The 115,343-nt window shown below is 46.0% G+C and carries 100 protein-coding genes and 8 tRNA genes; 64 read left to right on the top strand and 44 right to left on the bottom strand.

Going from position 1 to position 115,343, the window contains the following annotated elements; translation table 11 throughout:
* Positions 1-265 precede the first annotated feature (265 nt).
* From thrS to LSG37_RS08495, 5 genes are all read left to right on the top strand, one after another.
* Positions 266-2,176, top strand: a complete 1,911-nt coding sequence (gene thrS / locus LSG37_RS08515) for a threonine--tRNA ligase (protein WP_233079465.1) — start codon at positions 266-268, stop codon at positions 2,174-2,176.
* A 12-nt stretch (positions 2,177-2,188) separates the two neighbouring features.
* Positions 2,189-2,746, top strand: a complete 558-nt coding sequence (infC, locus tag LSG37_RS08510; protein ID WP_086003567.1) for a translation initiation factor IF-3 — start codon at positions 2,189-2,191, stop codon at positions 2,744-2,746.
* Positions 2,747-2,843: 97 nt separating this feature from the next.
* Positions 2,844-3,041, top strand: a complete 198-nt coding sequence (gene rpmI / locus LSG37_RS08505) for a 50S ribosomal protein L35 (RefSeq protein ID WP_040554869.1) — start codon at positions 2,844-2,846, stop codon at positions 3,039-3,041.
* Between the two features lie 16 nt (positions 3,042-3,057).
* Complete coding sequence (gene rplT, locus LSG37_RS08500; protein WP_008898705.1) at positions 3,058-3,417, top strand: 50S ribosomal protein L20; 360 nt, start codon at positions 3,058-3,060, stop codon at positions 3,415-3,417.
* Positions 3,418-3,575: 158 nt separating this feature from the next.
* Complete coding sequence (locus LSG37_RS08495; RefSeq protein WP_233079464.1) at positions 3,576-4,418, top strand: DMT family transporter; 843 nt, start codon at positions 3,576-3,578, stop codon at positions 4,416-4,418.
* Between the two features lie 9 nt (positions 4,419-4,427).
* On the opposite strand, the gene LSG37_RS08490 is transcribed toward LSG37_RS08495, so the two are convergent.
* Positions 4,428-5,042 (bottom strand): transglycosylase SLT domain-containing protein, encoded by a 615-nt coding sequence (locus LSG37_RS08490; protein WP_233079463.1) that lies wholly within the window; start codon positions 5,040-5,042, stop codon positions 4,428-4,430.
* Between the two features lie 278 nt (positions 5,043-5,320).
* Between LSG37_RS08490 and LSG37_RS08485 the strand changes: the two genes are divergently transcribed.
* Positions 5,321-6,331 carry a cation diffusion facilitator family transporter gene (locus LSG37_RS08485; RefSeq protein WP_233079462.1) on the top strand — a complete coding sequence of 337 codons (1,011 nt, stop codon included), beginning with the start codon at positions 5,321-5,323 and terminating at the stop codon, positions 6,329-6,331.
* Positions 6,332-6,396: 65 nt separating this feature from the next.
* Here LSG37_RS08485 and yfbR read toward each other — a convergent pair whose 3' ends face one another.
* Both yfbR and LSG37_RS08475 read right to left on the bottom strand, forming a co-directional pair.
* Entirely contained in the window at positions 6,397-7,011 is a 615-nt protein-coding gene (yfbR, locus tag LSG37_RS08480) for a 5'-deoxynucleotidase (RefSeq protein WP_269836527.1), read from the bottom strand.
* A gap of 35 nt (positions 7,012-7,046) precedes the next feature.
* Entirely contained in the window at positions 7,047-8,261 is a 1,215-nt protein-coding gene (locus tag LSG37_RS08475) for a pyridoxal phosphate-dependent aminotransferase (protein WP_233079460.1), read from the bottom strand.
* Between the two features lie 118 nt (positions 8,262-8,379).
* Here LSG37_RS08475 and LSG37_RS08470 point away from each other — a divergent pair, with 118 nt between their 5' ends.
* Positions 8,380-8,790: a lecithin retinol acyltransferase family protein gene (locus LSG37_RS08470; protein ID WP_233079459.1), complete on the top strand. Its 411-nt coding sequence runs from the start codon at positions 8,380-8,382 to the stop codon at positions 8,788-8,790.
* Between the two features lie 8 nt (positions 8,791-8,798).
* Here LSG37_RS08470 and LSG37_RS08465 read toward each other — a convergent pair whose 3' ends face one another.
* Entirely contained in the window at positions 8,799-9,431 is a 633-nt protein-coding gene (locus LSG37_RS08465) for a toast rack family protein (RefSeq protein ID WP_233079458.1), read from the bottom strand.
* A gap of 218 nt (positions 9,432-9,649) precedes the next feature.
* On the opposite strand from LSG37_RS08465, the gene LSG37_RS08460 reads away from it, so the two are divergent.
* The 3 genes from LSG37_RS08460 to LSG37_RS08450 are packed head-to-tail and all read left to right on the top strand — an operon-like array spanning position 9,650 to position 11,735.
* Positions 9,650-10,510: a glucosaminidase domain-containing protein gene (locus LSG37_RS08460; RefSeq protein WP_233079457.1), complete on the top strand. Its 861-nt coding sequence runs from the start codon at positions 9,650-9,652 to the stop codon at positions 10,508-10,510.
* Positions 10,510-11,160: a DUF2987 domain-containing protein gene (locus LSG37_RS08455; protein ID WP_233079456.1), complete on the top strand. Its 651-nt coding sequence runs from the start codon at positions 10,510-10,512 to the stop codon at positions 11,158-11,160. The genes LSG37_RS08460 and LSG37_RS08455 overlap by 1 nt, the downstream gene beginning before the upstream one ends.
* A gap of 5 nt (positions 11,161-11,165) precedes the next feature.
* Entirely contained in the window at positions 11,166-11,735 is a 570-nt protein-coding gene (locus LSG37_RS08450; protein WP_233079455.1) for a DTW domain-containing protein, read from the top strand.
* A gap of 60 nt (positions 11,736-11,795) precedes the next feature.
* On the opposite strand, the gene ttcA is transcribed toward LSG37_RS08450, so the two are convergent.
* The 11 genes from ttcA to ccoN form a co-directional block, all read right to left on the bottom strand.
* The gene (ttcA, locus tag LSG37_RS08445; protein ID WP_233079454.1) at positions 11,796-12,719 is read right to left on the bottom strand and encodes a tRNA 2-thiocytidine(32) synthetase TtcA; all 924 of its coding nucleotides are present in this window, start codon (positions 12,717-12,719) and stop codon (positions 11,796-11,798) included.
* A 79-nt stretch (positions 12,720-12,798) separates the two neighbouring features.
* Positions 12,799-13,731: a universal stress protein UspE gene (gene uspE, locus LSG37_RS08440; RefSeq protein ID WP_233079453.1), complete on the bottom strand. Its 933-nt coding sequence runs from the start codon at positions 13,729-13,731 to the stop codon at positions 12,799-12,801.
* Between the two features lie 97 nt (positions 13,732-13,828).
* Positions 13,829-14,551: a fumarate/nitrate reduction transcriptional regulator Fnr gene (gene fnr, locus LSG37_RS08435; protein WP_300931057.1), complete on the bottom strand. Its 723-nt coding sequence runs from the start codon at positions 14,549-14,551 to the stop codon at positions 13,829-13,831.
* Between the two features lie 23 nt (positions 14,552-14,574).
* Positions 14,575-15,261, bottom strand: a complete 687-nt coding sequence (locus LSG37_RS08430) for a sulfite exporter TauE/SafE family protein (protein WP_233079451.1) — start codon at positions 15,259-15,261, stop codon at positions 14,575-14,577.
* Entirely contained in the window at positions 15,258-15,443 is a 186-nt protein-coding gene (gene ccoS / locus LSG37_RS08425; protein WP_233079450.1) for a cbb3-type cytochrome oxidase assembly protein CcoS, read from the bottom strand. The genes LSG37_RS08430 and ccoS overlap by 4 nt, the downstream gene beginning before the upstream one ends.
* A complete protein-coding gene (locus LSG37_RS08420) occupies positions 15,440-17,827 on the bottom strand; it encodes a heavy metal translocating P-type ATPase (protein WP_233079449.1) in 2,388 nt (795 codons plus the stop codon). Before LSG37_RS08420 ends, ccoS begins: the two co-directional genes overlap by 4 nt.
* 2 nt (positions 17,828-17,829) lie before the next feature.
* Positions 17,830-18,315 (bottom strand): FixH family protein, encoded by a 486-nt coding sequence (locus LSG37_RS08415; RefSeq protein WP_233079448.1) that lies wholly within the window; start codon positions 18,313-18,315, stop codon positions 17,830-17,832.
* A 73-nt stretch (positions 18,316-18,388) separates the two neighbouring features.
* Complete coding sequence (gene ccoP / locus LSG37_RS08410) at positions 18,389-19,366, bottom strand: cytochrome-c oxidase, cbb3-type subunit III (protein ID WP_233079447.1); 978 nt, start codon at positions 19,364-19,366, stop codon at positions 18,389-18,391.
* Positions 19,359-19,538 (bottom strand): CcoQ/FixQ family Cbb3-type cytochrome c oxidase assembly chaperone, encoded by a 180-nt coding sequence (locus LSG37_RS08405; protein ID WP_008898724.1) that lies wholly within the window; start codon positions 19,536-19,538, stop codon positions 19,359-19,361. The genes ccoP and LSG37_RS08405 overlap by 8 nt, the downstream gene beginning before the upstream one ends.
* Positions 19,539-19,543: 5 nt before the next feature.
* Positions 19,544-20,185 carry a cytochrome-c oxidase, cbb3-type subunit II gene (gene ccoO, locus LSG37_RS08400; protein WP_233079446.1) on the bottom strand — a complete coding sequence of 214 codons (642 nt, stop codon included), beginning with the start codon at positions 20,183-20,185 and terminating at the stop codon, positions 19,544-19,546.
* Between the two features lie 10 nt (positions 20,186-20,195).
* On the bottom strand, positions 20,196-21,623 hold the full coding sequence (gene ccoN / locus LSG37_RS08395; RefSeq protein WP_233079445.1) for a cytochrome-c oxidase, cbb3-type subunit I: 1,428 nt from the start codon (positions 21,621-21,623) through the stop codon (positions 20,196-20,198).
* A 290-nt stretch (positions 21,624-21,913) separates the two neighbouring features.
* Here ccoN and LSG37_RS08390 point away from each other — a divergent pair, with 290 nt between their 5' ends.
* Complete coding sequence (locus LSG37_RS08390) at positions 21,914-22,318, top strand: hypothetical protein (RefSeq protein WP_233079444.1); 405 nt, start codon at positions 21,914-21,916, stop codon at positions 22,316-22,318.
* Here the strand turns inward: LSG37_RS08390 and LSG37_RS08385 are convergent.
* Both LSG37_RS08385 and gap read right to left on the bottom strand, forming a co-directional pair.
* Positions 22,297-23,157 (bottom strand): D-hexose-6-phosphate mutarotase, encoded by an 861-nt coding sequence (locus LSG37_RS08385; protein WP_233079443.1) that lies wholly within the window; start codon positions 23,155-23,157, stop codon positions 22,297-22,299. The two genes, LSG37_RS08390 and LSG37_RS08385, sit on opposite strands and share 22 nt — an antisense overlap.
* Before the next feature lie 67 nt (positions 23,158-23,224).
* Positions 23,225-24,238: a type I glyceraldehyde-3-phosphate dehydrogenase gene (gene gap / locus LSG37_RS08380; RefSeq protein WP_233079442.1), complete on the bottom strand. Its 1,014-nt coding sequence runs from the start codon at positions 24,236-24,238 to the stop codon at positions 23,225-23,227.
* Positions 24,239-24,423: 185 nt separating this feature from the next.
* On the opposite strand from gap, the gene malQ reads away from it, so the two are divergent.
* The 5 genes from malQ (at position 24,424) to msrB (ending at position 33,126) form a co-directional block, all read left to right on the top strand.
* The gene (gene malQ / locus LSG37_RS08375; RefSeq protein WP_233079441.1) at positions 24,424-26,607 is read left to right on the top strand and encodes a 4-alpha-glucanotransferase; all 2,184 of its coding nucleotides are present in this window, start codon (positions 24,424-24,426) and stop codon (positions 26,605-26,607) included.
* A gap of 166 nt (positions 26,608-26,773) precedes the next feature.
* Entirely contained in the window at positions 26,774-28,951 is a 2,178-nt protein-coding gene (gene glgB / locus LSG37_RS08370; protein ID WP_233079440.1) for a 1,4-alpha-glucan branching protein GlgB, read from the top strand.
* Positions 28,948-30,999 carry a glycogen debranching protein GlgX gene (gene glgX, locus LSG37_RS08365; RefSeq protein WP_233079439.1) on the top strand — a complete coding sequence of 684 codons (2,052 nt, stop codon included), beginning with the start codon at positions 28,948-28,950 and terminating at the stop codon, positions 30,997-30,999. Before glgB ends, glgX begins: the two co-directional genes overlap by 4 nt.
* 89 nt (positions 31,000-31,088) lie before the next feature.
* The gene (gene gnd / locus LSG37_RS08360; protein WP_233079438.1) at positions 31,089-32,618 is read left to right on the top strand and encodes an NADP-dependent phosphogluconate dehydrogenase; all 1,530 of its coding nucleotides are present in this window, start codon (positions 31,089-31,091) and stop codon (positions 32,616-32,618) included.
* A 109-nt stretch (positions 32,619-32,727) separates the two neighbouring features.
* A complete protein-coding gene (gene msrB, locus LSG37_RS08355) occupies positions 32,728-33,126 on the top strand; it encodes a peptide-methionine (R)-S-oxide reductase MsrB (protein ID WP_233079437.1) in 399 nt (132 codons plus the stop codon).
* Here the strand turns inward: msrB and LSG37_RS08350 are convergent.
* Positions 33,107-33,901: a DUF2989 domain-containing protein gene (locus LSG37_RS08350; RefSeq protein ID WP_233079436.1), complete on the bottom strand. Its 795-nt coding sequence runs from the start codon at positions 33,899-33,901 to the stop codon at positions 33,107-33,109. The genes msrB and LSG37_RS08350 overlap by 20 nt on opposite strands.
* 165 nt (positions 33,902-34,066) lie before the next feature.
* Here LSG37_RS08350 and LSG37_RS08345 point away from each other — a divergent pair, with 165 nt between their 5' ends.
* From LSG37_RS08345 to LSG37_RS08325, 5 genes are all read left to right on the top strand, one after another.
* Positions 34,067-35,518, top strand: a complete 1,452-nt coding sequence (locus tag LSG37_RS08345; protein ID WP_269836525.1) for a glyceraldehyde-3-phosphate dehydrogenase — start codon at positions 34,067-34,069, stop codon at positions 35,516-35,518.
* A gap of 162 nt (positions 35,519-35,680) precedes the next feature.
* On the top strand, positions 35,681-36,808 hold the full coding sequence (locus tag LSG37_RS08340; RefSeq protein WP_233079434.1) for a M14 family metallopeptidase: 1,128 nt from the start codon (positions 35,681-35,683) through the stop codon (positions 36,806-36,808).
* Between the two features lie 97 nt (positions 36,809-36,905).
* Complete coding sequence (locus LSG37_RS08335) at positions 36,906-37,232, top strand: zinc ribbon domain-containing protein (protein WP_233079433.1); 327 nt, start codon at positions 36,906-36,908, stop codon at positions 37,230-37,232.
* Position 37,233: 1 nt separating this feature from the next.
* Complete coding sequence (locus LSG37_RS08330) at positions 37,234-37,515, top strand: YeaC family protein (RefSeq protein ID WP_233079432.1); 282 nt, start codon at positions 37,234-37,236, stop codon at positions 37,513-37,515.
* A complete protein-coding gene (locus LSG37_RS08325) occupies positions 37,502-40,198 on the top strand; it encodes a DUF349 domain-containing protein (RefSeq protein ID WP_233079431.1) in 2,697 nt (898 codons plus the stop codon). Before LSG37_RS08330 ends, LSG37_RS08325 begins: the two co-directional genes overlap by 14 nt.
* Positions 40,199-40,263: 65 nt before the next feature.
* Here LSG37_RS08325 and ansA read toward each other — a convergent pair whose 3' ends face one another.
* Positions 40,264-41,277 carry an asparaginase gene (ansA, locus tag LSG37_RS08320; protein WP_233079430.1) on the bottom strand — a complete coding sequence of 338 codons (1,014 nt, stop codon included), beginning with the start codon at positions 41,275-41,277 and terminating at the stop codon, positions 40,264-40,266.
* A gap of 233 nt (positions 41,278-41,510) precedes the next feature.
* Between ansA and LSG37_RS08315 the strand changes: the two genes are divergently transcribed.
* The 8 genes from LSG37_RS08315 to LSG37_RS08280 all read left to right on the top strand — a co-directional run bounded on the left by LSG37_RS08315 (position 41,511) and on the right by LSG37_RS08280 (position 45,457).
* Positions 41,511-41,601, top strand: a tRNA-Ser gene (locus LSG37_RS08315).
* Positions 41,602-41,807: 206 nt separating this feature from the next.
* Entirely contained in the window at positions 41,808-42,452 is a 645-nt protein-coding gene (uvrY, locus tag LSG37_RS08310) for a UvrY/SirA/GacA family response regulator transcription factor (RefSeq protein WP_233079429.1), read from the top strand.
* 24 nt (positions 42,453-42,476) lie between these two features.
* Positions 42,477-44,291, top strand: a complete 1,815-nt coding sequence (gene uvrC, locus LSG37_RS08305) for an excinuclease ABC subunit UvrC (RefSeq protein WP_233079428.1) — start codon at positions 42,477-42,479, stop codon at positions 44,289-44,291.
* A 30-nt stretch (positions 44,292-44,321) separates the two neighbouring features.
* Positions 44,322-44,864, top strand: coding sequence for a CDP-diacylglycerol--glycerol-3-phosphate 3-phosphatidyltransferase (pgsA, locus tag LSG37_RS08300; protein ID WP_233079427.1), 543 nt, complete (start codon positions 44,322-44,324; stop codon positions 44,862-44,864).
* A 133-nt stretch (positions 44,865-44,997) separates the two neighbouring features.
* Positions 44,998-45,073: transfer RNA gene (locus tag LSG37_RS08295), tRNA-Gly, on the top strand.
* A 15-nt stretch (positions 45,074-45,088) separates the two neighbouring features.
* Positions 45,089-45,162: transfer RNA gene (locus LSG37_RS08290), tRNA-Cys, on the top strand.
* A 57-nt stretch (positions 45,163-45,219) separates the two neighbouring features.
* Positions 45,220-45,306 (top strand) — tRNA-Leu (locus LSG37_RS08285).
* A 75-nt stretch (positions 45,307-45,381) separates the two neighbouring features.
* Positions 45,382-45,457, top strand: a tRNA-Gly gene (locus LSG37_RS08280).
* A gap of 123 nt (positions 45,458-45,580) precedes the next feature.
* Here the strand turns inward: LSG37_RS08280 and LSG37_RS08275 are convergent.
* The 6 genes from LSG37_RS08275 to LSG37_RS08250 form a co-directional block, all read right to left on the bottom strand.
* Positions 45,581-46,999, bottom strand: a complete 1,419-nt coding sequence (locus LSG37_RS08275; RefSeq protein ID WP_233079426.1) for an SLC13 family permease — start codon at positions 46,997-46,999, stop codon at positions 45,581-45,583.
* A gap of 44 nt (positions 47,000-47,043) precedes the next feature.
* The gene (locus LSG37_RS08270; protein ID WP_233079425.1) at positions 47,044-48,003 is read right to left on the bottom strand and encodes a porin; all 960 of its coding nucleotides are present in this window, start codon (positions 48,001-48,003) and stop codon (positions 47,044-47,046) included.
* On the bottom strand, positions 47,996-49,312 hold the full coding sequence (locus LSG37_RS08265; RefSeq protein WP_233079424.1) for a dicarboxylate/amino acid:cation symporter: 1,317 nt from the start codon (positions 49,310-49,312) through the stop codon (positions 47,996-47,998). The genes LSG37_RS08270 and LSG37_RS08265 overlap by 8 nt, the downstream gene beginning before the upstream one ends.
* Positions 49,313-49,509: 197 nt before the next feature.
* Positions 49,510-50,892 carry a sigma-54-dependent transcriptional regulator gene (locus LSG37_RS08260; RefSeq protein ID WP_233079423.1) on the bottom strand — a complete coding sequence of 461 codons (1,383 nt, stop codon included), beginning with the start codon at positions 50,890-50,892 and terminating at the stop codon, positions 49,510-49,512.
* Positions 50,893-52,686, bottom strand: a complete 1,794-nt coding sequence (locus LSG37_RS08255; RefSeq protein ID WP_233079422.1) for a sensor histidine kinase — start codon at positions 52,684-52,686, stop codon at positions 50,893-50,895.
* On the bottom strand, positions 52,686-53,462 hold the full coding sequence (locus LSG37_RS08250) for a pseudouridine synthase (RefSeq protein WP_233079421.1): 777 nt from the start codon (positions 53,460-53,462) through the stop codon (positions 52,686-52,688). Before LSG37_RS08250 ends, LSG37_RS08255 begins: the two co-directional genes overlap by 1 nt.
* A gap of 156 nt (positions 53,463-53,618) precedes the next feature.
* On the opposite strand from LSG37_RS08250, the gene LSG37_RS08245 reads away from it, so the two are divergent.
* The gene (locus LSG37_RS08245) at positions 53,619-54,581 is read left to right on the top strand and encodes an aldo/keto reductase (protein WP_233079420.1); all 963 of its coding nucleotides are present in this window, start codon (positions 53,619-53,621) and stop codon (positions 54,579-54,581) included.
* Positions 54,582-54,637: 56 nt separating this feature from the next.
* Here LSG37_RS08245 and LSG37_RS08240 read toward each other — a convergent pair whose 3' ends face one another.
* The 3 genes from LSG37_RS08240 to LSG37_RS08230 all read right to left on the bottom strand — a co-directional run bounded on the left by LSG37_RS08240 (position 54,638) and on the right by LSG37_RS08230 (position 59,609).
* Complete coding sequence (locus LSG37_RS08240) at positions 54,638-55,465, bottom strand: 5'-nucleotidase, lipoprotein e(P4) family (protein WP_233079419.1); 828 nt, start codon at positions 55,463-55,465, stop codon at positions 54,638-54,640.
* 68 nt (positions 55,466-55,533) lie between these two features.
* Positions 55,534-57,618 (bottom strand): hypothetical protein, encoded by a 2,085-nt coding sequence (locus tag LSG37_RS08235; RefSeq protein ID WP_233079491.1) that lies wholly within the window; start codon positions 57,616-57,618, stop codon positions 55,534-55,536.
* A 362-nt stretch (positions 57,619-57,980) separates the two neighbouring features.
* Positions 57,981-59,609: an electron transfer flavoprotein-ubiquinone oxidoreductase gene (locus LSG37_RS08230; protein ID WP_233079490.1), complete on the bottom strand. Its 1,629-nt coding sequence runs from the start codon at positions 59,607-59,609 to the stop codon at positions 57,981-57,983.
* Between the two features lie 231 nt (positions 59,610-59,840).
* Between LSG37_RS08230 and LSG37_RS08225 the strand changes: the two genes are divergently transcribed.
* From LSG37_RS08225 to LSG37_RS21380, 6 genes are all read left to right on the top strand, one after another.
* Positions 59,841-60,590 (top strand): electron transfer flavoprotein subunit beta/FixA family protein, encoded by a 750-nt coding sequence (locus LSG37_RS08225; protein ID WP_008898984.1) that lies wholly within the window; start codon positions 59,841-59,843, stop codon positions 60,588-60,590.
* On the top strand, positions 60,590-61,516 hold the full coding sequence (locus LSG37_RS08220) for an electron transfer flavoprotein subunit alpha/FixB family protein (protein ID WP_233079418.1): 927 nt from the start codon (positions 60,590-60,592) through the stop codon (positions 61,514-61,516). Before LSG37_RS08225 ends, LSG37_RS08220 begins: the two co-directional genes overlap by 1 nt.
* A gap of 185 nt (positions 61,517-61,701) precedes the next feature.
* Complete coding sequence (locus LSG37_RS08215) at positions 61,702-62,121, top strand: putative periplasmic lipoprotein (protein WP_233079417.1); 420 nt, start codon at positions 61,702-61,704, stop codon at positions 62,119-62,121.
* A gap of 31 nt (positions 62,122-62,152) precedes the next feature.
* Complete coding sequence (locus tag LSG37_RS08210; RefSeq protein ID WP_233079416.1) at positions 62,153-63,655, top strand: DNA recombination protein RmuC; 1,503 nt, start codon at positions 62,153-62,155, stop codon at positions 63,653-63,655.
* Between the two features lie 65 nt (positions 63,656-63,720).
* Positions 63,721-64,905 (top strand): class I SAM-dependent methyltransferase, encoded by a 1,185-nt coding sequence (locus tag LSG37_RS21385; protein WP_233079415.1) that lies wholly within the window; start codon positions 63,721-63,723, stop codon positions 64,903-64,905.
* Between the two features lie 135 nt (positions 64,906-65,040).
* Positions 65,041-68,883 (top strand): two-component regulator propeller domain-containing protein, encoded by a 3,843-nt coding sequence (locus tag LSG37_RS21380; protein ID WP_233079414.1) that lies wholly within the window; start codon positions 65,041-65,043, stop codon positions 68,881-68,883.
* A 207-nt stretch (positions 68,884-69,090) separates the two neighbouring features.
* Here LSG37_RS21380 and LSG37_RS08195 read toward each other — a convergent pair.
* From LSG37_RS08195 to LSG37_RS08185, 3 genes are all read right to left on the bottom strand, one after another.
* Positions 69,091-69,167, bottom strand: a tRNA-Met gene (locus LSG37_RS08195).
* 52 nt (positions 69,168-69,219) lie between these two features.
* Positions 69,220-69,296, bottom strand: a tRNA-Met gene (locus tag LSG37_RS08190).
* 68 nt (positions 69,297-69,364) lie between these two features.
* Positions 69,365-69,441: transfer RNA gene (locus LSG37_RS08185), tRNA-Met, on the bottom strand.
* Positions 69,442-69,683: 242 nt separating this feature from the next.
* Here LSG37_RS08185 and rlmKL point away from each other — a divergent pair.
* The 5 genes from rlmKL (at position 69,684) to rmf (ending at position 76,191) form a co-directional block, all read left to right on the top strand.
* Positions 69,684-71,816 (top strand): bifunctional 23S rRNA (guanine(2069)-N(7))-methyltransferase RlmK/23S rRNA (guanine(2445)-N(2))-methyltransferase RlmL, encoded by a 2,133-nt coding sequence (gene rlmKL, locus LSG37_RS08180; protein WP_233079413.1) that lies wholly within the window; start codon positions 69,684-69,686, stop codon positions 71,814-71,816.
* A gap of 13 nt (positions 71,817-71,829) precedes the next feature.
* Positions 71,830-72,069, top strand: coding sequence for a glutaredoxin family protein (locus LSG37_RS08175; RefSeq protein ID WP_233079412.1), 240 nt, complete (start codon positions 71,830-71,832; stop codon positions 72,067-72,069).
* Between the two features lie 3 nt (positions 72,070-72,072).
* Positions 72,073-73,983 carry an ATP-binding cassette ATPase Uup gene (gene uup / locus LSG37_RS08170; RefSeq protein ID WP_233079411.1) on the top strand — a complete coding sequence of 637 codons (1,911 nt, stop codon included), beginning with the start codon at positions 72,073-72,075 and terminating at the stop codon, positions 73,981-73,983.
* 12 nt (positions 73,984-73,995) lie between these two features.
* On the top strand, positions 73,996-75,627 hold the full coding sequence (locus LSG37_RS08165; protein ID WP_233079410.1) for a DUF3466 family protein: 1,632 nt from the start codon (positions 73,996-73,998) through the stop codon (positions 75,625-75,627).
* A gap of 381 nt (positions 75,628-76,008) precedes the next feature.
* Positions 76,009-76,191 (top strand): ribosome modulation factor, encoded by a 183-nt coding sequence (gene rmf, locus LSG37_RS08160; RefSeq protein ID WP_046521510.1) that lies wholly within the window; start codon positions 76,009-76,011, stop codon positions 76,189-76,191.
* Positions 76,192-76,262: 71 nt separating this feature from the next.
* Here the strand turns inward: rmf and LSG37_RS08155 are convergent, their stop codons facing one another.
* The gene (locus LSG37_RS08155) at positions 76,263-78,683 is read right to left on the bottom strand and encodes a TonB-dependent receptor domain-containing protein (RefSeq protein WP_233079409.1); all 2,421 of its coding nucleotides are present in this window, start codon (positions 78,681-78,683) and stop codon (positions 76,263-76,265) included.
* 178 nt (positions 78,684-78,861) lie between these two features.
* Between LSG37_RS08155 and LSG37_RS08150 the strand changes: the two genes are divergently transcribed.
* The 5 genes from LSG37_RS08150 to LSG37_RS08130 all read left to right on the top strand — a co-directional run bounded on the left by LSG37_RS08150 (position 78,862) and on the right by LSG37_RS08130 (position 82,410).
* Positions 78,862-79,512, top strand: a complete 651-nt coding sequence (locus LSG37_RS08150) for a LysE family translocator (protein ID WP_233079408.1) — start codon at positions 78,862-78,864, stop codon at positions 79,510-79,512.
* 35 nt (positions 79,513-79,547) lie between these two features.
* The gene (locus LSG37_RS08145) at positions 79,548-80,090 is read left to right on the top strand and encodes a YaeQ family protein (protein ID WP_233079407.1); all 543 of its coding nucleotides are present in this window, start codon (positions 79,548-79,550) and stop codon (positions 80,088-80,090) included.
* Positions 80,091-80,190: 100 nt separating this feature from the next.
* A complete protein-coding gene (gene trhO, locus LSG37_RS08140) occupies positions 80,191-81,108 on the top strand; it encodes an oxygen-dependent tRNA uridine(34) hydroxylase TrhO (RefSeq protein ID WP_233079406.1) in 918 nt (305 codons plus the stop codon).
* 160 nt (positions 81,109-81,268) lie between these two features.
* Complete coding sequence (locus LSG37_RS08135; protein WP_233079405.1) at positions 81,269-81,808, top strand: cytochrome b; 540 nt, start codon at positions 81,269-81,271, stop codon at positions 81,806-81,808.
* 26 nt (positions 81,809-81,834) lie between these two features.
* Positions 81,835-82,410, top strand: a complete 576-nt coding sequence (locus LSG37_RS08130) for a YceI family protein (RefSeq protein ID WP_233079404.1) — start codon at positions 81,835-81,837, stop codon at positions 82,408-82,410.
* A 52-nt stretch (positions 82,411-82,462) separates the two neighbouring features.
* Here LSG37_RS08130 and yfaE read toward each other — a convergent pair whose 3' ends face one another.
* The 5 genes from yfaE to ubiG all read right to left on the bottom strand — a co-directional run bounded on the left by yfaE (position 82,463) and on the right by ubiG (position 87,967).
* A complete protein-coding gene (gene yfaE, locus LSG37_RS08125) occupies positions 82,463-82,717 on the bottom strand; it encodes a class I ribonucleotide reductase maintenance protein YfaE (protein ID WP_233079403.1) in 255 nt (84 codons plus the stop codon).
* Between the two features lie 15 nt (positions 82,718-82,732).
* Entirely contained in the window at positions 82,733-83,863 is a 1,131-nt protein-coding gene (gene nrdB / locus LSG37_RS08120; RefSeq protein WP_233079402.1) for a class Ia ribonucleoside-diphosphate reductase subunit beta, read from the bottom strand.
* A 63-nt stretch (positions 83,864-83,926) separates the two neighbouring features.
* Positions 83,927-86,212, bottom strand: a complete 2,286-nt coding sequence (gene nrdA / locus LSG37_RS08115; protein ID WP_233079401.1) for a class 1a ribonucleoside-diphosphate reductase subunit alpha — start codon at positions 86,210-86,212, stop codon at positions 83,927-83,929.
* 370 nt (positions 86,213-86,582) lie between these two features.
* Complete coding sequence (locus tag LSG37_RS08110; RefSeq protein WP_233079400.1) at positions 86,583-87,260, bottom strand: HAD-IA family hydrolase; 678 nt, start codon at positions 87,258-87,260, stop codon at positions 86,583-86,585.
* Positions 87,257-87,967: a bifunctional 2-polyprenyl-6-hydroxyphenol methylase/3-demethylubiquinol 3-O-methyltransferase UbiG gene (gene ubiG / locus LSG37_RS08105; RefSeq protein ID WP_233079399.1), complete on the bottom strand. Its 711-nt coding sequence runs from the start codon at positions 87,965-87,967 to the stop codon at positions 87,257-87,259. Before ubiG ends, LSG37_RS08110 begins: the two co-directional genes overlap by 4 nt.
* A 188-nt stretch (positions 87,968-88,155) precedes the next feature.
* Between ubiG and gyrA the strand changes: the two genes are divergently transcribed.
* The 11 genes from gyrA to LSG37_RS08050 all read left to right on the top strand — a co-directional run bounded on the left by gyrA (position 88,156) and on the right by LSG37_RS08050 (position 101,112).
* Positions 88,156-90,780, top strand: coding sequence for a DNA topoisomerase (ATP-hydrolyzing) subunit A (gene gyrA / locus LSG37_RS08100; RefSeq protein WP_233079398.1), 2,625 nt, complete (start codon positions 88,156-88,158; stop codon positions 90,778-90,780).
* A gap of 251 nt (positions 90,781-91,031) precedes the next feature.
* Complete coding sequence (gene serC, locus LSG37_RS08095; protein WP_233079397.1) at positions 91,032-92,111, top strand: 3-phosphoserine/phosphohydroxythreonine transaminase; 1,080 nt, start codon at positions 91,032-91,034, stop codon at positions 92,109-92,111.
* A complete protein-coding gene (gene aroA / locus LSG37_RS08090; RefSeq protein WP_233079396.1) occupies positions 92,111-93,397 on the top strand; it encodes a 3-phosphoshikimate 1-carboxyvinyltransferase in 1,287 nt (428 codons plus the stop codon). Before serC ends, aroA begins: the two co-directional genes overlap by 1 nt.
* A gap of 115 nt (positions 93,398-93,512) precedes the next feature.
* Positions 93,513-94,193 carry a (d)CMP kinase gene (gene cmk, locus LSG37_RS08085; protein WP_233079395.1) on the top strand — a complete coding sequence of 227 codons (681 nt, stop codon included), beginning with the start codon at positions 93,513-93,515 and terminating at the stop codon, positions 94,191-94,193.
* Between the two features lie 101 nt (positions 94,194-94,294).
* Positions 94,295-95,971 carry a 30S ribosomal protein S1 gene (rpsA, locus tag LSG37_RS08080; RefSeq protein ID WP_008899010.1) on the top strand — a complete coding sequence of 559 codons (1,677 nt, stop codon included), beginning with the start codon at positions 94,295-94,297 and terminating at the stop codon, positions 95,969-95,971.
* A gap of 69 nt (positions 95,972-96,040) precedes the next feature.
* Positions 96,041-96,325, top strand: a complete 285-nt coding sequence (gene ihfB / locus LSG37_RS08075; RefSeq protein ID WP_008899011.1) for an integration host factor subunit beta — start codon at positions 96,041-96,043, stop codon at positions 96,323-96,325.
* A gap of 35 nt (positions 96,326-96,360) precedes the next feature.
* The gene (locus LSG37_RS08070) at positions 96,361-96,603 is read left to right on the top strand and encodes a LapA family protein (RefSeq protein ID WP_233007133.1); all 243 of its coding nucleotides are present in this window, start codon (positions 96,361-96,363) and stop codon (positions 96,601-96,603) included.
* A 5-nt stretch (positions 96,604-96,608) separates the two neighbouring features.
* Positions 96,609-97,739 carry an N-acetylglucosaminyl transferase gene (locus LSG37_RS08065; RefSeq protein WP_233079394.1) on the top strand — a complete coding sequence of 377 codons (1,131 nt, stop codon included), beginning with the start codon at positions 96,609-96,611 and terminating at the stop codon, positions 97,737-97,739.
* Positions 97,740-97,760: 21 nt separating this feature from the next.
* Entirely contained in the window at positions 97,761-98,468 is a 708-nt protein-coding gene (pyrF, locus tag LSG37_RS08060) for an orotidine-5'-phosphate decarboxylase (RefSeq protein ID WP_233007135.1), read from the top strand.
* A 27-nt stretch (positions 98,469-98,495) separates the two neighbouring features.
* Entirely contained in the window at positions 98,496-100,208 is a 1,713-nt protein-coding gene (locus tag LSG37_RS08055; protein WP_233079489.1) for a potassium/proton antiporter, read from the top strand.
* Between the two features lie 19 nt (positions 100,209-100,227).
* On the top strand, positions 100,228-101,112 hold the full coding sequence (locus LSG37_RS08050) for a hypothetical protein (protein WP_233079393.1): 885 nt from the start codon (positions 100,228-100,230) through the stop codon (positions 101,110-101,112).
* A gap of 592 nt (positions 101,113-101,704) precedes the next feature.
* On the opposite strand, the gene LSG37_RS08045 is transcribed toward LSG37_RS08050, so the two are convergent.
* The 4 genes from LSG37_RS08045 to LSG37_RS08030 all read right to left on the bottom strand — a co-directional run bounded on the left by LSG37_RS08045 (position 101,705) and on the right by LSG37_RS08030 (position 104,854).
* Positions 101,705-102,334: a zinc chelation protein SecC gene (locus LSG37_RS08045; protein WP_233079392.1), complete on the bottom strand. Its 630-nt coding sequence runs from the start codon at positions 102,332-102,334 to the stop codon at positions 101,705-101,707.
* Positions 102,335-102,412: 78 nt separating this feature from the next.
* A complete protein-coding gene (locus LSG37_RS08040; RefSeq protein WP_233079391.1) occupies positions 102,413-103,420 on the bottom strand; it encodes an ISL3 family transposase in 1,008 nt (335 codons plus the stop codon).
* 21 nt (positions 103,421-103,441) lie between these two features.
* Complete coding sequence (gene lspA, locus LSG37_RS08035) at positions 103,442-103,954, bottom strand: signal peptidase II (RefSeq protein WP_046556416.1); 513 nt, start codon at positions 103,952-103,954, stop codon at positions 103,442-103,444.
* Between the two features lie 3 nt (positions 103,955-103,957).
* Positions 103,958-104,854, bottom strand: a complete 897-nt coding sequence (locus LSG37_RS08030) for a cation efflux transmembrane domain-containing protein (RefSeq protein ID WP_233079390.1) — start codon at positions 104,852-104,854, stop codon at positions 103,958-103,960.
* A gap of 95 nt (positions 104,855-104,949) precedes the next feature.
* On the opposite strand from LSG37_RS08030, the gene cadR reads away from it, so the two are divergent.
* Positions 104,950-105,357, top strand: coding sequence for a Cd(II)/Pb(II)-responsive transcriptional regulator (gene cadR / locus LSG37_RS08025; RefSeq protein WP_004364961.1), 408 nt, complete (start codon positions 104,950-104,952; stop codon positions 105,355-105,357).
* A gap of 81 nt (positions 105,358-105,438) precedes the next feature.
* Here cadR and LSG37_RS08020 read toward each other — a convergent pair whose 3' ends face one another.
* From LSG37_RS08020 to LSG37_RS08010, 3 genes are all read right to left on the bottom strand, one after another.
* Positions 105,439-105,696: a hypothetical protein gene (locus LSG37_RS08020; protein WP_046556414.1), complete on the bottom strand. Its 258-nt coding sequence runs from the start codon at positions 105,694-105,696 to the stop codon at positions 105,439-105,441.
* A gap of 121 nt (positions 105,697-105,817) precedes the next feature.
* Positions 105,818-106,906, bottom strand: coding sequence for a hypothetical protein (locus LSG37_RS08015; protein WP_233079389.1), 1,089 nt, complete (start codon positions 106,904-106,906; stop codon positions 105,818-105,820).
* 22 nt (positions 106,907-106,928) lie between these two features.
* Positions 106,929-109,904 carry a Tn3 family transposase gene (locus tag LSG37_RS08010; RefSeq protein ID WP_092793015.1) on the bottom strand — a complete coding sequence of 992 codons (2,976 nt, stop codon included), beginning with the start codon at positions 109,902-109,904 and terminating at the stop codon, positions 106,929-106,931.
* A gap of 684 nt (positions 109,905-110,588) precedes the next feature.
* On the opposite strand from LSG37_RS08010, the gene merR reads away from it, so the two are divergent.
* From merR to LSG37_RS07980, 6 genes are all read left to right on the top strand, one after another.
* A complete protein-coding gene (gene merR, locus LSG37_RS08005; protein ID WP_011790469.1) occupies positions 110,589-110,993 on the top strand; it encodes a mercury resistance transcriptional regulator MerR in 405 nt (134 codons plus the stop codon).
* Between the two features lie 79 nt (positions 110,994-111,072).
* Positions 111,073-111,420, top strand: a complete 348-nt coding sequence (locus LSG37_RS08000; RefSeq protein ID WP_011790470.1) for a mercuric transporter MerT family protein — start codon at positions 111,073-111,075, stop codon at positions 111,418-111,420.
* Between the two features lie 52 nt (positions 111,421-111,472).
* Positions 111,473-111,748, top strand: a complete 276-nt coding sequence (gene merP, locus LSG37_RS07995) for a mercury resistance system periplasmic binding protein MerP (RefSeq protein WP_011790471.1) — start codon at positions 111,473-111,475, stop codon at positions 111,746-111,748.
* A gap of 112 nt (positions 111,749-111,860) precedes the next feature.
* The gene (gene merA / locus LSG37_RS07990; RefSeq protein WP_011790472.1) at positions 111,861-113,513 is read left to right on the top strand and encodes a mercury(II) reductase; all 1,653 of its coding nucleotides are present in this window, start codon (positions 111,861-111,863) and stop codon (positions 113,511-113,513) included.
* A 237-nt stretch (positions 113,514-113,750) separates the two neighbouring features.
* Positions 113,751-114,341, top strand: a complete 591-nt coding sequence (locus tag LSG37_RS07985) for a recombinase family protein (RefSeq protein ID WP_011790473.1) — start codon at positions 113,751-113,753, stop codon at positions 114,339-114,341.
* 4 nt (positions 114,342-114,345) lie between these two features.
* A partial coding sequence (locus tag LSG37_RS07980; RefSeq protein ID WP_494546245.1) for a transposase family protein occupies positions 114,346-115,343 on the top strand: 998 nt, incomplete at its 3' end.

Raw genomic sequence — 115,343 nt, 5'->3', positions numbered from 1 at the left:
AATGCTCCTGAACCTGTATTCAGTGTAGGCGTAAAAATGCCTTCAGTCGAAAAATTGCAGTTTTGTGGCTGAGGTTTAGCCTCTTGTTGCCGATAAAGCGCCGTAGCTGTTATGATGCAGCCGCTTTTTGTTAAAAACAGTCACAACTACGTGTTGTACTGTTTTGTTCTACCGCTCGTAAGGTTGAACCGCAAAAAGCATTCCCTGAAATTTAATTGAATCAACACGTGACCCTTGGTATGGGCCACCACTGTGAGGACTTATCATGCCAGTTATTACTTTACCTGACGGTAGTCAGCGTTCATTTGACGCCCCTTTATCTGTATTAGACGTTGCCAAAGACATTGGTCCTGGTTTAGCGAAAGCGACCATAGCCGGCAAAATCAATGGCCAGCTGGTTGATGCCTGTGAGCTGATCACTGAAGACGCTTCATTAAGCATTGTGACCGCCAAAGATCAGGAAGGTCTGGAAATTATCCGCCACTCCTGCGCTCACTTATTAGGTCATGCTATTAAGCAGTTATGGCCGAACACCAAAATGGCGATTGGTCCTGTGATCGACAACGGCTTTTATTACGACGTTGATTTAGACCGTCCAATCAGCAGCGATGACTTAGCGCAACTTGAAGAGCGCATGCTGCAACTGGCCAAAACCGAATATGACGTAGTGAAGAAAAAAGTAAGCTGGCAACAGGCTTATGACACCTTCGCTGCACGTGGCGAAAGCTACAAAATGGAAATACTCGATCAGAACGTCGCCAAAGACGACCAGCCGGGTTTATACCATCACGAAGAATACATCGACATGTGCCGTGGCCCTCACGTGCCAAATATGCGTTTCTGCCAACACTTTAAAGTGATGAAAGTGGCGGGCGCGTACTGGCGTGGTGACGCGAAAAACAAAATGCTGCAACGTGTATACGGCACAGCATGGGCTGATAAAAAGCAATTAGCTGCTTATTTACTGCAACTGGAAGAAGCGGAAAAGCGTGACCACCGTAAAATTGGTAAAGCTTTAGGTTTATTCCACTGGCAGGAAGAAGCACCAGGCATGGTGTTCTGGCACAACGACGGCTGGACTATTTTCCGCGAGCTGGAAACTTTTGTTCGTGAAAAGCTGGGCGAATACGATTACCAGGAAGTCAAAGGTCCATTTATGATGGACAAAGTGCTGTGGGAAAAATCCGGTCACTGGGAAAAGTACTCTGACAATATGTTTGTCACCAGTTCTGAAAACCGTGATTACGCCATCAAGCCTATGAACTGTCCTGGCCATGTGCAGATTTTTAACCAGGGCTTAAAGTCGTACCGTGATTTACCGCTGCGTATGGCTGAGTTTGGTTGCTGTCACCGTAACGAGCCATCAGGTGGTTTACACGGCCTGATGCGGGTGCGTGGTTTTACGCAGGATGACGCCCATATCTTCTGTACTGAAGATCAGGTGCAGGCTGAAGTATCGGCTTGTATCAAAATGGTCTTCGACGTGTACAGCACTTTTGGTTTCAAAGACGTACAGGTGAAATTATCCACTAGGCCGGAAAAACGCATTGGTACCGACGAAATGTGGCACCGTGCTGAGCAGGGGTTAGCAGAAGCTTTGGATGCCAATGGCATAGCTTATGACTTGCAGCATGGTGAAGGTGCCTTTTATGGCCCTAAAATTGAATTTACTTTACACGATTGCTTAGGCCGCGCCTGGCAATGTGGTACAGTGCAGCTCGATTTCGCTTTACCGGGTCGTTTAGGTGCAAGTTTTGTTGCTGAAGGCAACGACAGACAAGTACCAGTGATGATCCACCGTGCGATTTTAGGCTCGCTGGAGCGTTTTATCGGAATTCTGATTGAAGAATATGCAGGCTTTTTTCCAGCCTGGTTGGCCCCAACTCAGGTTGTGGTGATGAATATTACCGATAATCAGGCCGAATATGTGCAGGATTTAGTAAAAACTTTCAAATCTCATGGTATTAGAGCAATTTCTGACTTGAGAAATGAGAAGATAGGCTTTAAAATCCGCGAGCACACGCTACAGCGTGTTCCTTATTTAGTGGTAGTCGGTGACAAAGAAGTTGAAGCCGGTGATATCGCGTTAAGAACACGGAAGGGCGAAGACCTCGGAAAAATGAGTGTAAGCGACTTTGTAACTAAGTTGACCACTGAAATTAAAAACCGGGTCTAATTATTTTCACTCTTGGAGGAACATACTATTAAAGTAGGAAAGAAAACTTTACCGGCGAACAGACCAAACCGTATTAACGAAGAAATCAACGTTAAAGAAGTACGCTTGTTAGGTCTGGAAGGTGAGCAATTAGGTGTAGTAATCACTTCAGAAGCTATTCGTTTAGCAGAAGAAGCAGGCGCTGACTTGGTAGAGATTAGCCCAACCGCTGAACCACCTGTTTGTAAGTTGATGGACTATGGTAAGTTCCTGTTTGAGAAAGGCAAAGCTGCTAAAGAGCAGAAGAAAAAGCAAAAACAGATCCAGATTAAGGAAATAAAATTCCGTCCTGGAACTGATGAAGGCGATTACCAGGTAAAACTACGCAACCTGCGTCGCTTCATTGAAGAGGGTGACAAAGCTAAAGTAACGCTCCGCTACCGTGGTCGTGAAATGGCGCATTTGGACATCGGCATTGAGATGCTTAACCGGATTAAAGAAGATATGACAGATATAGCTATCTGTGAATCTTTCCCAAGCCGTGTTGAGGGTCGCCAGATGGTCATGATGCTGGCCCCAAATAAGAAGTAATAAGAGCTTTCAAGCATAAGATACGCCGCTTGAATAAAGCGGCGTTTTTTATCGCCTTATTATTCGTTGTAATTTAAACAATGCGAGTTATTTAACTATGCCAAAGATGAAAACCAACAAAGGTGCTGCAAAGCGCTTTAAAAAAACCGGCTCAGGCGGTTTTAAACGTAAGCAATCACATCTTCGCCACATTTTGACGAAGAAGTCTTCTAAGCGTAAGCGTCAGTTAGGTCCAAAAACGTTAGTTGCAAAAGTTGACGTGGCTGGTATCGCTCGTTGTCTGCCATACGCATAATATTAGGAGATTTTAAATGCCAAGAGTAAAACGTGGTGTGACAGCTCGCGCTCGTCACAAGAAGGTCTTAAACCAGGCTAAAGGTTACTACGGTGCCCGCAGTCGTGTTTATCGTGTCGCTTTCCAGGCAGTTATTAAAGCTGGCCAATACGCTTACCGTGACCGTCGTCAACGTAAACGTCAATTCCGTCAACTGTGGATCGCGCGTATCAACGCTGCATCTCGTCAGAACGGTTTATCTTACAGCCGCTTCATCGATGGTCTGAAAAGAGCATCTGTTGAAATCGACCGTAAGATCCTGGCTGATATCGCTGTATACGACAAAGGCGCATTTGCTGCTTTAGTCGCTAAGGCAAAAGAAGCTTTAACTGCTTAATTCTTTGAGCAGAGTAAAAGGCCACCTCCGGGTGGCTTTTTTATTGCCCTGCAAAAATACTCTAACTCCGCACGCTGCTTTTTCCCTTAGATTGATTTAACTCTCTGTTTTTACGATGGTATGCTGACCTTTACAGTCTCTAGATAAGAAAATTAGCTATGCCTCACTTTAAAGTTGCCGCTTTTACCCTTCTGGCCTTATTAGCTTTTGCCGGTAACTCGTTACTGTGTCGGGCCGCTTTGATCCACACTGATATTGATCCGGTCAGTTTTACTGCGGTGCGGCTGATGTCTGGGGCTTTGGTTCTTTGGCTACTGATTTCAATCCGGACAGAACATAATGCAGGTCAGGGAAATTGGTGGTCAGCTTTGGCTTTGTTTGTGTATGCCATCGCATTTTCAGTTTCTTACGTCAACTTAAATACGGCAGCAGGAGCTTTACTGTTATTTGGTGCAGTACAAGCCAGTATGATTGCCTATGGTCTCTGGCGGGGTGAGCGCTTTAGCTTGTTACAAAGCCTTGGTTTTGTCTTTGCTTGCGCTGGTCTGGTTGGCTTGTTATTGCCGGGTTTATCCGCACCTCCTGTAGGGGCTGGTTTGTTGATGATGTTTTCCGGCGTGGCCTGGGGAGTTTATTCATTGCGAGGGAAAGGCGGTGGTGACCCGATTAAAGTCACTGCAGGTAATTTCGTTCGCACTGTGCCTATGGCTTTGATCCTGGCTCTGGTGTTTCTTGACGGGCTTTTGCTTGATTTAGATGGTGTTTGGTACGCTGTATTATCCGGAGCTCTGACATCAGGTCTTGGTTACGCGCTTTGGTATACTGCGTTGCCTTATTTAAAAGCCAGTACAGCAGCGACAGTGCAACTGAGTGTGCCTTTGGTGGCTGCTGTGGGGGCAGTGCTGTTTTTGGCTGAGCCTTTTAGTTTACGTTTAATTTTGGCTTCAATAGCGATTTTAGGCGGCATAGCCCTGGTTACTTTGACGACACGTCAAGGCTAAGGACACAGCTTAAATCGCTACTACCAATTTGGCTTTGGTTGATCTGTCTGCATACGGATCACAAAAGGGCAGTTGGCGGGTGAAGTTGGCGATTTGCTGCACTTTACCGCGTTGTGGTCTTAATGTAGACCAATAACGAGCTCCGCCTTTGGGCTCTTTGCTCCAGCCTGGCTGGCTAATCACACCATCGGTTTTCACCCACTTGCTCATGATTTTCACACCACAGCTTAAATTCACTTTGGGGTCATGCAGATGCTGTGGCTGTTTAATATCACAGGAATAGCGCGCTTGGTTGGCGCTTTCGTGGGATATTTGCAATAAACCCCGGCTGATCACGCGGCGACCTTTGCCGTCCTTAAATTTTTCCTGATAAAACGACTGGGGCTTAAAGTTACTTTCAGGTTTAGCCATAGCGGAAAACAAAGCAACCCAGAATTTGCTGCGCTGTTGTTGCGGCAAACTGGCATACAGAGGGCAGAAGTTTTGTATATCGGCTGGCACCAGCTTGCTCAGTGGCGATTGTGCCACAGCCTGCTCTGTGATTCGGGTCCAGCTGCCATCGCGGTTGTTTTCCGACCAGGCGGCGTAATCTAAGCTTTTTTGATGGCTGATACTGCCCGCCATGGCAGATGTTGCCGATAAAGCACAAAGAGCTGTAAGCATAAGTAGGGGGAGATTCAGTGGCATCTGTTGTTTTTGTTCTTCCAGGTCAATAGTTTTGTATCGGCCTTATTCAGCCAAACTTCAGTTTCAGACTAGTGTTTTGTTGGCTTTGGCTCAAGCTTTTTTTGCCTGAAGCAGTGAATAGCTTAAATTCTCCCAGACAAGCTGCTTTGTGCTCTGGCAGAGCAGGGTAAAACCAGATATGGTGCTCATATTACGGCATTATCTTCAGGTGTAGCATGCCCCACGATCATTCAAAGCCAGACCACAAATCCCATCAGCATGGCGCAAGCTGCAATCACGGCCATGGATCAGTGCACGATCATGATCACAAGGATGACGACGAGCATAAGCATTCCCATGGCCTTTTTGGTCATCATCACCATCATCATGGCTCTGAGTCTGGCAATATCGCCACCGCCTTTTGGCTGAACTTCAGTTTTACTATTATCGAATTTATCGGCGGCTGGCTGACCAATAGCGTGGCTATTATGGCCGATGCGATGCACGATTTAGGCGATACACTGGCAATAGCTTTTGCCTGGTTTGCCGCTAAAATCGCAGGCAAAGAGGCGACGCCTCGTTACAGTTATGGCTACCGGCGCTGGTCCTTGCTGAGCGCTTTGGTCAACAGTGTGATTTTAGTGTTGGGCTCCTGCTGGATTTTGTATGAAGCCATACCTCGTTTATGGGAACCTCAACTGCCTCATGCGTTAGGTATGATGGGACTAGCGGTGTTAGGTGTGCTGGTAAACGGTGCTGCTGTATTTAAGTTAAGAGGTGGTAAAACCCAAAACGAAAAAATTCTGACCTGGCATCTGCTGGAGGATGTATTAGGCTGGGTTGCTGTGCTGGTGGGTTCTATTCTGATTTACTTTACCGACTGGGCTTGGGTTGACCCGGTATTAAGTATAGGTTTTACCTGCTTTATTCTGATCAATGTCTGGCGTAATTTGCGCCGTACCCTAGCACTTTTTTTACAGGTTAGCCCGGATCCAAAATTGGCGGCCAAATTAGAGCAACAGTTGCAGCATCTTGAGTTTGTGCAGGAAGTACATCACCTGCATTTATGGTCGCTGGATGGCGAAAAGCATGTATTAACAGCGCATCTGGTATTGAAAGCTGAGACTGCAGCAGAACAGTTAAAAACGCATAAAGAACAAATACGGCAGCTGCTCCAGCCCTATCAGCTGGAACATACCACCATAGAGTTTGAGTTTAATCAGGAAGTTTGCCGGGACCAGCACTGAGCAGGTGTGAGAAGGGCGCAGATAAAATCGCGCCCTTATGGTTTCGAGATGCATCGGATTGGCGATTACAGCTGGCCATCCTGCAAACTGATTTCATCCAAAGACAGAGAAAAGCTTGGGATAAAAATCTCAAGGAAGTAGTTCACTTCCGGCAGAGCATAGCCTTCGAGTACGTTTTCCAGCCGCTTTTTCGCCAGCACAAATTCATGATTGCCGGCAGACAGCTCTTCCAGAGTCTTCACATAAGCACACAGCGTATCCGCCGCTTTGACCAGCAGCTTTTCATCCACTGAATACTGCTCTGACAGCAGCAACGACTGATAAAAGGGCTGCAATTTCTCTGGCAACATCGATAGCAGCTTTTGCTCTGCAATACGTTCTATCTTTTTGTATTCCTGAGCAATTTGCGCGTTAAAGTACTTTACTGGCGTAGGTAAATCCCCTGTCAGTACTTCACTGGCGTCATGAAATAACGCCAGTGTTGCCACCCGCTCAGGTTGTACTTCACCAGCAAATACTTCACGACGAATAAGCGCCAGCATATGGGCCACCACAGCCACCTGATGGCTGTGTTCAGCCACATTTTCAGTATTGACGTTTCTCATCAGTGGCCATCTGTTAATAAGCTTCATCCGGAACAGATGAGCGAAAAAATGGCTTGGTTTTTTATCCGTAATCATTATGGCCTTTTACTGCTAATCCACTACTGCTGATGCTACTGTTGATAGCCCGGTAAAAACTGTGCTAAACGGCCAATTGCCATTTCCAGCTGTTCTTTGTGCGGTAAAAACACAATGCGGAAATGATCCGGCTCCGGCCAGTTAAAAGCCCTACCATGCACCAAAAGTACTTTATGCTGGCGAAGGAAATCCAGCACCATCAGTTCATCATCTTTGATTTTAAACTTTTTACGATCCAGCTTAGGGAATAAGTACATAGCGCCTTTAGGCCGCACACAGCTGATACCATCAATACTGGTGACCAGTTTATGGGCTAAGTCCATTTGGTCGTACAAACGGCCACCTGGTATGATCAGCTCGTTAATACTCTGGTAGCCACCTAAAGCCGTTTGTACCGCATGCTGACAAGGCACGTTGGCACAGAGGCGCATAGACGCCAGAATATTTAAGCCTTCTACATAGTGCTTGGCCAGATGTTTAGCGCCGGACAATAAAATCCAGCCGACACGAAAACCAGCAATACGGTAGTTTTTCGATAAACCACCGAAAGTCAGCATAAATAAATCGTCTGTTAACGAAGCTGTCGTAACGTGCTCTGCGCCGTCATACAAAATTTTGTCGTAAATTTCATCACTCATCACCACCAACTTATGCTCACGGGCAATGGCCAGCAGATCCAATAAAACCGCTTTAGAGTACACGGCACCTGTTGGGTTATTTGGGTTAATCAACACCAGAGCTTTGGTTTTTTTTGTGATTTTGGCGCGAATATCGGCTAAATCCGGAAACCAGTCTGATTGCTCATCGCAGCGATAATGCACCGCATTGCCACCGGCCAGATTGACTGCAGCTGTCCAGAGTGGATAATCAGGGGAGGGGATCAACACCTCATCACCGTTATTCAAAAGTGCCTGTAAGGACATCAGAATAAGTTCTGATACGCCATTACCAATGTACACGTCATCCGCATCTGCGCCTAAAATGCCACGCTGCTGATAATACTGCGCCACTGCAACCCGGGCTGGATATATGCCCTGTGAATCGCTGTAGCCCTGAGCTGTGGGCAGGTTGTGGATCACGTGTTTTAAAATTTCATCCGGCGCTTCAAAACCAAAAGGCGCGGGATTACCAATATTGAGCTTTAAAATACGCTGACCTTCTTCTTCCATCCGTTTGGCTTCACGTGCCACCGGACCCCGAATGTCATAACAAACCCCATCTAATTTTGTCGAGCGCTCTATTGGTTTCATACCGCTATCCTATCTACTCCGTTTGTTAATTAGTAATATCTTTGCTTACACCTTTTTACACGCCTAGACGTCTTTTGCAAGTATGATTGCAAAAAAAATCGGCGAAATCAGGAGCTTTATGACAAGTCTGCGAACTATCCCTGTGGGCGCCGTGGTTGGCTGCGAAATTTTTCAGTTTTTTGAGCACACAGGCATTTACATAGGAGAAGGGCAAATAGTGGAGCTGGCAGGGTCTGGTTTAGTGCGTTCCTTATCCTTTCAGAGATTTTTAGCCGACCGCTCTGGCGCTGAACTGATTTTTGCTACCAATCCGGCAGGTGACATCATAGGCTCAGAAATTGCTGCCAACAGGGCTATCGAGCAGATTTACAGTTATCAGGATTACGACTTGTTAAGGAACAACTGCCACCGCTTTACTTACGCTTGTATCAGCGGTGACTCATTGCCATTAACCAGTTTTTTTGATTTAAAGCAGGCACTAACAACGTACTGGCGCTTTACCCCCAATTGGTTGCATAAAGCGCCTTAGCAGACCAATTACTGGTTATCGCGCACTTCAATATCACCTACACCTACATTGGCTTCCAGTCCAGCTTTGCCTGAGCCATTTAACTCACTCGAACTGGTGACTAATACACGTTCCTGCTGATAACGGCCTTTGCCACCTTTAATAGATGTATCACCTACACCAGCATCCAGTTCGATGGAAGCATAGAGGCTGGTATCTACTTTGATGTCAACATCGCCTACACCCAAATCGACATTGATATCTGAAGTCAGATCGTCAACTTCAACAGAGCCTACACCTAAATTTAATGCCACTGCCATTTCTGCAGGCATTTTTACTGTCCAGCTTTGTTTTACATCGTCGTCATCTTCCAAATCGACCTTCAGTTTCAGGGTGGAACCGTCTTCACGTACATTGATGCTTGCGTCTGATATATCAGAGCTGCGACCTAACCAGTTTTTGTCAGCTTCTAACTCGACAACTAAGCTGATTTCTGTTCCTTCAGCTACTTTTACGTCAATTTCACCAACAGGAACGTCGAGCACCAGCTTGGTAAAGCTTTTTGCATCTATAGTTTTTTCCAGCACTTTGACATCGTCAGCTACTGCTGTTGTTGCAGATAAAGCCAAAACCAGAGCAGAAATTAAAGTAAGTTTACGCATGTTATTCTCCTTTTTTCATAGTTATAGCCGAGTATGCAGTTTTCTTGCTAACTTAAATATTGTTTAAATACAATATGTTAGTGTTTCCTTGTCCTGGTGGGTTTAGTGTTCAGGCCATTTTGTGGTCGAAACTATCAACGGATCTGGTTAGAATACGCACCGTTGTGGTCCAGCTCATTCAGTGGCGGGCTCGGATAAAGGCGAAATCAGGGTATCGCATGAAAAAAACAGAATTGAGCTTTTGGTTGTTGTTATGGGCTGTCGTGCTTTGTGCCGCGGCTTACCCATGGCTGAGACCTGCTCCTGTTGAAGACATTGCTTCGTTAGCAGAATGGCAAATGCCTTCTAAACTTTCAGCTTTGGATGCTGCGGACCAGCGCAAGTTGTTAAAACGACTGGCTTATCCTGTGGCTATGCCCGAATTACTGCCTGTGCCAGATTTTGAGCAATACAAAGATGTGGTTGAAAAGAAAAAGGCTTTTTTTGACTATTTATTACCTTTTATAGAACGAGAAAACGCCAGACTATTGCATATCCGGCAGCAGATCATCGAAGTTCAGCAGAAGCAGACTCAACAAGAACTGACAGTGGAAGAATACGCTTTTATTTATAGTCTGTACGACGAATTTAAGCTGGATTATCCGGACGTAGATGCGGAAGGTTTTCGCTTATTGTTGAGCCGGGTCGACATGATACCTGCGGACTTAGTGCTGATCCAGGCGGCAAAAGAATCAGGCTGGGGCACCAGTCGCTTTGCTTTAGAGGCCTATAACTTTTTTGGTCAGTGGTGTTTCAGAGCAGGTTGTGGTGTGGTACCACAAAAACGCAGTGCAGGTAAATACCATGAGGTGGCAGTGTTTCCTCATGTAGCTGCTGCAATTAACAGTTACTTCTACAATCTGAACACCTTTTATGTGTATGAAAATTTACGTCAAATCAGGGCAAAACGCCGCGCTGAAGGCGAAGTAGCCGGACACCATCTGGTGACAGGGTTGATCCGGTATTCAGAGCGTGGCCAGGATTATGTTAACGAAATCCATACCATGCTCAAAGCCAATACTAAACATATAGACAGCTAATGATGAAATCTTATGTTCTGGCCAGTGCGCTGGTTGTTTTTAGCGGTTCAGCCTTAGCTGATACCGTATTTAATTACGATGGCTTTTATTCCCGGATGAAAAAAAGCGAGAAGGTCGAATTCAGTGATATTACGCTGGCCTTTATGCTGCAAAAAGCCGGCACTAACGATCCTTGTGTTGTGGACAATGCAGTGATCACAACAGACATTTCTGAAGCTCCTTTAACTATCGCCAACAATGGTGAGCTGATTCTACCTTACGATGAGTTGCTTAATAGCCGTAAAGCATTAATCGTATTGAAGCAGCCAGAGGGTGCTCATTCCTGCGATTTAAACTTTAAGTTACGCAGCAAAATGCCAGTGCCACAACAGGTGACTGTTGCTCAACTGCGTAAGTTACAAAGCCAGTTCGACGAGCTTTTAGATTCATTGGCTGGTCTTGGTAAGTACTGGTTACCAGATGTTTCGGGTTTAACTCTGCATTTTGCGACCGAAGTGATGGCGCAAAGTACAGATGCAACTTTTCAGCAGCAACTGCTGTGTGAGCAAACTCGTTGTCGTATTCAATTACCAGCCAATTTGGCTGACAGTGCAACAGTTGAGTTTTCTAAAGTACCGGATCACGCCACGCCTTTGTTACAGCAACCTTAAACCAAATGCCGGAGCTGGTACTTTATCTGCTGACCCACAGCAGAGAACTGCAAAAGGACACCAATACCGGTGCTCTGGTGCTCCAGTCTTTGGCCGCTTCTGCGAAGGTCAGGGTTGAATTGATCGAGTGGCAGCGGAAAGAGCCCAATGTGCTGCTGTTAGAATTAGCGACTCAGCAACAGCTGGGGTTAGTTTATCCCTTGTCACCTGAGCTGATGACGGCTGAAACGCCTGTAGCCTGTTATCTGTTGCAGCTGGGCCTGTATCAGCCTCAAAATCTAACGGCTTCTAATCAACTGGCATTGCGCCAGGCTGAAGCTGTCAGACATTGGCTGTTGTTGGATGCAACCTGGCAGGAAGCAGCCAAAATGCTCAGGCAAAGCTCATATTTGCAATCCTGCTATCGGTTGGGTATTTCAGCTGATCAGCCTTCATCCTATAAACTGCGGCGTAACCAAAAAGAAGGGGCTTTGTGTACAGTTGAAGTGGTGATGGAACTGTTGCTACAAAGCGGTTACCCGAATGAAAAAGAGCAGCTGATGCTGCTCTTTGATGAATTTAACAAGCGCTGTTGAATTCTGAATTGTGGCCTGACATAGGATTGGAATTATAGACGGGCGGGGCAAGCCCGGTCCCTACAGTAGTTCTACAAACTGAACTTTGTCAGTTGCTGGTTCGTCTTCATCCTGGATTAAACCTACCGGTACTTTAGGTACGTCAGGTTTATCAAAGGCCATATCACCTTCTGCAGGTAGTGGGCTGTCCTTACTGATGCCGGCAAAATCAAACAGATTTTTGTCAATCATATGAGAAGGCACAATATTCTGCATGGCCTGAAACATAGTTTCGATGCGGCCAGGGAAACGTTTGTCCCAGTCCTGCAGCATTTCCTTGACGACCTGACGCTGCAAACCATCTTGTGAGCCGCATAAGTTACAAGGAATGATCGGAAACTCACGGGCAATGGAGTATTTTTCGATGTCTTTTTCGCGGCAATAGGCCAGAGGGCGAATGACGATATGCTCGCCGTTGTCACTGATCAGCTTAGCTGGCATGGACTTCATTTTTCCGCCGTAAAACATATTCAGAAACATAGTTTCAATCATGTCGTCGCGGTGATGGCCCAATGCAATTTTAGTGGCTCCAAGCTCTTTGGCTGTGCGATACAAAATGCCACGGCGCAGACGGGAGCATAAAGAGCAGGTGGTTTTGCCTTCAGGAATTTTGTCTTTGACAATAGAGTAGGTGTCTTCAGTCACAATCTGAAAATCAACACCAATACGGCTTAAATAATTGGGCAAAACATCGGCCGGAAAACCAGGTTGTTTCTGGTCCAGATTCACTGCAACTATAGAAAATTGAATAGGGGCGGATTGTTGCAGGTTGAGCAATATGTCCAGCATAGTGTAGCTGTCTTTACCACCTGACAAGCACACCATGACTTTGTCGCCTTCTTCAATCATATTAAAGTCAGCAATAGCCTGACCTACGCCACGGCGCAGGCGTTTGTGTAATTTGTTCAGGTTATATTGTGCTTTGGCTTCGGCTGCATGTGACATAAAACAACGACCCTACGGAAAAATGGCGCGTAGTATAACCAACTACGCGCCAGCTTTGTAGCTTTGGATCTTGCGGAACTTAATGTTTTGCTAAAGGGCAAACAAAACCTGCTGGTTTGACAGCCAAAACGTCACAATCGAGCCTGTCTATCACATGCTCAGCTGTATTGCCAATAATGGCCGCTGATAAACCAGTACGGCCAATGGTGCCAATCACCACCATTTCGGCATCCAGTTGTTGCGCCATTTTTGGGATCACATCTTCTGGCATACCTTCAAGGACATGGGTCTGACTGGAATCTAATTCAAACTCTCGCGCCAGCTTTTGTACTGAATCCAGATGGTGGTTTTTCATGGTCTGGTTGTATTCCTGTGGATTGAATTCAGGAATTTCGATAGCAATATTGACCGGCGTACCAGGGAAAGCGTTCACCAGCTGCACTTTGCCGTTAAGCAGAGCGGCCAGTTGTTTCGATTGCTGAATAATACGTTGATTCAATGAGCTATGGTGGCTTTGCTCACTGCCAGCATTTACAGCTGCCACTATATTGCCATGCTCCGGCCAGTCATGATCTTTGACCAGCAATACGGGGCAAGGGCACTTACGCAAAATATGCCAGTCGGTTGGGGTAAATATCATGGACTTCAATACGTCGTGATCATGGGTGCCTTTGATCACCAAATCGTACTCTTTTTCTAAAACAGCCTGCACTATGGCCTCAAAAGGCCTGTTGTGCCAGACCACCTGAATATCAATCTTCAGGCCTTGCTCCTGATAAACGGCCACCAGTTCACTGATCCAAAGTTCACGGTCGTTGATCACGGCTTGACGCATCGACTCGCGTTCTTCACCGGATAACATAGTGGTCATTTCGTAAGAAAAATCGTAAATGGATAAAAAGGCCGTCAGTTGGCAGTCTTGTAGTTTGGCCAGTTCAACGGCCCGATTCAGGGCTTTTTGTTCAGCCACAGAAGGGTCCAGCACTACCAATACTTTTGGATATAAGGTCATATCATGCTCCTGCTAAGCTAAGGCGTACCCTGTAAGTGTAGCCAAGGTAGCGAAGGTAGGCTGATAATTCCTTGTGCTGGATCAATACTTTGTATGATCAGCGAGCGATAGCGGAGCCACCAGCCAGTTTGCTTAAAGCGTCCGGATTACTGATGCTGATCAGTTTTCCATCCACCTGTATTAAATCGTCCTTATGGAATCGACCTAATAAACGGCTAATAGTTTCAACAGTCAGGCCTAAATAATTGCCTATTTCGCCTCGGGTCATGCTTAAACGAAATTCTTTTTTTGAAAAACCACGATTAGAAAAACGTTGAGCCAGATTGGTTAAAAAGGCGGCCAGTTTTTCTTCAGCATTTTTCCGGTTCAGCAATAACAACATTTGCTGATCACCGCTAATATCCTGACTCATCAGCCGCATCATTTGTTGACGAAGTTTGGGTAATTCGCCCATCAACTGGTCCATTTGACTGTAAGGTATTTCACAGACCATAGCGGTTTCGAGTGCCTGAGCAAAGCTGGGATGCTGCTGCTCGCCTATCGCATCAAAACCTATCACATCACCAGGCAAATGAAAGCCGGTAATTTGTTCTTCGCCGGATTCGGTTAAGGTAAAAGTTTTAAAAGATCCGCTACGCACGGCATACAGAGAATGCAAAGCTGTACCGGCTTCCACCAAAAAGTCACCTTTATGCAAAGGCTTTTTACGTTCGATAATATCGTCCAGCGTGTCCAATTCAGCATTACTCAGGCTGAAGGGCAGGCATAACTGACTAAAACCGCAGTGTTGGCAACTTAAATTTGAACCGGACATAGATATTCCTTTATAGCAACTTTCCCAGCTTAGAAAAGTCGTGGAGCTAATGCAATAGCTATAGTGTACAACGCATAGAGCGCCAGTAAAAAAGCAGCACTGGCTCTGATCAGTTTATTATTTTTAAACTGACTTAACTGACGGGCAAAGCTTCCCACCGCCAGCATGGCTGGTAAAGTTCCGATACCAAAAGCCAACATCAGTAAAGCGCCTTGTAAGGCGTTGCCACTGGCCAGACTCCAGCCTAAACTGCTGTACACCAGACCACAAGGTAAAAAACCCCAACATAGACCATAAGCTAAGGCTTTGTGGCTGCTATCAAGGGGTAACAAAGTTTTGGCGACAGGCTGAACTTTACGCCACAAAGCCGAGCCAAACTTTTCCAGTACAGTCAAAGCAAACCACAAGCGTGCCACATAAAAGGCCATCAGCAGCAGCAGGACACCGGCAAGCAGTTTTAGCCAGAATAAACTAATACCTAGTTTGACCAGCACGGCTGCACCAAAAGCCCCTGTCAGTGCGCCTAAAAGGCTATAAATCGTTAAACGGCCGAGGCTGAGCATCAGTTGCAACTTCAGTTGCTGTATCAGACTCAAGCCGGGCATAGAGAGTTGAAGTGCACTGGCTATACCGCCACACATCACCAGGCAATGACTGCTGCCTAAAAAACCAATAGTCAAAGCGGCAAAAAGGTTTACTGCAAGTTCAGCGTTCATTGAGGCGGCAGTTTGTCTTTATCGTTTTGAGGGGCGGCTTGTTTTTCTTCTTCAAACAAAATGCTCATGCCTTCTTTGTTTAAATCATCAAACTGGCGGCTACGTACAGCCCAAAAAAAGATGCCAAGGCCAATGCAGACAAAAAGTATGGCGATAGGGATCAGCACATAAATAATACTCATGGTTTGAGTAACCTCAGCGAGTTAGACACCACTAAAATAGAACTGAATGACATGCCAATCACGGCTATATAAGGCGATACAAAACCTGCTACAGCTAAAGGAATGATCACCAGATTGTAACCCACAGCCCACCATAGATTTTGCTTCACAATACGCTGCGCAAGCACGGCCCCTTCAATCAATTGCTGCACTAAGTGTAAGTCATTGTGCAGCAAGACCACATCAGCCTGATTTTTTGATAAATCTGTGCCTGAATCTAATGCCACTGAAACATGAGCGGCGTGGAAGCAAGGGCTGTCATTAATACCGTCGCCCAGCATCAGCACTTTATCACCTTGCGAGACGGCCTGCTGGATATGTTCTACTTTTTGTTCAGGACTACAGCCTTTAAATACCTGATCAAACTGCAATTGGTGCTGCACTTCTTCCACTTGAACAGAAGAGTCACCCGTCAGCATAGACAAGGTTAAACCACGTTGTTTTAAGGCAGTCATAAGGGCAGGGACTTCCGGGCGAAGCGCATCGGAAAGTTCCACCGATAACACTAATTGATTATTGATGGTGCAGCAAACGGCAGCAGCTGTCTGGTGCTGAACAGCACAAAAAGCCGCGCTGCCCACTTTAACAGTCAAGGAAACATCATTTTGCAGCCAGAGCGCCGATAAGCCTGAGCCAACATGCACTTGTACCTGCTCAACTTTTATCTCTGTGTTCAGGTAAGAGTTAAAGGCTCGGGCTATAGGGTGCTCTGAGTAGGTTTCAATACGGGCAATCAATGCTAACAGGCTTGCTTCGTCATATGCAGTGTTATGCAGTTGGGTGCGTAAAATACTAAAACGGCCTTGGGTCAGACTACCGGTTTTATCAAGAAATACCGATGTCAGTTGTGGCAGTATTTCCAGCACTTGTTGGTTTTTTATCAAAATTCCTTTGCGGTTTAAACGAGCCAAAGCACAGGTAATAGCAGTCGGCGTGGCTAAGGTTAAAGCGCAAGGGCAGGTGGCGACCAGCACCGATAAGGTGACCCAAAAGGCTCTTTCCTGATCCAGCCAGAAATACCAGACTAAAAAAGTAGCCAAAGCTATGACCAACAAACGCTGAATAAAAAAGCGTGCAAGTTGGGTGGTTTTTTCAACGATTTGCGGTTTTTGGTTCAGAGTCTGCTGCTGCAGACTAATGATCTGGCCTAAACGGGAAGAGACTAAAGCCTGATGTACTGTAACTTTTAATACACCGTCATGATTAATACTGCCTGCCATCACAAGGTCGCCAGCTGCTTTGCTGACAGCCTTGTATTCGCCGGTGAGCATGGATTCGTCCACCGAACTTTCGCCCGAAAGCACAACACCGTCTGCGGCTATGGTTTCACCGGCTTGTACTAAAATAATCTGTCCTGCTTCCAAACGACGGGCTGAGGTTGGAATGAGTTCATCACCTTGCACCAGTCGGGCTGATACCGGCATGATTTTTAATAAATTTCCGGTCGCTGCACGGGCCTGTGCTCTGGCGCGGAATTCAAAAAACTTACCGAGCTGCAGCAAAAACACAAACATACACACAGATTCAAAATAGACTTCACCTATGCCAAATAAAGTCGCGTAAGCCGAAGCGATAAAGGTATAAAACACAGCCAGAGTCACTGGCACATCCATATTCAGCTCGCGGCCTTTGATTGCCCGCCAGGCACTTAAAGTAAAAGGCTTAGCGCTGTAAAACACCACAGGAGTGGTTAATAACAAACTGATCCAGCGTAAATAACCTTCAAATTGGGGTTCTATGCCAGTGTATTCGCCAAAATACAGGCCAAACGCCAGCATCATTACCTGCATACTCATAATACCGGACACAGCCAGGCGCTTTAAAAAACGGCGTAGCTCGGCTTGCTGAATAGCTTCTTCCTGATCGGCCATAAAAGGCGAAGCCTGATAGCCTAATTGACTGATACTGGTGAGGATATCGCTGAGTTTAAGTTGTTTTACATCCCAACTAAGGATGCAGCGGGCTGTACTGGAGTTGACGCTGACGCTGTAGACGGCAGGATTCTTTTTCAGTTGCTTTTCAATCAGCCAGGCGCAGGCTGCACAGCTGATCCCACTGATGGATAACTCAATTTGAGTTTGGTTATCTTTGTTTTGGGTCAGATCGGCCAGTACTTCAGCGCTGTCATAATTGACCAATTGCAATTGACCGGGTACCAGTTCAGCTTTACTGGCAGGGGCAGTTCGGAATTTATAATAATCACCCAGTCCCTGATCGATAATAGTTTCAGCAACAGCCAGACAACCAGGGCAGCAAAACTGCCTCTGTTGTTGCTCTATAAGCAGGCTAAAATCTGAACCTTTGGGAATAACTTCATTGCAGTGAAAACAACCTGAATACGACACTGTTAATATCCCAGTTTAAACTCATCCAGTTGCGGTAGCATAGCTGTAGCACGCAGCTTCCAGTCTTTGTGTTCATCCGACACCACCAGATTCCATTTCCCTTCAAGCAGGGTGGGTAAGGTAGCTACATACATATTTTCGCCGCTACGCTCTGCTGTGATAACAAAATCATTGGCTGCTATTGTGTTGTGAAAAAACTCCAGCGTCAGGTGCTCACCTAAAGTCTTATTTTGCTCAAATCTCACTATCACCTGATTAGCTGCAATCAAAGTGCTGGCGTGCAAGTTACGCAATTCGGCTTCACGATACTTCGCCAGATTCATATTTATGGCTCGACCTTCCTTGTAATAGTCGTCCACCACCAAATCCGGGTTGCTTTGCTGCATGATGTAGATGGTATGGCCACCTTTAATAAAGGAGACGATAGGGAAAGCCAATAATAACCAGGGCCAGAACTGTTTGTACCAGGGTTTTGTATCATGCAACATCAGGTATTCCTCTTTCAGATAGCAATAAGCCCCACAAGGCGGGGCTTATTTTACAGTTGAGCAGCAGAATAAACTACTTGCTGCTTTCTTCAGGACGAGACAAACGGTAAACGTATGCAGAGATAATATGGATTTTTTCTTCTCCTAAAATCTCTTTAAACGCTGGCATCTGACCATTACGGCCTTTGACCAGTGTTTCTTCAACTGCACCGTGTGAACCACCGTATAACCAAACATTGTCAGTCAGGTTCGGTGCACCAAATGGCAAGTTGTGAGCTAAGCTGCCTTTACCATCTGCACCATGACAAGCCGCACACATGCCAAACTTAGTTTTACCTGCTGCAGCCTCTTTATCGTTCACCTTACGGCCTGACAGGCTTAACACATAGGCTGTCATTTCTTTAATGCCTTGCTCACCTAAAGCATCACCCCAACCTGGCATAGCGGCTTTACGGCCGTACAGCAGAGTTTCTTTGATTTTGTCTGGTGTACCGCCGTACAACCAGTCATCGTCAGTCAAATTAGGGTAACCACGTTGACCACGGGCATCTGAGCCATGACATTGAGCACAGTTTTGCAGGAACAAACGCTGGCCAATTTTCAAGGCTTCCGGATCATAAGCTAAATCCATGATGTCGCGGTTGGTGTATTTAGCAAACTCTTTGGCATAGGTTTCGTTGGCAGCCGCATATTCGCGATCCAACTGGACGTTTTTACCTTCAAGTTTGTTTTGTTCCACAGCAGCTTTGGATTCAGCCAGGTTTTTAATTCCCTGGTTTGAACTGGTCCAGTTTAAAAAGCCTTTGTAGTTGCCAAGACCAGGGTAGGCCGCAAAGTAATACACCGACCAGATTAAGGTGGCATAAAACATATAGGTCCACCATTTTGGCAGAGGGTTATTAATCTCTTCAATGCCATCAAAATCATGGCCTGTGGACTCGCCTTCTTTCACACCAACATGGTTTTTTAAGTTCCAGGTCAGAATAACGGCGCAAAATACGATACACGCTATTGTTAAGACAATGATCCAAGTGCTCCAAAAGCTACTCATGATCCGACTCCTGTTTCTGTTGTTGTTTTGGTTTCTGGTCGTCTGCAAAAGGCAAATTTGCCTGTTCATCGAAGTCTGGCTTGCGTTTTAACACAAAAAGCCAGACCACAAGACCAATGAAACCTACAAACACTAACACGGTGAAAATACTGTGTAGGGTTGCCATATCCATAATAGTTACTTCAATGCCGTGCCAAGGGACTGAAGATAGGCAATTAACGCCTGCATCTCAGTTTTACCCTTGACTGAATCAGTTGCTGCTGCAATTTCTTCGGCTGAATACATCACACCATCTTCATCGTTTGCATGCATTTTGCCTTTAGTTAACTTGTTGAAGATTTCCATCTTCTTCGGTGTTAACTCGCCATCCAACAGATTTTCATCCAGCCATGGGTAACCCGGCATATTGGACTGAGGCACAACAGAACGAGGGTCCATCAAATGTGCATGGTGCCAGTCATCACTGTAACGACCACCCACACGTGCCAAATCAGGACCTGTACGTTTAGAACCCCATAAAAATGGATGCTCCCACACACTTTCGCCAGCAACAGAGTAGTGACCGTACCGTTCCACTTCGTGGCGGAAAGGGCGGATCATCTGGCTGTGACAGTTGGTACAACCTTCACGAATGAAAATGTCCCGACCTTCCAGTTGAAGCGCTGTATAAGGTTTTAAGCCGTCTACAGGTTCGGTGGTTTCTTTTAAAAACAGCAAAGGAGTGATTTCAACCAAGGTACCGAAACTGATTGCAACCACAGTGCCTATGGCTAACCAGCCGGCGCTTTTCTCGAAAAATTCATGATAGTTCTTAGACACAATAAGCTCCTTACGCTGCTTCAGCTACTGGTTCCAGAGCGCCATCTTTTGCTCTGATAGTTTTCACAACGTTATAGGCCATAATCAGCATACCTGTGACGACAAAACAACCACCAATAAAGCGCATCAGGTAGAACGGATAGGAAGCTTCTAAGCTTTGTACAAAGCTGTAAGTCAGGGTACCGTCTGTATTGACTGCACGCCACATCATGCCTTGCATAATACCGCTGATCCACATGGCGACTATATACAGAACCACACCAATAGTATGTAACCAGAAGTGAGTGTTGATCAGCTTGATGCTGTACATCCGGCCCTGATTAAATACCGCAGGGATCAGGTGATACATTGCGCCTATAGAAATCATCGCAACCCAACCTAAAGCACCAGAGTGAACGTGGCCTATTGTCCAGTCTGTGTAATGCGATAGCGCGTTTACAGACTTGATGGCCATCATTGGACCTTCAAAAGTCGACATGCCGTAGAAAGACAGGGAAACAATAAGGAAACGTAAAATAGGGTCTGTCTTCAGTTTATGCCAGGCACCAGAAAGCGTCATGATACCGTTGATCATGCCACCCCAGCTTGGAACAAACAGAATGACTGACATCACCATACCTACAGACTGAGTCCAGTCCGGCAGGGCGGTGTAGTGCAGGTGGTGAGAACCAGCCCAGATGTATAAAGCAATCAGAGCCCAGAAGTGCACGACTGATAAACGGTAGGAGTAGACTGGACGGCCTGCTTGTTTTGGTACGAAGTAATACATCATACCCAGGAAGCCTGCGGTTAATAAGAAACCTACCGCATTATGACCGTACCACCACTGTACCATTGCATCCACAGCACCTGCATACACAGAGTAGGATTTAAACAGAGAGACAGGGATCACCATGCTGTTGACTATATGCAAGGCAGCAACAGTGATAATAAAACCACCATAGAACCAGTTGGCAACGTAAATATGGCTAGTGTTTCGTTTGACTAAAGTACCAAAAAATACGATAGCGTAAGAAACCCAAACCAGGGTGATCAGAATATCAATAGGCCATTCCAGCTCGGCATATTCTTTACTTTGGCTAATACCCAAAGGCAAAGTGATAGCTGCAGCGATAATGACGACCTGCCAGCCAATAAAGGTAAACATCGCCAGTTTTTCGGCAAAGAGCCTGACTTGACAGGTCCGTTGTACCACGTAGTAAGAAGTGGCAAACAGAGCACTGGTACCAAATGCGAAAATTACCGCATTAGTGTGAAGAGGACGAAGACGACTATATGTTAACCATGCCGTGTCAAAATTAAGTGCAGGCCAATAGAGTTGGGCCGCAAGTAATACACCCACCACCATACCGACAATACCCCACAATACTGTGGTGACGGCAAAGAGGCGGACAACGGTATAGTTGTAGTCAACATTTAACGATTTGGTCTGGCTCATGTTGAGTTCCGCTGCAGTTTATTGCTAGTGATTAAAATTTCACCCTAAGGTGACCCTTCTTATTGTTGATTAACAGTGTAGCAGCCTCAACGACTTGCAAAGCAACTATACCCTTAACCATTTTGGGGCGAAATAATACGAGTTTTGCCTTTAAAAAGATAGGCAAAACAGCCCGTTTTATGATGTAGAACAATACTGCTGGTCGCAAAATAACCAATTACAGCAGTGTTTTGCGTTTGATAGCTGCATCAAGGTACACTGGTTGTTCTTTATCTACGGAAAATGATCAGATGAGATTGGTGGTACTGGCATTTTATTTACTTTGCCTGACCGGATGTTCTGAACAAAGACAGGCTGAAGCTGCAGCTATTTTGCAATTGCATCAGGATGACCAGGTCAGCGTGAGTTTGAGCCCCGCTGAAGCACCGGTTGAACAGTTGTTAAACTGGTCTGTGCAATTGTCCGAAGGCTGGCACATCAAACACGCCGAAGTGGTTGGGGTGTCGATGAGTATGGGCACTATACCACTGCTGTTTAAAGCTGTGACAGGGCAACAGCAGCAGTATGTCGCAGAAATGGTATTGGGCGCGTGCAGTCAACCGAAGATGAAGTGGCAATTGCAACTGACATTGCTTCATGTCACCCAAGGCGAAAAAGTATTACTACTGCCTTTCTATTCCAGCTGGCCTGTATAGCGGATCTGCTGTACCAGTTGCAATGGCGTTTTATTATTCAGGCTTAAACGTGCGGTTTCAACACACACAAAATCCAGATACCCCAAATCCGGTAAATCTTTTAACATTGCTGCTTTTTCTGACCACGGGTTCCATAACACGCTGGCATCATGACCCTGCTGAATGATCTGAAGTTGTGCTTTGCCATCCTTGAGTGTTAATTGCTCTGGTGTACTCAGATAGACCCGATCAACTTCTTTGCTGAATCTGAGTTCTTCGATGGTTTGATGAAACTCTTTGCCTGCCTCGACTTTATCCAGATAATTGCCCGTTAAATCAGAGACGACAGCCTGGTGTACTGAATCCACCACAAAATAGCTATGAAGTGCAGCTTGTTGCACCGCCTGATCTGAGTTCAGCGTCAGGCTTAAGTCTGTTTCAGTTAAAGTGAGTTGCAAACTCAAATGAGCAGGAGCGTCCTGATAAGGTAAGCTACTGGTGGTGATGCCAAATTCAATGATGACAGCATGTTCTGACACAGACTTTTTCACCAGTTGCCATAGTTCGGTGCGCACCACCCCATGATTCGGTAGTTTTTTCTGGGCAGGATTAAGTTCAGCGGCGGTAGGGCCAAACCAGGGCCAGCATACAGGTACACCGCCACGAATGGGTGTGTTGTCTTGCCACTCTGCTTCTGGTGAGAGATAAATCACTTCGGTGCCAGCTTTTGGCTGATAAGAAAGTAGATGAGCACCATAGCTACTAATCACAGCTTTAGCCTGGCCGCAGGTTAATACATAACAAGGTAAATCTTGTAAGTGGGCAAAACCTAACTGTGCAGTAATAGCATTTTGGCTCATCTTATATCCTTAAATTCAACAGAAAGAAAAGGCGGCTAAAAAGCCGCCTTTGTGAAAGGTCTGAAGCTTACTGACTATGTTTCATCAGTTCAACAGTGTTGTCCAGCATACGGTTACTGAAACCCCACTCATTGTCATACCATGCCATTACTTTGACCAAACGGCCGTTTACACGGGTTTCGCTGGCATCAAAAATAGATGACATTGGGTTGTGGTTAAAGTCGACTGACACTAATGGCAAGTCGTTCACTGCCAGCACCTGATTCATCGGGCTTTGAGCTGCAGCTTTACGGATAATATCGTTGACTTCTTCTACTGTGGTGTGACGACCAGCGATAAAAGATAAATCCACTAAAGACACGTTTAAAGTTGGTACACGTACCGCTAAACCATCAAATTTACCTTTCAGCTCTGGTACTACCAAGCCTACAGCGGCTGCTGCGCCAGTCTGTGTTGGGATCATTGACATAGCTGCAGCACGGGCACGGCGCACGTCGGTGTGATACACATCACTTAAACGCTGGTCATTGGTGTAGGCATGAATAGTGGTCATTAAACCTGATTCAATACCTAAAGCGTCGTTTAACGGCTTGGCGATAGGAGATAAACAGTTGGTGGTGCATGACGCGTTAGAGATGATGGTCATATCTTTGGTGATCACATCATGGTTTACACCATAAACTACAGTGGCATCCACATCTTTGGCCGGAGCAGAGATAATTACTTTTTTAGCACCAGCCGTTAAATGCGCACCAGCAGTCTGACGATTGGTGAACAGACCTGTACATTCAAGCACAACGTCAATATCAAGTTCAGCCCAAGGCAAGTTTGCAGGACTGCGCTCGCTTAAAGTCAGAATTTCATCTTTATTTACGAAAATAGCTTTGTCTGAGTGTTCTACGTCAGCGAAAAAGATGCCGTGAGCTGTATCGTACTTCAGTAAATGGGCGTTAATAGCGGCATCGCCTAAATCGTTTATGGCTACAACTTTGATGTCATAATTCTTCTTTGACTCATATAAAGCGCGTAAAACGTTGCGGCCAATGCGGCCAAAACCATTAATTGCTACACGAATTGTCATAACCTATCCCCAGACTGTAATTTAATTCTGTAATAAAATTACATTTTTTGTCATTCTTTTCAAGTGCAAAAAAGTTATGCATTCGTATTTTGTTAATCCAGGCCTTGAATCTGGAGTAGACTGTGGTAGTTAATTTTCCCTAACCATTTACTTTTCCGAGCAAAAAGCGGGTCGCTGGAGCCTTTATGGACAAACAATTACTTTCTGATCTGATTGCCTTCACTGGCATAGAAACACAATTTACCGACGCTTGGGGCAACCAATCAGAAGTTGCAGAGAAAAACTTACTCACGTTATTGGCCGCTCAAGGATTTGCTGTGGACAATGACGCCCTTGCCCGTGAGCAATTGTTGGAACGTCAACAAGACCACTGGGAGCAATTATTGGATCCAGTCTCAGTGCAAAAGTCCGGACAAGATACTCAGATCCAACTGAAGTTACCTATAGTGCTTGCCAATACCGCATTAGAGCTGGTCTTGACCACCGAACAGGGAAAAACATATCACTTCACTCTAACCGCGACAGAAGATGCAGAGTTAAATCAGGTGATGGTATTTGATGGTGAAGAATACCAGCAATATCAATGGACTTTGCCAGTGCTGCTGGAGCAGGGGTACCATAGTTTAAGTCTGACTATAGGTGAGCTGGACTTTGTGCAATCGCTGATCATTACACCATCTGCCTGTTTCCAGCCTGCCGAATTTAAGAAGCAAAAACAATGGGGCGTATCGGTGCAATTGTACTGTGTGCGTTCAGAACAAAACTGGGGTGTCGGTGATTTTGCTGATCTGCGTTTTCTGCTGGGCCATTTAGCCAAACAAGGTGCCGATTTTGTCGGTTTAAATCCTATCCATGCGCTTTATCCAGCCATGCCGGAATCCGCCAGCCCTTACAGTCCTTCATCTCGCCGCTGGTTAAATATTATCTATTTAGCAGTACCAGAAATGGTTGGTTTTGAGCAATGTCAGCAAGTAAAACAGCTGGTCAGTGCGCCAGGATTTAAACAACAACTCGAAGCTGCCCGGGCTGCAGACTGGGTTGATTACACTGCAGTGACTCGCTTGAAGTTGCCTGTGTTAAAAGCATTGTATCAATGGTTTACTGAGCATCAGGCTGAACATCCTGAACTTGCACAGGCATTTTCTGTATTTAAACAACAATCTGGTGAAAGTTTATTACAGTTGGCGCTGTACGATGCAATTCATGCCCATTTAATCCAAAAAGACATCCATGCCTGGGGCTGGCCTGTATGGCCTGAAGCCTGGCAAAGACCAGATAGTGAAGAAGTGCTGGCGTTTGCCAAAGAGCATGCCCACGAACTGGATTTTTATTGTTATCTGCAATTTATGGCCCGTGAACAACTTGCTAAAGCGCAAGCCTTTGCCAAAGAGCAGGGCATGTTATTGGGCTTGTACCGTGATTTAGCTGTAGGTGTCAGCGAAGCTTCGACTGAGATTTGGGGTAACCCGGAATTGTATTGCCGTGGTGCCAGTGTAGGCGCGCCGCCTGATATTTTAGGACCCAAAGGCCAAAACTGGGGTTTACCTCCTATGTTGCCTTACCAAATGTTCCAGCAAGCTTACCGGCCTATGATCGATTTATTCCGCGCCAATATGCAAAACTCAGGTGCGCTGCGTATTGACCACGTCATGGCTTTATTGCGTTTATGGTGGGTACCGAAAGGCGCCGAAAGTGCAGGGGATGGCGCTTACATCTATTACCCAATTCAGGATTTATTAGGTATTTTGGCCCTTGAGTCGCAGCGCCACCAGGTGGTGGTAATAGGCGAAGACTTAGGCACAGTACCAGATGGTATTCGTGAAATTCTGGCTGAATATGGTATGTATTCGTACCGGGTATTTTTCTTTGAAAAAGCCGAAGATGGTGGTTATGTCTCTCCTGGACATTACCCGGTGCAGGCTATGGCCACTCTGACAACTCATGATATGCCAACCTTAATAGGCTACTGGCATTGTGGAGATTTACATTTAGGCAAAGATGTTGGCTTGTATCAGGAGCATCAACTGCCAGCTTTATTCCAGTCCCGCCATGAAGATAAACAAAAGATCTTAAACTCTTTGCATGGCCATCAGATGCTGGACCCTAACTTTAGCCACAGTGTCGATCAGGTGGGGATGAGTACAGAACTGAGTTACGCTATTCAGCGCCATGTCGCCAAAGGCTCCAGTCAGTTATTGTGTTTACAGCTGGAAGATTGGATGGAAATGACACAACCAGTCAATATTCCCGGCACCAGCGATGAATACCCGAACTGGCGACGTAAGTTGACTATGACGCTGGAACAACTGACACAACAGCAAAACGTCAATCAATTGTTGCAGGATCTGACGCGCCTTCGTCGCAGTTAAAAGACCCAAAAGGACAGACTGCTCGTTGAATTTTTGAGGCCATAGCAAAGAGCTAAAGCTATGGCTTCAAATAATTTGGCTATAAAACTGCCATAACTCCATGGCAGTTTTAGTGTAATTTGTTATCTTAGAAACTAAGACGGTAAAAAAATCAAAAGGATAGTTCATGTCCGTAACTCAGTTAGCCTCCGCCAGTTGTTCTTCTCCATTCTCTGTATTGTCCTGGCAAAAAGGTGCAACCAAAGGTTTAATGATCCGTGCCTACTTGCCTGATGCCGCCAAAGTAGAGGTTTTTGATTTTGCGACTGGCAAATCTTTAGGTTTGATGACAGCTCAGGCTGTATTGCATGGCTTATTTGAGCTGGAATTACCCACTAAACGCAAAGCAAGTCCGTATTATTTTCAGATAGAAACCCCTCATCAGCATAATTATATGTTGTTGGACCCTTATCAGTTTCAGGATGAAGCTTATTACGCTGTGCATTTTGTTAATAGCAAGCCAGAGAACCTTTATAAACAGCTCGGTGCACAACTGGTTGAACTCAATCTGGGTAAAAAGAAACTCAGTGGCACTCGTTTTGCTGTGTTTGCACCTAATGCGTCCAGCGTCAGCCTGATTGGAGATATGAACCAGTGGGATGGTCGTCGTCATCCGATGCAGCGCACTGAATGTGGTCATTGGGTGCTGGTGATACCAGAAGTTGGGGCTGGTGTGCGTTATAAATTTGAGATCAAAGACGCTTTTGGTAATTTATTGCCACATAAAGCGGATCCTTTAGCTTTTGCCGCAGAGCAATACCCGTCTCATGCTTCTTTAGTCTACGACCACAGTAAATATCAGTGGCATGACCAAGAATGGCAACAGCGTCATTTTGACCCTTATCATCAGCCGATGAGTATTTATGAGTTGCATCCGGGGTCCTGGAAACACAATCAGCATGGCGAGCCTCTGAGCTATAACGAGCTGGCGCTTGAGCTTATTCCTTATGTACTGGATATGGGTTACACCCATATTGAATTGCTCCCTGTGATGGAGCATCCATACTCTGGCTCCTGGGGTTACCAACCTTTGGGCTTATTTGCTGCGACCTCACGTTTTGGCACACCCGATCAATTTAAAGCTTTTGTGGATGCTTGCCACCAGGCTGGAATAGGGGTGATTTTAGATTGGGTTCCGGCACATTTCCCTGAAGATGCGCATGGCCTAGCACGTTTTGATGGCAGTCATTTGTACGAATACGAAGATCCGCGTCGTGGCTGGCATCCGGACTGGAATTCCTGCATTTACGATTACGGCAAAGACCCTGTCAGGCAGTTCCTGGTGGCGAGCGCCTTGTTTTGGCTGGATTATTTCCATATTGATGCGCTGCGGGTGGATGCAGTGGCTTCTATGTTGTATCTGGATTATTCCCGCCGTGATGGTGAATGGGTGCCGAATATAGACGGGGGCAACCATAATTACGAAGCCATCAGCTTGTTCCGTTGGCTCAATAGTGAAGTCTACAGCCAGTACCCTAAAGCCATGATGATTGCTGAAGAGTCGACGTCCTTTAATGGTGTCACCCGGCCTGTGGATTTGGGCGGTTTAGGTTTTGGTTTTAAATGGAATATGGGCTGGATGAATGACAGCTTGCGTTATATCAGCAAAGATCCAGCCTATCGTAAGTTTCACCATAACGATTTAACCTTTTCTATGGTGTATGCCTTTAACGAAAACTTTATTTTGCCTTTATCACATGACGAAGTGGTGCATGGCAAAGGTAGTATTATCAATAAAATGCCCGGTGATGAATGGCAACAAGCCGCTAATTTAAGGGCTTATTACGCCTTTATGTTTGCCCATCCAGGCAAAAAGCTGAACTTTATGGGCAATGAATTTGGCCAGGGGTCGGAGTGGGATCACAATCAACAGTTGCCGTGGTTTTTATTGTCCTTTGAAAAACACAAAGGGGTACAGCAACTGTTCCGTGACTTAAACCTGACCTACAGAAGCTGCACGCCACTGCATCAGCTGGATCACGATGCTCAAGGCTTTCGCTGGATTAATTATCAGGACGCTGAGCACAGCACCTTAAGCTTTTACCGTCTGGATCAGCAAGGTCAGGCTGTGTATGTGGTTAGTAACTTTACGCCTGTGCCTCGAAGCGGCTTCGGTTTGTCTGTGGCACAACAGGGCGAATACGAAGTGATCCTCAATACCGACAGCGAATATTATTGGGGCAGCAATTACCCTGTGGGTGAATATCTGCTGGCGTATCCTGCTGCTGATTTTGGTTTAAATTACAAGGTTCAACTGGATTTACCGCCCTTGTCGACTCTGTACTTGAGAATAAAAATAAAATGACTACCTTAGCAGAGCAGAACCCTGAATGGATAAGCAGTACAGGCACTGCCTATCCTCCTGGCCCTAGCCAGACAGGAGCTCACAGCTGGAACTTTTCCGTTTACGCACCTGATGCATCGGCGCTCTGGTTATGCTTGTTTTGCCCCGATACTGAAGAACCTCTGGCAGAAATAGAGTTTTTCGCCCGCACCGGTGAAGTCTGGCATCTGCATATTGAAGGCATTGAAAGCGGCACTTTGTATGGCCTGCGGGCCGCAGGGGTGTGTCAGGCAAGTTCAGGCCTGGTGTTTGACCGAAACAGATTATTAATAGACCCTTATGCCAAGCAACTGAACCGGGCTTTAGTCTGGAACGAACGACTCTATCAGGTTCACAGTCACTATATGGTGCCCAAAGGCGTGTTGGCCGCACCAGAGTTTGATTGGCAAAACAGTAAAAAACCTCTGATACCTCGCGAGAAGACCATTATTTATGAAGCCCATGTCAAAGGGCTAACGAAGTTGCATCCGGACGTGCCCGAAGCGCTTCGTGGTAAATATCAGGGTATGTGTCATCCGGCTGTGATCCAACATTTAAAAGAGTTGGGCATTACCACAGTACAGCTGTTGCCTGTGGCCAGCTTTATGAGTGAACCCCGCTTAGAAAAACTGAAGCTGACTAATTATTGGGGTTATAACCCGATAAACTTTTTTGCTCCTGATGCCCGTTATCAGGTGGATGATGCGGTGACAGAGTTCAAAGAGCTGGTGCGTACTTATCATCAGCATGGACTGGAAGTTATTCTGGATGTGGTGTTCAACCATAGCGCAGAAGCTGAAGAATACCGTTTAAGTTTCAGAGGCTTAGCTAACAGACATTATTATCTGTTTGAAAATCATGCCGACATTACCGACTACCAGCAAAATTGCAATTACAGTGGCTGTGGCAATACGCTGAATGTGGCTCATCCTGTCACTCAGCGTTTGGTGCTGGACGCACTGCGGTATTGGGCGACAGAAATGCAGGTCGATGGGTTCCGCTTTGATTTAGCTGTGACCTTGGCCCGTGAACATAAGCGATTTGATGCCTATGCTACGTTTTTACAGGTGATAGCGCAGGATCCGGTGTTGAGTCAGGTCAAGCTGATTGCTGAGCCCTGGGATTTGGGGCCTTTTGGTTACCAGCTTGGACAATTTCCGGCGCATTGGTCGGAGCTAAACGACAAATGCCGTGATACTTTTCGCTCGTTCTGGCGACAAGACCCAGGCCAGTTGCCCCAATTTGCCACCCGTTTACTGGGGTCACGTGATATTTTCCAGAAACATCACAAACCAGCCTGTTGCAGTGTGAACTACATCAGTTACCACGATGGTTTTACCTTGCAGGATATGGTGTGTTATCAGGATAAACACAACTGGCTGAACGCAGAGCAAAATCGCGATGGCCATGGTCATAATTTAAGTCTGAATTACGGTGTTGAAGGCCCCAGCAGCGATGCCGACATTCTGCAGAAACGGTTTCAGCATAAACGTAATCTGGTCGCCAGCCTGATGCTCAGCCAAGGTATAGTGCACTGGTTGGGCGGAGACGAGTTGAGTCAAACTCAGCAAGGCAACAATAATGCCTATTGTCAGGACAATGAGATGAGCTGGCTGCATTGGCAACTGGATTATCAGGCCACGCAGTTTCTGATTTTTGTCAAAAAGATGATCCAGCTGCGCCAGCAATTCAGTTGTTTGCAGCAGTTGTCATTGTTGGATGATCAGTATCAGTTGCATGGTGATAAACATCAGGTGAGCTGGTATTTAGCGGATGGCAGTGTAAAACAAGACGAACACTGGACCGACCCCTACAAAACCAACTGTGTTTTTGTCATTGAGCATTTAAAAGATCATCAGGCCATGCTGGTGATTATTAACGCCGGTAACACAGAGCTTCAGGTCGATTTACCGAAAAAAAGCTGGCAGCTTTTGCTTGATACTCGGTTTGAGACCGGCGAGATGCTGGAAAAATCAACAACCAGAACCCGTTATCTGCAGAGCGAGCGATCTTTATCCATCTGGACCTGAGTTTTTTCAGCTGAGCTTTTTCTTTATCGATAGTTTTCCAGTATAATCGCGGCCACTTTTGCAGTGCCGGATTTTAAAAGGAAAATCAAATGTCTGAGACATCCGTATTATGTGATATAGGTTTTGTCGGCGCAGGTGTGATGGGGAAGAACCTCATTTTAAACCTGGCTGATCACGGTTATCGGGTTGCCGCTTTTGATTTAGACCATAAAAAACTGGAAGCTGTTATAGCGCAGGACAAAGCCGAGCGGGGCGACAAACCGGCCCGGGTGATCAGCTGCAGCTCTTATACAGAACTTCTGTCGCGTTTATCTTCTCCTCACTTAGTTATTTTATCTGTACCAGCCGGCAAACCTGTGGATGACGTCTGCTTAAAGCTGATTGATGCTGGTATTCAGGCAGATGACATTATCGTCGATACAGGCAATAGCCTGTGGACTGACACAGTACGCCGTGAAAAACATTACGAAGGGAAATTTATTTTCTTCAGTACAGCTGTTTCTGGTGGTGAAGTAGGGGCTCGTTTTGGTCCTTCCTTAATGCCAAGCGGTGACCCATATGCCTGGACTCGTATTGAACCTATCTGGCGCGCAATCGCCGCTAAGGTAGACCCTGCTACAGGTCGTCCGCTCGAGCGGCATGAACCTGGTAATCCTGTGACTGAAGGTGAGCCTTGCGCTACTTATATTGGCCCAGGTGGCTCAGGTCATTACGTTAAAATGGTGCACAACGGCATCGAATACGCTGATATGCAGCTGATTTGTGAAGTTTATCAAGTGATGCGTGATGCACTGGGTATGAGTGCAGAACAAGTTTCTAAAGTGTTTAAAGAGTGGAATCAGGGTATTTTAAATAGCTACCTGATGGAAATCAGTGCTGAAGTGCTGGCGACCAAAGATTCAGAAACAGGCCTACCTTTAGTTGATGTGATCCTGGATAAAGCCGGCCAGAAAGGCACTGGTCTATGGACTGCGGTCAGCAGTCTGGAATTAGGTTGCCCTGCACCTACTATAGCTGAAGCTGTGTTTGCCCGTTCCATGTCGACTTTAAAAGATCAGCGTGTGCTGGCCTCCACCTTGCTGGCAGGTCCGGTGCGCGAGCATTGCACCAGCCAGAGCGCTGAGCTGATGATTAAACAGCTGCATGACGCGCTCTACTGCGCCAAAATCTGTGTTTATGCTCAGGGTTTTGATTTAATGAAAACCGCGGCTGCAGAACATGGCTGGCAACTTAATTTTGCCGAAATAGCTAAAATCTGGCGGGCAGGCTGTATTATCCGCGCGGTATTTTTACAGTCTATTACCGATGCTTATGAGCGTAATGACGATTTACAGAATGTATTGCTGGACCCGTTTTTTGCAAAACAGATTTCTGTCAATCAGATGAACTGGCGCCGTGCCGTGGCTGAAGCGGCTATGACGGGTATTCCTGTGTCCGCATTAAGTTCTGCATTGAGTTATTACGACTCGTACCGCACCGCAGTGTTACCTGCCAATTTGTTACAAGGACAACGCGATTACTTTGGCGCTCATACCTTTGAGCGCACAGATAAAGCCAAAGGTAAAACTTTCCACGTTGACTGGAGTCATAACGACAGGCCGATGCAAAAAATCAAGTAAATAAAAAGCTCCGGAAGGAGCTTTTTACGTATAGGAGTACAGCTGTTAGGTAAAAGCTGTGATATAGCAGCCAAAATGCGGCGACCTGTACTTTGAACCGGAGTAGTAGATGAATAAAACTGAACAAGAGTGGCGTGAGCAGTTAACTGACGAGCAGTACAGAGTGACACGACAAAAGGGCACTGAATATCCTTTTAGCGGTACTTTGTTGCATAACAAAGACACTGGCAGCTATCACTGCGTCTGCTGTCAGCAGCCGTTATTTGATTCGGCAGATAAATTTGATTCGGGTTGTGGCTGGCCTTCATTCAGCAAGGCTATTAAAGGCCAGGTGAAATACGAAAGGGATACTTCTCATGGCATGGAGCGGATTGAAATTTTATGTCAGCACTGTGACGCTCATTTAGGCCATGTGTTTGACGATGGCCCGGCACCTACCGGGCAGCGTTATTGCGTCAATTCAGTGTCGTTGCTATTTAATCAGGACGTTAAAATTTCGGCGGAGTAAAATGCCCCAGTTGCAGCTGAGCTAAGGTATGGTCAGCTGCTTCTTTAATTTTTTCATGGTCCAACTGGGCTTGTTCCAGATATATTTTCAGTTCCTGCAATTCCACATTAAAAGCCCCACTTTGTTGTGCCAGCAAAGCCCAATGGTAAGAGCTGGCGTAGTCTTTCTTTTTGTAAAACATACTGGTTAAAGACGCATAAATCTCTGGATCAACCTGCGGATTTGGTGGATAAAGCGATAGAGCATGGTGTAACAGCTGAATGCTTTTTTCTCTGTCTCTTTTGCTGTAATAACTGACCAACGCCATTTGCAGCGCAGGGGTTTCTAACTGGTTATTTTGTTCTGCCTGCAAAAAGCGCTGCAGATGACTGTCACTTTTATTGCGCGACCAATGGTAATACAACAGATGTGGATCATCTGAACTGACGGTTTCGTTACTTAAGCGTTTGATTTCTCTCAAACTTGTCAGGTAACCAATCATGCGTGTACTGGTTTTTTCTTTTAGTTTGATGTGTTCAATACCAGCAGCCAGTTCAATACATTTTGAGTATTTTTCAAAATCGAGCAATAACTGATATTTGTTTTTGTCCGACGGCAGACGCTTCTCTTCAAAGCGCTGCATAATCAAATCTCGACGCTGCATATTGCAATGGGAGTCGTCATTTAAGTCCGTGCACAAGCCAGGTTCTTTTTCGCAGACAGCACGTAAGGTCAGTTCGCCCTCTGAGCAGGCGCCCAGCATCACCAAGCTTAATGTTAACAGCAGGTATTTCATATCTATCTCATCAGTCCTTTAAGCCTTCAGCATAACGAAGAATTCAGAAAAAATCTTTTTGTAATTGTTGTCGTAGTATTACATGTTCAATTACAATGCGCCTGCCTCAATGTGGCGATGACCACAGGCACACCTCTGAACCTACAAGACGTAAAAGGCGAAACCATGACTCTATCACACGAAGAACAGTATCAACGCAGCTGGCAGGAACGTCAGGAGTACGCTGAGAACATGCAACCTATTATAGGTCGTTTGTATCGTAATAAAGGCATTGAAGTTGTGGTTTATGGCCGTCCGCTAGTGAATGCGACCACTATTGATATCATCAAGGCGCATAAAACAGTAGAACGCTTTGAACATCAGAAGCTGCGCTTAAGAGAAAGTTTTCCGCTTTTAGAAGCCATTTCCAAAATGGAGCTGGCTCCAGGCCGCGTCGATATTGGTAAGTTGGCTTTTGCCTATTTATATAAAAATGCCGGTGAAGGTCAGTCTTTGCAGCAGTACTTAGATAGTCAGCTGTCTGAAATATTACACCGTGGCGATCAAATTAAGCCGGTAGACGTCGTATTGTACGGTTTTGGTCGTATCGGTCGTTTATTAGCCCGCCTGATGCTGGAGCGTTCAGGTCCAAGCAGCAAGTTACGCTTACGTGCCATTGTAGTGCGCGGCGGTCGTAAAGGTGATTTAGAAAAACGTGCCAGCCTGCTGCGTCGCGATTCTATCCATGGGCCATTTAATGGCAGTATCACGGTAGACGAAGAAAACGTGGGCATCAAAGCCAATGGCACTTTTATTAAAGTGATTTATGCTGATTCACCTGATCTGGTGGATTACACCCAGTACGGTATTCATGATGCACTGGTGGTGGATAACACCGGTATTTGGAAAGACGATAAAGAATTGTCTATTCACTTTAAATCCAAAGGCGCGGCCAAAGTATTGTTAACAGCTCCAGCCAAAGGTGAGGTGCATAACGTGGTGTATGGCGTGAATCACAACATGATCCAGCCTGAAGACCGAATTGTGTCTGCGGCCAGCTGCACGACCAATGCCATCACACCAGTATTAAAAGCCTTAAACGACGAATACGGTATTAAAAATGGTCACGTTGAAACTGTGCATTCGTACACTAACGACCAGAACTTAATCGACAACTATCACAAAGCTGAACGTCGAGGTCGTGCTGCACCGCTAAATATGGTCATTACTTCAACAGGTGCTGCCAGCGCTGTGGCCAAGGCGTTGCCTGAATTAAAAGGCAAGCTGACAGGAAATGCGATTCGGGTACCTACACCTAACGTATCTATGGCGATTTTGTCGTTAAACCTGAACAAAGAAACCAACCGCGACGAGCTGAATAATTATCTGCAAAAAGTGGCACTGTTTTCAGAGCTGCAGGATCAGATTGATTTCACCAGCTCGACTGAAATTGTATCCAGTGATTTAGTCGGTTCACGTTACGCTGGTGTGGTCGATTCACAGGCGACTATAGTGCAGGACGACCGCTGCGTACTCTATGTGTGGTACGACAACGAGTTTGGTTACAGTACTCAGGTTATTCGCGTCATGAATGAAATGGCGGGAATTAAATACCCAACTTTGCCAGTCAACAAGTAGAAATTGATTTGAAAACAGGCCGCCCCAGTGCGGCCTTTTTTATTATTTAAGGCGGCCAAATCTGTAGCTTCGGCTGAACAGTCGGAAATTTAATGCTATGATGCCGGTCCGTTAAGACTGCAACTTAATGCAGCATCTGTCACCCAACCAAGTGGATATGTTATGAAAATTACCTGTAATTTTGACAGCGGTAATATTGACGTGATCAAAGCCGAACATCCTGCCGATATTCAGCTGGCGATCCGCAAAGACCACAATTCAGATTTCTACCAATGGTTCCATTTCCGTTTACATTCTCAAAGCACTGAACCTCACACTATTCGCATCGTGAATGTCAAAGATTCCGCTTATCCGGATGGCTGGAAAGACTATCAGGCTGTGGCCTCTTACGATCGGGAAAACTGGTTCAGAGTGGAAACTCAACTGGTCAATGAACAACTGGTGATCACTCATTATCCTGAAGCTGAATCAGTGTACTTTGCGTACTTTGCGCCTTATAGCTACGAACGTCATATGGATTTACTGCATCAGGCTCAAAGCTCTGGTATGGCTCAAATTGTTGAGCTGGGTGAAACCTTAGACGGTCGTGATATGAGTATGTTGGTGGTGGGTGAGCCTGCTGATGGTAAGAAAAAAATCTGGATCACAGCTCGTCAACATCCGGGCGAGTCTATGGCTGAATGGTTTGTCGAAGGTTTATTAGACAAACTGCTGGATGAAGATGACGGTGTTGCCCGTACTTTGCTGGAAAAAGCCGTGTTTTATATAGTGCCTAATATGAACCCGGATGGCAGCGTCCGTGGTCATTTGCGTACCAACGCCGCTGGTGTGAACTTAAACCGTGAATGGCAAAGCCCTAGCATGGAAAAAAGCCCGGAAGTTTATTTAGTACGCAAGCAGATGCTGGAAACAGGTGTGGATATGCTGCTGGACGTACATGGTGATGAAAACCTGCCGTATAACTTTGTTGCGGGCGCTGAAGGTGTACCTTCGTACAATGCCAAAATGCAGCAGTTAGAAACCAGCTTTAAAAATGCACTGTTGTTAGTCACTCCAGAGTTTCAGACTGAATTTGGTTATGAATTGGATGCACCAGGTCAGGCGAATTTAACCATAGCGTCCACCTGGGTGGCAGAGCAATTTAAGTGCTTGTCGTACACCCTTGAAATGCCATTTAAAGACAATGCTAATTTACCGGATCTGGCCTATGGCTGGTCTGATGTACGTTCAATGAAGCTGGGACAGGATAGCCTGGTGGCAATACGTGCTGTCGTTGATCAACTGCGATAAACGGACCGTATTTAAAGAAGATGCAGGTCAGCCTAAGCTGGCTTGCAAACTTGTTCTTTTGCTTTATAGTGCGCCATAACTTTCAGAGGGTTTTACTATGGCAATTATTTCCTGCCCACGTTGTGGTAAAAAAATTTCGGATAAAAGTCAGACCTGCCAGCATTGTCAGCTGGATTTAAGCAGTATGTCAGCGGAAAGAAAACACCATTTAGCCATTGAGGCTCAGGATAAAAAAATCCAGAGTGCATTGAATCAGTCTATGTTGGCGTTGATCCTGTTTTTAGCTGGCTTCTGTTTTTTGTATTTTTGGGCTTTAGAGCCGGATGGTTATGAAGCCATGGTGTCACAAGGCATGATCGCCGCTGGTTTTCTCTGGTACATCTACGGCAGAGCCCGCCTGATTTATCTGAAGCGAAAAAAGTAATATGGATTTCAAAGCTCTTGTACTGGCGATGTCGCCTGATACCTATCAATCCTTGTTAGACACAGTAGCCACAGGCCGTTGGGCTGATGGTGTTGTGCTTTCTGATATGCAAAAAGCTCATACACAGCAACTGGTGATGGCTTATCAGGCTTATGTGCTTAAATCCACTGAACCCTACACTATAGGGGCAGACGGTCAGATGGTGGTTAAATCCAAAGCTGAAATGAAAAAACAATTCCCTCAGGACTCTTCGATAGCAAGGTTTGCGCATGATGATCTTTAAACGTTGGTTTGCGCCTAAATGGCAACACAAAGACGCTGCAGTGCGGCAACAGGCGATTGCTGGCTTAAATGTAGATGCCCAGCACAAAGAAATTCTGCATGAACTCGCTTTTAATGATGGCCACGAAGCAGTGCGCCGTGCAGCTTTGGAGAAACTCAATGAGTTTTCCTTATGGTGGCAAGCCAGCAAGCAGGATAATGCTGAACGCTTAAAACAATATGCAGAAAGTCAGTTGGTGCAAATGGTGTTGGAAAATCGCATTTCTGCGCCGTTAAAACGTCAGTTTATTGAAGAGTGTCACAGAAGCAGCATTTTAGAGAAATTAGCTCTGACAGAAGCCGATGCTGATATACGTTTTTCGCTGATTATGCGGCTGAAAAAAACTGAATTGCTAGTAGCTAACCTGCAGCAGGACCTGTTGAGTCTTGAGCAAAAGCGTCAGTTACTGGCGTTGATCACTGATCAAAAGCAACTGGAAAAGCTCAGCAAACAATTAGCAGAACCTTTGGCCAGTGAATTAAAACTGCAATTACAACAGCTGCAACAAGCCAAAGACAAACCCGTTCAGGTGCGTAAGGTGATCAACCTGCTGCTGGCAAAATTAAACGCTGTGCGTGAGCGCGGTGATTTAACGCAGATGCAGCAAAAGTGGCAGCAATACCAACAGGAATGGGATGCTGCTCAGTCTGACCTTGCCTTGCTGGACGATGCGGCTGAACTGACGCAAAAGTTTAATAAAATCAAATTACTCACTGAAGCTGTCTGGGCACCTATGGTGAAAGAACAGCAACAACAGCAAGCACAACAACAAAAACTCGCGGCCTTGAAACAACAGCAGCAACAGCTTGAAACAGAGCTGCAAGCCTTGCAACAAGAGTTGGCACAACTGATGTCAGAAGGCCGGCTGGATGAAACTGATCCCTTAGCAGCAAAGGCAACAAGCTTGTTACAGCAGCTGTCACAAAGTGATTTGGCCGCAGCGGTAAAAACCAATTTGCAAAAAGCCATTACGGCTTTTGAGCGCCAATTGCAGCAATTACCGGCTCAGGCTGAGCAACTGTTTAAACTGACTCGTTTGTTGGCTGACTGGTCTGCTGCAACTATTCCAACAGATGCGGCTCAGTTTCAGCATATCGAAGCTAAATATCAGCAATGGCAGCAGGAATGGAATAAAGGTCGTAAGACTTTAGGCGCTATGTTGCCTGACAGCCTGGCAGAAGCACAACAACAACTGAATGCACAGTGGCAGGCCGTGATGACAGGTTTTGCCGGTCAGGCAGATAAAAATCTGAAATCTGTTCGTTCTAAACTTGCTGAGTTCCGTCGTTTGTATGAAGCAGGCCGTTATAAAGTTCTGTTTGGATTGTTTAAAGGAATTCAGCAAAGTTTTGCGGAATTAACACCAGCTCAGCAGCAACAGCTGACGAAAGATTATCAGGCCGCTGAACAGCAACTGCAGCAACTGAACGAGCTGCAAAACTACATAGCAACACCTCGTAAACAAGAATTAGTTGCTCAAATGCAGGCTTTAGCAGAAGCCACTGACGTTGAAGCGCCAGAGCGAGCAGAGCAGGTAAAATTAGCCCGCGCCACCTGGCAGACGTTGGGACGTGCTGATGAAGCAGTAGAGCAGGAGTTGAATCAGGCTTTTAATCTGGCCTGTGAGCAGGCTTTTGCGCCATGCCGAGACTATTTCGCTGCGCAGGATGAGCAACGCAAACAAAATGCTGTGATTAAACAGCAAATTCTGGCCGATTTAACCGCTTTGTTGGATCAACCTCTGGATAAAGGCTTTGACAGCCAACTGACGGCATTGCAAAAAAGCTGGCGTGAAAGTGGCCCAACAGAATCAGCACTTTATAAGGAATTGGCGGCTCAGTTTAAGACGCTGGTCGATACTCTGAAGGGCCGCGTACGTGCACTGCATGAACAAAACCTGGCTGACAAACAACAGCTGGTTGAAAAAGCGCAGCAGTTGCTGACTTTATCTGTGGATGAAGCCGTAGCAGGAGCCAAGAAGTTACAACAAGACTGGAAACAAATTGGTTTTTCCGGCAAAACGGATCAGCAGCTGTGGTCACAATTCCGCCTGATTTGCGATCAGGTTTTCGCTAATAAAACTGCGGTTAAACAGCAACAAGACCAGCAATGGGCAGAGCAGCAACAGCAAGCTGAAACTCAATTCAGTGAAGTTGCAGCCCAATGTGCACAGGCGACAACAGCTGCGGAATTACATACAGCTCAAGGCGCATTAAAAGCTTTGGATTTACCAATTAAATCGGTCTTATCGCAGCAAAAACAGCAGTTGTTAGCAGAAGTGCAGCAGAAGCTGGACACACTGGAGCAATCTGCGTTTAACGCCAGTTACCAGCAGCTGTTTGATGCTTTAGCTCAGACTGATGTGACAGCAGAAGCTATTCCTACTCGTTTTCGGGAAGATTTTGCCAAAGGCAATGAATCCCAACTGACTCGTGCTCAACTGACGACTGCTATTGAACTGATCAGCGGCAAAGACTGTGTCGCAGCAGATAAAGCGCAAGTGCAGTTGCAGTTATTGTCAGACAAACACAATTCCGGTAAGAGCCTGACTGTGGATGCGTTATTAAAACGCTGGTTAAGTTTTGGTGCTGTAAAATCAGAAGAGCAGGGCTTAGTGCAACGTTTAAAAGCTGTATTTGCCTAAGTACATTCGGAATACTAAAAAGCCAGCGCAATGCTGGCTTTTTGTTATCAACGAAAACGGATTTTTTACAAGGTTAACTCACCTCGCAAACTTTGTTGCATAAATAGCCGTACTTGCTCAGTGCTCAAAGGCTGGCTCAGTAGATAGTGCAGTTTGGTTAAGGTGGCTTCCAGTGTCATATCGTAACCACTGATCACGCCGCACTCTCGCAATGCGTTGCCAGTGGCATAACCACCCATATTCACTTTGCCTTTAAAACACTGGGTGCAGTTGACAATAATGGTGCCGCGCTTTGAGGCTTCTGTTAAGGCTTGCAGTAATTCGGGCTGCTGTGGTGCATTGCCCACACCATAAGATTTAATGATCAAGGCTTTGATAGGCGCTGCGGCCATATTTCTGATCACATCTACACTGATGCCCGGATACAAAGTCACTACGCTGATTGGCTGAGGTGTAATTTGCGCAATTTTTAAGGCTTTGGTTACTGCGGTAGAGGCCAGATGGCCAGCCACTAAATTAATATGAATACCAGCTTCAATCAGCGGGGAAAAGTTCGGAGATGCAAAAGCGTCAAACCCATCTGCATCTGCCTTGGTGGCTCTGTTGCCTCGAAATAGTTTGTTGTTAAAAAACAGCGCCACTTCGGCTATAGGGTAATAAGCCGCCAGATACAGCGCGTTCAATAAGTTCACCTGGCCGTCCGAGCGTAATTGCGCCAATGGAATTTGTGAGCCGGTCACAATGACGGGCTTGGCTAAATCTTCCAGCATAAAAGATAAAGCTGAGGCGGTGTAGGCCATAGTATCAGTGCCATGCAACACGACAAAACCATCGTAGTCGGCATAGTGGCTTTGAATATCAGTGGCAATTTCCAGCCAGTGCGCTGGTGTCATATCGGAGGAGTCAATGACCGGGTGGTATTCGTGAATATCAAATTCCGGCATTTCTGAGCGGTAAAACTCTGGCATGCTTTTCACTGTATCGGATAAAAAGCCGGGCACAGGCACAAAACCATTGCTCGATTGCTGCATACCTATAGTTCCGCCTGTGTAGGCGACATAAATTCGTTTTTTATTCATGACAGAGAAGGTCCTGATCTGTTGTCTGGCTATTGTAATCAACAGCGGCAGGGCTGTCAGGTTTTGTTCGGCTTAATCTTTACTGATACAGTTATTTCATACCGAAATGCATAAAAGAGTAGAGAAAATTAGCAAAAAGTGACCACTTTGCACAAATGCTGAGCAAACGAATTAAAAGCGATAGAAAAGCACTTTACAAAAAAAGGCGAGACCCCTAATATGACGTCCAACGCGGAGGGGTGGCAGAGCGGTTTAATGCACCGGTCTTGAAAACCGGCGAAGGTTAATAGCCTTCCGAGAGTTCGAATCTCTCCCCCTCCGCCATTAAAACCACCTTAAAGGTGGTTTTTTTATACCTTCAATTTTCCTATCTTATTGGTTTGTAAGTTTTTTCTGGATTATCCCCAATAAATTTGTGTTACTTATCGCATTCGCTGATGAAGTACTTGAGCTTTGGCCTGTCTCTGCTTTATGCTCGGATATAATAGAGCTAGACTGGAGTAGTTCACCTTGGCACCGGAGAGATCAAATTGATTAATGTTTTATTAGTGGATGATCATGAGCTGGTTCGGACCGGCATCAGTCGTATACTAATGGACGAACGTGGCATTAAGGTTATAGGCGAAGCCATTTCTGGTGAAGCCGCTATCCAATTTTGTCGCGCGCAAACACCGGATGTGGTGCTGATGGATATGAATATGCCTGGCATGGGTGGTATGACGGCCACTAAACGTATTTTGCATTATTGTCCTGAAATCAAAATTCTGGCCTTATCTGTCTCTTGTGAGGAGCCGGTTCCAACCAAAGTGATGCAATTAGGCGCTTCAGGTTTTATCTCCAAAAATGCAGCTCCCTCAGAAATGGTCAGTGCTATACGTAAAGTGCATGCAGGGGAGCGATATATCTCCGGCGAAGTCGCGCAAAAAATGGCAATGAGCCGCGTGACCAGTAGTAACCAGAACCCTTTTGAAGAATTATCTGACCGCGAAATGCAAATTATGCTGATGATCACCCGTGGTCAGAAGGTCAATGATATCGCTGAGTTACTAAATGTCAGCGCAAAAACGGTCAATTCCTACCGCTATCGCATGTTTGAAAAACTGGATATCAGCGGCGATGTTGAATTGACGCATTTAGCTTTACGCCATGGCATGATCGACATTGCGAAGTTATAACTGCCTCCATGATATTTAATACTGATGTTTGACGCCAAAAGCTTCCTGAAAACCGCGCCCCATATGCCGGGCGTGTATCGTATGCTGGATCAGAAAGAAACCGTCATTTATGTCGGTAAAGCCAAAGATCTGAAAAAGCGCCTATCCAGTTATTTCCGACAGAATGTTTCCGGTAGTAAAACCCGCGCTTTAGTTAGCCATATTCGTAGCGTTGAATTAACGGTCACACAAAGTGAAACCGAAGCGCTGATTTTAGAAAATAACCTGATTAAGCAGTACCTGCCTAAATACAATATTTTGCTTCGTGACGATAAATCTTACCCTTTTATTTTAATTACCAATCATAAGCATCCGCGCATCAGTTCACACCGTGGACCTCGTAAAGTGGAAGGTCAGTATTTTGGTCCTTATCCAAGCGCAGGCGCTGTGTGGGAAAGTTTAAAGCTGCTGCAAAAAGTATTTCCTATCCGCCAGTGTGAAGATGGCTTTTACCGCGCCCGCACCCGGCCTTGTTTGCAATACCAGTTAAAACTCTGTTCAGCGCCTTGTGTTGGCAAAATCTCAGATGAAGATTACGCGGCTGAAGTTAAAAACACCTCACTGTTTTTATCTGGTAAAAGTCAGCAGTTGATCGAACAACTTGTGCAGCAAATGGAAAAAGCCAGCAGTGAGATGGCCTTTGAAAAAGCTGCTCAGTTTCGCGATCAAATCGTCAGTTTACGCAAAGTACAGGAACAGCAATACGTTAGTGGCGATCATGAAGAAATGGATGTGATAGCGCTGGAGTGGTCGCACGGAGTTGCCTGTATTCATGTGCTGTTTATCCGTGATCATAAGGTGCTTGGCAGTAAAAATTTTTTCCCTAAAGTGCCTGCAGGTTCTGAACCTGAAGAGATTTTACCGTCTTTTTTAGCCCAGTTTTATTTAAGTGGTGCCGGTGGCCAAATGGTACCGAAAGAGCTGGTTTTAAGCGAGCAGGTGGCCGATGACGAGCAATTGGCGCAAGCCATCGGTGAATTAGCGCAGCGTAAAGTGAGTTTTGTTTATGCCAAACGGGGCGAAAAAGCACGTTATCTGGCTTTAGCGCAAAAAAATGCGCAATTGGCTGCTGCCACTAAGTTGTCCGTCAAAGAGCAGGTCGCAGTGCGTTACCGTGAGCTGAAACAGACATTAAAGCTTGATCGTCTCGATCGGATGGAGTGTTTTGATATCAGCCATACCATGGGGCAATCAACCATCGCTTCTTGCGTGGTATTTGACGGGCAGGGGCCAAATAAAAGTGAATACCGCCGTTTTAATGTCGAAGGCATTACGCCTGGCGATGATTATGCAGCCATGTTATTTGCGCTAAATAAGCGCTATGGCAAGCTGACCGATGAAAGCCGAATCCCGGATTTGATTTTAATAGACGGTGGTCAAGGGCAATTGACTCAGGCGATTAACTTTTTCAGTGATTGGCCTTTTGCGAAAAGACCCTTACTGGTAGGGGTGGCCAAAGGCACCAGCCGTAAACCTGGTCTTGAAACTTTAATTTTGCCAGATAACCCGGCAGGCTTTTCTCTTGCTGCTGAATCGCCAGCTTTGCATTTAATTCAGCAAATTCGTGACGAAGCGCACCGTTTTGCTATCACAGGCCATCGCAATAAACGCGGTAAAGCCATTATTAAAAGCCCGTTAGAAAATATCGACGGAGTAGGTGAGAAACGCCGACAAGCTTTGTTACAATACCTCGGTGGTTTGCATGGCGTGATGCAGGCCTCAGTGGACGAACTCGCGACAGTACCGGGAATTTCCAGGCAACAGGCCGAAAAGATTTACCAGGCATGTCACAATAACTAAAAATTTGTGCCGACTTTGAGAAGTAGTGTTATGTGGAATATTCCAAATCTGTTGACTATGTTCCGATTGTGTTTGATCCCGGTTTGTTTATTCTGCTTCTACTCTGAATTGGAACACGCCCGTTTTTTTGCTGCTTTTGCCTTTTGGTTTGCAGCTATTACTGACATGTTAGATGGTTATCTGGCGCGTAAGATGCAACTGATGACACCCTTTGGAGCGTTTTTAGACCCGGTGGCAGACAAATTAATGGTGGCTGCAGCATTGGTGTTGATAGCCGTCGATATGCAAACGCTGTGGGTGACTATTCCGGCTTTTATTATGATCAGCCGTGAGATCTTAATTTCAGCCTTACGTGAATGGATGGCGGGCGTAGGACAACGTGCTCAGGTAGCCGTATCAGAAGTAGGCAAATACAAAACAGCAGCTCAGATGTTGGCATTGATAGGCTTGATTTGGCAACCTGTGGGTTGGCTGACCGATTTAAGTATGGCGTTGCTTTATATAGCCACTTTATTGACTGTCTGGTCTATGTTGGTTTATCTGAAAGCATCCTGGCCAGCGCTGAGTAAATAAGCGGAAAAAGTTTGCAAAAACAGCAGTGAAGCTACTTTTTGAGCAAACGAATTTAAAAGCATAAATTTGTGGTTGACGTAAAAGCATAAACCAGTAGAATGCGTCTCGTGTTACGGCGAATGGCCAGTAAAAAGCGGGCATAGCTCAGTTGGTAGAGCGCGACCTTGCCAAGGTCGAGGTCACGAGTTCGAGCCTCGTTGCCCGCTCCAAGTCGTACGCCAGATGGCGGGTTGGCAGAATGGCCATGCAGCGGATTGCAAATCCGTCCACCTCGGTTCGACTCCGGGACCCGCCTCCATTTAATGCGTTACTTGGTTAGATGCTGTTGGCTGTAATACAAAATTGAAAAGTGTTTGCCCGGGTGGTGAAATCGGTAGACACAAGGGATTTAAAATCCCTCGCTCGAAAGGGCGTGCCGGTTCAAGTCCGGCCCCGGGCACCATCTCAATAGCAAGATGTTGAGACAGGTTAAAAAACCTGAAATACCAAAGCAGATTATTGTCTGCAAAATGCCTAAGCGGGCATAGCTCAGTTGGTAGAGCGCGACCTTGCCAAGGTCGAGGTCACGAGTTCGAGCCTCGTTGCCCGCTCCAAATTTGAAAAAGCAGCCTTACGGCTGCTTTTTTGCGTTTTAGGTTCTGAAAAACTGTGGTCGTGTTATTTACTGTTAAAAAAGCGGCCACAGACCGCTTCTTCACAAAGACTATAGGTAAAGCCTATCTCACCAGCTGTGGCCCTAACCACAGACTAAATAAGCTAATAGCCACTATACCGACCAGATTCAGTACTAAACCTGCCCTGACCATATCTTTGATTTGTAGCTTGCCTGAGGCAAAGACGATGGCATTAGGTGGGGTGGCGACTGGCATCATAAAGGCGAAGCTTGCAGCCAGTGCAGCGGGCACCACCAGATAAAGCGGAGACAACTCCATAGAAATAGCAACAGGGCCTAATAACGGCAGAAAAGCCGCAGCTGTCGCTGTATTGCTGGTGACTTCAGTCAAAAAGATGATCAGACTGGTCACAGCAACTAACAGCAATACAGGAGGCACACCCTCTAATAGCTGCAGTTGTTGTGCTAATAATTCAGCCACACCGGTTTTTTGTATTTGGTCAGCCATACTCAGGCCGCCTCCAAACAGCAATAACACGCCCCATGGCAGATTTTGACTATCTTTCCATTCTAAAAGTGCGGTGCCAGAGCCTTTTTCCCCTGGTAATACAAATAATAGAGCAGCAGCACAAAGGGCGATCACTGTGTCACTGACAGGTAAGCCGGTCCATTTAACCAGCCATTGCTGGCTGATCCAGCTTAATGCGGCCAGCGCGAATACCATTAGCACTAATTTTTGTGAACGTGACATCTCACCTAAGGCTTTTAATTGGGCGGGTGTGTCATTCTGAGCAAGATCAGTTTTGGGCATACGAAAATGGATTTTAGTCAGCCAAACCCAGCACACAACCAGCATAGTTAAAGCCAAAGGCACACCCAATATCATCCAGTCGGCAAAGCTGATTTGAATACCATAACTTTTTGATAAATAAGCAGCCAATAAGGCATTCGGTGGGGTACCAATTAAGGTGGCTATGCCACCTATGCTTGCACTATAGGCGATACCAAGTAATACAGCTTTGCCAAAGTGGTCCTGTGTTGAGGCATTTGCCATAGCGATAATAGATAAACCTATAGGCAACATCATCACAGCTGTGGCTGTATTGGACATCCACATCGATAAAAAGGCAGTGACAGCCATCACAGCAGCAATTTGCAAACCAGGTGAAGACCCCACCATCGATAGAGCTTTCAAAGCAATACGTTTATGCAACACTGTTTTTTCCATCGCAATGGACAGAAAAAAACCGCCCAAAAACAGAAAAATCAACGGATGCGCATAAGGAGAGGTCGCGGCGTCCAGCTTATCTATACCGAGCAGGGGGATAAAAATCATAGGTAACAAGGATGTCACAGGGATAGGCACTATTTCGGTGATCCACCAGAGCACCATCCAAGCCATTAAACCCGTCACCATCCAGGCGGGTTGACTCATTTGTGCTGCAGGAGGAGGTAAAAGAATAGTCAGCAAGAGTAATAAAGGGCCACAGAGTAGCAGTACGCGGCTGGAAAAAAGCGACATATTAAATCCTTATGAAAAGAAACCGGAGCCAGGCTCCGGTGGGATCAGAAGAAAAACTTCATACCTATAGCGGCGGCATGATCGTGATCGGTTTCAAAATTGAGTTTGGACAGAAGTAGATAGGCCGTCAAATTTTTTCGCCATTGATAATCAACTCCAATACTATGCAAACGGGCTTTTTCTGCATGTCGGGTTTGACTATCATCTTGCTGCCACTGCCATTTGTAGGTCCAGTCGTCGCGCTGATAACTCAGCTGTGCCAGCCAGGCATCGCCTTCGATGTTGCGTACAACATGTTCGCTGTGCTGATACATCAGGCCTGCGGCAAGCACAGCGCCATCCAACTGCCATAAAGGCATCTGAGCTAATAAACGCTCTGCGGTGATATTATTCAGTTCATCCGTGCGGCCATATGCCAGATACAGAGGATATTTTTTGAACGCCGGATCACCATAACCCAACACCCAATCATAACCACCTGCTATTTCGTCGCTTGCACCTGTCTGCCAGGTTGCTGATAAATTAAACCCTTCAATGACTGGAGACTGATAACTCACCACATTTTCCAGTCGATCCTGATCCGGCGTAATTTGCGCCATATCGGCAAGAGTTTCGTTAAATAAATCGATTTTTCCTTCAGACTTTTTAAACTTGGTGTCGTTTTTACCAAACACCAGTTCACCGTAGGTACCGGCAACACCAATGTAAGTGTTGCGTGAACCTAGGCGCTGATCTTTGTTGGCATCATCCAGGCCGTTCACCTGCCACTCGTACACAGCTACAATGGCCAGCCCATCAGTCAATTGATGTTTAGCTTTCACACCTAAGCGGGAAAATGGAGCTTCAATCTGCCGACCTTGGTCGGCATAGCGGTAGAGTCCTTTATCAACATCCAGCGCCTGTAATTCAAGTTTACCGTACCAATCCCATTCAAAAGCGCTGACATTTGAGGTTGCAAAAGCCAGAGTGCAACAGATAGCTGCAGATAAAGAAGATTTAACCATGTTGCACCTCAGCCGTCGTCACTGTCTGAGTATTTTGTTGAGGAGTTGCTCCCTGAGCCAGCTCCTTATCCAGTTGTTGCATATCCAATTCACCACACCATTTGGACACCACCAGAGTGGCGACACCATTACCAATTAAATTCGTTAAAGCTCTGGCTTCAGACATAAATCTGTCTATGCCTAAAATTAAGGCGATACCAGCCACTGGTACAGAACCTACTGAAGCTAAAGTAGCGGCTAATACAATAAAACCACTGCCTGTGACTCCAGCTGCACCTTTCGATGTCACCAGTAACACAGCCAGCAAGGTGAGCTGCTGGGTTAAATCCATTGGGGTATCAGTAGCTTGTGCAATAAAGACAGCAGCCATGGTCAGATAAATAGCGGTGCCGTCGAGGTTAAAGGAATATCCTGTTGGGATCACTAAGCCTACTGTGGATTTAGTCGCGCCCAGTTTTTCCAGCTTGGCCATCATACGAGGCAACACAGATTCAGAGGATGAAGTACCTAAGACGATCAGCAACTCTTCTTTGATATAGCGAATAAATTTGGTAATTGAAAAACCGTGGTAACGGCAAATAGCACCTAACACAACAAAAATAAACAGCAGGCAGGTGATGTAAAAGGTGGCCATTAAACCGGCTAAAGACCATAAAGTCGCAATACCGTATTTACCTATGGTAAAGGCCATGGCGCCAAAAGCACCAATAGGAGCAACTTTCATCAGCATATGCACTATGGCAAATAATACCTCAGAGCTTTTTTCAACATAACCAAAAATCAGGTTTTGTCGGCCACCTAAACGCTGCAAAGCAAAGCCAAACAGGATAGAAAAAAACAGCACTTGCAGCATATCGCCACGGGCGAAAGCATCAAATACGCTGCTTGGGATCACATTGAGCAGAAAATCAGTGGTACTTTGCATCTGATCCGGCGCAGTGTATTTACTGATGGATTGTTGATCCAGGCTGGCGGGATCTATATGCATGCCGACACCAGGCTTAACGACATTAATCACCACTAAACCAATCACTAAAGCTATGGTGGAGACAATTTCAAAATAGAGCAGGGCATAACCGCCTGTTTTCCCAACTTTTTTCATATCTTCCATACCGGCTATACCCACCACGACGGTACAAAAGATAATGGGCGCGATAATCATTTTAATCAGCTTGATAAAGGCTGTGCCCAAAGGTTGCATAGCAGTGCCAAGCTCCGGGTAAAAATGACCTAAAAAGATACCTATGCTGATAGCTAACAATACCTGGATATAGAGGCTGGAGAGCAGCCTTATGGTTCTGTTTTTCATTATTATTGTCTCTCTGGTTATGGAGAAAATCTCCCTGTCAGACAGTCAATAGCAAAGAGGAAGCCAGCTTTTTTGGTTTGAAATAACCTATTAAATTCAATAGGTTGAATTGATATCATTCGATTAATGAGAACTCGTGTGTGGATTTCCGCATAAGCTTTCAAGGCTGCTGTCACTTAAACCACACAAAGTGTTTTTTAGTCTTCGTTTTTGTCCAGAAAGTCGCGGCGGGTCAGTTGGTATTTCGCCATTTTGTCGTATAAGGTTTTGCGGGGTAAATCCAGCTCCGCCATCACAGCTTTGATTGCGCCTTTATGCTGATTTAAGGCCTCTTCCAACAGCATTTTTTCGTAATATTCAACCCGCTGTTGCAGGCTCATACTGCCTGTGATGCCATCTTCCGCTTTATGTTGCTGCGTGCTAAAAGCCACCTGAGCACCCATCAATACATAACGTTCCGCCATGTTGCGCAGCTCACGCACGTTACCAGGCCACTGATGCTGTGCTAATTGCTGTAGTTCAGTGCTTTTCAGCGGAATATATTCTTTATGAAAACGAGCTGCTGCGATGCGGGCAAAATGTGAAAACAATAAAAACACATCATCTTTACGCTGCCGCAATGCTGGCAGCTGTAAGTCAACCAGGCTTAAGCGGTAATACAAGTCACTGCGAAATTCTCCTGTGCTTGCCAGCTGTTTTAAATCCATTTTACTGGCAGCTATCACCCTAATATCTAAATCTATCGCCTGGTTTGAACCCAAACGAGTTACTTTTCGCTCTTCCAGTACCCGCAATAGTTTGACCTGCAAAGACAAAGGGGTACTTTCAATTTCATCCAGTAATAAAGTACCGCCATTGGCAAACTCAAATTTACCTATACGTTTTTTATCTGCACCGGTAAAAGCACCGGCCTCAGCACCAAAGAGTTCACTTTCAATCAGCTGCTCAGGTATAGCGCCACAGTTAATAGCAACAAAGTTATGCTGGCGTCTGTCACTTTGCTCATGCAAGTAGCGAGCAACCAGTTCTTTTCCTGTGCCGGTTTCACCATAAATCAGTACATCAGCTGGGGCGTTGATCACGGCATCCAGAGTACGACGCAGCTGCTGCATAGCCGGGCTTTGGCCTAAAATGCGCAAACCGGGTTGTTGTTCGCGTTCAACCGCCGCCTTTAGTTGACGGTTTTCCAGTACTAAATGACGTTTTTCCAAAGCCCGGCGACTGACTTCCACCAAATGATCATTATCAAAAGGTTTTTCCAGAAAATCATATGCGCCTTGCTGCATGGCTTTTACGGCCAAAGACACTGCACCATAACCTGTCAGCATCACCACAGGTATTTCGGCATCTATCGCATGAATTTTTTGCAACAGTTCAAGGCCATTCAATGCCGGCATATGCATATCTGTGATCACTATGCCACTGTAACCCATGCTGATTTGTTTTAGCACTTCAGCAGGATTGGCAGTGGTAAAACAAGGCAAATCTTCGAGCTTACACAGCTGACTGACTGCGCTGCGAATATCGGCTTCGTCATCAATAAAAATAATAGCCGGTTGCTGTTGTTCTAGAGTTGCCATTTAAGATCCTGTTTTTGCGATAGCAAGCGAAATAATAAACTCAGCGCCTGCCGTAGGGGCGTTACGTACTTCAAGCTGGCCACCAAAAGACTGCACTATACGCTGCGAAATAGACAAACCCAGCCCCAATCCATCCCGTTGTTTTGTGGTAAAAAACGCTTCAAAAATGCGCTCTAAATGATGAGGTTCGATCCCAGGTCCCTGATCACGGATATGAATACTGACCTGCTGCTGTTGAGTTTTGACCACTATATGAAAAGTAGCATCAACCACTCCTGTCATTGCTTGCACCCCATTGGTCAGAATATTCACCAGCACTTGCTCAAGCTGAATAGGGTCAGCTAACACTGTGGGGGACAGATCCGGCAGCTGCAACCGGATTTTTACGCCTTGTTGCTGGCATTGATGCTTAACTATACCAAGGGCGTCCAGAATAAGTTTGTTCACCTGCACCAGTTGGTTTTTGCCGGAGCTTTTGCGGCTGAAATCTTTAAACTGCGCCACTATCACACTTAAACGCTGCATCAACTGTCGCATCGCCTGAATATTGGTTTTGGCGTCAATCAGATAACCTTTGTCGATCAGCTTTTCTGTGGTTTGGGCATAACTTTGTAATGCGGTCAGCGGCTGATTTAGCTCGTGATTTAAAGAAGCTGATAGGGCCCCTATAGTGGCAAGTTTAGCGGTTTGCACCAGCTGTTGCTCGGTTTGGGCCAGCTCTGTTTCAGTTTGCTCACGTCGCTCTATCTGCCGTATGAGCTGGCTGTTGGTTTCAGCCAGATCTTTGGTCCGGGCTATCACGCGTTGTTCCAGCTGTTGATTGTGTTGCACTAATTGCAGATGACGTTTTTGCCGTTCACGTCGAACCCAAAATGCCAGTAGTGCAGAGCTGTAGAATAAAGTCACCAGCAAAAATGCCCACCAGAGTGAGGAGCGATGAGAAGCAGGAGAGGCCAGCACAGTTAAGGTCCAGCCAAACTCAGGCAAAGCACGTTGGTAGGGTAAAAAACTTGCGGCTTTTCCGTCTATTTTCAGCTGCCACAAAGGATAGCCTGAAGCCAGCATCGCAGAGCGAACGGCATAATCCATAGGTTGGATAGCCTGGGTAATATAGCGCTGTTGTTCAGGCGGACTAAGAGCTTTGCCGGACAAGCTGGTTAAACGCCATTCTGCCACGCTGGACAAAAACACCTCATCGCTTTGCCCAGTCACCATAAAGTGGCTGTCAGCTAAACCTGCAATTTGTTGCTGATGCTGTTCTATAGGTTCCAAATCCACTTTGGCCACCATAACAGCCAGGATCTGCCCCTGTATACGAACAGGGACGCTGTAGTAATACCCCCGGCGTTCACAGGTATGGCCCAGTGCGTAATATTGCGCATTCTGGCCTGCCAAGGCATCCTGAACATAAGGTCTGAAGCCAAAATCACGACCCAGATAATAAATTCTGCCGTGGGCATTAGAACTTGCAATCACAATTCCTGAAGGATTCACCAGATATAAATCAGCCACATCAGCACTTCGTTGCAACTGAAACAAATATTGATTCAGCTGATCCTTGCTGTCAGGAAGTTCTAGCAATAGGGATTGCAGCAGGCCGGAGTTGGCAATTTGCTCTGGTAAATCGGCATAACGGCCAATTTCATAACGAATAAAAGCAGCGAGGTTGTCACTTTGGTGCTGAGCCTTCAGAGTCAGCTGACGGTAATTCCAGTGCTGCGCCGCAGAAGCCGCCAGCATCAACACCAGCAGATAACCACAAAGCAGCAGGAACCAACGCAGCTGTTTGCTCATTAGTTCTGTCTTTGGCTTGGATTAGCTTTAGGCGTGGCCAAAAGCGAGGCTTCTTCAGTTTTGCTTGAGCTTAATAACTTAGCTTCCAGTTCTGCCATTTCGGCCTGGGTCAGTTCACGGTATTGACCTGCTTTTAGTTCAGCCAAACGTACATTCATAATACGGACACGTTTGAGTTTAGTGACATTAAAGCCTAAAAATTCCGTCATACGACGAATTTGCCGGTTTAAGCCCTGTGTCAGAACAATATTAAAGGTCTGGCGGGAAATTTGTTTGACCTGACAAGGCAAAGTAATGGTCTCAAGGATAGGCACACCAGAGGCCATTTTACGCAAAAACTGCTCTGTAACAGGTTTGTCGACCGTGACTACGTATTCTTTTTCATGTTCATTACCGGCGCGCAGAATTTTATTGACGATATCGCCGTCATTGGTCAAAAAAATCAGCCCTTCAGATTCTTTATCCAACCGGCCTATAGGGAAAATACGTTCGGGATAACCCATGGCGTCAATGATGTTGCCTTTGACATCCAGCTCTGTGGTGCAGGTAATACCCACAGCTTTATGGTAGGCCAGATAAACCCGCCGAGGTTTAGCTTTGAGTGGTTTGCCTTGCACCAGCACCTGGTCTTGTTCTGTTACTTTTGTGCCCAAAGTACCAGGCTGACCGTTTACAGTCACCAGACCCTGTTCAATTAGTTTATCGGCTTCCCGGCGTGAACAAAAACCTGTGTCACTAATAAATTTATTTAAACGAAACAATGTTGTTTGCTCCACAGCTTCACACCCGGTAGTTGAAAAAGGACGATAGTTTAGGGGCTCAATGCATCAGGGGCAAGGCCGCTGTTTATTTTAGAGCAGAAAACAAGACGGGTATTGGCAAGACGGGCGGATGAGGTACACTTGCTGCTCATTATCCAGAAGGGACTACTGATGTTACCTATTCAGCACTATTTCCCCCAAGCCGATGCCTTAGTTTATGGTTGCATGGGACTGGGTGGCAGCTGGGATCAACCCACAACCAGTAAAGAGCAACGTGACTTATCTTTTAGCGCTATAGATGCCGCTCTGGACGCTAATATTCGTTTTTTTGACCATGCGGATATTTATACCAGAGGCAAAGCCGAAGCCGTGTTTGGTGAGTATCTGGCAGCTCATTCCGGCTTACGCGAACAGCTGATCATTCAAAGTAAATGTGCGATACGTTTTGCTGACGATACAGCGGTTGGGCGTTATGACTTTAGCAAGAGCTACATCGTTGAGTCTGTACATCAGTCATTAAAACGACTGCAAACCGACTATTTAGATATTTTATTGCTGCACAGACCGGATCAGTTAATGCTGATTGATGAAGTGGCTGAAGCTTTTGCAGAGCTAAAACAACAAGGCAAAGTCAAAGCTTTTGGTGTATCCAATTTTGGCTGGCCTCAACTGCAGTTGCTGCAATCAGCCTTGCCTGAGCCTTTGGTCGCCAATCAGCTGCAAATGAGCCTGAAGGATTTAAACTGGCTGGAGCAGAATGTTCTGACGGCTATGCCGGATGGTGCGGCTCATCATTTTAGTTATGGCACTGTGGAATACTGTCAGTTGCATAAAGTGCAACTGCAAGCCTGGGGCAGTCTGGCGCAAGGTTTGTTTACTGGCGGTCGTACGCCTGAAACTGCAGCTCAACAGACTACAGCTGCATTAGTTGCATCATTAGCTGCGGACTATCAAACCAGTCCTGAAGCTATAGCTTTGGCGTTTTTACTGAAACATCCTGCAGCTATTCAGCCTGTGATAGGCACAACTTCGCCAGCGCGTATCGCGGCGTGCCAGAAAGCCTTAACAGTCAACTTAAGCCGTGAACACTGGTATGCGCTTTATGTCGCCGCCAGAGGTAAGGCATTACCTTAATCTCTGCGCAATAAAAAAGGGCCATCAGGCCCTTTTTTAAACTGAATGATAAGACACTACTTAGCGGCAGGCACAGACTGCAAATACTGACTGTTTGGCTGCTTTAAAATAGTCTGCCAGGAACCGTAAGTCGGGTTGGCTAATACAAACCATTTTTTGCCCCAGTAGTCCTGGTAGGTATCCACCAATGTAGAACGTTGTTCTGGCGTGATATTTTTCTTCACATCGGGCAGGAAATCGCCAAAGTCATCGCCAATCGACATTAAGATACGAAAGTCTTTGGCAGCCAGCAGACGTCGGCTTTCTTTTTCGCTGCTCCAGAGTGGTTGTTCTGACTTTAACCAAATTTGTGAAGCATCAATTTTTTCTATACCTACAGCTTTTAAATTACGCAGCGTATCGGCTTTTTGTGGGCAGCTATCATTTACCCCTGCACGTTTTTCGCACTCTCTATTGCTGATATAAAGCACTTTGACGCCAGCAGCTTCAGCTTTGTTGACAAAAGACACCGCGCCCGGTACAGCTTTTGCTGAAGCCATAGCGACCCATTGGTCCCAACGTTTAGGATCGTAGCCTGCATTTAATAACACGCTTTGAGCGGCAACAGGGGAGTTATCCAGAATAGTCTCATCAATATCGACAATAATAGCGGGTGGCAGTTGCTGGAAATTCTCTTTCTGGTTAGTCAAAGCGGTCCAGTTTTTATCCGCTATCGCCAAAGGCAGTTGTAAAGTCGCGGTTTGATAAGTCTGAATAGCACTGGCTTTAAATTCTGCTGAACTTTGATACCACAAGGTGGAGTTCATATTGTCATGAGTGTTGGCTTGCATGGTAAAAGAGCACAACATTAAGCTGCCCAGCAGCAAGGAGTGAGAGAGGTTCATTAGGACTCCGTTATAAGGATAAAAAAGACAAACATAAAAAAAGCCCCCGCACCGCGGAGGCTTGCGACTTAGGCTTTATCCGCGCCGGGCTCATGTTTAGAACCTTTATCGGACAGGTTATTTAGTGAAATAACCTTAGTTTTACTGATCTTATGACGATAAATTTCACGCAGATAGTGAATAGATTTTTTCACACTGTCACGGGATAAACGAATGTCATTAATAGAGACAAACTTGTCTTTATTACGAATAAGCTCGCGGTATTTTTTCTCGTACATAGGTTTAATGGCATACCAGTTGGTATCGAGAATTTTTGCCGGATTTTCAAACTCATGCAACATAGTGTCTAAACGTTCTTCGTCAAAATGATCGTCCCGGATAAAGTCCAGCATGGCTTTGTCCAGCGAGTCGTTAAAACGATAATCGTCTTTGGCAAAACAACGTTTGATAAAAGACACAATCAAGGTCAGGAAGTCATCACTCAAACACGGACTCTTAACAATCAAAGTAGTCAGCGAGATATTGGCTGAAGCGCCAATCACCAGCGCGTAACGCTTTAACGTCGTGTTCGGGAACAGGGTATTTAAATGGCTTTTCAGGCGATTTAAATCCATATACGACAGTTTGTAGTCTTTTGGTAACGAGATAATAGACACGACGGACGAGCAGTTCTTAAAGAAGTGCAGGTCTTTTAAGTCTTTTGGATCGTAACCACTTTTTACATAAGAAGCTAAAGCTTCGCGGTAACGGCCAGATTCGATAGGTAACAAACTGATGCCTTCGATGGCTTGCGTTACTTTATTAAAGTGGGGCAGGTCAATGGAGCGGAAAAACAGGTCGTCAATATTTAGACCGCTGTTGCTGTTTTTATCAAACAGCTTCAGTTTATCCACTGCAGCAGGAGTACTTGGGATCACAGACTCAGCATAAGCCACAGCCACAGGGCCTGCCAGACTCATAAATAAGTCGTTGGCATCTAAACGTATGGTTTCTCCAATGTCGATACCGGCACGGCGGAAGTAGTTTTCGTCGTAGTCTGTGGTCACAGCCTGAGCTGTTAAAATGTTGAAAATCTGCTGGGAAATATACTGGTTGGCGTATTTTTCCATCGCATTGACGTCAATATGCTGAATTTCACCGTCATCGGTTTCTTCGGCATAACGCATGATGTCATTAGAAATCAGCATCATCGCGTTCCAAGGGCGGATGCGGTGCATCACGCTGGATTCGGCGCTGTCTTCATTTTCCAGGTTGTAGGAAAAATCCCATTCTTCAGCCAGATACTTACATAACAAACGGCCTGAGTTGATATGCAGAGCTTCTGACATCTCCACGCCGTGATCGGTAATATTCGGCAGAATACAGATACCGCTGGTGAAGATAGGTTCAAATACAAAAGAGTGGCCAGCGTTGGCTTCATTTTCCATTTCTGGTCTGGTGTCAAAAGTTTTAGCCATATAAGCGTACTGCTGGGCCAAACCAAACTCAGACGCCATACCTGAACCTGTACCACCGCCCGCACTGAAAATGTAGAAATATAAGCGAGATTGGTTGGCTTTGATGCCACAAGAATCAATCAGGTAGGAGTGGATAAATTTCCAGTCCGGGTTGGAAAATTTCTGTGTGTCTTTGTTCAGAATGATTTTCGCTAAATACTGACCCAAAATAGGAGCGTTACCTGCACCACCAGCATGGACTTCGGACAAGTCCATAATTTTCATTTTGTTATAGTCTTGCAGGAAATTGGATTTTTCACCTTTATGAGAAAAACGAATACGACCTTCGATATCTTTATCCAGGTCACCCAGCATCACCAGAGGCTCAATCAAAAACACTGGTTTCACCTGATGCGACTTATCAAGATTCAGGCCTTTTTTGATCCAGCGTACAGGGCGGTATTCGGTTTCTTTTTGCTGACGTTCTTCAATATTAAATTCATTCATATAAAAGCTGCGGGCATTGTAAACAAGAGAAGCCACATCAAGCGCTATATTAGAACCGCATCGGCCTAAGCCAATTAAACAAACCGAAGGAAACTGTTGCTGTCGTCTGTTAACGTCTTCAACTTCTGAAGCTGGAATAGGGAATACACTATTTCGCAAGGCATCCAGATTGGACAGGATCCGACTCAGGTCGCGTTCAGTGAAATACATATAGCGGCCAGAACCAAAATTCAGGTCAGCTTCAGTTTCAGTGGCGGAGAATGGACGCACTGTTAAATTTACATCGTCTTTACCGGCGCTGCTTTTTATCACTTTTGTACTCATGGATAACCTTCCAAGCTGTTTTTATTGTTCTTAGCTACTTCGATCTGAGTCATAAACATAGACTTAGCTGTCTATTATTACAATTGGCATGAAGTACAGTACAGCAAAATTATCGAAGAGAATTGAACTTTTTGATAATCAGGAAAATAAAATTGAAAAATATCGCACTAATTCCGCATCAAGATGAAATAAATGGGATCAGAAGCTGTCGATTTTAGTTTTTGCTTCTGATCCCATCCCCCTGACTTTTACATATTCGGATAATTTGGACCACCAGCACCTTCCGGGGTCACCCAGGTGATATTCTGGCGAGGGTCTTTAATATCACAGGTTTTACAGTGAATGCAGTTTTGCGCATTGATCTGTAATCGTGGCTGATTATTTTCTTCCACTATTTCGTAGACACCTGCAGGGCAATAACGCTGTGCAGGTTCGTCGTACAAAGCTAAATTCACCTGAACAGGAATAGATGCATCGGCCAGTTTTAAGTGGCAAGGCTGATCTTCTTCATGGTTGGTGTTGGATAAATACACTGAAGATAAACGGTCAAAACTGAATTGATTGTCGGGTTTAGCGTATTGAATTTTAGGAGCTTCGGCCGCTGGTCGTAAGGTTAAATGATCAAGAGTGTCATCTTTTAGCGTAAACGGCAGTTTGCCTGCGAAAATATTCTGATCCAGCGTATTAAAAGCTCCGCCCCAGAACGAACCAAATTTATGCATGGCAGGGCCAAAGTTGCGGCTTCGGAACAGCTCGTCGAATAACCAGCTTTGCTCAAAATGCGCTGCAAATTCAGTTAAATCTACACCGGTTTTATCTTGCTGCAATGCCTCGAAAATAGTTTCAGCGGCCAGCATGCCTGATTTCATCGCGGTGTGGTTGCCTTTGATTTTGGCGAAATTCAGCGTGCCAGCATCACAACCCACCAATACACCACCGGGGAAGGTCATTTTAGGCAAGCTGTTCAGGCCACCCTTAGCGATAGCCCGGGCGCCATAAGACACACGTTTACCACCTTGCAGATATTGTTTAATCACAGGGTGCTGCTTATAACGCTGAAACTCCTCAAAAGGGCTCAGATGTGGGTTGCTGTAGTTCAAATCAACAATAAGACCAACCACAATCTGTTGACCTTCAGCGTGGTACAAATAACCGCCACCGCTGGTATCTTGTTGTAATGGCCAGCCAGCGCTGTGCACCACTAAACCTTGCTGATGTTGCTCTGCCGGTACGTCCCAGATTTCTTTAAAACCCAAAGCATAATGTTGTGGAGAACAACCTTTATCCAGTTCAAAGCGGGAAATCAGCTCTTTACCTAAATGGCCACGGCAACCTTCAGCGAATACAGTGTATTTACCACGAAGCTCCATCGCAGGTACGTAGCTGTCTTTCTGGCTGCCGTCATGGGCAACACCCATTTCACCTGTAACCACACCTTTGACTATACCATCTTCAATCAGCAGCTCTGCGGCGGTAAAGCCCGGGAAAATTTCAACACCCAGCTGTTCAGCCTGAGTGGCTAACCAGCGGCATAAATTACCGATAGACACAATGTAGTTGCCTTCATTGTGCATGGTTTTAGGCACCAGAAAATTAGGCAGCTTTTGCGCATTTTGTTCATCTTTTAACAGATAAATGTGGTCATGCGTAACCGAAGCGGTCACTGGCGCATTCATTTTTTGCCAGTCAGGGAATAATTCATTTAAAGCCCTGGGTTCAAACACTGCGCCGGATAAAATATGGGCGCCCACTTCAGAGCCTTTTTCAACAACACATAGACTTATTTCAGTGCCTGCTGTTTTGGCTTGTTGAGCTAAGCGGATAGCACTCGACAAACCCGCAGGGCCTGCACCAACTATCACTACATCAAATTCCATCGACTCACGTTCAACCACAACAACCTCAACTTATCCATCTTTTTTGTCTGGCTTTTTGCCTTGTTCTGCTGATGGATGATTAACTTGACATAAAATTCATAACTTCTGCTATTTGCTAGGGTATTTCAGGTTGACGTTAACGTCAACAGTAAGTAGATTGATGACCTGGAAAGAATCAGCTTTACCTTAACGTCAACTTAGTGCTGAGTATAGCGGCCGAATGGGGTTTTTATGAAGATTTTAGTACCGGTCAAACGGGTCATAGATTACAACGTCAAAGTACGGGTAAAGGCCGATCAAAGCGGTGTGGATTTAGCCAACGTAAAAATGGCGCTCAATCCGTTTTGTGAAATTGCCGTGGAAGAAGCTGTGCGTTTAAAAGAAGCAGGCATTGCCACTGAAGTGGTGGTGGTTTCTATAGGTCCTGCTGCTGTGCAGGAGCAACTGCGCACTGCTTTAGCCTTAGGCGCAGATCGCGCGTTGCAGATTGAGACCGAATTGAGTTTAGATTCGCTGCAAGTGGCGAAATTATTAAGCAAAGTAGTAGCTGATGAGCAGCCGCAACTGGTGATTTTAGGTAAACAAGCCATAGACTCAGACAACAACCAGACAGGCCAGATGCTGGCTGCATTAACTGGTATGGGTCAGGGCACTTTTGCATCAAAAGTAGTAGTGGCTGATGGCAAAGTAAAAGTCACCCGCGAGATAGACGGTGGTTTACAGCAAGTAGAGCTGAGCTTACCTGCTGTAGTTTCAACAGACTTGCGTTTAAACGAGCCACGTTATGCTTCATTGCCTAACATTATGAAGGCTAAGAAAAAGCCTTTGGATGTAAAAGCGGCAGACAGCTACGGGGTGAACTTAAGCTCTAACGTCACGACGCTGAAAGTCACAGCCCCTGCATCCCGTCAGGCTGGAGTGATCGTAAGCTCTGTGGATGAGTTAGTAGCCAAATTAAAACAAGAAGCGAAGGTGATCTGATGAGCATTTTAGTGATAGCGGAACACAATAATCAGAGCCTGAAGGCGGATACTCATAAAGCCGTAAAAGCAGCCAGCCAGATTGGCGGTGATATTCATCTGTTAGTGGCTGGCTTTAATTCTTCTTCAGTGGCCTCAGAAGCGGCGACATTGCGAGGTGTAACTAAGGTATTACATGCCGATTCGGCTGTGTATCAGCATCAACTGGCAGAAAATGTCAGCCTGCTGGTGACTGAACTGGTGAAGGATTATCAGCATGTAGTAGCCAGCGCGACCACCAACGGCAAAAACTTTTTACCACGTGTCGCAGCTCTATTAGATGTCGCACAAATTTCCGATGTGATTGCTATTGAAAGTGCCGATACTTTTGTTCGTCCTGTGTATGCAGGTAACGCTATTGCAACAGTAAAAAGCAGCGACGCTATTAAAGTGCTGACTGTGCGGTCTGCGGCTTTTGATGCGGTAGATACTGGCAACAACGCAGCCATTGAAACTATCAGTGTGGCTAAAGATGCAGCTGTATCGGCTTTTGTCAGTGAAGAACTGACGAAATCAGAGCGTCCTGAATTGACGGCTGCCAAGGTCATCATCTCTGGTGGTCGTGGTATGCAAAATGGTGAAAACTTTGCGCTGTTAAACGGCATTGCCGACAAGCTGAATGCTGCTATTGGTGCATCACGCGCCGCAGTGGATGCTGGTTTTGTACCGAACGATATGCAAGTAGGCCAGACAGGTAAAATTGTTGCGCCAGATTTGTATATTGCTGTGGGTATTTCAGGTGCTATCCAGCATTTGGCTGGTATGAAAGATTCCAAAGTGATAGTGGCAATTAATAAAGACCCTGAAGCACCCATTTTCCAGGTGGCTGATTACGGTCTGGTAGGCGATTTATTCGCAATTTTGCCTGAGCTGGAAGCCAAGATTTAACCTTTACCCTCTTTTGATTGAGTAAAGAGGGCCAAGCGGGCTCTCTTTACTCAAGTTAATAAATTGCTTACAAATTTCTTTTTTAACTCTCTTGTTCCCTTTGCTTTGGATCTCTAAGATAGGCGATTAATGCGCCGTTGCAGGCTTTTCGCCATTTGGGTGATCACGCTGTTCAGGAGATAAAAATGAAAAAAACGTTAACTCTGGCTGTGCTTGTGTTGTCACTTGCAGGCTGCGCTACAGTTCCTGCTAATAAAGACAGCTTGACTACCCAGTTGGATGGTCCTTTAGCGCAACTGCAGCTCGACACCCGCCAGTTGCAGTTAAGACTGGAGCGGTTAACCGAAAACAAAGAGTGCGAACAAGACAATCAGTGTAAAGTAATTGGGGTTGGAGCTCGTCCTTGTGGTGGGCCGGATCAGTATCTGATTTACTCCACACAGCAGACAGATGAAAAAATGTTAAGCTATACCAATGAACGTTACCAGAAGCTAAAAAAGCAACAAAATGAAAAGCTTGGCTTAATGTCTACTTGTCAGATGCTGTTGCCGCCGGTGAGTGCTTGTGTTGAGAAAACATGTGTAATAGAACAACCAGCCAGTTGATCTTTGTTATCCGGATGATGTAGAGAGAACCATGACCACAGAAGCTTTGTTTGTGTTAAGTAGTATTTTGGCTGTGGTTTTGCTTTGTTGCATCTGGGGCTTGATCCGATCCCGTACCCAAGCAGCTCAATTACAACAACAACTCGGATTGCAACAAACCACAAACCAGCTTCAGGCACAACAAAGCCAGCACCACCAGCAGTTGTTACAACAATATCAGTTGCAATTGCAGCAGGCTCAGGATGACTTTAAAGATTTAAGTTACCAGCAGCAAAAGTACGCCGCTGAACTCGCTCGCAGCCAAAGCCAGTATCAACAGGTGTTTGAGCTCTGGACAGAGTTAAAACAGCAGTATCAGACGCAGCAGCAAGACTATATGCAGTTGCAACGTGAACACAGTGCGCTGCAAATCAGTTTAAAAGAAAAGCAGCAGCATTTTGCCGAGCAGCAGGCGTTATTGCAAAACAGCAAACAGCAACTCAGCCTTGAATTTCAGCAGTTGGCGCAGCAAATTTTTGAAGATAAGTCGGTACGCTTCCAGGCTTCTAATCAGGAAGCTTTAAATAGCCTACTGAACCCGTTTCGTTTGCAGTTGGACGCCTTTAAAAGCAAAGTGGAAGATATTCATCTCAAAGACAGCCAGCAGCAAGCGCTTTTGAATCACGAACTGCAGCATTTAAAAATCCTTAATCAGCAGATCACCGAAGAAGCACACCAACTGGCTGTGGCATTAAAAGGCCAGAAAAAAACTCAGGGCAACTGGGGTGAGCTGGTATTGGAAAATGTGCTGGAGCGCTCAGGTTTAAGAGCAGGGCAGGATTACCAGTGCGAGTTTTCTGTTACTCAGGAAGATGGTAATAAACTGCGGCCTGATTTAGTGGTGTTTTTGCCTCAGGGCAAACATTTGATTATTGATGCCAAAGTCTCCTTAAATGCCTATAGCCGTTATATCAATTCAGAAGATGAGATAGAGCGTAAACTGGCGCTGCAGGAACATGTGGCTTCGATGGCTGCCCGCATTAAAGAGCTGTCAGACCGTAATTACCACAAGTTGCCTGGCCTGAATTCACCCGATCTGGTGTTTATGTTTGTGCCTATTGAGTCGGCTTTTGTGGAGGCGTTAAAAGCTGATGAAAGCTTGTTCCAGCAAGCGCTGAATCAAAATGTACTGGTAGCGACGCCTACCACTTTGTTAACCAGCCTCAATATTGTCCGCCAGTTGTGGCGCTACGAAGAGCAGCATAAACACACGGCTGAACTCGCTAAACGTGCGGATGCTGTGTTTAACAAACTCCGTACCTTTCTGACGACTTTTTTAAGAGTCAAAGAGAGCCTAAACAAAGCGCAGGAAGCCTATGAGACAGCCGAAAGTCAGCTGTACAAGGGCAGGGCGAATCTGGTGAAACAGGTCAACGAATTTAAAGATTTAACTCCTGCTATTCAGGCTGAGTTGCCGGAATATTTTGTCGAAAAGTCTCAGATTGAGTTTGATTCAGAGCCTTTACCAGAGACAAAAACCTCGTCGACTCCATAAAGCACTATGGAGCTTTGAGCTGTCAGGTTTATACTAACGGCCTTTTTTGATTGCAGAGAATTTCAGTGAGTACTTCAGATTTCAGCGCCTTTATCCAACTCCTCCGGCAAAAGCTTGAAAACTACAGCTGGCAAAAGCTGCTGTTAAGCAATTATCAGGGCGAGGATAGCAGCCTGGTGCGGATTGAAGTGCGGCCTGTGGTGTTAAAAGATGGTGCGCATTTAAGTTTTTTATACCGGCATAAAACCCGGGATATCACCAAAAACTTTGCTGTAAGCGAAGGACTGCAACTGATCCAAGATTTATTAGGCACAGAATTCAAAGCTGCTCATTTCACAGCTTCCGACAGTGAAACTCAATTGAGTGTCAGTAAAAAGGGCAAAGTGTTAAGCAGCACAAAAGCGATTAAGCAAGCGGCTGTCAGCTCGGCAGTTTTAAGTCATGATAAAGAAAAGCAGCGCTTCCTGACGTTAGACCGGCCTTTTTTGCAGCAGCTTAGTGTCACCGATGCCCAGCATAAGCTGGTGCCGGCTATGTCGCGCAAATGGAAGCAAATCAATAAGTTTGTCGAAGTCTTTGACCGGGCTTTAAGTCAAACCGGCTTAAAACAAAAACCTGCAGTGCATATTGCCGATTTTGGCTCTGGTAAAGCCTACCTGACCTTTGCGGTGCATGATTATCTGACACATCAGTTGGGGCTTGATGCCAAAGTGACAGGTGTCGAGCTGCGTCAGGAGCTGGTGGATTTATGCAACGGCGTCGCCTGTGATTTAAATTTGCAGGGCATTGGTTTTGAGCAGGGCGATGTAAAACATTTCGAGGCCAAAGGCATAGACGTGATGATAGCCCTGCATGCCTGTGATATAGCCACTGATTACGCTATTCATATGGGCATTCGCACCGGCGCTTCGATGATTATGTGTTCGCCCTGTTGCCATAAACAGCTGCGGCCGCAACTCATAAGCCCACCACTACTGCAACCTATGCTGAAACACGGCATTCATTTAGGTGAGCAAGCCGAGATGCTGACCGATAGCCTGCGCGCTTTGCTGCTGGAGGCTTATGGTTATGATACTCAGGTGTTTGAATTTATATCCTTGGAACACACCAGTAAAAATAAAATGATTCTGGCTGTAAAAAGTCAGAAACCCAAAAATCGTCAACAACTGCTCTCTCAAGTGCAACAAATCAAAAGCTTTTACGGCATACAGCAGCATTGCCTGGAAGAGTTATTAGTGCAGTCAGACTGACTTGGCCAGCAGGGCACTTTTATTACATAGAAAATCTGCCAGTAGCCAGCACCCCAAGATTTAATTCGTTAATTTGCTCAAATTGTGAAAGCGGTAAATACTGAATAAACAATGCGGTATAGCTGGGGAACATCTGTGGTAAAAGGCCTTTGGTCCTTATTGCTAGGGTTTGTGCTGCTTTTGGTGAACGTAGCCTATGCATCTGAACAGGTGCGTCAGGTCTATAGCCGCTTTGTTGCTCTGGAACAGAACCAGGCTCATATCTCCTCTACTGCACTAGCGCAGGATCATGCTGGCCAAATCTGGCTTGGCACTCAGCATGGTCTTTACCGTTTGAACGGGTCTGAAGTCACAGTGTTCAGAGCCGATGCGACCGATCCTGATTCGTTGTCAGCTGATTGGATCAGTAGTTTACTGGTGGATCAACAGGGAGTGTTGTGGGTTGGCACCCGTTACGCGGGTGTGAACCGATTTAATGCGGCTTCAGAAAGCTTCAGCCGGGTGGCATTGCCTGCAACCCTCAACAATGGTTCCAGTGAAATATCTGTGTTGTATCAGGATCCGCAGCTGCGGATTTGGGTTGGCAGTTATGGTGCAGGTTTATTTCTGTTAGAACCGCAACAACTAAGCCTGACAGCTCAACCATTGTCTGCCCGAGTGGATGGCGTCTCCAGTATCCACATCAACGATTTATTGATGGCAGCAGATGGCGTCTTGTATCTGGCTTCAGGTGACGCACCTCTGCGGACTTTATCCGGCACAGGTGGGGGGCTGATTGCCTGGCATCTGGAGCAACACTCCGCTAAGGGCTGGCATAAAGTCGATAACGGGCAAGCTGCAGGGTCCATTAATAAACTTCATCTGAAAAACCCTCAGCATTTGATGCTGGCCAGTTTTAGCGGAGGTTTGTTGCAGCTTGATATAAGTTCTGGGGAGCTGACCATTCCCTTGCAACCAGCAACATTACGTCAGGCTCAATTAACCGACATGCTGCAGGATGAAGCCGGCGGTTTGTGGCTGGCAAGTTACAATGCAGGATTGTGGTATCAGCAGGAGGCTGGCCAGAGCTGGCAACAATTTCAGCATCAGGGCCAATTCAGCGGGGGTTTACCCGGCAACAGTATTTATGCGCTGATGCTGGACAAGCAAGGCACGGTCTGGACTATCAACCAACTGCGTGTGGCAGGTATTAGTCGCTTTGCCCGTCATATCCGAACTTTACCCACAGCAACAGATCAACCACAGCTGTTGCCTGCCAGTGATGTACTAGGGATCGAAGTAGTGAACAGCAGCACTGTCTGGCTGGCTAACCGGCAAGGTGGATTATTGCGATTTAATCCCCAACAAGGCCGCCTTGAAGCTATCCCTATGCCAGATGGTAGCCCGGATTTCAGCGCACGGCAGGTTCGATGGGCGCCTCAACTGGACCTTCTCTGGACAGGTTCAGAGCAGGGGCTTTGGCAATTCAGACCCAAAACACAAGAGTGGCAGCCAGTGCCCTTGCTTGACGATACTCAAGTACAACCTGTCATTAAATCATTGTTTACAGATAGCCAACAGCAGCTGTGGGTGGGTACACGAGGACACGGCGTTTTTATTGTCAGTGCCGATGGTCAACAGATCACAGCACTGAACAGATACAGCAAACCCGGTTTGCCGGTGGATGATATCAACCTGGTGTATCAGGACAGCTTTGGTCTGATCTGGATTGGTAGTGCCGATCAAGGTTTGTTTCTTTACAACCAACAGGATGGAAGGCTGCAACAATGGCAACAAAAGGATGCCAGCCAGCATGGCCTGCAATTTAATGGCATTCAACTGGTGGTTGAAGAGAATGAGCATTTATGGATACATGCAGGTAATTTACGCCATCGCGTACTGCGGTCCAAAAATGCACCAGCGCAGATTGAAGGTTTTAAACCTTATCTGACTGCAGCTGATGATGATGCAGAGCTGCGCTCAGCTCAGTTGTTTCGTTTATTGTATCGTCAACATTTTTTGCCGGAGCAGAAAAGTTACCTCAATCTGGATGAACGGCTTGGTGTACAAAGTGTGACCTGGATAGGATCGTGGGCTGAGCACGAAGGCTGGTTGTTTCGTGGTGGTAAAGAAGGGCTGGATTTCTACCAGATCGATCAATTACCTCAACAATGGCCTTTAAATAGCTTAAAACTGACCAGTCTAAGTTTGTTTAACCAGATAGTTCAGCCAGCCCGGCCAGGAACCCAATCTCTGTTGCCTGTGGTGTTGTCGGCACTGGATCAACTCAAGTTAATGTATCAGCAGGATATGTTCAGCCTGCATTTCTCAGTGCCTGAGTTTATTCAGCCCGAAAAGTTACGTTATCGTTATCAACTCAATGGCTTTGACCGGGACTGGATCCAAGCCAGCCAGCCTGTTGCAACTTATACCCGTTTGCCACCAGGCAGTTATGTGTGGCAAGCAGAAGCCAGCATAGGTGATGGCCCCTGGCAAACTCAAACCTCATTAGCTATTGAAGTATTGCCGCCCTGGTGGATGACCTGGTGGTTCAGAACTGCGCTGGTCGCTCTGGTGCTGTTTAGCTGTTTTTCCTGGTTTCAGCAAAAAATGAAAAGACAACTGGAGATGCGGCGCCAATTGGAGCTTCAAGTCAGTTTACGCACCGAGGAACTCAGCCAAAAAACCAGTCAGTTACAAGAAAAACATCAGGCATTACAGCGCTCCTATCAAGACATCACATTGCTGCAACAAATTAGTCGGGAAATCACAGCCTCTCTGGATTTGAAGCAGGTATTAACTCGCTGCCATTCTCACTTGGTGCAGATGCTGGATGCTCATGTGTTGCTGATTGGCATTTATCGCGAGACAGAGCATAAACTCGACTTTGCTTTTTGGATGGAAGATAACCAGTTGGCGCCACGCTTTGATGTGGATCTAGAACAGGCAGCTACCCCAGCTGTGTTTTGTTTTAACAATCAACGAGAAATGATTATTCGAGAAGCTGCTGAATTTCTTGAGTATTTACCGGTGATCCCAGAGCCTCTCTACGGTGTCATGACTAAATCTGTACTGTATTTCCCCCTGACAGTCAGCGGCAAAGCTGTTGGCGTGTTTTCTGTTCAAAGCTTAAAAGAGCAGGCTTACTCTGATTCGCAGATTGAACTGCTGCGCACTTTAGCCAGTTATGTCGCAATATCCGTGGCCAACGCTGACTCCTTTGAGCAGTTACAATTAACCCAGCAGCAATTGATCACGCAGGAAAAAATGGCCGGACTTGGCTCATTGGTCGCTGGGGTTGCTCATGAAATTAATACCCCTTTGGGTATCTGTGTTACTGCTTCCAGTCATTTACAGGCCGAACTTGATACAGTTCAGCACGCTGTTGATCAGAAAATGCTGCAACAAAGCCAGTTTCAGCGGTTTTTACAGCATTTGCGCGAAGGCCTGAAAATTTTGCAGGTCAACACAGGCAGAGCAGCAGATTTAGTGCAGAGTTTCAAAAAAGTATCAGTGGATCAATCCAATGTTAGTCTGCGAGAATTTAACCTTGCTACTTATGTGCAGGATGTTGTGCTGACATTAAAACCACAGCTGCATAAAGCAGGTTGTGTGCTGGATGTTCAGTGTGACGCTAATCTAGTGATCTATACCGATCCTGGCGCAATAGCTCAGATTATTACCAATCTGGTGTTAAATGCACTGATCCATGGAGTGAAAGACAGACCCGATCCGAGAATTCAACTTAGTTTTAGCCAGGAGGGCCGAACCTTGTTGATGAAGTTCAGTGACAATGGCAAAGGCTTGGACCACCGAGCCTTGCAGCATTTGTTTGAGCCTTTTTACACTACCAACCGCAATAACGGAGGCACAGGCTTAGGAGCGCATATTGTCTACAACCTGGTGACTGTCAGTTTAAAAGGCCATATTGAAGTGCACAGTGAACCTGAGCAGGGGCTGCATTATAAAATCACTTTCCCGGCAAGGCGAGATGGCTAATTTTGCACAAACTCAAACTTCAGATAAAAAAAACTGACTATTGAGTCGGCTGATTGTTGGTTGCGGGAGCCCTGATCTTTGTGAAGAGCGAACCGATGACCTTCGCCACGGGTTATAAAGAGGAGCCCGATGAGCTACCAGGCTGCTCCATCTTCTAAACCCCAAATTTTTGATACAAAAAAACCGACTATTGAGTCGGCTAATTGTTGGTTGCGGGAGCCGGATTTGAACCGACGACCTTCGGGTTATGAGCCCGACGAGCTACCAGGCTGCTCCATCCCGCGTCCGTTTTGATAGTTGAGCAGTAACTATCAGGATTTAAAACATACACATTATTGGTTGCGGGAGCCGGATTTGAACCGACGACCTTCGGGTTATGAGCCCGACGAGCTACCAGGCTGCTCCATCCCGCGTCCGTATCTTAACACCACACAGTGTGTAAGAGGTGTACTGCATTCACGATTCACTTAATTGCTTAAATTGGTTGCGGGAGCCGGATTTGAACCGACGACCTTCGGGTTATGAGCCCGACGAGCTACCAGGCTGCTCCATCCCGCGTCCGTGTTTGCGGGGCGCATAGTAGAGCTTTTGACATAGCAGCGCAAGGCCTAATATCAGTAAATTCCAAAGAAGTGAACTGACTGCACAATTATTAAACGCATAGGTCTTTAAGTAGACGATCGTGGCTATTCCTGAAGTTTCATCGCCGCAAATCTTTGTTTTTTGAGCTGAAAAACATCCCAATGCTTTCGAAAGCGCTTCTGTTATAATGTGCGCCATTTTATTGCAGGGCAGATCATATGTTGGAATTCTGGGCCTTAACATCCAAAGGTGTTGAAGAGCTGTTGGCGGATGAGATCCGTCGTTATCAAGGCGAAATCATTAAATTAGGCATGGGCGTAGTGCGCTTTAAGGCTGAACTTAAAGACGCGTATCAGCTGTGCTTATGGTCGCGCTTGGCGACCCGTATTCTACGCCTGGAACAATCCATCGAAATTGATGCCAACTCTGATTTGTATCAGGTGGCCATGCGTATTAATTGGCCTTCCTTAATGCGGATGGAACAAAGCTTTGCCGTTGAGTGTGTAGGTAAACACCCGACCATAGACAATACCCAGTTTGGTGGCATGCGGGTAAAAGATGCCATAGTGGATCAGTTCCGCGAGCGTTATGATGCGCGCCCTAATGTAGACCGTCTAGATCCAGACGTCCGTTTTCAGGTGCGTTTAGAACGTCAGCATTTCCATTTCTTTCAGGATTTCTCTGGCCCGTCACTGCATCAGCGTGGTTACCGTAAAGAGCAGGGCGAAGCACCACTGAAAGAACATTTAGCTGCTGCGCTATTGTTACGCTCTGGCTGGAAGGCTGATCAGCCTTTATATGACCCATTTTGTGGTAGCGGTACTTTATTAATAGAAGCAGTGCTGATGGCACGTCAGTTAGCGCCAGGCTTAAAGCGTGAAAAGTTTGCGTTTGAACAATGGGGCGATCACCAGCCTGAACTCTGGCAGCAGCTGCGCGCAGAAGCCTTAGGCTCACGTCAGGCGATAGCTGAAGGTGTAACCTTTGTCGGTAGCGATACCGATGAGCGCACTTTACAAAAAGCCCGTCAGAACGCGGCTCGTGCTGGTGTGGCAGATTTTATTGAATTTATTACCCAGGATGCGACACAAATTCAGTCGGCCGTGTGCGAAGGTAAAGGTGTCATTATTACCAACCCGCCATACGGTGAGCGTTTAGGTGACTTGCCACAGCTTATTCCTGTGTATGCTGAATTCTCCTTAGGCTTGAAAAAACATTATCAGGGCTGGCGTTTAGCCATTATTACTTCAAGCCCCGATTTATTGCGGGCGCTAAAGTTATCCAAAGCTAAAAGCTATAAGTTCACCAACGGTCCTTTAGACTGTGAATTTACTATGTTCGATTTGACCGAACAGCAAGTGCAGGTCAATGCCAACAGTCAAAGTGCTGCTTTGTTTTATGCAGAAAGCGAATCTTTTGGCAATCGCCTGAAGAAAAACGTCAAGCAACTAGAGAAGTGGGCGAAACGCGAAAACATCAGTTGCTACCGTATGTATGACGCCGATATTCCGGAATACAACGTGGCGGTCGATTGGTATGACGGCGAAGTGGTGATCCATGAATACGCCGCACCCTCGAATGTTGATGAACAAATTGCACAAAAACGTTTATTTGATGTGGTGAACCTGGTGCCTAAAGTGCTGGGTATCAGCAGCGACAAGCTGGTATTAAAAGTTCGTGAAAAACAAAAAGGTAAAGATCAGTACCAGGCGCTGGCCAAAGCCGGTCAGTACAAAGAAGTCACTGAATATGGCGCTAAGTTTTTAGTGAATCTGCGTGATTATTTAGATACCGGTTTGTTTTTAGACCACCGCGTCACTCGTTTGGCTATTCAACAGCAAGCCAAAGGCAAAAAAGTACTGAATTTGTTTGCCTACACAGGCACTGCTTCTGTGCATGCCGCTTTAGGTGGTGCTTTGTCTGTCACTACAGTGGATATGTCAAATACCTATCTGGACTGGGCAAAGCGCAACTTCCTGATCAATGGTCTGGATGGTAAAGCCTATCAGTTTGTGCAGGATAACTGTCTGGATTGGCTCAAAGGCTGTAAAAACCAGTTTGATCTAATCTTTGTTGACCCGCCAACCTTTTCAAATTCGAAACGGATGGAAGATACCTGGGATGTGCAACGTGACCACGTTAAGTTACTGACTATGGTAGGGCGTTGTCTGGCACCCAATGGCAAAGTGATATTTTCCAACAATAAAAGACGCTTTAAAATCGACAAAGCAGAACTGGAAGAAGCGGGCTGGATCATCAAAGATATTTCAGCACAAAGTTTACCGGAAGATTTTAAACGTAACCCCAATATTCACGTCTGCTTTGAGTTGTTTAAGCGGGTTGAAGAGTGATGGTTAAGTTTTCATGCAAATAAAGCTATACAGCACCTGGGGTTGCCATTTGTGCGAACAGGCCGAGCAGCTTTTGCTGCAGGCCGGTTTAGATGGTGCTGTTGAAATTATAGATATAGTGGACGAACCGGCAGCTTTTGAACGCTATCGTGTGCATATTCCGGTGTTAAAAGTGAATGAACAGGAACTGTTCTGGCCCTTTGAACTTGAACAGATACAACAGCTGCTGCGTCAGCAGTCGTCAGGATTATAAAGAGTGGAATTATTACGTTTTCAGCAAGCCAGCCTTGCTTTTGGTACACACCCCATTTTAGATAAAGTGGATTTCAGTTTATTTGCCGGCGAGCGAGTCTGTTTGGTTGGTCGCAACGGTGCTGGTAAATCATCCTTCTTAAAAATATTGACCGGTCATCAAAATTTAGATGATGGCCAGGTGGTACGGCAGAATAATTTAATTATCAGCCGTCTAGAGCAAGACCCTCCAGCTCGTGTTGATATTAAAGTGGCGGATTTTATTCGTGAAGGTGCGGGCGATTTAGCTGAAAAGCTGCAGCGTTTTTATCATCTGGCTGATCATTTCTCTGATGCTACCGAAGCTGAACAACGTGAATTTGGTACTTTGCAGGCCGAATTAGATACTCGTCACGGCTGGCAGTTAGAAAGCCGTATTGAAGAGTTGTGCCTGCAGTTTGAAATGGACCCCAATACGACTTTGGCGTCCTTATCAGGTGGTTGGTTACGTAAAGCCGCTTTAGCCAAAGCTCTGGTGTCACAGCCAACTGTTTTACTGCTGGATGAACCGACTAACCACTTAGATGTGGCGGCGATTCAGTGGCTTGAGCAGTTCTTTATGAACTTCAAAGGCGCGATCATTTTTATCTCGCACGATAGGGCCTTTATCCGTGCCTTGGCCAGCCGTATCATCGATTTGGACCGTGGTGAACTTACTTCGCATCCAGGTAACTACGCCGAATATCTGGAACGTAAGCAAAAACTGCTGGAAGTAGAGCAGCAACACAATGCACTCTTTGATAAAAAGCTGGCGGAAGAAGAAGTCTGGATCCGTCAGGGCATTAAAGCCCGTCGTACCCGTAACGAAGGCCGTGTTCGCGCCTTAAAAGAGCTGCGTAACGAACGCGCTGCCCGGGTTGAACAAATGGGCAAAGTCGAATTTGCCATTGAACAATCCCAAAAATCCGGCAAGCTGGTGTTTGAGACTAAAGATGTCAATGTCAGCTTTAAAGGCGAAACCGTTCTGAAAGACATCAACATTTTAGTGATGCGTGGTGATCGTATTGCCTTGGTCGGGCCAAACGGCGTGGGTAAATCGACCTTAATCAAAACTTTGCTTGGCGAATACAATGCCGACAGTGGTGAGATTAAACGGGGTACGAACCTCGAAGTTGCTTATTTTGATCAGCACCGTATTCAATTGGATTTAAATGCCACAGTGCAGGATAACGTCGCTGATGGTAAGCAGGAAATTATTCAAAACGGTCAAACCCGTCATGTATTGAGTTACCTGCAGGACTTCTTATTTGCACCAGCACGCGCCAGAACACCGGTTCGGGCTTTATCAGGTGGTGAGAAAAACCGCTTATTGCTGGCGCGTTTATTCGCTAAACCAAGCAATTTACTGATCCTCGATGAACCGACCAACGATTTGGATGTAGAAACTTTAGAGCTATTAGAAGATATTCTGCAGCAGTATCAGGGCACTGTGCTTTTGGTCAGTCACGACCGTGAATTCGTCAATAATACAGTGACAAGTTCGCTGTACTTTGCCGGTCAGGGCAAGGTGGTTGATATAGCGGGTGACTACGAAGATGTAGTGGCTTATCAAAAACGGCAGCAAAATAATGTAAAAGCTGTTGAAACTGTGCAAAAAAGTGTAAAACCTGTTGCAGAAAAGCCTGTTGAGCTTTCATCATCAGGTGGTAAGAAGTTATCATACAAAGAGAAACGAGAACTGGAACTATTGCCCGCTTTAATCGAGACACTTGATGCAGAATTAAGTGGCTTGCAGCAGCAAGTAAATGATCCACATTTTTTCCGGCAAAGTGCCGATTACACCCAAAAAGCGTTGAACCAATTGCATGAGGCCGAGTCGAAGCTCGCGCACGCCTATGAGCGTTGGGAACAATTAGAAGCATTAAATCAGCAGTAACAGGGGACCTGAATGAGATTATCGCCCGTAGTATTAGCCTTATTACCCGGCCTGGCCGCCAGTTCAGCATACGCCGCCGTTTATCAGGTTCAGGAGTTGGCTGAGATCACCACTGTGCAATCTCAGTTTGGCGCGGCTTTAAATGACAATGGCGACGCAGTTGGTTCCGGATCTGTGATTTATAATTTCCCGATCGATATCAGCGCTATTGATTTTGAAAATGCCAGTTTGGTGGCGGCCTTAACGGCCGAACAAATAGAACAGATTAAGTTGGGTAATATCACCGCATCCTCTCAGCTTGTTTTGGTCAACTACCTGAGAGCCAACAGCACAAACTATGAAATCCAGCGCTATGTAGAAGTGATGGGCTTTAACCTCGTGACTGGCGAACAGCTTAAGATACGCGAACAAGCAGCAACGCCAACCAATAATGAGTACCTGTACGATATTAATAACAGTGGAAATGCTATTGGTGTTGCGACAAGCACTTACACCCAACAGAGTTTTACGCCTGAAGCTACTGAAGCGGTTCCATCGCCTGAGACTGTCAATTTATGGCTGCCTGCACCGGGTCATTTAAAATCTTATGTAGTTAACGGCAACAGCGTTACTTCATTACCTATTCCCTATGAAGAGTTTGGCGGTGGTTTCTCTGTTGCCATTAAAATCAGTCAGGACAACTACGTAGCAGGTTATGGCAGTGTTTCTATGCTGGAAAGCATTCAGGAAACTATTGAAACAACCTGTACCGGAAAAACCAGACCTATAAGTCTTTGCTACGACCAATATAAAGATAGTTATGTTGAACGGGCTTTAGTCTGGAAAATGAACGAAGCAGGGCAAATTTCGGCGCCAGTCCAATATGGTGTTTTAGGCCCTGTGATTGAAGATACGGCAGAAAACCTTTATTCCAGCCGGGCTTTATCTGTGAATGATAACGGTGTAGCTGTCGGATCTTCTACCTCTACGGATGGCAATCGTGCTGCATTGCATGCCAGTGTTTTTCATGAAGGTGAAGTGTCAGCCATCATCGATCCACAGGAATGGAATTCCAGCATTGCAGTGGATATCAACAATGAAAATATTGTGGTCGGTTCTGCAAGTACAACCTTTAATGGTATGTCACGCGACAGGTTATTCATTTTTGATTACAACACAAAAACTCTGACCTTTCCAAATGGCTTTTTTAATAGTTCTGATACGAACCCTATGGCCATTAACGAAAATAATATGGTGGTAGGTTCGGCTGAAATATTACCTGCTGACGGCACCACCAGGCGTATAGTGGCCTTTTTGTATGATATCGAAAACGATACTTTCACCGACTTAAATACCTTATTACCTTGTGATTCAGCTTTTACTTTGGCTGAAGCAAAAGATATCAACAATAACAATGAAATCATTGCCAATGCCGTGGTTTCTGTTGAGCAACGCGATAGCAAAGGGGAGTTAGTAAAAGACAGCGCGGGTAATCCTGTTATGGAGAATGTCTCCAGAGCTGTGAAACTGACTCCGGTTCCTAACGGTACAATCGACAGCTGCAATATACCAGAAGAAGAAACCTATGAGCGTAAAGGTGGTTCATCTACTTGGTATAGCTTATTGTTGTTGCCACTAGTGTGGTTAAGACGACGTGTAAGCTAGTTACAACTGTCTACAGATTGCTAAATACAAACCCGCGAAAGCGGGTTTGTTCTATCTGGCCCCACCTAAATTTTGTTCTCAGCCATCCAAAATAAAGCCGTTAAAATGACGTTACCCGTCACATTAAAAACTGCACGATAGCCATTTTTCACAGCTTTTATCTGCTGAAGACGAACATCCTGGGCGATGTGAGTAAAAAAAATCCAAGTAATTCAAAAAAAATAAATTATTTTGTCATCAAATCTTAAATAACTTCAGGTTCTTACTTAATGTCAATAGGGAAGGGCCAAGTTTATTAGTGGAACCTTTTCGGCATCTCAACTATCTATTAAGGTGCAACGTAAGTTGCTTGTTATTTATCAGATCGAGGAAGATTGCCTTATGAAAAGACAGAAAAGAGATCGTTTAGAACGTGCCCACGCTCAAGGTTATCGCGCCGCTGTCACAGGTCGCTCAAAAGAGATTTGTCCTTATCAGAATTTAGACACCAGATCGCAATGGCTCGGAGGGTACCGGGAAGCGATGGAAGACAAAGGGATTGGCCTGTTCGCCAGAGGTCAGTAATTCACGAATTCAGATAACAAGGCCCCGATAATCGGGGCCTTGTGCATTATTGAGTTTTAAAAAGTACAAGATTAGAAGCGGGCTTTAACACCTAAAGTGAAAGAACGACCTGGCAGAGGTGCGTCTTCTTTTATAAAGGAGCTATGCACAAAACCTAATTCATCGGTCAGATTATTGGCTTTGACAAAAGCAGTCAGATCCAGATCATTTAGATTAAAGTAATAACTAAAACTCAAATCGAGGATCTGATAGGAGTCTGTCGCACTTTCATCTGCTGCAACGCGGTTTTGCTTCATGTAATGAGTCCAGTCGATATTTGCTGACCAATCCTCTGCTGAATAGCTATAACCTGTACCTACTTTCACAGGCGGAATACGGGGTAAATCACCGCCGTTGTCCAGCTTGGCTCGTACTGAATCAATAAAAAACTCCAGCTGTTGTTCCGCAGTCAATTGATAAGCCATTGCAAACTCAGCGCCATATAAAGTGGCATCCTGCTGTTGATAATGGAATATAGAGAACGCTTCATCTTCCGCATGACTGTGTTCTTCATCATGTTCTTCGTGATCGTCATGGTCGTGATCATGGTCTTCTTCTGCATGGGAGTGCAGGTCTGCCATGGTTAAACCTGAATCTCTCATATACAGGTAGTTATGTACTTTGTTGTAGAACAGATTGTAAGTGAAGGTAAAATCACCTTCATACTTGCGTAACGTCAGATCGATGTTGTTCGCCACTTCTTTTTTGAAGTTGACATCAGACTCTGAAATCTCACCGTCTTGATCCAGACTATAGGCCAAACCTAATTCGTAAGTACGGGTCGCGATGTGTGCACCGTTGGAATACAGCTCGGCAGCGCTAGGAGCGCGTTCAGAGCGGCTTACGGATAAAGCTGCGTTGTACCCAGGCTGAAAGTTCCAGACTAAGCCTGCAGACAGGCTAGACGCAGTAAAGTCATGTTTTACCTCGTCAGCATGATGTTCGTCTGCGTCTTCTTCCTCATGGTGATGTTCAAACTCTATACCGGAGGCTTTGTAATCGACGTGCTCAATACGGGCACCTAGCTGAGCGGTAAAATCGCCAAAACTGCGCTCTTCAAGCACAAATAAGGCGTGGGAATCGGTTTTGGTATCTGGTGTGAAGGCTTCTTCGCCTACCGCCTGATAATCGCTTTGTTGCAGGTGATAACCAAACACACCATGCCAGCCGGCAATAGTTTCATGCTCAGCAGTAAAGCGGCTCTCAAAGCTATCATTCTTAAAGGTGGTGCCAATAGCGCCATCTTCTATTTCGTGATGCTGATAACGGGTCAGGGCGCTGCTGAAAGATAAGGTTTCAATGCCATTAAAAGGTTTATACAGCTCGCCAGCCAGGCCGTATCTGTCTTGTTTTACTTTAGCAAATACAGCTTCTTCTGCGTGTTCATCATGGTTTTCGTCACCGTGGTCATCATGCTCGTCGTGATCATCATGTTCTTCATGATGATGGTGATGGCCTGGAATGCCGTATTCACTGTCGATATGCCCTATGGAAAAACCAAGCAAGCCTTTATCTGTGATCCAGCTTAAACCACCATTAACGGCCGAATTATCCAGCCATGAATTTGCCAGTTGATCAGTGCTTTCGCCTTCATCATTGGTAAAATTTGGCACATCATAATTGTCGGTTTTACGCTTAAAGCCATCCACATGCCAGGCCATTTGTTCCTGACCGCCATCATGAGTCAAGGCGGCAGTTTTTTCATCTGCACCTGAACTGTAGCGCGTCTCTATCTGGGTACTGGCAGGGCGTAACTGTCGTGGCAATCTGTTGTCGACTACGTTCACGACACCACCTACAGCGCCACTGCCGTACAATAAAGTGGCAGGGCCACGCAGCACTTCAATTTGCTCTGTGGTGATGGCGTCAGCACTGATGGCATGATCCGGACCAATACGGGATACGTCAGCAGAATCAAGGCCGTTACTTAATATGCGAACCCGTGGCCCATCGAGGCCACGTAAAATAGGGCTTGAGGCTACTGGGCCGTAATAGTTGCTGTGTACGCCCGGCATCGACTTTAAGGTTTCACCTATAGTAGGGGCTATTTTACGGCTGAGCTCTTCACCTGATAACACAGAAACAGGATTAGCCATTTCCAAATCGTATTGATGCAAGCCTGAAGCTGAGACCACAATACGTTCCACACCGCCAGACTGCAGTTGTACTTTAAGTTCGTTGTTGTTTGATAAGGTGACAAACTGATCGCCATAACCTTTGGCTGAGATATGCAGTTCAGCGTCTGCTGGAGCCTGGATAGTAAAGCGGCCGTTTTCGTCTGCATACACATATTGCTGACGGCCATGCACATGCACACGAGCCTGTTCAATGGCTTTGCCATCATTATCCAGTACTACACCGTTCACGGTGATGCTTTGTGCGACAACCTGGGCTGAAAATGCCGAAACAACCAGCATGGCAACAGGAGTAAGTTGAAAAAGAGAAGGGCGCATCGGAAAACCTATTACAATAGTTAGTGATTGTGATGTTATAACATTTTTGCGGATTAACGATTCAGACGCAAGTACTTTTGTGATGAAGTAACATTAATTTAAGATTTAGCTTCGACACTCTGAAGTCTCATGCTTTAATATCTGCATAATAATGTTTGAATAATCAAAAGGATAAGCCATGGATTTCTGGCCGGAATTTTTACTGATCGCGTCAGTTCATTTAGTTGCGGTAGCAAGCCCCGGCCCTGATTTCGCCATAGTTCTACGTTATGCGGTGCGTTATGGTCGCAACGTCGCGCTTGCAGCCAGCATTGGCATAGGCATGGCGATCTTTCTGCATGTGTGTTATTCGCTGCTTGGCTTAGGCTTGCTGATCAAAACCACCCCCTGGTTATTTACCTTGTTCAGCGCACTGTCGGCAGCCTATCTGGCTTATATAGGCTGGCAGGCTATTCGTAGCGGCGCACCAATCAACACCACAGCAGAAATAGTCACAGAACCAGTGACAGAGACTCCGTCATTGCTCAAAGCCTTTACCTCAGGTTTTGTCACTAATGGTCTAAACCCCAAAGCGACCTTGTTTTTCTTATCACTTTTTGCCGTCATTATTTCGCCAGTTACGCCACTTTCTTACAAACTGATTTACGGCGTTTATATGGCCTGTGCTACAGCGGCTTGGTTTGCATTTTTATCTGTGATCTTAACCCGCGAAAAAGTAAGAGCTTTTTTGCTTATGAAAGGGTACTGGTTTGATCGTTTAATGGGGGCAGTATTACTGGCACTGGCTATGCATCTGATTTACGGTGCAATTCAATCTCAGCTACACTAAACAGAGGTTGTTGCCGATACCAACGAGGTGTCTGTATGCAAGTGATGAGCAAAGTAATAAGGCTGGATTTGAACTATGCGTCAGAGGCCAGTCATTTTTATCAAAAACGGACTTGTTATATAGCTCCTTATAAAACCGAGCTGGCTGAACATTTTGCCCGCCGTATTCTGGCTTACCTGTCTTATTTCGAATCATCTCCACAACTGGCGAAAGCAGAAAGTGCAGGTAAAACTCCTGACTTGTATGTCAGTGACGCGGCTGAACACATCAAACTTTGGTGTAATGTTGATTTACTTAGTGAAAAACATATGCAACGCGCCAGCCATCAAGCAGATCAAGTGGTGTTGTTTCTGGATGAAACCCAACAGAAAAAAGTAAAAAGTCAGTACAAACAACACTTCAACAATGTGCAGTTTCATGCGTTATCCCACCAACAGTTACTGGACTTTTGCTGCATGCTCAAAGGTCATATGCAGCTAGACTTGTGGCGGGAAGACGACAAGTTATTAATTACAGACGGTGAGCAAACCTTTGAGCTGGCGCTGGCCATGTCTTCTGAGCCAGAACTCAAGCATTGAACCTGCCATAACTTGTTATTTCATTTTCACTAGTTATAATGCTCGCCCGTATTTTTGCCCCGGATTTACGGTCCGGCTTTGCAGAAGGTGAATCAAAAAAATGTATGTTGTTGCTGCTTTATATAAGTTTGTCGCTTTACCTGATTATGTCACTTTGCGTGATAACCTCTATCAACATCTGGTGCTGAACAAAGTCAAAGGTACTTTGTTACTGGCCGAAGAGGGTATCAACGGCACTATTTGTGGTTCACGTGAAGGTATAGATGCGATGCTGCAATGGTTTGCTGCAGACAGCCGTTTCGAAGCTATGTCTTACAAAGAATCTTTTGCTGATGATCAGGCGTTTTACCGCACTAAGGTCAAGCTGAAGAAAGAAATTGTCACTATGGGGGTTGAAGGTATCAATCCTGCTCATATAGTCGGCACTTATGTTAAAGGTGAAGCCTGGAATCAGTTAATCTCTGATCCAGACACCATAGTTATCGATACCCGCAACGATTATGAAGTGGCCATTGGCACTTTTAAAAATGCTGTCAATCCAAATACCACCAGCTTCCGCGAGTTTCCAGAATGGGCAGAGCAAAACCTGGACAAAACCAAGCACAAAAAAGTAGCGATGTTTTGTACCGGTGGTATTCGCTGTGAAAAGTCTACGGCCTTTTTAAAAGAGCAAGGTTTTGAAGAGGTCTATCACCTGGATGGCGGCATTCTGAAGTATCTGGAAGAAGTACCAGAACCAGAAAGCTTATGGCAGGGTGAATGTTTTGTGTTTGATCAGCGTGTTGCGGTGAAACATGGTCTGGAGCTAGGTAGCTACGATCAGTGTTACGCCTGTCGCATGCCATTATCACCAGATGAAATGAAATCGCCACTTTATGTGCAAGGTTTAAGTTGTCCGCATTGTCATGACAAAATTACCGAAGACCAGAAAGCTTCTTTTGCTGAGCGTCAGAAGCAAATAGCGCTTGCTAAAGAGCGGGGCGAACAGCATATCCGTGATGGTAAAGTTGAATTCTAATTTCAGCTATATTTGAAAAGAGCCGCTAAGGCTCTTTTTTTTGGTCTTGTCTTTAGAGGTAATAGATTATAGTTCTATTTATTAGAATTAAATGTGCTTAATTTTGCTATTTTAAACCAACTTCTGGAAAGATAAGCTGTGTATATTAAGAGAGGAAGCTATGGCAACAGAAAATAAAGGTTACAGCTGGACCAGCATCGTATTGCACTGGCTGGTGGCCGTCATGGTCATTGGGCTTTTTGCCTCTGGCTTTTGGATGGTTGATCTAAGCTACTACAGTAGTTGGTATAGAACTGCGCCTTTTTGGCACAAAAGTGTTGGTGTGTTGCTGTTAGCTCTGATGCTGTATCGGTTACTGTTTCGTGTGATTAAAGGAACTGCTGAGCCTTTATCCAGTCACAGTAAAGCCATACAGCGCGCTAGCCATGTTACCCATCTGACTTTATATGGCCTGGTGTTTTTGATTATCTGTAGCGGCTACTTGATTTCTACTGCGGATGGCCGGCCTATCGAAGTATTTGGCTTATTTAATTTGCCCTCAGCCGGAGAATTGTTTGCTGAACAAGCAGACAGAGCTGGACTAGTTCATGAGTTTGCAGCTTACGGCTTAATTGCGTTAGCCGTTTTACATGCAGCTGCTGCTTTGAAACATCACTTTTTTGATAAAGACAACACGTTAAAACGCATGCTTAAACCTTAAGACTTTAATTACCAAAGGAGATTGGAATGAAAAAATTACTAATTGCCGGTTTGTTGACTTCAATGTTAGCTGCACCAGCACTGCAAGCGGCAGATTACGAAATAGATACTCAGGGTGCTCACGCTTTTATTCAATTTAAAATCAGCCATTTAGGTTATAGCTGGTTGTATGGCCGTTTTAATACCTTTACTGGTAATTTTAGCTATGACGCTGCCAAGTTAACTGATGCTAAAATTCAGCTAGAAATCGACACCAAAAGCATCGATTCTAATCACGCAGAGCGTGACAAGCACTTACGCAGCCCGGATTTCCTGAACGTAGACAAACACAGCAAAGCGACTTTTGTCAGCACAAAAATAGTACCAAAAGCAGGTGCAGATTTTGACGTGGTGGGTAATTTCACATTAAACGGCGTGACTAAAGAAGTGGTGATCAACGCCACTAAGCTGGGTGAAGGTGCTGATCCATGGGGTGGTTACCGCGCAGGTTTTGCTGGCACCACCAGCATCAACTTAGAAGATTTTGCCATTAAAAACATTCTTGGCCCGGCATCTGCCACTGTGCATCTGGATCTGACTGTAGAAGGTATTAAGAAGTCTTAATTCTAAATTGAGCTTCTAAAAACGACATTGCCCTGATGTGTCCTTGTGATACTCAGGGCAATTCTATTTCTATATCTGTGATGGGAATACTGCAGCAAGGCAAAATTTCGCCTTTGCGGACAAAAGCCAGCGGCTCGTTGAGGTAGCTGACTGAACCTGACAGTAATTTACAACGACAGGCACCGCAATAGCCTTCACGGCACTGATAATTCACTTGCTGTTTTTGTGCTTCAAGGGCTTCAAGCAGGGTGCGTTGCTCAGACCCAAACTCCAGGCTGAGCACATTTTTCACCACTACTTTAACCATGTGAATAGTCGCAGATCAGAGATCAAAATCGCCGAAGTCAGCGCCATCCATTTCGTTGTCGATTTGACCCACTAAATAGGAGCTGATTTCTGATTCTTGTGGTGCCACCTGCACATTGTCAGACACCAGCCAGGCATTGATCCATGGAATAGGGTTCTGAGTGGTGCTGAATATTGGTTTTAAGCCCACAGCTTGCATTCTGTTGTTGGTGATGTACTCAACGTACTGGCATAAAATATCTTTGTTTAAGCCAATCATTGAACCATCTTTAAACAAGAACTCAGCCCAGTCTTTTTCCTGCTCAGCGGCTTTACGGAAGATAGCGTAGGCTTCGTCTTCACATTCTTTGGCGATAATGGCCATTTCCGGGTCGTCTTCACCAGCGGCCATAATATTCAACATATGCTGAGTGCCGGTTAAATGCAGCGCTTCATCACGGGCAATCAGTTTGATAATTTTGGCATTACCTTCCATCAGTTCACGTTCGGCAAAAGCAAAGCTACAAGCGAAGCTAACATAAAACCGGATGGCTTCCAGCACGTTTACCGACAAAATACAGATATAGAGCTTACGCTTCAGATCATGCATGCTGATGGTATGGGTCTTGCCATTGACTTCATGAGTGCCTACACCACATAAGTGATACAGGCTAACAGAAGAGATCAAATCATCGTAATAACGAGTAACGTCATCTGCACGTTCAACAATACGTTCATTCAATAATATATCGTCGAACACCTTGTGAGGTTCGTTAGTGATATTACGCACTATATGGGTGTAGCTGCGGCTGTGAATAGTTTCACTAAAGGCCCAGGTTTCAATCCAGGTTTCCAGCTCTGGTAAAGAGACGATAGGCAACAAAGCGACGTTCGGTGAACGGCCTTGCACTGAGTCCAATAGAGTTTGGTATTTTAAATTGCTGATAAAGATATGTTTTTCATGTTCTGGTAACTGCTGAAAATCGATACGATCTTTGCTGACATCCACTTCTTCAGGGCGCCAGAAAAAGCTCAGTTGCTTTTCAATCAATTTTTCAAAAATGCCGTATTTCTGTTGATCATAACGGGATACGTTCACCGGATTGCCAAAAAACATCGGCTCTTTCATTTGATCGTTATTCGTACGGCTAAAGGTGGTGTAGCTCATCAGCAATATCCAGATTATTATTTGTTATGCATACAAAAAGAGGGCTGCAATGCAGCCCCAGTCTTAAATTTTACAGGCGCCACCGGCACAACCATCGTCTTCCGGCGTCGCTTTGATGTCTTCCTGTATATCGGAAGCGCCATCGCGGGTGTTGTGGTAGTACATGGTTTTTACACCCAGCTTATAAGCCGTCAGTAAATCTTTTAACAAGACTTTCATTGGTACTTTGCCACCTTCGAACTTGCCCGGATCGTAGTTGGTGTTAGCAGAAATGGTTTGATCAACAAACTTCTGCATAATAGCCACCAAGCTGATATAACCATCATTGTTTGGCATATCCCACAACAACTCATATTGGTTTTTCAGGCGGTCATACTCAGGTACAACCTGCTTTAAAATACCGTCTTTACTTGCCTTTATACTGATATGACCGCGAGGTGGTTCAATACCATTGGTCGCATTTGAAATTTGCGAGGAAGTCTCTGATGGCATCAGTGCAGATAAGGTTGAGTTACGTAAACCGTGCTCTACCACATCTTTACGCAGCTGATCCCAGTCGTAATGCAATGGTTCAGCACAGACTTTGTCCAGATCCTTTTTATAGGTATCAATAGGCATAATGCCTTCTGAATACGTGGTCTCGTTAAATTTAGGGCAAGGGCCAAATTCCCGAGCCAATTTGTTCGAGGCTTTCATCAGGTAATACTGAATAGCTTCAAAAGTACGGTGCGTTAAGCCATTGGCTGAACCATCAGAGTACTTCACGCCATTTTTCGCCAAATAATACGCATAGTTAATCACGCCTATGCCCAAAGTGCGGCGGTTCATACTGGCGTGGTAAGCGGCTAGGATAGGGTAGTCCTGGTAGTCCAGTAAGCTATCTAAGGCTCGTACTGCCAGTTCAGCTAATTCTTCCAGCTCATCTAAATGCTCAATAGCGCCTAAGTTAAAGGCTGACAGAGTACAAAGGGCGATTTCACCATTTGGATCGTTAATGTCATTCAGTGGCTTAGTTGGCAGTGCAATTTCTAAACAGAGGTTGCTCTGGCGCACTGAAGCAAATTTTGGATTAAATGGGCTGTGCGTATTGCAGTGATCGACGTTTTGTAAATAAATACGACCTGTGCTTGCACGTTCCTGCATAAAGAGCGTGAACAGCTCAACAGCTTTAATACGTTTTTTACGGATAGACGCATCCGCTTCGTATTGAACATAGAGCGCTTCAAACTTTTCCTGGTCTTCAAAAAACGCATCGTAAAGGCCAGGTACGTCAGAAGGACTGAACAGGGTGATCATTTCATCTTTAATCAGGCGTGTGTACATCAGACGGTTAAACTGCACACCGTAATCTAAGTGACGTACGCGGTTTTCTTCCACACCACGGTTGTTTTTCAGAACCAGTAAAGATTCGACTTCCAAATGCCACAGTGGGTAAAACAGTGTTGCTGCGCCACCACGAACACCACCTTGAGAACAGCTTTTTACTGCAGTCTGGAAATGTTTGTAGAATGGGATACAACCTGTATGGAAGGCTTCACCGTTACGGATTGGGCTGCCTAAAGCACGAATACGACCCGCATTGATACCAATACCGGCACGCTGGCTGACGTACTTCACGATAGCGCTGCTGGTGGCATTAATTGAATCTAAGCTGTCACCACATTCAATCAACACACAAGAGCTGAACTGACGGGTTGGGGTACGTACACCAGACATAATAGGTGTAGGTAATGAAATCTTGAACATAGACACAGCGTCGTAAAAACGGCGCACGTAACTTAAGCGGGTGTCTTTTGAATAATTAGCAAATAAACAAGCCGCAACCAGCATATAAAGGAACTGGGCGCTTTCGTAAATCTGGCCTGTCACCCGGTTTTGTACCAGGTATTTGCCTTCGAGCTGTTTGACTGCTGCGTAGCTGAAATCTAAATCGCGGCCATGGACGATGAAACTATCCAATTGCTCTAATTCTTCTTTACTGTAGTCCGCCAGAATGTGAGCGTCATAACGCTTTTCTTCCACCATTTTGACTACATGGTCATACAGTTTTGGTGGCTCGAACTGGCCATAGGCTTTTTTACGCAAATGGAATACGGCCAGACGGGCGGCCATATATTGATAATCCGGTGTCTCTTTTGAGATTAAATCGGCAGCGGCTTTGATGATGGTTTCGTGGATATCGGCGGTCTTGATACCGTCGTAAAACTGAATGTGAGAACGTAACTCAACCTGAGACACTGATACGTTTTGTAACCTCTCAGCTGCCCAATCTATCACACGGTGGATCTTGTCTAAGTCTAATGGCTCGCGCTGACCATCTCTTTTGGTTACGTATAATGTTTGAGTCATATTTTTCCGCCGAAAATTCCATCTCAATTGTTATTATTGTGTGCACAGAATTTCTTCTGCGCAGCGAATTCACCCGCTTTTGGCTTCATTAGGTCAAACTCAACTGAGCGACACAACATCTAGGGGTGAAAGGAGAACGGATCACAAGATAGAGTGGATCAATAGCAATTGCAACCCCTGCTGGCGGGCGAAAAAAGCAGCATGTTAGTGTCCGCTAACGTGCGAAATAGGCTTTTAAAAACCTCTGCAGGGAAGCAATAGTTTTTCAGTAAAAAATCTATTTTGTCTGTTCGGTTAAATTTTAAGTGATTAGTAAAATCACCCGCAAAGAGGTGATTTTTAATTGACCAAAAATATGAAAAAACTGAACTCAGTCGAGGTGTCGGATCAAGTCTATGAAGTGGGAAATATGTAAATCTGCGCCCCAAAGTTCAGTTTTATCATCTGGCCCAACATAACCAAAATCGCACATCACGGTTTGCATGCCAGCACGACGTCCAGCTTCTATGTCGCGCTCTGCATCTCCTATATACCAACACTGGTTTGCTGGGACCTGTATATAGTGAGCAGTCATCCATAAAGGAGTTGGATCAGGTTTACGTTGTGAAAGGCTGTCGCCACCTAGTAACAAACGGCTTTTTAGCAAGGCAGGTAACTGACGTTGTACTTTGGCGGCGAGCTTATAAGGTTTATTGGTCACTATAGCCCAAGGGATGTTGCGTGCCTCAAGCGCTGCAAATAACTCTTCAGCGCCTGGAAACAAACAACTGTGCACACCGCTGTGCTCATGGTAATAATCCAGCAAACTCTGACGAGACTTACCAAAATCAATGTCTTTTATCGCTTCACCAAAGCCAAGCTGCAGTAAACCTTTGGCACCATGCGATGCCATAGGACGGTATTCTTCGTAGCTTTTTTCTGGCATACCATGCTGTCGCAGTACAAAATTCAGTGCTGCGCCTAAATCCTGTGCGGTATCGACCAGCGTGCCATCTAAATCAAACAAAATGGCGGCTGGTTTTTTAAGTTGAATGAGCTGTTGGGTCATAACGGCTTTTTCGCTACTACAAAATAATTTACATCCAGCCCAGGGCCAGTGCGGAAGGATTGATTAATAGGGTTGTAGTGCAGACCTGTGGCATCCACCACCTGTAAACCCGCATCATCGATAAAACGCATCAGATCAGAAGGGCGGATAAACTTCTCAAACTCATGTGTACCTTTAGGTACCAGTTTGAGGACCTGTTCAGCTCCGACAATAGCCATCAGATAGGCTTTCCAGGTTTTGTTTAAGGTCGAGAACACCAAGGTCGCGCCTGGTTTGGCTAAATCAGCACAAGCCTTCACCACGGAAGCAGGTTCAGGCACATGCTCCAGCATTTCCATGCAGGTCACTAAATCAAAGGAACCTTGATTGGCTGCGGCAAAGTCTTCCGCAGTGCTTTGTTGATACTGAACTGTTACAGCAGATTCCAATGCATGTAATTTGGCCACTGTTAAAGCTTCGTCGGCCATATCAATGCCGGTGACTTCAGCACCGGCTTTCGCCATAGCTTCAGCCAAAATGCCACCACCACAGCCAACGTCTACAGTTTTTTTACCAAATAAACCTTGAACCTGATCGCTGATAAAGGCCAAGCGGCAAGGATTCAGTTGATGTAACGGCTTAAATTCACCGGACGGATCCCACCAGCGGGATGCGATTTCATTAAACTTGGCAATTTCGGCCGGATCAACATTGGAAGAGGGGTTCATAAGCGTATCCATTTAAAATTTTGCCTATTATAAAGCCTTGATCTGTTTGAGCAATCACCAGACACATCTGTACAAAGCACAACAGAACTGGCAAGGTATTTTTTCTGTGGTAGAATCCGCCTTTGTCCCGCGACCCATTACAGTAAAAAACGCGGGTATCTTGTTGATTTAAGGGAAAAAAGCTTTTTATGACAAATTTGGCCAAAGAAATTGTTCCCATTAATATCGAAGAAGAATTAAAGAATTCTTATCTCGATTATGCAATGAGCGTTATTGTGGGGCGTGCCTTACCGGACGTAAGGGACGGTTTAAAGCCAGTTCACCGTCGCGTTTTGTTTGCGATGAAAGAGTTAGGCAATGACTGGAATAAAGCCTACAAAAAATCTGCCCGTGTCGTCGGTGACGTCATAGGTAAATACCATCCACACGGTGACAGCGCTGTATACGACACTATAGTTCGTATGGCTCAGCCTTTCTCCTTACGTTACATGCTGGTTGACGGTCAGGGTAACTTCGGTTCCGTAGACGGCGACTCTGCAGCAGCGATGCGTTATACCGAAGTGCGTATGTCGCGTATCGCAGGGGAATTATTAGCCGACCTGGATAAAGAGACAGTCGACTTTGTGCCTAACTACGACGGCACTGAAATGATCCCGGCTGTATTACCTACTAAAATTCCAAACCTGCTGGTCAACGGCTCGTCTGGTATTGCAGTGGGTATGGCGACCAATATTCCGCCACACAATTTAAATGAAGTGATTGATGCCTGTCTGGCATTGATTGCGAATCCGGATATCAGCATTCCAGAACTGATGGAACTGATGCCGGGACCAGATTTCCCGACAGCCGCTATTATCAATGGCCGTCGTGGCATCGAAGAAGCCTACCGCACCGGTCGTGGCAAGGTGTATATCCGCGCCAGAACTCATATTGAAACTGACGAAAAAACCGGTCGCGAGACTATTGTTGTTGATGAAATTCCTTATCAGGTCAACAAAGCCCGTCTGATTGAAAAAATCGCCGAGCTGGTGAAAGAAAAACGCATCGAAGGTATTTCAGCATTACGCGACGAGTCTGATAAAGACGGTATGCGTATTGTGATTGAAGTGAAACGTGGCGAATCGTCAGACGTATTGATCAATCACTTGTATACCCAAACTCAAATGCAAACTGTGTTTGGTATCAACATGGTTGCCCTGGATCAGGGCCAGCCGAAGTTGATGGGCTTAAAGCACATGCTGCAATGTTTTGTGTTGCACCGCCGCGAAGTGGTGACACGCAGAACAGTCTATGACTTACGTAAAGCCCGTGACCGTGCTCATATCTTAGAAGGTTTGGCCATAGCTCTTGCCAACATTGATGAAATTATTGATTTAATCAAAAACTCATCAAGCCCGGCCGATGCCAAACAAGGTTTAGTGGCTCGTGGCTGGCAGTTAGGTGATGTCAGCGCCATGTTAGAACGCGCCGGTGAAAATGCCGCTCGTCCTGAATGGCTGGAAGAGCACTTTGGTATCCGTGATGGCGAGTATTTCCTGACTGAACAACAGGCTCAGGCAATCCTGGATTTACGCCTACACAAACTGACTGGTCTGGAACATGAAAAAATTCTGGACGAGTACAAAGAGTTATTACTGCTGATTGCTGAGTTATTACACATTCTGGGTAGCCCGGAGCGTTTAATGGAAGTGATCTGTGAAGAGTTAGAGGCTGCAAAAGCCCAATATGGTGATGCCCGTCGTACTGAAATTCAGGACAACGCGATGGATATCAACATGGAAGACTTGATCACTGAAGAAGACGTGGTCGTGACTTTATCACATTTAGGCTACGCCAAGTATCAGGCTCTGTCTGACTATGAAGCTCAGCGTCGTGGTGGTCGTGGTAAAGCGGCAACTACAGTAAAAGATGAAGACTTTGTCGACCAGTTGTTGATCGCCAGCACCCACGATACGATTTTGTGTTTCTCGAACCGTGGTCGTCTGTACTGGATGAAGGTGTATCAATTACCGCTGGCCTCCCGTCAGGCCCGTGGTAAGCCAATAGTTAACTTACTGCCGTTGGAAGAAAACGAACGTATCACCGCTATTCTGCCGGTTCGTGAATACGAAGAAGGCAAGTATGTGTTTATGGCCACTGCCAACGGTACTGTGAAGAAAACCTCACTGACTGAATACTCTCGTCCACGCAGCAACGGCATTATTGCTGTGAATCTGAACGAAGGCGATCAGCTGATTGGTGTGGATATCACAGACGGCAACAGCCAGATCATGTTGTTCTCGGACGACGGTAAAGTAGTGCGCTTTAAAGAAGATCAGGTTCGTCCAATGGGGCGTGGAGCTACAGGTGTTCGCGGTATCCGCTTACGCGAAAACGGCTCTGTGGTGTCATTGATTGTTCCGAAGAGCGAAGGCGCTATTCTAACTGTGACTGAAAACGGCTACGGTAAACGTACCGCGCTGCAGGAATACCCAGAGAAGAGCCGTGCTACTCAAGGCGTAGTCTCTATTAAGGTTTCTGAACGTAATGGTCTGGTGGTAGGTGCAGTACAAGTGAATGCGCTGGATGAAATCATGTTGATTTCTGACAAAGGCACACTGGTACGGACCCGCGTCAGCGAAGTATCACAAGTAGGCCGTAACACTGCCGGTGTTATTTTGATCCGCACCATCGAAGGTGAAAAAGTAGTAGGTGTACAACGCATCGACGAAATTCAGGATCAAGACGAAGTAGCAGCCGCAGAAGCGGAAGCTGCAGCCTTAGCCGCACAAAATCCGACAGAGGATACTGTAGCGGACGGCGAAGAAGAGTAAGACTGTTAAGAAGGGGCCAGATCACATTACTTAAAAAATAATGTGATCTGGCCCCTTTTTTATTTCTGTCTTTTGTAAAGTGCGTTAAAGTAGCGGCTGTTTAGAAAGAGCCGTCCAGACGTCAGGATTATTCGTAGATAGATCTTTCACTGATAAACCCAAGGCCACAAAATAAAGATCATCCATAGATGACCCAAAGCCGTTTTCTAATTTGTTTTTTATTCGATAAAGCGTTGTAACAGGAGCAAGAGATGACCACCTATAACTTTTGTGCTGGCCCGGCTATGTTGCCGGTGGAAGTGATGCAACAGGCACAGGAAGAGTTGATCAACTGGCACGGTCGCGGCTGCTCCATTATGGAGATGAGTCACAGAGGCAAAGATTTTATGCAGGTTGCGGCTCAGGCAGAGCAGGACCTGCGCGATTTATTGTGCATACCAGCCAACTACAAAGTGCTGTTTATGCACGGTGGTGGTCGCGGTCAGTTTTCTGCTGTGCCACTGAATTTAGCTAAAACTGGTGTCAGTGCAGATTATATTGTCTCAGGCGCCTGGTCTAAGGCTGCTGTTGAAGAAGCCGAAAAATTCACTGCCTTAAAAGCTCAGGCGATTCAGTTTAAGCAAGATGGCCTTCGCACTTTAATACCAACTTCAGACTGGCAGCTCAATGACAATGCCAGCTTCGTGCATTTTTGCCCGAATGAGACTGTGGATGGCATGGAGTTTATCGACTTACCCAGCACCAAAGCGCCTTTAGTGGCCGATCTGTCATCCACTATCTTATCTCGGCATATTGATGTCAGCCGTTATGGTGTGATTTATGCCGGAGCTCAAAAGAATATCGGGCCTTCAGGTTTAACTCTTGCCATAGTGCGTGAAGACTTGTTACCCGCCAAAGGCAGCAGCATTCCGAGCGTTTTAGATTATCGTTTGGCCGCTGACAACGACAGTATGTTTAATACGCCGCCCACTTATGCCTGGTATCTGGCTGGTTTAGTCTTCCAGTGGCTGAAGCGTCAGGGTGGTGTTGAAGCTATGCAGCTACGCAATAAGCTTAAAGCCGAAACCTTGTATGGTTATATCGATCAAAGCGATTTTTATCGCAACGACGTAGCGCCTCAATTCCGTTCCTCGATGAACGTACCGTTTTTATTGGGTGACGAAACGCTGAACGACTTGTTTGTCAACGAAGCCGAAGCCAATGGTTTGTTGGCATTAAAAGGCCATCGTATGGTCGGCGGTATGCGCGCCAGTATCTACAACGCTATGCCACTTGAAGGCGTACAAACTTTAGTGACTTTTATGAAAGAATTTGAGCGGGTGCACGGCTGATGAAAACTTTAACCTTAGAACCTATCGCTAAAGTTTCAGGCGTGGTGCATTTACCTGGTTCAAAAAGTATCTCCAATCGGGCTTTATTGCTGGCCGCTTTAGCCAAAGGCACAACCCGTATCACCAATTTGCTCGATAGCGATGATGTCAGCCATATGCTTAATGCCTTAACAGCACTTGGCGTACAGTTTTCGTTATCTGCGGATAAAACAGTGTGCGAAATCAATGGTGTGGCGGGCGTATTTCAGCATAAAGAACCTCTTGAGCTGTTTTTAGGCAATGCCGGCACGGCGATGCGCCCGTTAACTGCAGCTCTGGCTGTGTCCAATGTCGATGTAACCTTAACAGGTGAGCCACGGATGTACGAACGTCCTATTGGTCATCTGGTGGATGCATTGCTGCAGTGGAATGCCGATATCGAGTACCTGCAGCACAAAGACTATCCGCCGCTGCGTATTCGCGGTAAAGCGCTTGCTGGCGGTAAAATCAGTATTGATGGCTCTGTCTCCAGTCAGTTTTTAACTGCTGTGCTGATGGCTGCACCTTTATTATCGGGTGACAGCGAAATTGTCATTAGCGGCGAGCTGGTGTCTAAACCTTATATTGATATTACTTTGGCCTTGATGGCTCGTTTTGGCGTAGTGGTCGAAAACAAGAACTATCAAAGCTTTGTTGTCAAAGGCAATCAGCAGTATCAGTCGCCTGGTGATTTCTTAGTTGAAGGGGATGCATCTTCTGCTTCTTATTTCCTCGCAGCTGCAGCTATTAAAGGCGGTACGATAAAAGTCACAGGTATTGGCAAAAATGCAGTGCAGGGCGATATTCACTTTGCCGACGCTTTAGAAGCTATGGGAGCAACAGTAGACTGGGGTTATGACTACATTTCGGTTACCCGTAACCAGTTAAAGGGCATAGACCGCGATTATAACGCCATTCCTGATGCAGCTATGACCATTGCGACCACAGCTTTGTTCGCTGAAGGTCCAACAGCTATCCGTAATGTCTACAACTGGCGCGTGAAGGAAACTGACCGCTTATCGGCTATGGCGACGGAACTGCGTAAAGTAGGTGCTGAAGTGGAAGAAGGTGAAGATTACATTTTAATCACGCCACCAACGACACTGAAACATGCCAGCATAGCAACCTACAACGATCACCGGATGGCTATGTGTTTCTCTTTGGTTGCATTAAGTAACACTGCGGTAACCATTGAAGACCCAGATTGTACCCGTAAAACATTTCCTCAATACTTTGAAGTGTTTAGCACACTCAGTACTTTAGTTTGATATGTAACGCGTAACCCAAGTGGTTACGCGATCCCCTTGATTAAACCGCGCTTTTTGTCATTTATTTCTGTATAATGCCGCATCTTTTTGTGTGTTCGACTGTTTTGGAGGCAGAATGCAACAAGCGCCGGTAATTACCATTGATGGACCAGGTGGCTCAGGGAAAGGCACTATTTGCCGTTTAGTTTCCCAAAAACTGGGCTGGCATCTGCTGGATAGCGGAGCGATTTATCGTGTATTAGCTTTAGCTGCTATCCATCATCAGATTGCCCCTTCTGACGAAGAAGCATTACAGCCTTTGGCTGCTCACCTTGATGTACAGTTTACCTGTGACGAACAAGGCAATACCCGTATTACGCTGGAAGGCGAAAATGTCACTCATACCATACGTACTGAAGAAGTAGGGTCAGTGGCCTCTAAAATTGCCTCTTTACCACGGGTACGTGAAGCCTTATTACGCCGTCAACGTGCTTTTAAAGAAGCGCCGGGTTTAGTCGCAGATGGCCGTGATATGGGCACTGTGGTGTTCCCACAGGCAGAAGTTAAAATCTTTTTAACAGCCGACGCGTCAGAGCGCGCCAGACGGCGTTATTTAGAGTTGAAAGAAAAGGGCCATGATGTTAACATCGGCGACCTTTTGAGCGAAATACAGGCCCGTGACGAACGGGATATGAATCGCGCCGTAGCGCCTTTAAAGCCTGCAAGCGATGCATACATGCTGGATTCGACCAATAAATCCATTGAACAAGTGTTGGACGAGGTTCTCAACGTCTGTAAAAAGTTGAACCAGGCCTAGACCTTCACGTTGGACAGCTTGTCGCAAGGAAGATGACAAGTTAACTTAGCAACCCCATGACACAGGACTGTGCGTGGAGCACTTAAACTGAAAAAGTGAATATGACTGAAAATTTTGCACTACTGTTTGAGGAAAGCCTCAAGACTATCGAAACTCGCCCTGGTTCTATCGTTAAAGGAACCATCGTTGCTATTCATAAAGACGTAGTACTGGTTGACGCCGGTCTGAAATCTGAAGCAGCAATCCCGGTTGAACAATTCAAAAACCTGGCTGGCGAGATTGAAGTGAGCGTTGGTGACATCATCGACGTAGCTCTGGACGCGGTAGAAGACGGTTTCGGTGAAACCTTATTATCTCGCGAAAAAGCTAAACGCCATGAATCCTGGGTTCGCCTGGAAAAAGCTTGTGAAGATAAAGTTACTGTTATCGGTATCATCACTGGCAAAGTTAAAGGCGGTTTCACTGTCGAAGTCGATGGTATCCGTGCATTCCTGCCTGGTTCATTAGTTGACGTGCGTCCGGTACGTGACACATTACACTTAGAACACAAAGAACTTGAGTTCAAAGTAATCAAATTGGATCAGAAGCGTAACAACGTGGTTGTATCACGTCGTGCTGTGATCGAATCTGAAAGCAGTGCTGAGCGCGATACACTGTTACAAAACTTAGAAGAAGGCATGGAAGTTAAAGGTATCGTTAAGAACCTGACTGACTACGGTGCATTCGTAGATTTAGGTGGCGTTGACGGTTTACTGCACATCACTGACATGGCTTGGAAACGTGTTAAACACCCAAGCGAAATCGTCAATGTTGGCGACGAAATCCCAGTTAAGGTTCTGAAGTTTGACCGTGAGAAACAACGTGTTTCTTTAGGTCTGAAGCAAATGGGTGAAGATCCATGGGCCGCTATCGCTTCACGTTACCCAGAAGGTGCTCGCATCACTGGTCGCGTAACTAACCTGACTGATTACGGCTGCTTCGTAGAAATCGAAGAAGGCGTTGAAGGTTTAGTACACGTTTCAGAAATGGACTGGACTAACAAAAACATCCACCCATCTAAAGTTGTTAACTTAGGTGATTCAGTGGAAGTTATGGTCCTGGAAATCGACGAAGAACGTCGTCGTATTTCTTTAGGTCTGAAACAATGTAAAGCCAACCCATGGGAAGAGTTCGCTAAGGGCTTCAACAAGGGTGACCGCGTATCTGGTAAGATCAAGTCAATCACTGACTTCGGTATCTTCATCGGTTTAGACGGTGGCATCGACGGTTTAGTACACCTGTCAGACATCAGCTGGAATTCAACTGGCGAAGACGCTGTACGTGAATTCAAGAAAGGCGACGAAGTACACGCAGTTGTGTTACAAGTTGACCCAGAGCGCGAGCGTATCTCTTTAGGCATCAAGCAATTAGACGAAGACCCGTTCAACGGCTACCTTGCTGATAACAAAAAAGGTGCTATCGTTAAAGGCAACGTAACTGCAGTTGACGCGAAAGGCGCTACTGTAATGCTGGAAGGTGGTGTTGAAGGTTACGTTCGCGTATCTGACATCGCTCGTGAGCGTATCGAAGACGCTACTACAGTATTAAAAGTTGGTGAAGAAGTAGAAGCTCGCCTGATGGGTGTTGACCGCAAAAACCGCGTAATCAGCCTGTCAATCAAAGCGAAATTCGAAGCTGAAGAAAAAGAAGCTATGGACACTATCAAAAAGCAGGATGATACTGATTTTGGTGGTAACGCTATGGCCGAAGCATTCAAAGCTGCTCAAAAAGCTGACTAATTGATGCTTGTATAGAAGGGCTGGAGCATTTGCTCCGGTCCTTCATTCTACTGATACAGCGGAGGGTCCATGACCAAATCTGAATTGATCGAAAAACTGTCTACTGATTTTTCTCATGTCCAGGTGAAAGACATCGAATCTTCAGTCAAAGAAATTCTGGAACAAATGGCCACCTCACTGGCGAATAACGAGCGTATCGAAATTCGTGGTTTTGGTAGTTTTTCTCTGCATTACCGCGCACCTCGTGTAGGTCGCAATCCAAAAACCGGCGATAAAGTGGAATTAGATGGCAAATACGTGCCTCATTTCAAACCGGGTAAAGAATTACGTGACCGGGTGAAAACTAACACCTGATCTCTTTTCAGCTAAAAAACGGGGTTGACGGAGTTTTGACCAGATTTTTTTATGTTGTCTTTATTATTGCCCTGATTATTTTCGGGCTTATTCTGGGTTCCCTCAATCAGCAAGTTGCTGAATTTAATTATCTTATTGCAAAAACAGAACTCAGAGTGGTGGATATCGCCGCTCTGTTTTTAGTCTCTGGTTTTCTACTTGGCCTGAGTGTGTCTATGGCCTTTATCCTGAAGGCAAAAACCAAAGGTTGGTTTGCTAAATCTTCAGATAAAACCTGACTCCTATGCTGGAACTGTTATTTCTGTTACTTCCTGTCGCCGCCGCTTACGGCTGGTTTATGGGCCGCAACAGCGAAAAACAAAAGGAGCTTAAGGGCAGGGCTTCTGTCACCAAAAACTTATCCTCTGGCTTAAATTTCCTGTTAACTGATCAGGAAGACAAAGCTATTGAGCAATTACTGCAATTGCTTGATGTGGAAGCCGCTACTATTGATACCTACCTGGCCTTAGCCAACCTGTTCCGTCGCCGTGGTGACTGGGATAAAGCCATTCGTATTCATGAAAAGTTGCATCAATTAAAACTGCCAAAACAACAGGCACAAAAAATACAGTTTGAGCTAGCCAAAGATTACTTTAGTGCGGGTTTATACGATAGAGCAGAGCCTTTATTAAGCGCATTGGTTCAGGCCGAAAGCATTCGCGAAGCTGTGTTAAAACAACTCTTTAGCTTATTTACTGCCACTCACGAATGGCAAAAAGCCATGGATTTCCGTGCAGTAGTAGAACAGACAGATTCCCGTTCCTTACGTATTGGCGTGGCGAATTTTAGCTGTGAAGCCTGGCGTAAAGAACCGGCGCCAAGCGATGCGTACCGCCAGTTGATCCAACGTTATCCGGTATCCTTGCGGCCTAAATACGAACTGGCAAAAAAACTGATTGCCGAAGAAGAGTTTACCGAAGCACGTGAGCTGTTGCTGGCCATACTGCAACAACGGCCTCAATGGGCTGCTGAGTTATTGCCTTTAGTGCAGCAAACAACACCAGAACCAGCAGAGTGGCAGGCACTTCTGACGGAACTGAGCCGCAAACATAAAAACATCAGCGCTATAGCAGAGCTGGCACAATTTTACGCGCAGGGCGAGAATCTGCAACAAGCTGAAAATTTGCTGACAGATAAATTGAAGCAGCAGCCGAATATCCGCTTATTTTTAAAGTTTATTCAAATCAGACGGTTGCAAGATCCGTCTGAGCCACATCTGGCTGAAATAGAACAAATGTTACAGGCTTATCTGGATACCAAAGTACTGTATCATTGCCGCAATTGTGGTTTTAAAACCAAACAACCTTATTGGCTCTGTCCGTCTTGCCAGCAGTGGGAAACAGTAGAGCCAATGACCGGCATTGACGGTCGCTGATCTGACAAAAAAGAGAACGTGATGAATAACACCAGTCCTATAGTGGTCGCATTAGACTTTGAACAAAAATCCGCAGCACTGAATTTAGTCAGCCAACTTGACCCGGCTTTATGTCGCTTAAAAGTTGGCAAAGAGATGTTTACTCACTTTGGCCCGGACTTTGTCAAAGAGCTGCATCAGCGCAAGTTTGACGTGTTTTTAGACCTGAAATTTCACGATATTCCAAATACAGTAGCCAAAGCAGTGAAAGCCTCTGCCGATTTAGGCGTGTGGATGGTGAACGTACATGCATCTGGTGGCAGCCGTATGATGATTGCAGCCCGTGAAGCCTTAGAAAGCTTTGGCAAAGAAAAACCTCTGCTGATTGCTGTCACCGTATTGACCAGTATGGAGCAAAGTGATTTAGTGGAGTTGGGTATTAATTTAACGCCACAACAGCAGGTACTGAGACTGGCAGGGCTGGTTGATAAGTCAGGCCTTGATGGCGTGGTTTGTTCTGCACAAGAAGCTGTTGAATTAAAACAGCAATTTGGTAAAGAATTCTGCTTAGTGACCCCAGGTATTCGCCCATCTTTTGCCACTGCTGATGATCAGAAAAGAGTGATGACTCCAGCTGATGCGTTAAAGGCTGGTGTAGACTATATGGTGATAGGGCGCCCAATTACCAAAGCTGCCGATCCGTTATCCGCTTTACAACAAATTTACCGGGAGATTTACCCCGCGCATTAAGAAAAAAGGAGCTTTTATTTGGATGCAGTGAATTTAACAATCCTGGTTGCAGGGGCTCTGTTTTTCTCCAGTATCGTTGCTACTCTGATCTCAGCGCGCTTAGGTGCGCCTTTATTATTAATTTTCCTCGTCATTGGCATGCTGGCCGGTGAAGATGGTTTGCTGGGCATCAAGTTTGGTAATCCTGATGTTGCTCTGCTGATTGGCTCTATCGCCCTTGTGATTATTCTGTTTGATGGTGGTATGCGAACTCATCCGGACAGAGTTCGGGTTGTCTTAGCGCCAGCTGCGGTATTGGCCACTTTAGGTGTAGTACTGACCTGCGGCATTTTAGGTGTCGCAGCGTCTTATCTGTTTAATTTGACCTTGCTCGAAGGCTTACTGTTGGGCGCCATATTAAGCTCAACTGACGCTGCTGCTGTATTTTCTATCTTCCAATCTGCCGGCTTAAATATTAAAGAGCGGGTGGCATCTACATTGGAAATAGAGTCGGGTAGTAACGACCCTATGGCGGTGATGCTGACATTCACTCTGGTTGGCGTTTTAGCAGGCCAAAGTGAATTGAATTGGTCTTTGTCGACTGTATTCTTTCAACAAGCCATAGTAGGCGCTGCAGTAGGGTATGGAGCAGGGCGCTTCTTTGTTTTGCTTTGCCGTAAACTGCCATTAAGCGCAGCCTTTTTCCCTTTACTGGCCGTATCTTATGCGCTGCTGATCTATGGCTTAACGAACCAATTTGGCGGTAGCGGCTTTCTGGCCGTGTATTTAATGGGCTTTTTAATAGGCAACGCTCGTTTACCCCAAATTCAGCAGATTTTACGTATGCACGACGGTTTAGCCTGGCTCAGTCAAATCATTATGTTTTTGATGCTTGGTTTATTGGTTACGCCAAGCAAACTGATGGAATATGCCATTCCGGCTTTAATTTTGGCCTTGGTGATGATTTTTATAGCAAGGCCTATAGCTGTGTTTTTAAGCCTGGTACCTTTTCATTTTCCAAAGAAAGATCAGGTATTTATCAGCTGGGTAGGGCTTCGTGGTGCAGTGCCTATTATTCTGGCGTTATTCCCATGGTTAGCTGGTGTGCCGAATAAAGATTTGTATTTTAACGTGGCGTTTTTCGTTGTGATTGTGTCCTTGCTTATTCAAGGCTGGTCTATAGCGCCTGTAGCACGCTGGCTGAAACTTGAAGTACCACCAGAGCCTGGTCCGGATCATTCCATGACACTGGATAGCGTCGACAGTAATGATTTGCTGCAGGTGTTGTCCTTTAAAGTCGGCAAAGGTTCGCCTATTGTAGACAGTGACTGGCAGCAACTGAATATGTCGCCTGATGTCAGCTACTTAGGTGTGCTGCGTAAAGGCGAATGGATCAAAGCCGAGCAAAGCCCAAGCTTTCAACTGAACGATATGCTGCTGGTATTAAGCAAAGCCAAAGATGTAAAAGCAGTCAGTGACAAAGTGTCCACCAGCGCAGAACAAACCTCGTTGGATAAACTGGACTTCTTCGGTGACTTCGTATTAAACGGCGAAATCACCTTAAACGAGCTGGATGGCTTCTACAGCATTAAATTCGCTGAAGATCAGGACCCAACCCAAAGCCTGTCCGAATACATCACCGAAAAATTCCATAGACGTGTGGTTGTTGGTGACCAGGTGCAGTTGGACCAGTTAGTACTGACAGTACGGCAAATAGACGACCACGACCAAATACTGCAGGTGGGTATTAAGTCGGCTTGATGAAATAGCGGGAAAGTTAATGATCTTTGGTGAGTTAAAATCCTTTATTGATTTAATGGTATGGCTTAAGTCATTGCTTCATAAAAAAGGAGAGCAACAGCTATCAAACTCTGTGACCAGCCGCTTTTTGCAGGTATTTTTTAATCATGGCGTGCATCATAACCAAATACCGCAGTACTGCAGCCAAGCTTTAAATCTTGCCCAAATTAATAACACAGAAAAGTTGGCAGAAGTTTTGACCCCAAAAATTCTGGAGCAAACTTCAACGTTCTTTGGGATTAGGCAAGACTGGCTGATAGGCGCCTCTAAGATCATTTACAATGTTCATGATTTTTATAAAGAACCTCGCCAAATGGTTACATTTTTGGAAGAAATTAAAAAAAGTCGAAATTATGTTACTTGTACTGTATTGAGGTGTCGGGACAAATCAGCAAATATACGTGAAACGCCGGGCATATTTGTATTTTCAGAAATAGTTTCTGAAATAAATAACAGACCGGTATTTAGACATCATTTTTGTGGCCTTCAGGCAATAGGGTATTGGAAAAGCCGGGCTGACTTCGCTGCATGTTGCGCACTCATCATTAAAAGTGAGATCCCAGCCTTTGGACACTTTGCTAATGAAGATTGGCTCAAAAGCGCTTATGGTGGCCTGAATATACCAGAATATGACTATGAGCTTGGTGAGTTAATTTTGCCAAACAAAGGAATATGGAACGTTTACGATTTTATAGAATTCCCAGACCTATATCTTTCACAGTTAGATACTGAGGGAGGTATTGCCGTTAATTTTGCTTTAAACCGATGGTTAATGTGGGCTAATTCAGGGGTGATCACATTCCGATATCGTGAAGAAGAAACCAAAGCTATCATCGCTAGCTTTGAAAAGGCATTAGATAGTTAAGTGGCGACGGTCATAATGCCGCATCAGTCTGACATTCAATCTTACTTATCTGTAGCCAGCCATAAGTGAACAACAATAATTGGCCACCTTTATAGACTTTGTTTGTATTGACATAATGTTACTTAGTTCAGGCAGCTATTAAAAACGAAACTTTTCTGCTAAAAGGTAACTGCATAAAATAAGCCTTACGACACGCTTTAAGACTAAGGTACTAGAAAGCGGAGCGTTTATACATTTTAGCTAGGTACTAGTATAAATCAGGGCGTTAGCAAAATAGGTAATACTTTCAATAATAATCAATTTAACATAATAATCATTATGTGACACTTGGTGTATTAGAGGAAAAGTGGATATTTATATATTTATCAATCAGATATCTAACATTCGCATGACTATTGTTCTGCTGCTTATATGCTATTACTTGCGATATTAACCTCTATTTGCAGCGTTAAACTCGTTAATTAGAACACGTGCCTAAGCTAAACAGGAAAACCATACACATCAATCTATATGGTTTTCATATCAGGATGAAGATTAATTGCGTGAAATTGAGGGTTTGCCGGGATTCTGGAAATTTCTCATGAAAAGTATATTATCTAACTGATTCAGAAATATATTTCTGAATTTCCTTTCCGCAGCATCGCTTGTATTTAATAGAACTCTTGCAACAACACGTATCGTGATCTCTATACCCCGCTTTTAGCGCCCCCAATAGAAATCTTTTGGCTTCCATAAGTGGTTTCATTTTTGCTTCAGGTACAGTTATAAAACCGTACTCGAATTCGCGGCCATCCTGTAAAGCTTTGCTGATAAGTTCAGATATTTGGATAAAGTGATGAATGATGGTGTCATCACGTAACGCGAGTCTTACATTGTCAACACGTTTGCCGTCATATGGCCGCTTTGGAGTGTGAGCGAACAAAATAGTCTGTTCTTCATCTTGCTTCGGTGTGATATCGACCCAGTCCCCTTCCGGGCTTTGCCAAATAGCATGAAACTCTGCTTCTATCATGACATTTGGCCACTCCCAAATCTGCCACCCGCAAAGCATTTTCCCGCCACTTGAGAGAACTTTGCGTTCTACATTCGGAAAGCATTCGCTCACTATCGCGCCTGATTCAGGCTGCACTTTTACATAAACCGGTGGTGCCTTCAGGTTTAATTTTGATATTAACCTATTGACTTGCTTTGAGATGGTTCGCGGGGTGTTTGAGTTGGTCAAAATGCCCCCTTAATGGTTTCGGGTATACGGATTTAATGGTTGATGGGGCACCTTCACCCCATCAATCTGATACCACACTCAGATGGTTGATAGATCGACTCCGTAGTTGAGTTCCTCTGCGAAGTCCGGCAGTCCGTAACCGATGGTTTTCTTGTAGAAAGGAGAGACCTTCGCAGTCGGTGCCTTCTTCTTGTGCTTCGTGGTGTAGGCGGCCAGCAGTTGCGGGAACGCGCCTGTCCAGGTCTCCATGATGAGGCGCTCCCGGTCTGAGACTTCGTGAGCGCGTTTCAGCAGGATTTTCCGGTCTCCCTTGAGAGTCCGGCTCTGGGACGGTTTCAGCTCCTTTCTGAGGCCCTTGCGCACTCTCTCTAGGGCATCGTTGGCCATGCGCACCACATGGAACTTGTCGACCACGATACGGGCCTGCGGCAGCACAGCCTTGACCGCTGCCCGGTAGGGGTTCCACATGTCCATGCTGACGATCTCGACCTTCTGCCGGTCTTTCAGCTTCATCAGGTAGTTGGTCACCACGTCCTGGCGGCGGGTAGCCAGCAGGTCGAGCAGGGTTCGCTCCTCAATGTTGGTCAGAATGCAGCGGTAGCGCTTGTTCAGGTATAGCTCGTCAATGCCCAGGATGCGGGGCGTCTCGAAGCGGTGCCAGCGCCCCAGGAACTCGGCGCGGGCGTTGAAGATGTCGCGCACCGTCTTCTCGTCCAGGCCGGTCTGTGCCGCCACAAAGGTGTAGGGGTGGTTGAAGGATTCCTTCTCCACGTACTCATGCAGCCGCAGTGTCATACGGAATCCGTCCACCATCTCCGGTAGCTGGGGCCTGAATGTTGTCTTGCAGGCCCGGCAGGTGTATCGGCGGCGGACCACCCAGAGAGTGACCCGCTTGCCGTGGATGGGCAGATCACGATAGGGAACGTCACGCTTGCCGAACCGTACGAACTCACCCTGCACGCCGCATTCCTCGCAGGCGATGGGATCGGGCACGTCCACCTGGAAGTGCATTTCGTCGTCGGTTGATTTGCAGCCCAGTACTTGGTATTGCGGCAGGTGAAGGATGTTGTCGGGAAGTTCGGTCATGGTGTTGTATAGGCGTAGGTGTCAGTCAGATCCATCCGGCTCGGCATTGGTGTTTGCTTTTTTACCCAACAAGCTGCTGGAAACTAAAAGTAAGGCACCGAGGACAATTGCAATATCAGCCAGGTTGAAGGCCGGCCAATGCCAGTCTCGCCAATAGAAATCAAAGGAATCCACAACATAGCCGCGAAAGACCCGGTCAATCAGGTTGCCCATGGCGCCACCGAGGATAAGACTGTAAGCGATGGCTTCTCCTTTATGACGATTTTCAAGGATCAGCTTGATCAGAAAAATCGAGACCACTACCGCGATTCCGATAAAAAAGTAGCGCTGCCAGCCTCCACCATTCGCAAAAAGACTGAATGCGGCACCGGTATTCCATACGTGTACCCAGTTAAAGAATGAGGTCACTGAAATAGACTCGCCATAGGCCATTGATTGTTGCACCAGCCATTTTACGGCCTGATCAGACGCTGCCAGCAGGCCGGAGATGGACAACAGAGCGTACGGTGACAGATGTTTGCCAAAAATGGACATTGCTTAATCCTTGAGCGCCAGAATGCGTCTAGCACCGTTAAGTACAATGACCCCCGCGATGGTGCCGATAATCAGATCCGGATAATTGGACCCGGTCCACGCGATCAGGGCGCCGGCGGTGATGACCCCCAGGTTGATCACCACGTCGTTGGCCGAAAATATCCAGCTAGCCTTCATATGAGCTCCGCCCCCTCGATGTTTGGATACCATCAGTAGACAGGCGGTATTGGCAATCAATGCGACGAATGCGATGGCTATCATCACCAGCGATTCAGGCTCACTACCGAATACAAAGCGCCTCACGACCTCTACGAGTACGCCAACAGCCAAAACCAGTTGGACCACACCAGCAACGTGCGCAACACGGACCTGCCTTTTCACGCTATGCCCAACCGCATAAAGAGCGAGTCCGTACACTGCCGCATCGGCAAAATTGTCCAGGGACTCTGCAATGAGGCCAGTTGACTGAGCCATCAGACCGGCAGTAATTTCCACCACGAACAGAAGTGCATTGATGCCGAGCAACCAGCGCAGGGTCCCGGATTCTTGCTCAGCAGAAGCTGCCGAAAACTCGGCGGCCTTGATGGTCTCCGGATTTGCAGCGACGGTTTCCTGAAGCGCGGCTCCTAGCCCCAAGGTCTTCAGTTTCGATGTGACGGGCTCGACCTCGCCGTCATGCACGACCTTCAGCCGGCGGTTCGACAAGTCGAAGGACAGCGCCCGAATCTCCTCAAAGCCGTTCAGGGCTAGGCGAATCATTCGTTCTTCTGATGGACAGTCCATCTTCGGCACGGCATAAACACTGACCCATCTCCCTGGCGCCTCGGAGGAGGCCTGTATATCGGTATCCGCTGCGGACGTTGCATCACCGCCACAGGCGCCACCACAGGATTTGCTCATGATACGACTCCACTTGAACAATGTTGTGGTACCATTTTAAACTATAAAGCTACTATAAGGTCAATAGAGTAAAGAATCCGTTGGGGAGGAGGCTGATGCGCATTGGTCAGTTGGCGCAGTTGGTAGGGGTCGAAACACAGACGATCCGCTTCTATGAACAGCAGGGCTTGTTGCCGCCGCCTGATCGGCAGGACAACGGTTACCGTGTCTATACCGAGAAGCATGGTGAGGGGCTGGCCTTCATCCGTCGCTGCAGAATCCTGGGCCTGTCACTGGCTGAGATTCACGAACTACAGAGCTATCAGGACGACCCTCATCAGCCTTGTACCGCCGTCAACGCCTTGCTCGATGATCACATCTCTCATGTGCGGTCGCAGATAACCGCTCTGCAAGCGCTTGAGAAACAACTCGTTTCACTGAGAGCGAGTTGCAACGATGACCGGGAAGTTGAGGCGTGTGGGGTTCTTGCTGGAATTAGCGAAGGAAACATGCACCAGCAGTAGGTGAAGCATCAACCAGATAATCCGATGAGATGCCGGTCTGTCTCACTCTCATGCAAAGGTAAGATCAACCATTTAATCCGCTTACCCATGGTTTCTTGCTATAGTTACAAACTCTTTTATTACGGGATCCCAGTTATCCGGAGCGCCAAGCATTGTAGGAGTATCTAGCGCGTGCCGTCGTAACGCAGCCTCAAAAACTTTGATATCAAGTCCCGGACCAAAACGACTGTGCAAGTCATCCATGACACTGGCAAAGCGATTCTGATCCAGTTGGTGTCCGGTGTACCATGTTGGAATGCCTGCCCAAGGGGCTATTATGGCGTATACTTCATCTTCCATTTTTCTGTCCTTTTTGATTATTGCTATCACATAAATATATGACTATTAAGCTTTACATACTGTTTTAGCATATTTTATGTACTTAATCTTTGGTCGTTATTTTTCAGCCCAATTTACCGGATTAGCTAAAATAGCTGGCCATTGCCTCGAAGCCATGAATAACTTGGCAACCAAGCAGCTTTCCCAAATCAAGCTCTTCTGAGCTTATTAGATTTGCTAAGCGCCTGTCGGTTAGAAACACATCACAGATTGATAGCGCATCTGCTGCAACGGAAAAATCATTTAAATCCCCGCTTTTAAAGCGTCGGTTTGGATCTGTGCGTAGACTTCCATGCAAAGCACTCAACACTCGCAGTGTTGGAAAGGCTAAATAAAATGTATCCGACTGCCAGATTGCCATAATGTAACACGCCATTTCAGCCACAATTTTTGGTTCAATGGCCTGTCCTTCAATGTCTGCCCAGGCTTCAATACAGCCTTTTAGCTCCACAAAAATTGCCTGTTTTAGGGTGCCGACGTCGCCCTGATATTTGATTTTGGCTTCGTTGAGCGATGTAAGTCCGAGTTCATTATTCCATTTTTCGTCAGGTGCCGTCGCTGCCACTTTCAACTGCGCGGACATGGGCAATTCCGTCATCGCATCAAACCACGCCTTGTTAAAAGTGTTCTGGTCGATACTGGCAGTGACAAATGCAGGAAGCGTGGGGTAAGACAATTCCATCAGTTCCAGTGGACTGCATAAATAATCAGATGCGGCCTTGTGCACGTTCCATTGAGCTGAGGTGAGCTGCACCAGTTCTTCCCGGATCCGTTCATGTTGATGGACAATACAAAACCCGCTTGAGAACTCATCGACAAGGTCATTTAATAACGCTCGTGTTTCAGGGATGACCAGCGCATCTAACTCTACAAAGGTCGGAAAGGCGATGGGAAAGACATACTGACCCGAATGCGCTTTAGCGAAGAATGTCTCTGCGAACATGATCATGGCATCGGTCAATTTTGGTTTTTTGAGTTTATAATCAGCCAGGCATTTCCAGGCAAGTGTGTCGAGATACACCAGTTTTTTTCCTGAAATCATGTTGGCTTTTTGCTCTTGTATATACCGAATGTGTTTAGCAAGCGTTACATCCGGCGTCTGACGATGTTTCTCAATATGGTCTTGGAGCCGCTTAGACGCAAGCCGATGAAGTTCATGAAGTTCTGTCACTATTTTCACCTTCGCCAAACGTCTACTCAATGACTTTGACAGTAAAATCCAATGGTTCGGTTTTCCGGTTAATATCGATGTGATAATCCCCGTACCGATTAATATGAGATGTCCGGTAAGGTGACAAACCGGCCAACGTTTCTGGCGTAACCTCATGACCTGCTTCAGCCAGTTTCTTGAGGAGTTTTGTCATCTTTTCCGTGTTATACAGGATCACCATATTGGCAACAAGTTGATTATATTTCACTATTTTTTGCTGCTCGTGCCTAATATTCTCAGCAATGATCCCATCGTTGCCAAAAAATAACCATTTGGTGAAGTTATTGAAGGCTTCCGATTTGTTGGTTTCAGCATGGATGAGCTGACGAAGCTCGTGGTTATCAATGTAATTGAGCAAAAACATGGTTCTAATCAACCGTCCCAGCTCCCGAAACGCAAAGTACAACTTGTTCTTCCGGCTGAACGTCCCTAAGCGTTTGAGCAGTGTCGACGGTGTGATTCTGCCGAGTTTGATGGAGACAACTACCCGCAGCATATCTGGCAACCTGGCCTGGATCAGATCGAAATCAATAGAGCCTTTGAACAAGGCATCAATGTGCTGGTATTTCGTGTCTTTGCTTGGCCGGTATAAACTCAAATCCTGAATGTTTCGGATCCGGGGCATCAGTTTTATCCCCAATAAATGCGCCAATCCAAACACTGTGTAACTCTGGGATTGTGTATCACCATGCAGCGTATCCGGTTGAATGTCTGAATCGTTTTTCTGCACGATGTCCAGGATATGAACCCCTTCATAGGTACCACAAGGAATAAAATGGCTGAATAATGCAATGTAGGTGTCCGACACGTGATAATAACCTATACCGCCATAACCACCGTATCGGATATGAAATTCTGACATCAAATTCTGCTCATACAGCTCCCATTTAGTCCCATCTGCAGAGGCGTGTTTACCAGAGCCCCAATACTTCGGTAAATCAAACTGGTTGTATGCGTTGACGACTTTGGTCAACGCTTTTTCTAAGCGTTCTTCAGTGACATGGCGCAAGTTAAGCCAGGCAACTTGCTTCTGTGTAAAGCCTTTAACCGAGCGGGAAGTTTGAGCCGGCCCTAAATTACAACCGTAGCAAAACAGTGTGGTTAAAAAACGCTGCTCCGGAAATTCAATTTTCACTTGGTTGCCGGCAGCTGTGTGTATCAACTTGTGCAGTTCAAGCCAGTGCTCGCAGTCGGTCAGAATATCGACAATGCTCGAGGGCTCCATCCCATCGACAATCGCGGTGTCTAAGCGTTGGACGGCTGCGACAGGTCGTGCAGTATTGCTTTTCTTTAAACTAAGGCGTCCATCGATAAATTGGGCATGGCTATTACCAGGGAATGTGAGATCCACCGTCGTGGCCAACTCACTGAGCTCCTGCTGCAGTTCGGTGACAAATCGCTCAGCGTCATTAACGGGCTGTTCAACTTCCTGGGCATAGCGATCAATTTCCTGTTGGTACTCCTCCCAACTGACCAAATCCTCTCGGTAATCGTCATATTCCCTGGCGTGTACCACATGCAAATCCCCTGATTGAAGTTCTCGCCGGATCATAGAAAAGCACGCCAGTTCATATAGTTTGCGGTGATACAGTGCATTTCCTGCCACGTCACGTCTGATAATGTTTTGCCATTGCGGAGACAGAAGTGTAAGCAGATCGAGTTCATCCGATTGCAGTTGCGATACTGGCAGCATTTCTTTGTGACTGTTCCGCAGTGACTGTAGGTTGGCAATGAGTGAAATGGTGCTCTGATCGGTTGAGGTACTGCGAAGCTCCATGGCTTCCAGACACAAAAACAGCAAGGACCGTTTCTGATGATAAGGCTGCAGCATAAATGGTAAAAAACCATGGGCTACTGCCGCCAGATATTCCTGACACTTCGCCATTTGGGTGGTCAAGTCCGGTGAAAATGTTTTCTGAATAGCGTCAATTCGCTCTTCCGCGGTGCCTTCGCTACCAAACGCCGCCATGGCGTCAAAGTAACCACGAACGAGCGCTTCGCTTTCCTTTTGCCGGTTCAAAATATGCTGGTCGTAATTCTTTTTTGCGACACTCTCCAGTCCCCGCAGAATACGGATCATGATGTCTGCTACATCATCCAGTGCTTTCCCATGCTGACCCCGGATAAGGAGCACCGCTAACGCATAACGCTTTAGGGGCTTGAGTTCCCGCATATCTTTGGCGTCCAATGCACGGGCCTCCAGCATGAACTGACTCAGTTTGGTCGCGGGGAGGCGTATTTGTGGCATTTGCTCACTGAGCGATTTTAGCCAGGTCACATGCTGAATGTAGGAACGGATCTCTCTGGCGCTCGGCTTTTTGGGTTCTCGCTTTAACCGCTGCCAGGCGCTGTAACTTTCATTGACATCTTTGATCAGGAGTTGGTCCAACTCAGCTCTGGATTCCGGTCGCAACTCATCGTAAATGGCCCGGTAGTATTCAGTGTTCACCTCATTTCTGGCAGTTCTGGCTAAGCGCAGTAGACGAGTAAACCCCGGCAGCTCAAACCGGTGGTGGATCAGCTCCTCCAGCGAGACGTTGAGGATGTCATTAACGGCGTCTTTAACCAGTGCGGCACGCCTTGCCACCGTTTTCAACCATGCCCAATCAGCTTCCTGCAGCAATTTGACACCGACAAATTCGCGTATCTGCGCAAGATGTTTGGTTCTGGCTGTCGATTTAATATAGGCTGCCCAGTCCTTCGCAGAAGGCAGCGTAGTGATGCCTGTTAATTTTGCAAGGTATTTGATTAAGGTGTCTGGGCAGTCAAGGGGGGACACTACATACCCGAGCCGTTGCAGCGTTTTCAGTTGCACCAGAAACCCCAGTCGTTGGATGGGTTTTCTGATAGTACTGAGCCATTCCAGTTCGTAGTTGGTTGGTTGATACTGTTTGTTTAAGAGCTTGAGAGAAAAATTCGCCGGTAAGGTCGGGTATGCGGTTTGAGCAACTGTCGCCATTGATCATCCTTCACATCGTGCATCTCTTTTGGTGTCCAGAACAACATACCAGCGTATTAATTTCAATAGCGATTTCTTTGTTTATTTCAGTACATTAAATGAAATTAAATAGATGAAACTTAAATGGATGGCTACGTTGGATTATGGTTCATCTGCTGATACTCCTGCTCCAATACAGCCGTTTTCGAAGTTAACTTTGTCTATTGCTGAACATCTGTCTGCATTGGCTCTGAACAATTTGAAAAGGTCGTCTGCACTTAGAGCAAACTCTTGAATGGCAAAACGACCGTCAGACTGGAGCACATGAAAACGAACCTTCGTAGATGTAGTGGCTCGCAAACATAATACCGCGAGCTTGATTACATCCGGCTTCTCGGACTCAGATTAACTGTTAAAAAGCCGAACGCTCGGCTCACAATCACTGCTAATGAGATATCCAGAATTAATAACGAGCTTGAATTTATCCTTATCGGCTCACATTAACTGGCTACAGTTGTCATTCATTATGCTCAGTGGACAGTCGCATAAATTTACAAATGTTGGAGTTGCCGTGACCAGCAACCAGCATTGAGGTTATCAATGAACAGCGTTATAGCTGATCGAAATCCTCAGGAAGCAAAATCTCGTACTAATGTTATTGATGGCTAATTTTGGATTATAATAGACCGTATGTAAGTACGGTAAATGGACGTAACTTTGTATACAATCGGCCAATTAGCTAATGCAGCTGTCGTTAACGTTGAAACTATCCGCTACTACGAACGCCGCGGTCTTGTTGAACAGCCTGGTAAACCGACACAGGGGTTTCGCCGGTATCCTGTCACTACCCTGAATCGGCTTCGATTTATCAAGCGGGCGCAGGAGTTAGGGTTCACACTGGAAGAAATCCATCATCTGCTCACACTCAATGATACCCCATGTCAGGGCGTTCAGGACGTGGCCACACTCAAGCTTGCCAATGTCCGCTCAAAGATTGCAGATCTGCAGAGTCTGGAACTTGTTCTTCATCACCTGCTGAGCCAATGCGCATCCAATCCGGATCAGACCCATTGCCCCATTATCGAATCCCTACAACCACATAACAACTAAACCCACCGATTGGGCTTGACTCCGTACTATGGTACGGCATCTACACTGACACCGATAGCTCTAATCCCAGGAGTAAAACGTGTCCATAAAAGAGTCAAATCTCCCCGTTATCGGTGGAATAGTTGCGGCTATTGGTGCAGGCGTTTGTTGTGCCGGTCCTTTCGTTTTGTTGCTACTTGGGGTGAGTGGTTCCTGGATTGGTCATTTGACCATGTTAGAACCTTATCGCCCTATTTTTATTCTGCTGGTTTTAACCTCGTTTGGATTTGCTGGCTGGAAGGTCTATCGACCTACTGACATGTGCGCTCCAGGAACAGTCTGTGCAGTTCCCCAAGTGCGAAAACGCAGGCAGGTGATCTTTTGGTTATCAGCACTCACAGCATTAATGTTAGTCACCAGCAATTATTGGATTGTCTGGTTCGCCTGAATACTTTTTACCCTCAATTTTGTTAACGTTTTATACGTTATTGGAGCGAATGATGAAGAAAATCACCTTGTTGTTTTTGCTAACGTTGACCAGCCTGAGCGCTATAGCCGAAACGAAAACGGTTACGTTGGAAGTTCCGACCATGAACTGCGTCACTTGTCCGTTTACGGTCAAAAAAGCCTTACAAAATGTCGAGGGCGTCAGTAAAGCTGAAGTCACCTTTGACACCAAGTTAGCAGTAGTCACCTTCGATGACGAAAAAACCACGGTGAAAGCACTGACTGAAGCCACCACTAACGCGGGTTATCCGTCAACGGTCAAAGAGTAAAGCGCGGAAAGACTACTACGATTACGGACACTGTTTCGGCGATAAGCTGAGCTTGTTGGTTTGCAATAATTAACAATCGCAGAAAATACATCTGTGCTGTTGAGGAACGAAAATGCTCTTGTTATCGATAAAAGGGATGACCTGCCCAAGCTGTGTCTCCCATATTAAAGATGCGCTCGATGCGACCGAAGGAGTGAATAACGTTGAGATCTCCTATGCAAATGCCAGCGCAGCGGTCACCACAAACGGGAAGGTAAGTGTGGCGGATCTCGTCAAGGCGGTTAAAACTCTGGGTTATGCTGCACAAGTCAATCCAGAACCTCAAACTTGTTTTGACAACACTAATCTCAGCAATACAGAAAATATCAGCCCACAACAGGTGGTGATCATTGGCAGTGGCTCTGGTGCTTTTGCCTGTGCGATTAAAGCTGCTGACGGAGGAGCTAAGGTTACGCTCATCGAAGGTGCGGATGTTATTGGCGGCTGCTGTGTCAATGTCGGCTGTGTCCCGTCCAAGATCCTGATCCGCGCCGCACAACTGGCGCAGCAACAACGAAACAATCCTTTTATCGGATTGGCAAATCATTCACCCCAGCTCAATCGCGCACTGTTGGCTGAGCAACAAACAGCGCTTGTCGAAGAATTACGCGTGGCAAAATACCAAAATATTCTGGATATCAATCCGGCACTGAGTTTGATAAAAGGTTGGGCGACTTTCAAAAACGCGAACACTTTGATTGTCAGCAAAAGTGATGGCTCCCAACAAGAAATACACGCTGACAAGGTGCTGATTGCTACCGGTTCGAGCCCGACCATCCCACCTATTGAAGGTCTGAGCGAAACCCCGTACTGGACTTCTTCTGAAGCGCTGTTTGCGACTGAACTACCAGAACATCTGGTCATCATTGGATCTTCTGTCGTTGCGCTGGAAATTGCTCAGGCTTATCGCCGTTTAGGCAGTGACGTTACCCTATTGGCCAGACACACGCTTCTTTATCGCGATGAGCCGTTACTCGGTGAAAAATTAACAGACTGCTTTGAGAATGAAGGTATCAGGGTTCTAAACCATACCGAGGCGTCACATGTTTCCCATGACGGACGGCAGTTTACCTTGAAAACCAATGCAGGCACTTTACGCTGTGACAAGCTTCTAATATGCACAGGGCGTCATGCAAATACAGCCAGTCTTAACCTCGATGCAGTTGGGATCAGGACAGACAAACACGGGGCGATCATCGTTAACGAGATGATGGAAACAAGCGTTCCAGGGGTTTATGCCGCAGGTGATTGTTCCACTATGCCGCAGTTTGTATATGTCGCTGCGGCGGCGGGTAGCCGCGCAGGAATGAATATGACCGGTGGCGAGAGTAAACTTGACCTATCCTCGATGCCGGCGGTCATTTTTACCGATCCGCAGGTTGCAACCGTCGGACTGACGGAAGTTGAGGCCAGACAGCAGGGTATTCACACGGACAGCCGGGTACTCGACATGAAAAATGTACCCAGAGCACTGGCCAATTTCGAAACTGACGGCTTTATCAAGCTCGTGATTGAAAAGACCACAGGAAGACTGATTGGTGCACAACTTTTGGCCCATGAAGGCGGAGAAATGATCCAAACTGCAGCTCTAGCTATCCGCAATCGGATGACTATCACTGAGTTAGCTGACCAGTTGTTTCCATATTTGACCATGGTTGAAGGGATCAAGCTCTGCGCTCAAACCTTTCACAAAGATGTGAATGAGTTGTCCTGCTGTGCTGGATGAAATTGACAACGGCCAGTTGATAACACTGGCCTAATTTCGTCTGAAAATAAAACAATCTTCTTTAAAATCGATCCTCATTCTTTTGGTTCATAAAAATGAACGTATTTATGAACCAACAAGAGGTGCATGCAACCCTGAAAAAAATTCTCAAAAAACCGTTCAGTTAACTGGTTGATGAAATCAGCGTTCAGAACCATACTCTTTCATTCAATTAAATGAACGATTCAGGGTTATCTGATGATTTTTGGGTACTGCCGGATCAGCACCAAAGGGCAAAGTTTTGACCTGCAGGAAGACGCGCTCAAAAACGCCGGTTGTGAACGTGTTTTTAGAGATATCGCTTCCGGCGCAAAAACCAAAAGACCTGGCCTTGATGATTTACTTGGTCAGCTCAGAGCTGGCGACATCATCGTGGTATATAAACTGGACCGGCTCGGACGGTCGTTACAGCATTTGGTGCATTTGATGAACCAATTGACCGAACAGCAGATTGGCCTTCGCAGTCTTAACGACCCAGTGGATACCACCACGCCACAAGGGCGTCTCATCACGAATGTGTTTGCCTCCATCGCTGAATTTGAACGGGATTTGATTAGGGAGCGCACAAAAGCAGGATTGGCTTCGGCTCGGGCACGCGGACGCAACGGAGGGCGACCAGCAGGACTTAGCAAAGACGCCCAAAATGTGGCAATAGCGGCAGAAGCATTATACAAGCAAGGCAGTCTCAGTGCGCAGCAAATTGCCGCACAGCTCAATATCTCCAAGACCACTCTTTATAAATACCTACGACTTCAGGGAGTTGGTATTGGCAGTGTTGGGCTCAGGTGATGCCATGAACTCAGCGAAGCGCGGCATTGCACAGGAAGTTTTGATTGATCTCTACCATCGATTGGAAGGCTTACCGCCGCGCTGTGCTCAGCGACGTGACATCATTGCACAGGCCACAGCCCTCTACGGCATTTCAGAAAGTTCCTTGTACCGACACTTACGCAATTTGTACCAGCCAAAATCCATCCGCCGCAGCGATGCGGGTAAACCCAGAGCCATTCCGCAGGCTGAACTGGAACAGTATTGCGAAATCATTGCGGCGCTGAAGATCCGTACGATGAATAAAAATGGCCGTCATCTTTCAACAGCCAATGCGATTGCACTGCTGGAGCGCACAGGTGTTGGCTCGGATTATGGGTTCATCAAAGTGCCGGTTGGACGATTGAACAAAGCAACCGTCAATCGTTACCTGCAGCAATGGGGTTTTAATCCGAAACAAGTACTCAGAGATACGCCTGCGGTCCGGTTCCAAGCCACATATAGCAATGAATGCTGGCAATTCGATCTAAGCCCATCTGATTTGAAGCATGTGCAGGAACCGCTCTGGTTTGATCCACAAAAAGGCAGGCCGCTGCTGATGCTCTACAGCGTGGTCGATGACCGCAGCGGGGTTTGCTATCAGGAATATCGGAACGTCTATGGCGAGGATACGCCAGCGGCCTTACTGTTTTTGTTCAATGCCATGAGTGCGAAGTCTGACAGCGAGTTTCCATTCCGTGGTATCCCGAAAACCATCTATCTGGATAATGGTCCCATCGCTAAAAGCCGTGTATTTCGCAATGTCATGGTATTTTTGGGCGTTGAGCTGAAAGTCCATGAACCTGCAAGCGCCACTGACAGGCGCAAAACTGCCCGTTCAAAAGGCAAAGTCGAGCGAGCCTTTCGGACAGTCAAAGAATGCCATGAAGTGCTCTATCACCTGCGGGAACCCAAAAATGAGGTCGAAGCCAATGACATGCTGCGGGAATACCTAAAGCAATATAACGACCACTCGCACCGTTT

The sequence above is a fragment of the Rheinheimera soli genome (genome assembly GCF_021290985.1).
Taxonomy (GTDB): domain Bacteria; phylum Pseudomonadota; class Gammaproteobacteria; order Enterobacterales; family Alteromonadaceae; genus Pararheinheimera; species Pararheinheimera soli.
This window is presented reverse-complemented; position numbering and strand designations above follow the sequence as displayed.

Bases quoted from the DNA above. Each gene is read 5' to 3' on its own strand.
- thrS (WP_233079465.1), top strand. From the start codon at position 266: ATGCCAGTTATTACTTTACCTGACGGTAGTCAGCGTTCATTTGACGCC.
- rpmI (WP_040554869.1), top strand. From the start codon at position 2,844: ATGCCAAAGATGAAAACCAACAAAGGTGCTGCAAAGCGCTTTAAAAAA.
- rplT (WP_008898705.1), top strand. From the start codon at position 3,058: ATGCCAAGAGTAAAACGTGGTGTGACAGCTCGCGCTCGTCACAAGAAG.
- LSG37_RS08495 (WP_233079464.1), top strand. From the start codon at position 3,576: ATGCCTCACTTTAAAGTTGCCGCTTTTACCCTTCTGGCCTTATTAGCT.
- LSG37_RS08490 (WP_233079463.1), bottom strand. From the start codon at position 5,042: ATGGCGGGCAGTATCAGCCATCAAAAAAGCTTAGATTACGCCGCCTGG.
- LSG37_RS08485 (WP_233079462.1), top strand. From the start codon at position 5,321: ATGCCCCACGATCATTCAAAGCCAGACCACAAATCCCATCAGCATGGC.
- yfbR (WP_269836527.1), bottom strand. From the start codon at position 7,011: ATGATTACGGATAAAAAACCAAGCCATTTTTTCGCTCATCTGTTCCGG.
- LSG37_RS08475 (WP_233079460.1), bottom strand. From the start codon at position 8,261: ATGAAACCAATAGAGCGCTCGACAAAATTAGATGGGGTTTGTTATGAC.
- LSG37_RS08470 (WP_233079459.1), top strand. From the start codon at position 8,380: ATGACAAGTCTGCGAACTATCCCTGTGGGCGCCGTGGTTGGCTGCGAA.
- LSG37_RS08465 (WP_233079458.1), bottom strand. From the start codon at position 9,431: ATGCGTAAACTTACTTTAATTTCTGCTCTGGTTTTGGCTTTATCTGCA.
- LSG37_RS08460 (WP_233079457.1), top strand. From the start codon at position 9,650: ATGAAAAAAACAGAATTGAGCTTTTGGTTGTTGTTATGGGCTGTCGTG.
- LSG37_RS08455 (WP_233079456.1), top strand. From the start codon at position 10,510: ATGATGAAATCTTATGTTCTGGCCAGTGCGCTGGTTGTTTTTAGCGGT.
- LSG37_RS08450 (WP_233079455.1), top strand. From the start codon at position 11,166: ATGCCGGAGCTGGTACTTTATCTGCTGACCCACAGCAGAGAACTGCAA.
- ttcA (WP_233079454.1), bottom strand. From the start codon at position 12,719: ATGTCACATGCAGCCGAAGCCAAAGCACAATATAACCTGAACAAATTA.
- uspE (WP_233079453.1), bottom strand. From the start codon at position 13,731: ATGACCTTATATCCAAAAGTATTGGTAGTGCTGGACCCTTCTGTGGCT.
- LSG37_RS08430 (WP_233079451.1), bottom strand. From the start codon at position 15,261: ATGAACGCTGAACTTGCAGTAAACCTTTTTGCCGCTTTGACTATTGGT.
- ccoS (WP_233079450.1), bottom strand. From the start codon at position 15,443: ATGAGTATTATTTATGTGCTGATCCCTATCGCCATACTTTTTGTCTGC.
- LSG37_RS08415 (WP_233079448.1), bottom strand. From the start codon at position 18,315: ATGTTGCATGATACAAAACCCTGGTACAAACAGTTCTGGCCCTGGTTA.
- ccoP (WP_233079447.1), bottom strand. From the start codon at position 19,366: ATGAGTAGCTTTTGGAGCACTTGGATCATTGTCTTAACAATAGCGTGT.
- LSG37_RS08405 (WP_008898724.1), bottom strand. From the start codon at position 19,538: ATGGATATGGCAACCCTACACAGTATTTTCACCGTGTTAGTGTTTGTA.
- ccoN (WP_233079445.1), bottom strand. From the start codon at position 21,623: ATGAGCCAGACCAAATCGTTAAATGTTGACTACAACTATACCGTTGTC.
- LSG37_RS08390 (WP_233079444.1), top strand. From the start codon at position 21,914: ATGAGATTGGTGGTACTGGCATTTTATTTACTTTGCCTGACCGGATGT.
- LSG37_RS08385 (WP_233079443.1), bottom strand. From the start codon at position 23,157: ATGAGCCAAAATGCTATTACTGCACAGTTAGGTTTTGCCCACTTACAA.
- gap (WP_233079442.1), bottom strand. From the start codon at position 24,238: ATGACAATTCGTGTAGCAATTAATGGTTTTGGCCGCATTGGCCGCAAC.
- malQ (WP_233079441.1), top strand. From the start codon at position 24,424: ATGGACAAACAATTACTTTCTGATCTGATTGCCTTCACTGGCATAGAA.
- glgB (WP_233079440.1), top strand. From the start codon at position 26,774: ATGTCCGTAACTCAGTTAGCCTCCGCCAGTTGTTCTTCTCCATTCTCT.
- glgX (WP_233079439.1), top strand. From the start codon at position 28,948: ATGACTACCTTAGCAGAGCAGAACCCTGAATGGATAAGCAGTACAGGC.
- gnd (WP_233079438.1), top strand. From the start codon at position 31,089: ATGTCTGAGACATCCGTATTATGTGATATAGGTTTTGTCGGCGCAGGT.
- msrB (WP_233079437.1), top strand. From the start codon at position 32,728: ATGAATAAAACTGAACAAGAGTGGCGTGAGCAGTTAACTGACGAGCAG.
- LSG37_RS08350 (WP_233079436.1), bottom strand. From the start codon at position 33,901: ATGAAATACCTGCTGTTAACATTAAGCTTGGTGATGCTGGGCGCCTGC.
- LSG37_RS08345 (WP_269836525.1), top strand. From the start codon at position 34,067: ATGACTCTATCACACGAAGAACAGTATCAACGCAGCTGGCAGGAACGT.
- LSG37_RS08340 (WP_233079434.1), top strand. From the start codon at position 35,681: ATGAAAATTACCTGTAATTTTGACAGCGGTAATATTGACGTGATCAAA.
- LSG37_RS08335 (WP_233079433.1), top strand. From the start codon at position 36,906: ATGGCAATTATTTCCTGCCCACGTTGTGGTAAAAAAATTTCGGATAAA.
- LSG37_RS08330 (WP_233079432.1), top strand. From the start codon at position 37,234: ATGGATTTCAAAGCTCTTGTACTGGCGATGTCGCCTGATACCTATCAA.
- LSG37_RS08325 (WP_233079431.1), top strand. From the start codon at position 37,502: ATGATGATCTTTAAACGTTGGTTTGCGCCTAAATGGCAACACAAAGAC.
- ansA (WP_233079430.1), bottom strand. From the start codon at position 41,277: ATGAATAAAAAACGAATTTATGTCGCCTACACAGGCGGAACTATAGGT.
- uvrC (WP_233079428.1), top strand. From the start codon at position 42,477: ATGTTTGACGCCAAAAGCTTCCTGAAAACCGCGCCCCATATGCCGGGC.
- pgsA (WP_233079427.1), top strand. From the start codon at position 44,322: ATGTGGAATATTCCAAATCTGTTGACTATGTTCCGATTGTGTTTGATC.
- LSG37_RS08275 (WP_233079426.1), bottom strand. From the start codon at position 46,999: ATGTCGCTTTTTTCCAGCCGCGTACTGCTACTCTGTGGCCCTTTATTA.
- LSG37_RS08270 (WP_233079425.1), bottom strand. From the start codon at position 48,003: ATGGTTAAATCTTCTTTATCTGCAGCTATCTGTTGCACTCTGGCTTTT.
- LSG37_RS08265 (WP_233079424.1), bottom strand. From the start codon at position 49,312: ATGAAAAACAGAACCATAAGGCTGCTCTCCAGCCTCTATATCCAGGTA.
- LSG37_RS08260 (WP_233079423.1), bottom strand. From the start codon at position 50,892: ATGGCAACTCTAGAACAACAGCAACCGGCTATTATTTTTATTGATGAC.
- LSG37_RS08255 (WP_233079422.1), bottom strand. From the start codon at position 52,686: ATGAGCAAACAGCTGCGTTGGTTCCTGCTGCTTTGTGGTTATCTGCTG.
- LSG37_RS08245 (WP_233079420.1), top strand. From the start codon at position 53,619: ATGTTACCTATTCAGCACTATTTCCCCCAAGCCGATGCCTTAGTTTAT.
- LSG37_RS08240 (WP_233079419.1), bottom strand. From the start codon at position 55,465: ATGAACCTCTCTCACTCCTTGCTGCTGGGCAGCTTAATGTTGTGCTCT.
- LSG37_RS08235 (WP_233079491.1), bottom strand. From the start codon at position 57,618: ATGTATTTCACTGAACGCGACCTGAGTCGGATCCTGTCCAATCTGGAT.
- LSG37_RS08230 (WP_233079490.1), bottom strand. From the start codon at position 59,609: ATGGAATTTGATGTAGTGATAGTTGGTGCAGGCCCTGCGGGTTTGTCG.
- LSG37_RS08225 (WP_008898984.1), top strand. From the start codon at position 59,841: ATGAAGATTTTAGTACCGGTCAAACGGGTCATAGATTACAACGTCAAA.
- LSG37_RS08220 (WP_233079418.1), top strand. From the start codon at position 60,590: ATGAGCATTTTAGTGATAGCGGAACACAATAATCAGAGCCTGAAGGCG.
- LSG37_RS08215 (WP_233079417.1), top strand. From the start codon at position 61,702: ATGAAAAAAACGTTAACTCTGGCTGTGCTTGTGTTGTCACTTGCAGGC.
- LSG37_RS08210 (WP_233079416.1), top strand. From the start codon at position 62,153: ATGACCACAGAAGCTTTGTTTGTGTTAAGTAGTATTTTGGCTGTGGTT.
- rlmKL (WP_233079413.1), top strand. From the start codon at position 69,684: ATGTTGGAATTCTGGGCCTTAACATCCAAAGGTGTTGAAGAGCTGTTG.
- LSG37_RS08175 (WP_233079412.1), top strand. From the start codon at position 71,830: ATGCAAATAAAGCTATACAGCACCTGGGGTTGCCATTTGTGCGAACAG.
- LSG37_RS08165 (WP_233079410.1), top strand. From the start codon at position 73,996: ATGAGATTATCGCCCGTAGTATTAGCCTTATTACCCGGCCTGGCCGCC.
- rmf (WP_046521510.1), top strand. From the start codon at position 76,009: ATGAAAAGACAGAAAAGAGATCGTTTAGAACGTGCCCACGCTCAAGGT.
- LSG37_RS08155 (WP_233079409.1), bottom strand. From the start codon at position 78,683: ATGCGCCCTTCTCTTTTTCAACTTACTCCTGTTGCCATGCTGGTTGTT.
- LSG37_RS08150 (WP_233079408.1), top strand. From the start codon at position 78,862: ATGGATTTCTGGCCGGAATTTTTACTGATCGCGTCAGTTCATTTAGTT.
- LSG37_RS08145 (WP_233079407.1), top strand. From the start codon at position 79,548: ATGCAAGTGATGAGCAAAGTAATAAGGCTGGATTTGAACTATGCGTCA.
- trhO (WP_233079406.1), top strand. From the start codon at position 80,191: ATGTATGTTGTTGCTGCTTTATATAAGTTTGTCGCTTTACCTGATTAT.
- LSG37_RS08135 (WP_233079405.1), top strand. From the start codon at position 81,269: ATGGCAACAGAAAATAAAGGTTACAGCTGGACCAGCATCGTATTGCAC.
- LSG37_RS08130 (WP_233079404.1), top strand. From the start codon at position 81,835: ATGAAAAAATTACTAATTGCCGGTTTGTTGACTTCAATGTTAGCTGCA.
- yfaE (WP_233079403.1), bottom strand. From the start codon at position 82,717: ATGGTTAAAGTAGTGGTGAAAAATGTGCTCAGCCTGGAGTTTGGGTCT.
- nrdB (WP_233079402.1), bottom strand. From the start codon at position 83,863: ATGAGCTACACCACCTTTAGCCGTACGAATAACGATCAAATGAAAGAG.
- nrdA (WP_233079401.1), bottom strand. From the start codon at position 86,212: ATGACTCAAACATTATACGTAACCAAAAGAGATGGTCAGCGCGAGCCA.
- LSG37_RS08110 (WP_233079400.1), bottom strand. From the start codon at position 87,260: ATGACCCAACAGCTCATTCAACTTAAAAAACCAGCCGCCATTTTGTTT.
- ubiG (WP_233079399.1), bottom strand. From the start codon at position 87,967: ATGAACCCCTCTTCCAATGTTGATCCGGCCGAAATTGCCAAGTTTAAT.
- gyrA (WP_233079398.1), top strand. From the start codon at position 88,156: ATGACAAATTTGGCCAAAGAAATTGTTCCCATTAATATCGAAGAAGAA.
- serC (WP_233079397.1), top strand. From the start codon at position 91,032: ATGACCACCTATAACTTTTGTGCTGGCCCGGCTATGTTGCCGGTGGAA.
- aroA (WP_233079396.1), top strand. From the start codon at position 92,111: ATGAAAACTTTAACCTTAGAACCTATCGCTAAAGTTTCAGGCGTGGTG.
- cmk (WP_233079395.1), top strand. From the start codon at position 93,513: ATGCAACAAGCGCCGGTAATTACCATTGATGGACCAGGTGGCTCAGGG.
- rpsA (WP_008899010.1), top strand. From the start codon at position 94,295: ATGACTGAAAATTTTGCACTACTGTTTGAGGAAAGCCTCAAGACTATC.
- ihfB (WP_008899011.1), top strand. From the start codon at position 96,041: ATGACCAAATCTGAATTGATCGAAAAACTGTCTACTGATTTTTCTCAT.
- LSG37_RS08065 (WP_233079394.1), top strand. From the start codon at position 96,609: ATGCTGGAACTGTTATTTCTGTTACTTCCTGTCGCCGCCGCTTACGGC.
- pyrF (WP_233007135.1), top strand. From the start codon at position 97,761: ATGAATAACACCAGTCCTATAGTGGTCGCATTAGACTTTGAACAAAAA.
- LSG37_RS08050 (WP_233079393.1), top strand. From the start codon at position 100,228: ATGATCTTTGGTGAGTTAAAATCCTTTATTGATTTAATGGTATGGCTT.
- LSG37_RS08040 (WP_233079391.1), bottom strand. From the start codon at position 103,420: ATGACCGAACTTCCCGACAACATCCTTCACCTGCCGCAATACCAAGTA.
- lspA (WP_046556416.1), bottom strand. From the start codon at position 103,954: ATGTCCATTTTTGGCAAACATCTGTCACCGTACGCTCTGTTGTCCATC.
- LSG37_RS08030 (WP_233079390.1), bottom strand. From the start codon at position 104,854: ATGAGCAAATCCTGTGGTGGCGCCTGTGGCGGTGATGCAACGTCCGCA.
- cadR (WP_004364961.1), top strand. From the start codon at position 104,950: ATGCGCATTGGTCAGTTGGCGCAGTTGGTAGGGGTCGAAACACAGACG.
- LSG37_RS08020 (WP_046556414.1), bottom strand. From the start codon at position 105,696: ATGGAAGATGAAGTATACGCCATAATAGCCCCTTGGGCAGGCATTCCA.
- LSG37_RS08010 (WP_092793015.1), bottom strand. From the start codon at position 109,904: ATGGCGACAGTTGCTCAAACCGCATACCCGACCTTACCGGCGAATTTT.
- merR (WP_011790469.1), top strand. From the start codon at position 110,589: ATGGACGTAACTTTGTATACAATCGGCCAATTAGCTAATGCAGCTGTC.
- merP (WP_011790471.1), top strand. From the start codon at position 111,473: ATGAAGAAAATCACCTTGTTGTTTTTGCTAACGTTGACCAGCCTGAGC.
- merA (WP_011790472.1), top strand. From the start codon at position 111,861: ATGCTCTTGTTATCGATAAAAGGGATGACCTGCCCAAGCTGTGTCTCC.
- LSG37_RS07985 (WP_011790473.1), top strand. From the start codon at position 113,751: ATGATTTTTGGGTACTGCCGGATCAGCACCAAAGGGCAAAGTTTTGAC.